This is a genomic window from Variovorax sp. CF079 (assembly GCF_900101545.1).
GTDB lineage: Bacteria > Pseudomonadota > Gammaproteobacteria > Burkholderiales > Burkholderiaceae_C > Variovorax.
This window is the reverse complement of sequence record NZ_FMZU01000003.1, coordinates 113030-228372: the sequence shown is the minus strand read 5'-3', so window position 1 is coordinate 228372 and position 115343 is coordinate 113030. Positions and strand designations below refer to the sequence as shown.

At 67.0% G+C, this 115343-nt stretch carries 97 protein-coding genes, 1 tRNA gene and 3 pseudogenes (2 of these 101 running past the window's edge); 70 read left to right on the top strand and 31 right to left on the bottom strand.

Features of this window, described 5'->3' with window-relative positions; all coding sequences use genetic code 11:
* The 3 genes in view from BLS74_RS05400 to BLS74_RS05390 are tightly spaced (at most 32 nt apart) and all read left to right on the top strand, a layout consistent with a single transcriptional unit that may run on beyond the window.
* On the top strand, nt 1-747 hold the 3' portion of the coding sequence (locus tag BLS74_RS05400) for an alpha-ketoacid dehydrogenase subunit beta (RefSeq protein ID WP_093103552.1). The gene continues 264 nt to the left of window position 1, outside the view; only the last 747 of its 1011 coding nucleotides appear in the window; its start codon lies beyond the left edge, outside the window; the stop codon is at nt 745-747.
* 32 nt (nt 748-779) lie between these two features.
* Nucleotides 780-1010, top strand: coding sequence for a biotin/lipoyl-containing protein (locus BLS74_RS05395; protein ID WP_093103551.1), 231 nt, complete (start codon nt 780-782; stop codon nt 1008-1010).
* On the top strand, nt 1007-1735 hold the full coding sequence (locus BLS74_RS05390) for a 2-oxo acid dehydrogenase subunit E2 (RefSeq protein WP_093103549.1): 729 nt from the start codon (nt 1007-1009) through the stop codon (nt 1733-1735). Before BLS74_RS05395 ends, BLS74_RS05390 begins: the two co-directional genes overlap by 4 nt.
* A 21-nt stretch (nt 1736-1756) precedes the next feature.
* Here the strand turns inward: BLS74_RS05390 and BLS74_RS05385 are convergent, their stop codons facing one another.
* On the bottom strand, nt 1757-3358 hold the full coding sequence (locus tag BLS74_RS05385) for a GMC family oxidoreductase (RefSeq protein WP_093103547.1): 1602 nt from the start codon (nt 3356-3358) through the stop codon (nt 1757-1759).
* Nucleotides 3359-3366: 8 nt separating this feature from the next.
* The gene (locus BLS74_RS05380; protein WP_093103546.1) at nt 3367-4608 is read right to left on the bottom strand and encodes a cytochrome P450; all 1242 of its coding nucleotides are present in this window, start codon (nt 4606-4608) and stop codon (nt 3367-3369) included.
* A 216-nt stretch (nt 4609-4824) separates the two neighbouring features.
* Between BLS74_RS05380 and BLS74_RS05375 the strand changes: the two genes are divergently transcribed.
* From BLS74_RS05375 to BLS74_RS05275, 21 genes are all read left to right on the top strand, one after another.
* On the top strand, nt 4825-5070 hold the full coding sequence (locus BLS74_RS05375) for a hypothetical protein (RefSeq protein WP_093103544.1): 246 nt from the start codon (nt 4825-4827) through the stop codon (nt 5068-5070).
* A 249-nt stretch (nt 5071-5319) separates the two neighbouring features.
* Nucleotides 5320-5547, top strand: a complete 228-nt coding sequence (locus tag BLS74_RS05370; RefSeq protein WP_093103542.1) for a hypothetical protein — start codon at nt 5320-5322, stop codon at nt 5545-5547.
* Nucleotides 5548-5563: 16 nt separating this feature from the next.
* Nucleotides 5564-6802, top strand: coding sequence for a CaiB/BaiF CoA transferase family protein (locus BLS74_RS05365; protein WP_093103540.1), 1239 nt, complete (start codon nt 5564-5566; stop codon nt 6800-6802).
* Nucleotides 6799-8061 (top strand): NAD(P)/FAD-dependent oxidoreductase, encoded by a 1263-nt coding sequence (locus BLS74_RS05360; RefSeq protein WP_212733635.1) that lies wholly within the window; start codon nt 6799-6801, stop codon nt 8059-8061. Before BLS74_RS05365 ends, BLS74_RS05360 begins: the two co-directional genes overlap by 4 nt.
* A 13-nt stretch (nt 8062-8074) precedes the next feature.
* The gene (locus BLS74_RS05355; protein WP_093103538.1) at nt 8075-8395 is read left to right on the top strand and encodes a 2Fe-2S iron-sulfur cluster-binding protein; all 321 of its coding nucleotides are present in this window, start codon (nt 8075-8077) and stop codon (nt 8393-8395) included.
* 62 nt (nt 8396-8457) lie between these two features.
* Nucleotides 8458-9678 (top strand): amidohydrolase family protein, encoded by a 1221-nt coding sequence (locus BLS74_RS05350; protein WP_093103536.1) that lies wholly within the window; start codon nt 8458-8460, stop codon nt 9676-9678.
* Nucleotides 9679-9681: 3 nt separating this feature from the next.
* A complete protein-coding gene (locus BLS74_RS05345; protein ID WP_093103535.1) occupies nt 9682-10659 on the top strand; it encodes an NAD(P)H-dependent flavin oxidoreductase in 978 nt (325 codons plus the stop codon).
* Nucleotides 10660-10668: 9 nt separating this feature from the next.
* Nucleotides 10669-11850 (top strand): NADH:flavin oxidoreductase, encoded by a 1182-nt coding sequence (locus BLS74_RS05340; RefSeq protein ID WP_093103533.1) that lies wholly within the window; start codon nt 10669-10671, stop codon nt 11848-11850.
* Nucleotides 11850-12680 (top strand): enoyl-CoA hydratase, encoded by an 831-nt coding sequence (locus tag BLS74_RS05335; protein ID WP_093103532.1) that lies wholly within the window; start codon nt 11850-11852, stop codon nt 12678-12680. The genes BLS74_RS05340 and BLS74_RS05335 overlap by 1 nt, the downstream gene beginning before the upstream one ends.
* Before the next feature lie 90 nt (nt 12681-12770).
* A complete protein-coding gene (locus BLS74_RS05330) occupies nt 12771-13565 on the top strand; it encodes an enoyl-CoA hydratase/isomerase family protein (RefSeq protein WP_093103531.1) in 795 nt (264 codons plus the stop codon).
* Nucleotides 13566-13600: 35 nt separating this feature from the next.
* A complete protein-coding gene (locus BLS74_RS05325) occupies nt 13601-14422 on the top strand; it encodes an enoyl-CoA hydratase/isomerase family protein (protein ID WP_093103529.1) in 822 nt (273 codons plus the stop codon).
* 204 nt (nt 14423-14626) lie between these two features.
* Nucleotides 14627-15466 (top strand): oxidoreductase, encoded by an 840-nt coding sequence (locus BLS74_RS05320; RefSeq protein ID WP_093103528.1) that lies wholly within the window; start codon nt 14627-14629, stop codon nt 15464-15466.
* A 10-nt stretch (nt 15467-15476) separates the two neighbouring features.
* Entirely contained in the window at nt 15477-16832 is a 1356-nt protein-coding gene (locus BLS74_RS05315) for a hypothetical protein (protein WP_093103527.1), read from the top strand.
* Nucleotides 16829-18229, top strand: a complete 1401-nt coding sequence (locus BLS74_RS05310) for an acyl-CoA reductase (protein WP_093103525.1) — start codon at nt 16829-16831, stop codon at nt 18227-18229. Before BLS74_RS05315 ends, BLS74_RS05310 begins: the two co-directional genes overlap by 4 nt.
* 57 nt (nt 18230-18286) lie before the next feature.
* Nucleotides 18287-19036 (top strand): MarR family transcriptional regulator, encoded by a 750-nt coding sequence (locus BLS74_RS05305; protein WP_093103524.1) that lies wholly within the window; start codon nt 18287-18289, stop codon nt 19034-19036.
* An 80-nt stretch (nt 19037-19116) separates the two neighbouring features.
* Complete coding sequence (locus BLS74_RS05300) at nt 19117-20586, top strand: MFS transporter (RefSeq protein ID WP_093103522.1); 1470 nt, start codon at nt 19117-19119, stop codon at nt 20584-20586.
* 139 nt (nt 20587-20725) lie between these two features.
* Nucleotides 20726-22432, top strand: a complete 1707-nt coding sequence (locus tag BLS74_RS05295; RefSeq protein ID WP_093103521.1) for a DUF1302 domain-containing protein — start codon at nt 20726-20728, stop codon at nt 22430-22432.
* Between the two features lie 20 nt (nt 22433-22452).
* A complete protein-coding gene (locus tag BLS74_RS05290; protein ID WP_093103519.1) occupies nt 22453-23814 on the top strand; it encodes a DUF1329 domain-containing protein in 1362 nt (453 codons plus the stop codon).
* Nucleotides 23815-23859: 45 nt separating this feature from the next.
* A complete protein-coding gene (locus BLS74_RS05285) occupies nt 23860-24957 on the top strand; it encodes a YCF48-related protein (protein WP_093103518.1) in 1098 nt (365 codons plus the stop codon).
* 19 nt (nt 24958-24976) lie between these two features.
* Nucleotides 24977-27412: an efflux RND transporter permease subunit gene (locus BLS74_RS05280; RefSeq protein WP_093103516.1), complete on the top strand. Its 2436-nt coding sequence runs from the start codon at nt 24977-24979 to the stop codon at nt 27410-27412.
* Nucleotides 27409-28878, top strand: coding sequence for an MFS transporter (locus BLS74_RS05275; protein ID WP_093103515.1), 1470 nt, complete (start codon nt 27409-27411; stop codon nt 28876-28878). The genes BLS74_RS05280 and BLS74_RS05275 overlap by 4 nt, the downstream gene beginning before the upstream one ends.
* A gap of 19 nt (nt 28879-28897) precedes the next feature.
* Here BLS74_RS05275 and BLS74_RS05270 read toward each other — a convergent pair whose 3' ends face one another.
* From BLS74_RS05270 to BLS74_RS05230, 9 genes are read right to left on the bottom strand one after another with little or no spacing between them, the layout of a single operon-like run.
* Nucleotides 28898-30484 (bottom strand): AMP-binding protein, encoded by a 1587-nt coding sequence (locus BLS74_RS05270; RefSeq protein ID WP_244503763.1) that lies wholly within the window; start codon nt 30482-30484, stop codon nt 28898-28900.
* Complete coding sequence (locus BLS74_RS05265; RefSeq protein ID WP_093103513.1) at nt 30484-31278, bottom strand: SDR family NAD(P)-dependent oxidoreductase; 795 nt, start codon at nt 31276-31278, stop codon at nt 30484-30486. The genes BLS74_RS05270 and BLS74_RS05265 overlap by 1 nt, the downstream gene beginning before the upstream one ends.
* 32 nt (nt 31279-31310) lie before the next feature.
* Entirely contained in the window at nt 31311-32153 is an 843-nt protein-coding gene (locus tag BLS74_RS05260; RefSeq protein ID WP_093103708.1) for an SDR family oxidoreductase, read from the bottom strand.
* A gap of 5 nt (nt 32154-32158) precedes the next feature.
* Nucleotides 32159-32965, bottom strand: a complete 807-nt coding sequence (locus BLS74_RS05255; protein ID WP_280142610.1) for a crotonase/enoyl-CoA hydratase family protein — start codon at nt 32963-32965, stop codon at nt 32159-32161.
* A complete protein-coding gene (locus BLS74_RS05250; protein WP_093103512.1) occupies nt 32962-34071 on the bottom strand; it encodes an acyl-CoA dehydrogenase family protein in 1110 nt (369 codons plus the stop codon). The genes BLS74_RS05255 and BLS74_RS05250 overlap by 4 nt, the downstream gene beginning before the upstream one ends.
* 16 nt (nt 34072-34087) lie before the next feature.
* Nucleotides 34088-35284: an acyl-CoA dehydrogenase family protein gene (locus tag BLS74_RS05245; protein ID WP_093103510.1), complete on the bottom strand. Its 1197-nt coding sequence runs from the start codon at nt 35282-35284 to the stop codon at nt 34088-34090.
* The gene (locus BLS74_RS05240; RefSeq protein ID WP_093103508.1) at nt 35281-36105 is read right to left on the bottom strand and encodes an enoyl-CoA hydratase; all 825 of its coding nucleotides are present in this window, start codon (nt 36103-36105) and stop codon (nt 35281-35283) included. Before BLS74_RS05240 ends, BLS74_RS05245 begins: the two co-directional genes overlap by 4 nt.
* Nucleotides 36106-36109: 4 nt before the next feature.
* A complete protein-coding gene (locus BLS74_RS05235) occupies nt 36110-37378 on the bottom strand; it encodes a CaiB/BaiF CoA transferase family protein (protein WP_244503762.1) in 1269 nt (422 codons plus the stop codon).
* Nucleotides 37375-37845 (bottom strand): MaoC family dehydratase, encoded by a 471-nt coding sequence (locus BLS74_RS05230; protein WP_093103506.1) that lies wholly within the window; start codon nt 37843-37845, stop codon nt 37375-37377. Before BLS74_RS05230 ends, BLS74_RS05235 begins: the two co-directional genes overlap by 4 nt.
* 142 nt (nt 37846-37987) lie before the next feature.
* Here BLS74_RS05230 and BLS74_RS05225 point away from each other — a divergent pair, with 142 nt between their 5' ends.
* Genes BLS74_RS05225 through BLS74_RS05195 form a run of 8 tightly spaced genes read left to right on the top strand, consistent with a single transcriptional unit; the run spans nt 37988 to nt 45095 of the window.
* Nucleotides 37988-38803 (top strand): enoyl-CoA hydratase/isomerase family protein, encoded by an 816-nt coding sequence (locus BLS74_RS05225; protein WP_093103505.1) that lies wholly within the window; start codon nt 37988-37990, stop codon nt 38801-38803.
* A gap of 8 nt (nt 38804-38811) precedes the next feature.
* Entirely contained in the window at nt 38812-40356 is a 1545-nt protein-coding gene (locus BLS74_RS05220) for a class I adenylate-forming enzyme family protein (RefSeq protein WP_093103503.1), read from the top strand.
* The gene (locus BLS74_RS05215; protein ID WP_212733634.1) at nt 40353-41150 is read left to right on the top strand and encodes an enoyl-CoA hydratase/isomerase family protein; all 798 of its coding nucleotides are present in this window, start codon (nt 40353-40355) and stop codon (nt 41148-41150) included. Before BLS74_RS05220 ends, BLS74_RS05215 begins: the two co-directional genes overlap by 4 nt.
* A gap of 17 nt (nt 41151-41167) precedes the next feature.
* Nucleotides 41168-41959 (top strand): SDR family NAD(P)-dependent oxidoreductase, encoded by a 792-nt coding sequence (locus BLS74_RS05210; protein WP_212733633.1) that lies wholly within the window; start codon nt 41168-41170, stop codon nt 41957-41959.
* 15 nt (nt 41960-41974) lie between these two features.
* On the top strand, nt 41975-42337 hold the full coding sequence (locus tag BLS74_RS34760; protein ID WP_212733632.1) for a Zn-ribbon domain-containing OB-fold protein: 363 nt from the start codon (nt 41975-41977) through the stop codon (nt 42335-42337).
* Nucleotides 42338-42340: 3 nt separating this feature from the next.
* Nucleotides 42341-43495 (top strand): thiolase, encoded by a 1155-nt coding sequence (locus BLS74_RS05205; protein WP_093103502.1) that lies wholly within the window; start codon nt 42341-42343, stop codon nt 43493-43495.
* Nucleotides 43496-43510: 15 nt separating this feature from the next.
* Nucleotides 43511-44380, top strand: coding sequence for a MaoC/PaaZ C-terminal domain-containing protein (locus tag BLS74_RS05200; RefSeq protein WP_093103500.1), 870 nt, complete (start codon nt 43511-43513; stop codon nt 44378-44380).
* 10 nt (nt 44381-44390) lie between these two features.
* A complete protein-coding gene (locus BLS74_RS05195; RefSeq protein WP_093103499.1) occupies nt 44391-45095 on the top strand; it encodes an SDR family NAD(P)-dependent oxidoreductase in 705 nt (234 codons plus the stop codon).
* Nucleotides 45096-45109: 14 nt separating this feature from the next.
* Here BLS74_RS05195 and BLS74_RS05190 read toward each other — a convergent pair whose 3' ends face one another.
* The 3 genes from BLS74_RS05190 to BLS74_RS05180 are packed head-to-tail and all read right to left on the bottom strand — an operon-like array spanning nt 45110 to nt 47861.
* A complete protein-coding gene (locus tag BLS74_RS05190) occupies nt 45110-46024 on the bottom strand; it encodes a crotonase/enoyl-CoA hydratase family protein (protein ID WP_093103497.1) in 915 nt (304 codons plus the stop codon).
* Entirely contained in the window at nt 46021-46875 is an 855-nt protein-coding gene (locus BLS74_RS05185; RefSeq protein WP_093103496.1) for an SDR family NAD(P)-dependent oxidoreductase, read from the bottom strand. Before BLS74_RS05185 ends, BLS74_RS05190 begins: the two co-directional genes overlap by 4 nt.
* 5 nt (nt 46876-46880) lie before the next feature.
* Nucleotides 46881-47861, bottom strand: coding sequence for a phytanoyl-CoA dioxygenase family protein (locus BLS74_RS05180; protein WP_212733631.1), 981 nt, complete (start codon nt 47859-47861; stop codon nt 46881-46883).
* 124 nt (nt 47862-47985) lie between these two features.
* Here BLS74_RS05180 and BLS74_RS05175 point away from each other — a divergent pair, with 124 nt between their 5' ends.
* Complete coding sequence (locus tag BLS74_RS05175; RefSeq protein ID WP_093103494.1) at nt 47986-48426, top strand: carboxymuconolactone decarboxylase family protein; 441 nt, start codon at nt 47986-47988, stop codon at nt 48424-48426.
* 46 nt (nt 48427-48472) lie between these two features.
* On the opposite strand, the gene BLS74_RS05170 is transcribed toward BLS74_RS05175, so the two are convergent.
* Together BLS74_RS05170 and BLS74_RS05165 are read right to left on the bottom strand one after the other, a co-directional pair.
* Nucleotides 48473-48901: a PaaI family thioesterase gene (locus tag BLS74_RS05170; RefSeq protein WP_093103493.1), complete on the bottom strand. Its 429-nt coding sequence runs from the start codon at nt 48899-48901 to the stop codon at nt 48473-48475.
* The gene (locus BLS74_RS05165; RefSeq protein ID WP_093103491.1) at nt 48898-49701 is read right to left on the bottom strand and encodes an enoyl-CoA hydratase/isomerase family protein; all 804 of its coding nucleotides are present in this window, start codon (nt 49699-49701) and stop codon (nt 48898-48900) included. Before BLS74_RS05165 ends, BLS74_RS05170 begins: the two co-directional genes overlap by 4 nt.
* Nucleotides 49702-49800: 99 nt before the next feature.
* Here BLS74_RS05165 and BLS74_RS05160 point away from each other — a divergent pair, with 99 nt between their 5' ends.
* The 8 genes from BLS74_RS05160 (at nt 49801) to BLS74_RS05125 (ending at nt 58432) form a co-directional block, all read left to right on the top strand.
* Nucleotides 49801-51702, top strand: coding sequence for a feruloyl-CoA synthase (locus BLS74_RS05160; protein ID WP_093103490.1), 1902 nt, complete (start codon nt 49801-49803; stop codon nt 51700-51702).
* Between the two features lie 45 nt (nt 51703-51747).
* Entirely contained in the window at nt 51748-52953 is a 1206-nt protein-coding gene (locus tag BLS74_RS05155) for an acyl-CoA dehydrogenase family protein (RefSeq protein WP_093103488.1), read from the top strand.
* 25 nt (nt 52954-52978) lie between these two features.
* Nucleotides 52979-54112: an acyl-CoA dehydrogenase family protein gene (locus BLS74_RS05150; RefSeq protein ID WP_093103487.1), complete on the top strand. Its 1134-nt coding sequence runs from the start codon at nt 52979-52981 to the stop codon at nt 54110-54112.
* A complete protein-coding gene (locus BLS74_RS05145) occupies nt 54109-54903 on the top strand; it encodes an enoyl-CoA hydratase/isomerase family protein (RefSeq protein WP_093103485.1) in 795 nt (264 codons plus the stop codon). The genes BLS74_RS05150 and BLS74_RS05145 overlap by 4 nt, the downstream gene beginning before the upstream one ends.
* Before the next feature lie 24 nt (nt 54904-54927).
* Nucleotides 54928-55830 carry an SDR family NAD(P)-dependent oxidoreductase gene (locus BLS74_RS05140; RefSeq protein ID WP_093103484.1) on the top strand — a complete coding sequence of 301 codons (903 nt, stop codon included), beginning with the start codon at nt 54928-54930 and terminating at the stop codon, nt 55828-55830.
* A gap of 13 nt (nt 55831-55843) precedes the next feature.
* Nucleotides 55844-56593, top strand: coding sequence for an electron transfer flavoprotein subunit beta/FixA family protein (locus BLS74_RS05135; RefSeq protein WP_093103482.1), 750 nt, complete (start codon nt 55844-55846; stop codon nt 56591-56593).
* Nucleotide 56594: 1 nt separating this feature from the next.
* The gene (locus tag BLS74_RS05130) at nt 56595-57521 is read left to right on the top strand and encodes an electron transfer flavoprotein subunit alpha/FixB family protein (protein ID WP_093103481.1); all 927 of its coding nucleotides are present in this window, start codon (nt 56595-56597) and stop codon (nt 57519-57521) included.
* Between the two features lie 89 nt (nt 57522-57610).
* The gene (locus BLS74_RS05125; RefSeq protein WP_093103479.1) at nt 57611-58432 is read left to right on the top strand and encodes an IclR family transcriptional regulator; all 822 of its coding nucleotides are present in this window, start codon (nt 57611-57613) and stop codon (nt 58430-58432) included.
* On the opposite strand, the gene BLS74_RS05120 is transcribed toward BLS74_RS05125, so the two are convergent.
* From BLS74_RS05120 to BLS74_RS05105, 4 genes are read right to left on the bottom strand one after another with little or no spacing between them, the layout of a single operon-like run.
* Nucleotides 58429-59571: an acyl-CoA dehydrogenase family protein gene (locus BLS74_RS05120; protein WP_093103478.1), complete on the bottom strand. Its 1143-nt coding sequence runs from the start codon at nt 59569-59571 to the stop codon at nt 58429-58431. The genes BLS74_RS05125 and BLS74_RS05120 overlap by 4 nt on opposite strands.
* 6 nt (nt 59572-59577) lie before the next feature.
* Nucleotides 59578-60780: an acyl-CoA dehydrogenase family protein gene (locus BLS74_RS05115; RefSeq protein ID WP_093103476.1), complete on the bottom strand. Its 1203-nt coding sequence runs from the start codon at nt 60778-60780 to the stop codon at nt 59578-59580.
* A 22-nt stretch (nt 60781-60802) separates the two neighbouring features.
* The gene (locus tag BLS74_RS05110) at nt 60803-61948 is read right to left on the bottom strand and encodes a CaiB/BaiF CoA transferase family protein (protein WP_093103475.1); all 1146 of its coding nucleotides are present in this window, start codon (nt 61946-61948) and stop codon (nt 60803-60805) included.
* Nucleotides 61945-63114 carry an acyl-CoA dehydrogenase family protein gene (locus tag BLS74_RS05105; RefSeq protein WP_093103473.1) on the bottom strand — a complete coding sequence of 390 codons (1170 nt, stop codon included), beginning with the start codon at nt 63112-63114 and terminating at the stop codon, nt 61945-61947. Before BLS74_RS05105 ends, BLS74_RS05110 begins: the two co-directional genes overlap by 4 nt.
* 157 nt (nt 63115-63271) lie before the next feature.
* Here BLS74_RS05105 and BLS74_RS05100 point away from each other — a divergent pair, with 157 nt between their 5' ends.
* From BLS74_RS05100 to BLS74_RS05085, 4 genes are read left to right on the top strand one after another with little or no spacing between them, the layout of a single operon-like run.
* Nucleotides 63272-63943, top strand: coding sequence for a TetR/AcrR family transcriptional regulator (locus tag BLS74_RS05100; RefSeq protein ID WP_093103472.1), 672 nt, complete (start codon nt 63272-63274; stop codon nt 63941-63943).
* Nucleotides 63940-65157: a cytochrome P450 gene (locus BLS74_RS05095; RefSeq protein WP_139191631.1), complete on the top strand. Its 1218-nt coding sequence runs from the start codon at nt 63940-63942 to the stop codon at nt 65155-65157. Before BLS74_RS05100 ends, BLS74_RS05095 begins: the two co-directional genes overlap by 4 nt.
* Nucleotides 65154-65324, top strand: a complete 171-nt coding sequence (locus tag BLS74_RS35015; RefSeq protein ID WP_244503761.1) for a rubredoxin — start codon at nt 65154-65156, stop codon at nt 65322-65324. The genes BLS74_RS05095 and BLS74_RS35015 overlap by 4 nt, the downstream gene beginning before the upstream one ends.
* Nucleotides 65325-65376: 52 nt before the next feature.
* Entirely contained in the window at nt 65377-66372 is a 996-nt protein-coding gene (locus BLS74_RS05085) for a Bug family tripartite tricarboxylate transporter substrate binding protein (protein WP_170855499.1), read from the top strand.
* Between the two features lie 93 nt (nt 66373-66465).
* On the opposite strand, the gene BLS74_RS05080 is transcribed toward BLS74_RS05085, so the two are convergent.
* A complete protein-coding gene (locus BLS74_RS05080; RefSeq protein ID WP_093103467.1) occupies nt 66466-67761 on the bottom strand; it encodes an acetyl-CoA hydrolase/transferase family protein in 1296 nt (431 codons plus the stop codon).
* A 409-nt stretch (nt 67762-68170) separates the two neighbouring features.
* Here BLS74_RS05080 and BLS74_RS05075 point away from each other — a divergent pair, with 409 nt between their 5' ends.
* On the top strand, nt 68171-68521 hold the full coding sequence (locus BLS74_RS05075; protein WP_093103466.1) for a hypothetical protein: 351 nt from the start codon (nt 68171-68173) through the stop codon (nt 68519-68521).
* A 211-nt stretch (nt 68522-68732) separates the two neighbouring features.
* On the opposite strand, the gene BLS74_RS05070 is transcribed toward BLS74_RS05075, so the two are convergent.
* Nucleotides 68733-69911, bottom strand: coding sequence for a hypothetical protein (locus BLS74_RS05070; RefSeq protein WP_093103464.1), 1179 nt, complete (start codon nt 69909-69911; stop codon nt 68733-68735).
* A 766-nt stretch (nt 69912-70677) separates the two neighbouring features.
* Between BLS74_RS05070 and BLS74_RS05065 the strand changes: the two genes are divergently transcribed.
* Genes BLS74_RS05065 through BLS74_RS05050 form a run of 4 tightly spaced genes read left to right on the top strand, consistent with a single transcriptional unit; the run spans nt 70678 to nt 77250 of the window.
* Nucleotides 70678-74457 carry an ATP-binding protein gene (locus tag BLS74_RS05065; protein ID WP_093103463.1) on the top strand — a complete coding sequence of 1260 codons (3780 nt, stop codon included), beginning with the start codon at nt 70678-70680 and terminating at the stop codon, nt 74455-74457.
* Nucleotides 74454-75089: a condensin complex protein MksE gene (locus tag BLS74_RS05060; RefSeq protein ID WP_093103461.1), complete on the top strand. Its 636-nt coding sequence runs from the start codon at nt 74454-74456 to the stop codon at nt 75087-75089. The genes BLS74_RS05065 and BLS74_RS05060 overlap by 4 nt, the downstream gene beginning before the upstream one ends.
* Entirely contained in the window at nt 75086-76456 is a 1371-nt protein-coding gene (locus tag BLS74_RS05055) for a hypothetical protein (RefSeq protein WP_093103460.1), read from the top strand. Before BLS74_RS05060 ends, BLS74_RS05055 begins: the two co-directional genes overlap by 4 nt.
* Nucleotides 76453-77250: a DUF7281 domain-containing protein gene (locus tag BLS74_RS05050; protein ID WP_093103458.1), complete on the top strand. Its 798-nt coding sequence runs from the start codon at nt 76453-76455 to the stop codon at nt 77248-77250. Before BLS74_RS05055 ends, BLS74_RS05050 begins: the two co-directional genes overlap by 4 nt.
* Before the next feature lie 35 nt (nt 77251-77285).
* Here BLS74_RS05050 and BLS74_RS05045 read toward each other — a convergent pair whose 3' ends face one another.
* The 4 genes and pseudogenes from BLS74_RS05045 to BLS74_RS05030 form a co-directional block, all read right to left on the bottom strand.
* Complete coding sequence (locus BLS74_RS05045; protein ID WP_093103457.1) at nt 77286-77504, bottom strand: hypothetical protein; 219 nt, start codon at nt 77502-77504, stop codon at nt 77286-77288.
* A 551-nt stretch (nt 77505-78055) separates the two neighbouring features.
* A complete protein-coding gene (locus BLS74_RS05040) occupies nt 78056-78700 on the bottom strand; it encodes a hypothetical protein (RefSeq protein ID WP_139191630.1) in 645 nt (214 codons plus the stop codon).
* 237 nt (nt 78701-78937) lie between these two features.
* Nucleotides 78938-79178: pseudogene (locus BLS74_RS05035) on the bottom strand (IS110 family transposase); the annotation flags it as partial.
* Nucleotides 79179-79458: 280 nt separating this feature from the next.
* Complete coding sequence (locus tag BLS74_RS05030; RefSeq protein WP_244503760.1) at nt 79459-79599, bottom strand: hypothetical protein; 141 nt, start codon at nt 79597-79599, stop codon at nt 79459-79461.
* Between the two features lie 77 nt (nt 79600-79676).
* On the opposite strand from BLS74_RS05030, the pseudogene BLS74_RS35010 reads away from it, so the two are divergent.
* From BLS74_RS35010 to BLS74_RS05000, 6 genes and pseudogenes are all read left to right on the top strand, one after another.
* A pseudogene (locus tag BLS74_RS35010) lies at nt 79677-79868 on the top strand (hypothetical protein); the annotation flags it as partial.
* Nucleotides 79869-79968: 100 nt separating this feature from the next.
* A complete protein-coding gene (locus tag BLS74_RS05020) occupies nt 79969-81297 on the top strand; it encodes a metallophosphoesterase (RefSeq protein WP_093103453.1) in 1329 nt (442 codons plus the stop codon).
* Complete coding sequence (locus BLS74_RS05015; protein ID WP_093103452.1) at nt 81294-82322, top strand: GTPase-associated system all-helical protein GASH; 1029 nt, start codon at nt 81294-81296, stop codon at nt 82320-82322. Before BLS74_RS05020 ends, BLS74_RS05015 begins: the two co-directional genes overlap by 4 nt.
* Complete coding sequence (locus BLS74_RS05010) at nt 82319-83398, top strand: TRAFAC clade GTPase domain-containing protein (protein ID WP_212733630.1); 1080 nt, start codon at nt 82319-82321, stop codon at nt 83396-83398. Before BLS74_RS05015 ends, BLS74_RS05010 begins: the two co-directional genes overlap by 4 nt.
* Entirely contained in the window at nt 83395-84246 is an 852-nt protein-coding gene (locus BLS74_RS05005; protein WP_093103450.1) for a TRAFAC clade GTPase domain-containing protein, read from the top strand. Before BLS74_RS05010 ends, BLS74_RS05005 begins: the two co-directional genes overlap by 4 nt.
* The gene (locus BLS74_RS05000) at nt 84243-86861 is read left to right on the top strand and encodes a GAP1-N1 domain-containing protein (RefSeq protein ID WP_212733629.1); all 2619 of its coding nucleotides are present in this window, start codon (nt 84243-84245) and stop codon (nt 86859-86861) included. Before BLS74_RS05005 ends, BLS74_RS05000 begins: the two co-directional genes overlap by 4 nt.
* Nucleotides 86862-86953: 92 nt before the next feature.
* On the opposite strand, the gene BLS74_RS33685 is transcribed toward BLS74_RS05000, so the two are convergent.
* Entirely contained in the window at nt 86954-87757 is an 804-nt protein-coding gene (locus BLS74_RS33685; protein ID WP_139191629.1) for a hypothetical protein, read from the bottom strand.
* Between the two features lie 767 nt (nt 87758-88524).
* On the opposite strand from BLS74_RS33685, the pseudogene BLS74_RS04990 reads away from it, so the two are divergent.
* Nucleotides 88525-88773: pseudogene (locus BLS74_RS04990) on the top strand (transposase); the annotation flags it as partial.
* A gap of 223 nt (nt 88774-88996) precedes the next feature.
* On the opposite strand, the gene BLS74_RS33680 reads toward BLS74_RS04990, so the two are convergent.
* Genes BLS74_RS33680 through BLS74_RS04980 form a run of 3 tightly spaced genes read right to left on the bottom strand, consistent with a single transcriptional unit; the run spans nt 88997 to nt 90943 of the window.
* Nucleotides 88997-89602: a hypothetical protein gene (locus BLS74_RS33680; protein WP_139191628.1), complete on the bottom strand. Its 606-nt coding sequence runs from the start codon at nt 89600-89602 to the stop codon at nt 88997-88999.
* 52 nt (nt 89603-89654) lie between these two features.
* Complete coding sequence (locus tag BLS74_RS04985; protein WP_212733628.1) at nt 89655-90347, bottom strand: hypothetical protein; 693 nt, start codon at nt 90345-90347, stop codon at nt 89655-89657.
* Complete coding sequence (locus tag BLS74_RS04980) at nt 90344-90943, bottom strand: hypothetical protein (protein WP_093103446.1); 600 nt, start codon at nt 90941-90943, stop codon at nt 90344-90346. Before BLS74_RS04980 ends, BLS74_RS04985 begins: the two co-directional genes overlap by 4 nt.
* Nucleotides 90944-91455: 512 nt before the next feature.
* Here BLS74_RS04980 and BLS74_RS04975 point away from each other — a divergent pair.
* Nucleotides 91456-91530, top strand: a tRNA-Arg gene (locus BLS74_RS04975).
* 197 nt (nt 91531-91727) lie between these two features.
* On the opposite strand, the gene BLS74_RS35005 is transcribed toward BLS74_RS04975, so the two are convergent.
* Entirely contained in the window at nt 91728-92159 is a 432-nt protein-coding gene (locus BLS74_RS35005; RefSeq protein ID WP_244503759.1) for a helix-turn-helix transcriptional regulator, read from the bottom strand.
* 406 nt (nt 92160-92565) lie between these two features.
* Between BLS74_RS35005 and BLS74_RS04965 the strand changes: the two genes are divergently transcribed.
* The 12 genes from BLS74_RS04965 to BLS74_RS04905 form a co-directional block, all read left to right on the top strand.
* Nucleotides 92566-93555: a helix-turn-helix transcriptional regulator gene (locus BLS74_RS04965; protein WP_093103442.1), complete on the top strand. Its 990-nt coding sequence runs from the start codon at nt 92566-92568 to the stop codon at nt 93553-93555.
* 301 nt (nt 93556-93856) lie between these two features.
* The gene (locus BLS74_RS04960) at nt 93857-95002 is read left to right on the top strand and encodes a metallophosphoesterase family protein (protein WP_093103440.1); all 1146 of its coding nucleotides are present in this window, start codon (nt 93857-93859) and stop codon (nt 95000-95002) included.
* Entirely contained in the window at nt 94999-97749 is a 2751-nt protein-coding gene (locus BLS74_RS04955; RefSeq protein WP_093103439.1) for an AAA family ATPase, read from the top strand. Before BLS74_RS04960 ends, BLS74_RS04955 begins: the two co-directional genes overlap by 4 nt.
* A 74-nt stretch (nt 97750-97823) precedes the next feature.
* A complete protein-coding gene (recC, locus tag BLS74_RS04950) occupies nt 97824-101333 on the top strand; it encodes an exodeoxyribonuclease V subunit gamma (protein WP_093103437.1) in 3510 nt (1169 codons plus the stop codon).
* Nucleotides 101330-105124 carry an exodeoxyribonuclease V subunit beta gene (recB, locus tag BLS74_RS04945; RefSeq protein WP_093103436.1) on the top strand — a complete coding sequence of 1265 codons (3795 nt, stop codon included), beginning with the start codon at nt 101330-101332 and terminating at the stop codon, nt 105122-105124. Before recC ends, recB begins: the two co-directional genes overlap by 4 nt.
* Complete coding sequence (recD, locus tag BLS74_RS04940; RefSeq protein ID WP_212733627.1) at nt 105121-107250, top strand: exodeoxyribonuclease V subunit alpha; 2130 nt, start codon at nt 105121-105123, stop codon at nt 107248-107250. Before recB ends, recD begins: the two co-directional genes overlap by 4 nt.
* Before the next feature lie 737 nt (nt 107251-107987).
* Nucleotides 107988-109364, top strand: coding sequence for an HNH endonuclease (locus BLS74_RS04930; RefSeq protein ID WP_093103433.1), 1377 nt, complete (start codon nt 107988-107990; stop codon nt 109362-109364).
* An 811-nt stretch (nt 109365-110175) separates the two neighbouring features.
* On the top strand, nt 110176-110385 hold the full coding sequence (locus BLS74_RS04925) for a hypothetical protein (RefSeq protein ID WP_093103431.1): 210 nt from the start codon (nt 110176-110178) through the stop codon (nt 110383-110385).
* A gap of 162 nt (nt 110386-110547) precedes the next feature.
* A complete protein-coding gene (locus tag BLS74_RS04920) occupies nt 110548-112233 on the top strand; it encodes a hypothetical protein (protein WP_139191627.1) in 1686 nt (561 codons plus the stop codon).
* Nucleotides 112233-113006: an OmpA/MotB family protein gene (locus tag BLS74_RS04915; RefSeq protein ID WP_093103428.1), complete on the top strand. Its 774-nt coding sequence runs from the start codon at nt 112233-112235 to the stop codon at nt 113004-113006. Before BLS74_RS04920 ends, BLS74_RS04915 begins: the two co-directional genes overlap by 1 nt.
* A 2-nt stretch (nt 113007-113008) precedes the next feature.
* Nucleotides 113009-114394 carry an EH signature domain-containing protein gene (locus BLS74_RS04910; RefSeq protein WP_093103427.1) on the top strand — a complete coding sequence of 462 codons (1386 nt, stop codon included), beginning with the start codon at nt 113009-113011 and terminating at the stop codon, nt 114392-114394.
* Nucleotides 114384-115343: the 5' end (the start) of a DEAD/DEAH box helicase gene (locus tag BLS74_RS04905; RefSeq protein WP_170855498.1), read on the top strand. It continues 1887 nt past the right edge of the window; only the first 960 of its 2847 coding nucleotides appear in the window; the start codon lies at nt 114384-114386; its stop codon lies off the right edge, out of view. The genes BLS74_RS04910 and BLS74_RS04905 overlap by 11 nt, the downstream gene beginning before the upstream one ends.

Sequence of the window (115343 nt, the reverse complement as noted above, 5' to 3'; positions counted from 1 at the left end):
CCGGTGGCGGAGATCATGCTGATGAACTTCACCGCAGTGGCGATGGACATGATCGTCAACCACGCGGCCAAGCTGCGCTACATGTCGGGCGGGCAGACGCATGTGCCGATCACGATTCGCACGATGACCGGCGCCGGCTTCGGCACCGGCGGCCAGCATGCCGACTACCTCGAGGCCTGGTTCGCGCACACCGCCGGCATGAAAGTGGTGGCGCCGTCGTCGCCGGCCGATGCCTACGGCTTGATGCTGTCGTGCATCTTCGACGAGGACCCTTGCCTCTTCATCGAGAACATGCCGAGCTACTGGACGCCCGGCGCGCCGCCGCAGCTCGGCCAGCGCATTCCGCTCGGCAAGGCGAAGGTGCTGCGCGAAGGCCGCGACGTGACAGTGATCAGCTACAGCCGCATGGTGCAGGACTGCGCCGCGGTCGCGGACAAGCTGGCGAAGGAAGGCGTGGAGGTCGAGCTGATCGACCTGCGCACGATCTCGCCGCTGGACGAGGCCACCTTGCTGAGCTCGGTCGCGAAGACGCGGCGCGCGGTGGTCGTGCATGAGGCGGTGCGCCGCTTCGGCGTGGGCGCCGAGATCGCCGCGCTGCTGCACGAGCACCTGTTCAGCGCGCTGAAGGCGCCGGTGCAGCGCGTCGGCGCGAACCACTCGCCGGTGCCGTTCTCCAAGACGCTGGAGGCGGCCCACGTGCCCCAGCCGGCGGCGATCGAGGCGGCGATCCGCAAGACGCTGGACTGAAGCACGAACATCCCAACGACGAGGACATCCCCGTGGCCACCCAGGTTCTGCTCCCCAAGATCGGCTTTTCCATGAACGAGGCGACGCTCGCCGAATGGATGGTCGCCGACGGCGCCGCCGTCACCGAAGGCCAGCCGCTGTACGCGCTGGAAAGCGACAAGTCCGTGCAGGAGGTCGAGTCGCCCGCGACCGGCACGCTGAAGATCGTGGCCCGCGTCGGCGAGGTCTACGAGGTCGGCGCGCTGCTGGCCGAGATCGCATGATCGGCGCCGACCTTCCGGCGTGGCCGGTGGTCGATTTCGCAGCCTTCGGCGAGGTCGAGCTCAGGCCGCTTTCGCGCATCCAGGGCCTGACCGCCGGGTTCCTGGCTCGCAACTGGCTGAGCATTCCGCACGTCACGCACCAGGACGACGCGGACATCACCGCGGTCGAAGCGCTGCGTGCGACGCTGGCGCCCCGGCCGAGCGCGCTGGCCTTCTTCGCGAAGGCGCTGGTATCGGGCCTGAAGGCCTTCCCGCAGTTCAACGGGTCGCTGGACGCGAGCGGCAGGAACCTCGTGCTGAAGAAGTACTTCCACATCGGCATCGCGATCGACACGCCGCGCGGGCTCGTGGTCGGCGTGGTGCGCGACTGCGACCGCAAGCCGCTCGCCGACATTGCGGCCGACATCTCGGCCCTGTCCGCCAAGGCCCGGGGCCGCGGGCTGCCGATGAGCGACATGGAGGGCGGCTGCATCTCGATCAGCTCGCTCGGCGGCATCGGCGGCACCGGCTTCACCCCGATCGTCAACGCGCCCGAGCTCGCGATCCTCGGCATCGCCAAGGCCGAATGGAAACCTCGTCGCGGATCGGACGACGCGATCGAATGGCGGCTGAAGGTCCCGCTCTCGCTGAGCTATGACCACCGCGTGATCAACGGCGCCGACGCGGCGCGCTTCCTGCGGCATCTGGACGAGGTACTCGCCGAGCCGAAGCAGCTGCTAGCCTGAGGAAGTCCTGCAAGCCGCTCGTCATCGCGCATCCTCCAGAATCAGATCGGCCGCGCGCCATGCCATCGCCATCACCGGACCGTTGGTGTTGCCGGCGGGCATGGTCGGCGCGATCGACAGGTCCATCACGCGCAGCGCCTCGACGCCGCGCACCTTGAGCCGCGGATCAACGACGCTGCGCTCGTCGCCGCCCATGCGGCAGGTGCCGCAGGCGTGGTAGCCGCTCTGGCCGCCGCTGCGGAAGGCGTCCAGGATCTGTTCGTCGCTCTGCACCGCCGGGCCCGGTCGAGTCTCCGCTGTGATCCATGCCGCCAGGCTCGGTTGTTCCGCGACGCGGCGCATGAAGCGCATCGAGGCGATCGCGATGCGGCGGTCTTCCTCCTCGGCGAGGTAGTTGGGGTCGACCTCGGGCGGCACGTCCGCGTCGGGCGAGACGATGCGCAGATGACCCTGGCTGCGCGGGCGCAGCCCGTAGCTGAAGAGCTGCATGCCGGGGAAGTCTTCCATCGCCATGCCGCCCGCCGCGAAATCGAGCGAGAAGGGGCACATCATCAGCTGCGCGTCGGGCCGCGCGGCGCCGGGCAACGATCGGTAGAAGCCGCCGACCGGATACGAGCCCGTCGCCATCACGCCGCTGCGCGTCGACAGGTACCTGGTCGCATGGAGCCCGAGGCGCCAGCCGCTGAACTCGCGATTCTGGGAATGGCGCCAGTCGGCGAGCCGCCACTGTGCCATGTACAGCAGGTGCTCGCGCAGGTGGAGCCCGACGGCCAGGTTGTGCGCCACCGCCCGGATTCCCAGGGAGCGAAGATGCTCGCCGTCACCGACGCCGGAGAGCTGCAGCAGGCGCGGCGATTGGAGCGCGCCGGCGCAGAGGATGACCTCGCGCGTCGCGTCGAAACGCTGGGCGCGGCCATTGACCACTGCCTCGACGCCGACGGCCCGCCGGCCGTCGAACAGGACGCGGCGGACCCGCGTCTCGGTGAGCACCGTCAGGTTGGGGCGGGATCGCACCGGGGTCAGGAAGGCGGCGGCGGCGCTCTGCCGCACCCCATCGCGGATCGTGTAGCTCAGGTAGGCGATGCCTTCGTGATCGAGACGATTGAGGTCGTCGCGGTGCTCGAGGCCCAGGCGCGCACAGGCGGCGATCGTTGCTTCTGCCAGCTCGGTGCGCTCGCCGTGCGGCGTCACCTTCAGCGGCCCGCCGGCACCGCGCAGGTCGTCGGCGCCGAGTGCGTGGTCTTCGATCGCCTTGAAGCTCTTCGCGATTTCGGCCCAGCCCCAGCCGGCGGCGCCCTGCGAGGCCCACTCGTCGTAGTCCGCAGGATGGCCGCGCATGTAGACCATGCCGTTGATCGCGCTCGAGCCGCCGAGCATCTTTCCGCGCGCCCAGACCTCCTGCCGGCTGCCGTTGCCGGCGTGGGGCGCCACAGGGATGTAGTCGGCATGCTTCGGGTCCGCGAGCAGCTTGCCGAAGCCCTTGGGCATGGCGATCAGGGGACTGTGGTCCTCGGGCCCGACTTCGATCAGCAGCACCCGGTGGGCGGGGTTCTCGCTGAGGCGGTTGGCCAGCACGCAGCCGGCCGAGCCGGCGCCGACGATGAGGTAGGTCGCGTCGGTCACTGCAGCGCTCAGTCGAAGCGCACGTGGATGTGCTTGGGCACGCGCATCATCGCGCCCTGGATCCGCGGTGGCGGCATGTCGGGATCGAGGCGCAGGTTCGGCAGATGGTCGAGGATCGCATTCAGCGCGCGCGTCATCTCGACGCGCGCGAGGTGCTGGCCGATGCACACATGGGGCCCGAACGCAAACGCGAAATGGCGCTGCTTCTTGCGGAAGATGTCGAAGCGGTCCGGGTTCTCGAAGCGCGCGGGATCGCGATTCGCCGAGCCCGATGCCACCGAAAGGCAGGCGCCTGCCGGCAGCTTCACCCCGCAGAGTTCGGTGTCGACCGAGGGTGTGCGTGTCGCGATCAGCACAGGGCCGTCCCAGCGCAAGGCTTCCTCGATCGCCTGCGGAATCAGCGAGCGGTCCTTGCGCACCGCCTCGAGCTGGTCCGGATGGGTCAGCAGGCCGGTCAGCAGGATGCTCGTGCCTCGGTAGGTGGTGTCGCCGCCTGCATTGACGAGCTGCCGCAGGAAGGAGATCAGGATCTCTTCGGGCAGGCGCTCGCCGTCGACTTCGGCATGTGACAGCAGGCTCACGAGGTCGTCGCCCGGGTCCGCGCGCCGCTCCTGCAACAGGGCCTTGAAATACACGCCCAGCTTGAGCGACGCCTCGGTGCCGTGGGCCACGTCATACGACACCACCGTCTGCGCGATCGCCAGCTTGTGGAAGATGCCGACGTCCTCCGGCGGCAGGTCCAGCTGCCTGTAGATGATCTGGAACGGGTAGTGGTGGGTGAGCTCCTGCACCAGATCGGCTCGGCCGCGGCCGCTGAACTTCTCCATCAGCGATGCCACGACGGGATCGACCAGCGTCTCGCCCCACTTCGATACCCTGTTCGGCAGGAAAGCCTTCTGGAAGATCTTGCGATAGCGCGGATGGTCCGGCGCATCCATCGTGCTCACGCTCTGGCCGAACGAGATGCCCAGGTTGCGCGCGTAGATGCCGTTCGAGTAGGTCTGCGGATCCAGGAAGACGCTCTCGACCGCGTCGTAGCCGAGCACCAGGTACGCCGGCAGAGCCACCATCGTCACGTCCGGATGCAGGCCCAGCGCGCTGCGGTAGTCGAAGGCATGCACCAGCCCTTGTTCGCGCCACCGGGCAAGCTGCGGGTAGGGATCGTCATGCTCGCCGAACGCGGCGTCATCGGAGACGAACGGGTCGTAGGCCGGGTCGTCGAAGTCCTGGATGCGGGGGATGGCGCCCATGGTGATCCTTGTCGAATATCGGCGGCATTGCTATTGCAGAACGATGTTCAACTATACGACTCCGCCTTCTACGTCACGCGAGCAACTGTCTCGGGTTTTCCCGGATCATGACGGATTAAATTCAGAATAGTATTCACCTAATAGAACGACTGTCATACGGATAGTCGCACGGTGTTGATGGGGTCGCCGGCGCAGGGGTCGCCTGAGGAGACTGAAATGCTCAGTGGTCTGAAAGTGTTGGCAATCGGCTCGGCAGTGGGCTTGTTCGGCTCGCTCGGCTATCTGAAGTCGGACGCGTCCGATGAGGCGCGCGCCGCGCCCCCCTCGAAGGCCGAAGTCTGCCGGGCGGGCGGCAGCAACCTGCCGGCTGCGACGGCCCAGGAGTGCTACCACGAGATGGTTCGTGCCTACGGCCATCTGGGAGGCTCGATCGGCCAGGTCTTCGCGGCGTCGCGCCGCTGAGGTCGGCGCCTTGCCGACCGCGTCCGGGCTCGCGCGCACCTCGCGGCGAGCCTGAGCCGGAATTCGCTTCGGATGCCCTGCGATGCCATCGCGCGATGGCTTGTGCAGGCGCGTCTGCCCCCTGATGGAATTGCCCTGCGGCCGCCCGTGGCGTCGGGCTGCACCGGCATGTGAAGGCATGCCGCAAAGGGTTTGCAATGTTCTCAAAGTAGACTATCATTCGACTATACGAACAGCGAGGTGAGTCTTATGAACAGCCTGCAAATCGATTCGAACGGCACGTTGACCGAGCTCGTCGCATTCAAGTGGCTGATGGCCGGACGTGGCTGGTGGGTGGATGTGCCGCGCTTCTGGCGCGACGCGGCCTACGCACGCGAGTGCGCACAGAAGGGCGCCGAAAGCGGTCTGGAGCTGCTCGCGCGCAGCAGCGCCGCCTTGCTGGCGCAGGTGCCGCGACCGACACTCCAGGGGACCTGATCCTCACTTCAATGCCATGTCCAGAAAGCCCTTCTCGCACATTCGCGTTCTCGATCTGTCGCGCGTCATCGCCGGCCCGCTGGCCGCGCAGATGCTCGGCGACCTCGGTGCCGAGGTGATCAAGGTCGAGCGCCCCGGCGCGGGCGACGATGCGCGCAGGATGGGCCCGCCGTTCCTGAAGGACCGCGACGGCCGCGACACGCACGAGACGCCGATCATCCTGGGCAGCAACCGCAACAAGAAGTCGATCACGCTCGACCTCGCCCAGCCCGAGGGCCAGGTGCTGGCGCGCCGGCTGGCCGCGATGTCGGACGTGCTGGTCGAGAACTTCAAGGTCGGCGACCTGAAGCGCTACGGCCTGGACCAGGCAAGCCTGCGCGAGCTCAATCCGCGCCTCGTCTATTGCTCGGTGACGGGCTTCGGCCAGACCGGGCCCTATGCGCCGCGCCCCGGCTACGACTCGATCTTCCAGGCCATGGGGGGCCTCATGAGCGTGACCGGATATGCGGACGAGGAGGGCGGTGCGCCGGTCAAGACCGGCCCCTCGATCGCCGACTTCGTGGCCGGGCAGTTCGCCGCGATCGGCGTGATCACGGCCCTTTACGAGCGCGATGCGAACCGCGAGGCCAGCGGCGGCCGCGGCCAGCACGTCGATGTCGCGCTCTTCGACTCGCTGGTGGCTTCGCTGTCGCACTACGCGGCGCAGTACCTGGCGACCGGCGAGGTGCCGGTGCGGCGCGGCACGCAGGGCAGCGGCGGCTTGCCGTCGCAGGTCTTCCCGTGCGCCGACGGCGGCGTGATGGTGGTGTGCGGCAATGACGAGCAGTACCGCCGCTTCTGCGTCGCGCTCCAGCATCCCGAGCTGGCCGACGACCCGCGCTTCGCGACCAACCCGTTGCGCGTGGGCAACCGCAAGCTGCTCGCCGCCACCTTCGATGCGATCACGCGCCGCTGGCGCCAGACCGACCTGCTCGCCGCGATGGAAACGGCCGGCGTACCGGCCGGGCCGATCCGCGATCTCAAGCAGGTGTTCGACGATCCGCAGGCGCAGCACCGCGGCCTGGCCACGGAGGTGCCGCATCCGCTGGCCGGCAGCGTCAGGATCTGCACCAATCCGATCAAGTTCTCGGACACGCCGATCACCGACTACACCGCGCCGCCGACGCTGGGCCAGCACAACGACGAGATCTACCGCGGCCTGCTCGGCCTGGCCGCCGAGGAGATCGAACGCTTGAAGTCGAAGGGCATCGTGTGAGCGGCGAGCGCGATGCGCTGGTCGTCATCGGTGCCGGACATGCCGGCACCGAGCTCGCGGTGCAGGCGCGCGAGGCCGGATGGCAGGGCCGCATCCAGCTGGTCGGCGACGAGACCGCGCTGCCCTACCACCGGCCGCCGCTGTCGAAAGCCTATCTGGCCGGCACCGCGACGCTCGACTCGCTGCACCTGAAGGCGCGCGCCACGCTCGAGAAGGCCGGCGTCGAGCTGGTGCAGGGCCGGCGCGTGCAGGCCGTGGACCGAGCGGACCGGCGCGTCGCGTTCGAGGACGGCTCCTCGATCGGCTATGCGCGGCTCGCGCTGGCCACCGGTGGGCGCCCGCGTCCGCTGCCGGCGGCGATCGCGGGCGCGGCCGTCGGCGCCGACAACTTCCACTACCTGCGCACGCTCGCCGACGTCGATCGCATCCGCCGGCACTTCGAGCCTGGTGCGCGCGTCGCGATCGTCGGCGGCGGCTACATCGGCCTCGAGGTGGCCGCGGTGGCGGTGAAGGCCGGGCTGAAGGTCACCGTGCTGGAGGCGGCCGACCGCGTGCTCGCGCGGGTGACCGCGCCGCGCGTGTCGTCCTTCTACGAGCAGGTGCACCGCGAAGCCGGCGTCGACCTGCGCATCGGCGTGCAGGTCGACGGCTTCGCGCTCGATGCCGCGCGCCGCAGGGTCACCGGCGTGCATTGCGCCGACGGCGAGCGCCTGGCCTGCGACCTGGTGATCGTCGGCATCGGCCTGGTGCCCAATACCGAACTCGCCGCCGCCGCCGGCCTTGCGGTCGACGACGGCATCCGCATCGACGCCTGCGCCCGCACCAGCGACCCGCTGGTCGTCGCGGCCGGCGATTGCACGCGCTTCGACAGCGCGCTGTATGGCCGCTGCGTGCGGCTCGAGTCGGTGCCGAATGCGCTCGAACAGGCGCGCTCCGCGGCGGCGGCGCTGCTCGGGCATGAGCGGCCGTTCGAGAGCGCGCCGTGGTTCTGGTCCGACCAGTACGACCTGAAGCTGAAGATGGTCGGCCTGTCGCAGGGCCATGACCAGTTCCTGTTGCGCGGCTCGGTCGAGCAGCGCTCGTTCTCGGCCTTCTACCTGAAGGGCGAACGCGTGATCGCGGTCGACACCGTGAATCGCCCGGCCGAGTTCATGCTGGCCAGGCGCATCGTCGGCGAACGCATGGCCCTCCCGCCCGAGCGGCTGGTCGACGACGGCGCGCCGCTGAAGAGCCTGCTTGCGGAAGCCTTGCCCCAATAAGGAGAAAACCACCGTGCCCCGTTTCACGATCATCGAGCACACCGGTGCCGAGCACCAGGTCGACGCCGAAGTCGGCCAGTCGGTCATGCAGGGCGCCATCGACGCCATGGTGCCCGGCATCCTCGCCGACTGCGGCGGCTCTTGCAGCTGCGCTACCTGTCACTGCTACGTCGACGAAACCTGGATGTCCAGGCTGCCGCCGCCGGAATCCACCGAGCGCGACATGCTCGAGTGCGTGCTCGAGCAGCGCGAGACAAGCCGCCTGTCGTGCCAGTTGCGCGTCACGCCCGCGATCGAGGGCCTCGTGATCCGCCTGCCCGCATCGCAAGTCTGAAGCACCCCAATTCGAGCCGTGCCGCGACCGCGCGGCATGGCATCCCATCCCCGGAGAACCTGATGACGACCACCACCACTTCTGCTGCACCGCTCTTCAAGGGCCCGATCTTCGACGGCGACACCCATCTCTACGAAACCCCCGATTCCTTCAGCCGCTACCTGCCCGAACAGTTCAGGAAGGATTGGAGCTACGAGTGGAAGGTCGGCGCCGACGGCGAATACGCGATGTACGTGGGCCAGCGCAAGGTCGAGATCAGTGCCGGCTATTACTCCGAGGACGGCCGCGTGCCGCCGCCGGGCAAGCTGCACGAGTGGCTGCGCGCGCAGAAGGAGGGCAAGGAGAACGTCGACATGCGCGTGCCGATGACCGAAGACATGTATGCCCGCGACGCCCGCCTCGCGAAGATGGACGAGTTCGGCGTCGAAGGCTGCTTCCTCTACTGCGGCAACATGGTCGCGTCGATCAGCTACCTCGACGAGCCGAAGGCCGCGGCGGCGGTGATGCATGCCTACAACCGCTGGATGCTCGACGACTGGGGCTTCAACTACAAGGACCGCATCTACTCCGCGCCGCTGGTCTCGCTCGACGACCTGGACGCCGCCTGCGCCGAGGCCGAATGGGCCATCAGGAACGGCACGCGCCTGTTCCTGATGCCGATGGGGCCCTTCGGCGGCAAGCCGCCGGCGCATCCTGACTTCGACCGCTTCTGGTCCATCCTCAACGAAGCGCACTGCCGCGTGGTCTATCACGTGTCGGAGGCGATCTACATGAAGGACCACATGGCGGTGTGGGGCGAGCCGGTGCAGCAGTCGCGCCAGCGCCAGACCGCCTTCGTCTGGATGCACGGCTACAGCGAACGGCCGGTGGTGGAGACGATCTCGTCGCTGATCTTCTGGAACTTCTTCGCGCGCTTCCCCAACCTGCGCGTACTGTCGGCCGAGAACGGCGCCGAGTGGGTGCCGACCATGCTGATCAAGATGGACAAGTGCCGCGGCATGGCGAAGAACGGCTACTGGCCGGGCGGGCAGCTGAAGGAGCGGCCGAGCCGGATCTTCCAGCGCCATGTCAGCGTGGTGGCCTATCCGGAGGACGACCTGAAGACGATCGTCGACCAGGTCGGTTCGCACGAGTGGATGATCATGGGCTCGGACTACCCGCATGCCGAAGGCGTGCCGGCGCCGCGCGACTTCGCCGACGAGGCCTGCAAGCAGCTCGGGGCCGAGCAGACGCAGGGCGTGATGCATGACAACGGCCGGCGCTTCCTCGCGCCGGTGGTGTGAAGCATGAAGACCAAGGTGAGTGCGCTGCTCGGCAGCCGGCTTCCCATCGTGCAGAGCGGCATGCGATGGGCCTCGCGCGCCGAGCTGGTCTCCGCGGTCTCGAACGCCGGCGCCTTCGGCATCCTGTCGGCGCACACGCAGCCGGATGCCGAGGCGCTGCGCCGCGAGATCGAGCGCACCCGTTCGATGACCGATCGGCCCTTCGGCGTCAACCTGACGCTGCTGCCGGGCGCCAGCGGCGTTGACGTCGATGGCTACGTGCGGGTGGTCTGCGAAGAGCGCATTCCGGTCGTCGAGACGGCCGGCGGCAGCCCGGCCCGGTATCTCGATGCGCTGAAGGATGCCGGCGTCAAGGTGATGCACAAGGCCACCAGCGTGCGCCATGCGCTGAAGGCCGAGTCGCTCGGCGTCGATGCGGTGATCATCGACGGCTTCGAATGCGCCGGCCACCCGGGCGCTGACGACGTGCCGGGCCTGGTGCTGATCCCGGCCGCGGCGCGGGCGCTGAAGGTCCCGGTGCTGGCCGCCGGCGGCATTGCCGACGGGCGCGGCCTGGTCGCGGCCCTGGCGCTGGGCGCCGAGGGCGTCTGCATGGGCACGCGCTTCCTGTTGACGCGCGAGTCGCCCCTGCACCCGCAGGTCAAGGCGCGCATGCTCGCCGCGTCTGAAACCGACACCACGCTGGTCGGCCGCCGCTTCGGTGACAGCATCCGCGTGCTGAAGAACCGCACGGCCGCCGAAGCGCTCGCCCTCGAGGCGCAGCCGGCGACGACGCACGGGGACCTCCTGCCGCTGATCGGCGCGCCGCGCTGGATGCTGGCGATGGAAAGCGGCGCCGCGGACGATGCGGCGCTGCCGATCGGCCAGTGCGTCGGCCTGATCGACGATCTGCCCAGCTGCGCCGAGCTGATCGAGCGCATGCTGGTGGAGGCGCGCGCCGCGATCGAGCAGCGTCTGCCGGCGCTGCTGGGCGCCGCCTAGGCCGAGGCCATGAACGATCCATCCGATCCATCCGCACCCATCGATGTCGCGCCCTTGTTCGAACCGATCGCGATCCGGGGCCTCCAGCTCGCCAACCGCATCGTGATGGCGCCGATGACGCGTAACTTCTCGCCCGGCGGCGTGCCGGGCGACGACGTCGCCGCCTACTACCGGCGCCGTGCCGAGGGCGGCACCGGCTTGCTGATCACCGAGGGCGTGGGCATCGATCATCCTGCGGCGCTCGGCGATGCGGGCCTCGGCGAAAGCAACCTGCCGCACCTCCATGGCGAGGCGGCGCTCACCGGCTGGAAGCGCGTCGTCGATGCGGTGCATGCCGCCGGCGGCCGGATCGTGCCGCAGCTCTGGCACCAGGGCGTGATGCGCGAACCCGGGACCGGCCCGCATCCGGAGGCCGCGTCGCTGCGTCCATCGGGTCTCTGGGGCCCGGCGGGCCGCATGACCTCGATCGACCCGGCATACGCCGAACGCGTGCAGGCGCCGACACGGCCAATGACCGAGCGCGAGATCCAGGACGTGATCGATGCCTACGCGCGCAGCGCCCGTCACGCGCGCGAGGCCGGTTTCGACGGCATCGCGATCCACGGTGCGCACGGCTACCTGATCGACACCTTCCTGTGGGACGAGACGAACCGCCGCACCGACGCCTGGGGCGGCGAGCGGCGCGCCCGGGCGCGCTTCGCCGCCGAAGTGGTGCGCGCGATCCGGCGCGAGGCGGGCGAGTCGTTGCCGATCTTCTTCCGCTTCTCGCAGTGGAAGCAACAGGATTTCAAGGCCCGCCTCGCATCGACGCCGCAGGAGCTCGAGGAGGTGCTCGGCCCGATTGCCGATGCCGGCGTCGACGTGTTCGACGGCAGCGTGCGCTATTTCGACCGCGCCGAGTTCGAGGGCTCGCCGCTGAACCTGTCGGGCTGGGCCAGGAAGCTCACCGGCAAGCTCGCGATGGCGATCGGCGGCATCGGGCTGGACCGCGGCTTCTACGATTCGAAGCGCGACGGCCGTGCCGGCGGGTCAGACAATGTCGCGCTGCTGATGAAGCGATTCGAGCGCGCCGAGTTTGATCTGGTCGCGGTCGGCCGCGCGCTCTTGAACGAACCGAGATGGACCGAGAAGCTGCGTCACGGGCACGCGTTGCCGGCCTTCGACGAGCAGCGGATGAAGGAGTTGTACTGATGAGTGAGGCCATCACCTGGGCGCTCGCCGACACCGGCGTGCTGACCCTGACGATCGACCGCCCCGAGGTCAGGAACGCGATCGACACCACCGGGCAGAACCTGCTGGTGCGCCGGCTGGTCGATGCAGCGCGCCATCCGCGCGTGAAGGTCGTCGTGCTGACCGGCGCCGGCGCGGCCTTCTGCACCGGTGCTGACGTGCGCTCGATGGGCGCGCCGGACCCGGACGACGCGATCGCGCAGGAGTTCGGCCAGACCGAGCTCTGGCAGGCGCATGAGGCGCGGGTCGACCGCCTGCGGCGCCTCGCCGAAGCCTCGTTCCTGCTGCACGACATGGGCAAGCCGACGATCGCGAAGCTGCGTGGGCCGGCGGCCGGGCTCGGCTTCTCGCTCGCCCTCGCGTGCGATTTCCGCATCGCCGCCGACAATGCCTTCTTCGTCTCGAGCTTCGCGAAGATCGGCACGCCGGGCGACTACGGCGGCAGCTACTTCCTCACGCAACTCGTCGGCCCCTCGAAGGCAAAGGAGATCTACATGCTCTGCGACCGTGTCGGCGCCGCCGAGGCGCTGGCGCTGGGCATGGTCAACCGTGTCCTGCCCGAAGCCGAGCTCGATGCCGCGACCGACGCGTTCGCACTGCGGCTGGCGAACGGGCCGGCGCTCGCCTGGCGGGCGATCAAGGAGAACATCCACGCCGCCGCGCACCAGACGCTGCAGCAGGTGCTCGACCTCGAGGCGCGCAACATGATCCGCTGCCGCCTGAGCGAGGACTGCAAGGAGGCGCTCGCGGCCTTCCAGCAGAAGCGCGAGCCGCGCTTCGAAGGGCGGTGACCCGATGAGCGCCTCCCCGGCCGCCCGAAGGCGCGCCCCCTCGGGGGGCAGCGCAGTACACGAAGTGACAAGCGTGGGGGAGGTTAGCCAATGACCAAGCCCGTCGACCGCCCCGCCGACATGGTGCCGATGACACGCGAAGGCGCGGTCGCGGTGCTGACGCTCCGCTTCCCGGCGCGCCGCAATGCCTACTGCCTGCAGATGCGCACCCAGCTTCGCGAACGGCTCGAAGCGGTAATGGCCGATGCCGAGGTCCGCGCGATCGTGCTCACCGGCGCCGGCGGACACTTCTGCGCCGGCGGCGACATCAGCGAGATGGAAGCGCGCACGCTGCTCGAGAACCGCGAGCGCTGGCAGCTGGTGAGCGCGCTGATCCGGCTCATCGCACTCGGGCCGAAGCCGGTGGTTGCGGCAGTCGAGGGCTCGGCGATGGGCGCGGGCCTGTCGATCGCCTCGCTCGCCGACCATGTGGTCGCTGCGCGAGACGCGAAGTTCGGTGCCGCGTTCGTCAAGGTGGGCCTGATGCCGGACATGGGCGCGCTGTGGAGCCTGCAGCACCGGGTCGGTCGTGCGAAGGCCCGCGAGATCCTCGGCCTCGCGCGGGTGTTCGACGGCGCGGAGGCGCACCGGATCGGCCTGGCCAACGAGCTCGCCGAGTCCGGCGGGGCGCTGCCGCAAGCGCTTGCGGTGGCGCACGAATACGCGGCGCTGCCGCCGGTGGCGAACGCGCTGCTGAAGAACGCGCTGGCGCAAGGCGTGGACAGTCTCGATGCGGCGATCCGCAGCGAGGTGGAGTTCCAGGCCGCGGCCATGGCCAGTGCCGACCATGCCGAGGCGGTGCGTGCGTTCCTGGAAAAGCGCGCGCCGCGCTTCGAAGGCCGGTAGTTGGAACATCTCGTCACTTACTGAAGACCGCGACCATGACTCGGGTGCGCTGCGAGCATTGGCGTGACGGCGGCGTGCTGCAGCTCGTGCTCGAGCATGCGCCGGTGAACAGCCTCTCGCACCCGATGCGGCTCGCGCTGTGGCAGGCGCTGGAGGCGGCGGATGCCGATGCTTCGGTGCGGGCGATCGTGATTGGCGGCGCCGGCCGCGGCTTCTCGGCCGGCGGCGACTATGCCGAGCTGCACTCGCCGCTGCAGCGACAGTGGCCGGCCCTGTCGGCCCACCTGTTTCCGCGCATCGAGGCGTGCACGAAGCCGGTGATCGCGGCAATCCACGGCTTCGCGATCGGCGGCGGCTTCGAGCTCGCGCTCGCTTGCCACTACCGCATCGCACAGCGCGACGCACGCATCGCGCTGCCCGAGCTGAAGCACGGCGTCGTGCCGCCGAGCGGGTCGCAGCGCCTGCCGCGTGCGGTCGGCGTGAGGCGCGCGCTCGCGCTGATCCTCGCGGCCGAGCCGGTGCGCGCCGATCGCTACGCCCAGACGCCCTTGTTCGCTCGCTTGTGCGATGCCGACCCGCTGGCTGCCGCCCGCGCGTTCGCCGCGGCGCTGGAGCCGGGCCGGCCGCCGGCGTCGGCGCTGCTGCGCCACCGGCCGCTCGAGCGCACCGGCGCGGCCGAGGCGATTGCCGCGTGTCGCGCCAGACTGGCCGATGCAGCCGTGCCAAGCCAAGCCGCTTTGCGCTGCATCGACGTCGTCGAATGCGCTGTGCGCGCCGCGGACTTCGACGGCGGGCTCGCGGCTGCGAAACAGATCCACGACGAGCTCTCCGCCCGCGCTGGCGCGGGCGGCGCCTGAGCTCGGTTGATATTAATAAACATATCAAGCGGCATGGGCCTGCGGATCGGGCCGGTCACGGAGCGCCCCCCGCATCATCAAGCTCGGGTAAACCCGGTTGCGGCTGGAAGCGGCGCCATCGAAGATTTGCCGAGATAATAAAAAATAGAACGATGTAAACATAGTTGAACGCTTTCGCCAGCAACGATCGAAGGAGATCCTGAGATGGCAAATTGGCTCATCACCGGCGTCTCGAGCGGCTTCGGCCTCGAGCTCGCCCGGGCCGCGCTTGCGCGCGGCGACACCGTTGTCGGCACTGTGCGCCAGCCTGCGCAGGCCGATCGCTTCGAGCAACTCGCGCCCGGCCGCGCCCATGCGCTGCTGCTCGATGTGACGCGGATCGAGGCGGTTGAACCGGCCGTGCAGAAAGCCCTGAAGCTCGCCGGCACGATAGACGTGCTGGTCAACAACGCCGGCTACGGCCTGTTCGGCGCGATCGAGGAAGTGTCCGATGCCGAAGGGCGCCAGGTGATGGACACCAACCTGTTCGGCCCGCTCGCGGTCGTGTGTGCGCTGCTGCCGCACTTGCGCGAGCGGCGCGCCGGGCACATCTTCAACATCACGTCGGTGGCCGGCGTGATCGGCTTTCCTGCCTGCGGGCTGTATGCCGCCTCCAAGTTCGCGCTGGAAGGCGCGACCGAGGCGTTGGCGACCGAGCTGGCGCCCTTCGGCATTCGGGTGACGATCGTCGAGCCGGGCGGCTTCCGCACGCAGTTCGCCGGCGGCTCGCAGCGCCAGGCGGCGCTCCGGATCAACGCCTACGCCGGCACGCCTGCGCACAAGGCGCGTGACCACATCGGCCACTACCACGGCCACGAGCCGGGCGACCCGGCCAAGGCGGCGGCCGCGATCATCCAGGCGCTGGAGGCGCCGCAGCCGCCGCTGCGGCTGGTGCTCGGTGCCGACGCGGTCGGCATGCTGCGCGGGGCCTACGAAGCGAGGATGAAGCAGCTCGCCGAGTGGGAGAGCGTGTCGGTCGCCACGGCCATCGAGCCAGGCCGGTGAGGAGGGCAGCATGACACCGATCCGCCGGCAACTGGTCGACATGATCCTCGACCCGAACCTCGCCTACGACCTGCCGACCTCCGACGTCGAGGCACTGCAGCTTCGGGCGGCGCAGGAGCTGTTCGAGGAGCGCAAGGCGCAGATCCCGCTGCTCGCGCGCCGCGCCGAGGACGCCGGCATCGAGCGCATCGGCAAGCTGGAGGACCTGGTTCCTCTGCTGTTCGCGCACACGGTCTACAAGTCCTACCCGCCGTCCTTCGTCGAGAAGGGGCAGTGGGGCCGCATGCTGCAGTGGCTGAACACGCTGTCGGTGGCCGACACCACCGGCGTGGACGTCGACGACGTGAAGGACGTCGACGACTGGCTCGCGCGCCTGTGGGAGGCCGGCCACCGGGTGCTCGCGACCAGCGGTTCGTCTGGCAAGTGCTCGTTCCTGAACCACACGGTGGGCGACAACGACCTGAAGAGGCGCCACTTCAAGTACTCGGTCGGCTGGCCGTACGTGCGCGCGAATGCGGATCGCACGGTGTTCTGGCTCGGCCCGTCCAGGGGCACGAGCAGCGCGACCGAGGCCGCCCAGTTCAACTTCGAGAACTTCGGCAAGCCGGGGCAGACCTTCGCGCTGACCGACCAGCCGCTTCGGATCGCCGATGTCAGCCGGATGGCGGCCATGCGCAAGAAGATGGGCGACGGCAGCGCGACGCCCGACGAGATCGCCGCCTTCGAGCAGGAGGCCGCGCGCAAGGGCGCCGAGGGGCGCGAGGGCTTGCTGAAGCTGCTCGACACGATCCTCGACCGCCGCGCGGAGCCGATGCTGATCTCGGGCATGTGGGCGCAGTACATGGCGCTGATCGCCCGCGCACGCGAACGCGGCATCGGCGACGGCGCGTTCCATCCCGACACCGTAGTCAACGCCGGCGGCGGCATCAAGGGCGTGCCCTTGCCGCTGGATTACAAGGAGCAGGTCGACCGCTTCTTCGGCCAGGTCGTGCGCCCGGGCAACTACGGCATGACCGAGCTCGCGCAGGTGATGCCGCGCTGCGAGGCCGGGCGCTACCACCGCGCGCCGGCGCTGATTTGGCTGATCGTCGATCGCGATGGCGAGCGCCTGCTGAGGGCGCAGGACGGCGAGGATGGCGTGGTCGAGGGCCGCTTCGCCTTCCTCGACCTGCTCTACGAAGGACGCTGGGGCGGGCTCATCAGCGGCGACAAGGTGAGCGCCGACCTGAAGCCGCGCTGCCCCTGCGGCCGCCGCGGGCCGACGCTGTTCGACAACATCACGCGCTTCGCGCAGCCGGGCGAGGACGACCACATCGGCTGCGCCGGCACCATCGACGCCTATGTCCGGGGAGCGATCGCTGCATGAACACGACCACCACCATGGCGAGTGCCGCGGTCCCGGTCTGCCACGTCGTGCAAGGCAGCGTCGTCACCGGAGCGGCCCGCGAGTACGGCAGCCCGCAGGCGCGCTTCGCAACCCCGGCGCTGAACCTGAACGCGCTGGTGTGGACGCGCCGCGAGCCCGGCCCCGCCTTCGACACGCCGCTCGCGGAGATCATCGACCTGCTCGTGGCGACCGGCGAGCGGCTGAAGCGCGACCCCGACGGGCTGCTCGCCGAGGCGCTCGAGTTCAGCATGCGGACGAGCCCGTTGCCGCGCGACGTGCTGCAGCGCTCCTATGCCGGGCTTGGCCGCGTGTTCGACCGCCGCGGCTTGATCTTCCAGGTCGAGCAGGAACTCGGCGGCACCGACGTACTGGACGGCTGGCGCGTCATCGCCGGCGCGCCGAGCGGGCGCACCCACCGGATGCGCGCGTTCCCGCCGCGGCTGATCCACGTGATCGCCGGCAACGCGCCGGGCGTGGCCGCGATGTCGGTGGTGCGGGGCGCGCTGACGAAGGGCGTGCACCTGATCAAGCTGCCTTCCAACGATCTCTTCACGGCCACCGCGATCCTGCGCACGATGGCGGCGGTCGCACCCGGCCACCCGCTGGTGCGCTCGTTTTCGGCCGCCTACTGGCGCGGCGGCGACGCCCAGGTCGAGAGCCTGTTGTTCCGGCCGCAGTTCTTCGACAAGGTGGTGGCCTGGGGCGGTGAGAGCACGATCCGCAGCGTCAAGCAATACATCGGCCCGGGCTTCGAGCTGGTGGCCTTCGATCCGAAGACCTCGATCTCGCTGATCGGCCGCGAGGCCTTCGCTTCCGACGCCGCGCTCGCCGAAGTGGCCGAGCGCGCAGCGACCGACGCGACAATCATGAACCAGCAGGCCTGCGCGTCGAGCCGGGTGCAGTTCGTCGAGGGCTCGGTCCAGGAGGTTGATCGCTATTGCGCGCTGCTGCAGGCGCGGCTGGGCGTGCAGCGCGAGACTTGTTCTGCGGTCGGCAGCCCGCTGTCGGCCGAGCTGCGCGACGAGATCGACGGCCTGCGCGGCATGGAGCCGCATTACCGCGTCTGGGGCGGCTACGAGGGCCGCGGGCTCGTGATCCGCTCGGAAGAGCAGGTCGACTTTCATCCGGACGGCCGCGTCGTCAACGTCGTGCCGGTGACGAGCCTCGCCTCGGCGGTGGGCTGCGCCAGCGTCGCGACGCAGACCGTCGGCGTCTACCCGCCGGAGCGCAAGGCCGAGTTGCGCGATGCACTCGCTGCGGCCGGCGTGCAGCGCATCGTCGAACTCGGCAAGGCGGTGGCCTTCGAGGCGGGTATCTCGCACGACGGCTTCCTGCCGCTGAACCGCTTCGTACGCTGGGTCAACGACGAAGGCTGAGCGGTCGTGCGGGGCCTTCGCTGATATCGTGAAAGATATCAACGAGCAGGCGTACCGATGACAAAACCCAATCCCCGGAGCGAATCCTCATGGGCCGAGTTGCTGAAGCAGAAGCGCACCGCGGCGGGCTGGTCGCAACGCGAGCTGGCGCGGCGCGCCGGCGTGCATCAGCCGCAGATCGTGCGCGCCGAACGGGGCGACGACCTGCAGCAGTCGGTGCTCGCACGCATCGCGGCGCCACTCGGCCTGGCGCCGACATTGGCGCCCGTGGCGCCGGCGGCGGCGGCGGCGTACGACGATGTCGTGCAGCCCAATCTCGAGAGCTGGCGCCGTGCCTGGCCGCAGGTCGATCCCCAGGTGTTCGCGGTCCTGGCGCGGCTCACGCGCCTCGGGCATCACATCGAGCGCAGCATCGCGTCGCTGGCCGCAGCGCAAGGGCTGAATTCCGGCGAGGTGATGGTGCTGGGCGCGCTGCGGCGCATGGGGCCGCCCTTCGAGAGCACGCCCACCGGGCTGAAGGAGCGGCTGTGGATCTCGCTGCCGGGGCTGAAGAAGCGGCTCGACCGGCTGGTCGCGCGCGGACTGGTGGAACGGGTCGACAACCCGCTCGACCGGCGCGGGCAGATGGTCCGCATGACGGCGCGCGGTGACCAGACGCTGGACCGCTTGATGACGCACCCGGCACCGGTCTTCAAGGCGGTGCGGGCGTTGGCCGAAGACGAGCGCCGGGGGCTGTCGAACAGCCTGAGGCGCCTGCTGCAGCAGTTGGAGGGCGGCGCCGAGGGTCCCTTCGACGGGCCGGCTTAGACCTTCCGATCCAATCGCTTTCTGCGACGGTCTCGGAAGCAGGTGACAAGGCCCCTGGGACGGGGCGCGAGGAGACATTCGTGAAGCTCGATCCCCCAAAGGCAGCCGAGAGCCGCCGCTGGTTGCTGATCCTCGCCGTGCTGGTGTTCGCCGAGGTGAACAGCTCCTTCGAGGTCGGCATGATGTACGGCGCCCTGGCCACGCTGATGCGCGAGTTCGGCGATCCGGTCGGCGTCGGCTGGCTGATCACGGCCTTCCTGCTCGTCGGCGCGGTATCGGCCGGCTTGAGCTCGCGCCTGGGCGATCTGTACGGCCGGCGCAGGCTGCTGATCCTCACGCTGGTGTTCGCGATGGCCGGCTCGCTGATCGGCGCCTTCGCCACCAGTCTGCCGTGGCTGATCGCCGGCCGCGCGGTACAGGGCATGTCGGCGGCGCTGCTGCCACTCACGATCGGGCTGGTGCGCGAGCACCTGCCGAAGGAGCGCGTGCCGGTGGGCATCGGCTGGGTCGCGGCGATGGCGAGCTTCACGGCCGGCGCGGGCATCCTGCTCGGGGGCTGGCTGGTCGATCATGCCGGCTGGCGCTGGATCTTCTGGTTCTCGGTCGGCCAGACGGCGCTGTCGATCGTGGCGGTCGCGTGGCTGCTGCCGCCCTCGGTGCAGCGTGCGGTGGTGGGCGGTCTCGACCTGCTCGGCGGGGTGCTCTTCGCGCCCGGCGTCGCGCTGCTGCTGTGGGCCGTCACGCGCATGAAGGGCAGCGGGCCGGCCGACCCGGTCACGCTCGGGCTGATCGCGGCCGGCTTGCTGGCGATCGCGGTCTGGGTGCGCCACGAATGGCGCCACCCGCAGCCCATGATCGACGTACGCCGCTTTGCCGAACGCCAGACCGGGCTGGCGATGGGACTGATGGCGCTGTTCGGCCTCGGCACGGCGCAACTGATGCTCGTGATCCTGCTGCTCGCGCAGCAGCCGGCGTGGACCGGCATCGGCCTCGGCCTCACGGCCACGCTGGCCGCGTTGATCAAGTTGCCCGCCAGCCTTGCGGGACTGTTCGGAGCGCCCTGGAGCGGGCATGTCGCGGCCCGGCATGGCGCGCGGCGGGCGGCCCTGATCGGTAGCGCCGTGATCTGCGCCGGCTGGGTGGCCGTGCTGCTGCATCACGACGCCGTGTGGCTGCTGGTCGCAGTCGCGTTCCTGATCACCCTCGGCGGCTCGATCCTCTATGCGGCGATCCCGAACCTGATCGTCGAGGTCGCGCCAACCGATCGCACCAGCGAGATCAACGGCATGTCGCATGTGGTGCGCACCGTGGGCACCGCGATCGGCACGCAGTTCGCGACCTTGCTGCTGGCCAGCTCGACGGTGGCCGATGCGACCCGGGGCTCCGGCACGCATCCAAGCCCAGGCGCCTATCTGCTCACCTTCGCCTTCGTCATCGCCTGCGCCGGCGCCGGCGTGCTGCTCGCCATGGCCTTGCCGCGCCGACACAGCACGGGGGCGCCGCTGCCGTTGCAGGTGCCGGGTCGATCGGGATCACCGGGTAACTACTGATAGTCGTTGGTTGACGTGCCAGTGGTCCTGTGCAACGATATGAACACTGTTCGAGTATTGGCATGACGCAACGACCAACGCAAGGCGGCGCGACACGCCGGCCCGGCCGGTTCCCCATTCGTACAAAACTGGAGACTCGATGAACAAAGACCGAGGGATTCGCCGCCGCACTCCGCGCGGCGAACGCGCCTTGAAGGCGGCCTGCATCAGCGCGGCGGTGGCCATGGGCGCGCCTGCGGCCGCCTTCAAGATCGACACCGGCTCGCCCGACCTGGAGCTCACGCTCGACACCACGCTGCGATACAACGCGGCGATGCGTACCGGCGAACGTGATCTCCGGCTCGTCAACTCGCCGGCGGTGGACGAGGGCAACTGGCTGTTCGGCAAGAACGACACGGCGCTGTCGCGCTTCGACGTCTACACCGAATTCGACCTGAACTATAAGAAGAACATGGGCTTGCGCCTCAGCGCGGCAGGCTGGTACGACAATAACTTCCCCGACAAGAGCCGCAGCGACCCGCGCTTCGCGACCGTTCCGAACTATGCGCGCAACGAGTTCACACCCTACATCGACCGCTACTACAAGGGCCCGTCCGCCGAGTTCATGGATGCCTTCGCCTGGGGCAACCTCGGCTTCGGCGGCACGTCGCTGAACCTGAAGGCCGGCCGCTTCGCCTGGCTGCCCGGCGAATTCCTGTTCGGCAACGGCGGCAGCGTGTCCTATTCGATGGCGCCCAACGACGGCCGCAAGTCGGACCTGAGCCCGGGTGCCTCGGCCAAGGAAACGGCGCTGCCGATCGGCCAGGTCGGAGCCACCTGGCAAATCAACAACCAGTTCTCGCTGATGGGCCAGTACACGGCCGAATTCCGCTCCTCGCGCATTTCCGAAGGCGGCACCTTCTGGCAGGTCAACGACACCGCGCTCGAAGGCCCGACCTTCATTTCCAACCCGGCCGTGCGGCGCGGCGAGTCGTTCCAGGGCGACAAGGGCGATGTGGCGCTGGGCCTGAAGTGGTCGCCGGAGAAGCTCGAGGGCGACGCTTTCGGCCTCTGGCTGCGCCGCTTCGACGACAAGACGCCGAGCTGGCTGAGCCAGATCGCGGTCGGCCCCAACGGCTCGCGCATCGGCCGTGCCGTCTACGCGAAGGACATCGAGCTCATCGGCCTGACCTACAACACCTTGCTCGGCGGCTGGGGCACCGGCATCGAGCTGAACTACCGGCGCAAGATGCCGTTGAACGTGCGCAGCGGCTTCGCATTCGGCACCTTCCCCGGCCTCATCAACGACCCCGGAATGGAAGGCCCGCGCGGCAACACGGTCCACTTCCTGATGAGCGGCGTTTCCACCATCAACAAGAATGCGCTCTTCGACTCGGGCTCGATCGCGCTGCAGTTCGACGCCATGCACCTGGCCAAGATCACCAGCGGCGCGAATCTCTACAACGGCGAGGGCGGCAACCCCGCCTGCACCAACAACCTGGTGCTGCGCGGCTGCTCGACGCGCAACGCCGCCAGCATCGCCTTGTCGTTCACGCCGACGTGGCAGCAGGTCTTCCCGAGCGTCGACATCTCCGCGCCCCTGTTCGTGACCTACGGCCTGGCGGGCAATGCCGCCGCAGTCGGCGCCGGCGTCACGCCCAAGGGGTCGTGGCTGATCCGTCCGGGCATCCGGATCGAGTACCTGGCCGGCAAGTACAAGCACCAGTTCGACCTGGCCTACACCGCACGCGGCGGCAAGACCGGCAACCTTGCCACCGGCCCGGGCGCAGCGCCATTCTTCGCCTCCGGCCTGGCGAACTTCCGCGATCGCAACTACGTGAGCTTCACCTACCAGACCGCGTTCTGAGCACTTTGGAAGGAACCGAGATGAACATTCGACACATTGCAACCGCCGCGCTGTGCCTCGGCATCGGCGCGAGCTTCGTTCCCGCAGCCAACGCCGAGGACGGCGATCGCCTGCCCTGGGGCGCCTTGAAGGCGGCCAGCAAGGACGGCAGCATTCCGGCCTGGGACGGCGGCCTTCCGGCCAGCACCAGTCCGCCGGGCTTCAAGAAGGACTCGGGCTTCTGGGTCGACCCCTATGCCGCCGACAAGCCGCTCTACACCGTGACCGCGGCCAACATGGCGCAGTACGCCGACAAGCTCTCCGAGGCGACGAAGGAACTGCTGAAGCGCTACCCGAGCTTCCGCCTCGATGTCTACCCGACACGCCGGCCGGCCAACTACTCGGCGTGGTACGTCGAGAACACCCGCAAGAATGCCGCCGGCCGCTGCAAGGCGATCGAGGACGGCGAAGCGGTGACCGGCTGCTTCGGCGGCATGCCCTTTCCGGCTCCCAAGACCGGGCAGGAGGGGATGTGGAACCTGATACTGACGAACAAGGGCGCGTCTTCGTGGACCTACGGCCAGGCCTGGTACGTGGATGGCGGCGGCAACAAGGTCATGACGGCCGAGGTGAACAACCGCAACCAGAACGACTACTTCAACCCGAAGCTGAGCGCCGAGGAGTTCTACGCCAAGGGCGGCCAGTACTTCATGAACAACAACATCTATACCGCACCGGCGCGAATCACCGGTGAAGGCAACCTGCAGCGCAAGTTCATCAATCCGGTGGCGCAGCCCGACAAGACCTGGGCCTACACGCCGGGCCAGCGCCGCGTGCGGCTGTCGCCGGACGCGAGCTACGACTTTCCGGTCGCCACGGCCGCCGGGGCCATGCTGTACGACGAGATCTACGCGTTCTCGGGCCGGCTCGATCGCTTCGATTGGAAGCTGGCCGGCACCAAGGAGATGCTGATCCCGTACAACGCCTACAAGTACCTGGCCTCCAAACCCGACGACGTCCTGATGAAGGGGCACCCGAACCCGGACGCGATGCGCTGGGAGCTGCACCGCGTCACCGTGATCGACGCCACGCTCAAGCCCGGTGCGCGCCACGTGGCCGCCAAGCGCCGCTTCTATCTCGACGAGGACATCCCCGGCGCGGTGGTGGTCGACGCCTGGGATGCCACCGGCAAGCTCTCGCGCGGCATCCTGAATCCGACGGTCTGGGCCTACGACAAGCAGGCAATGGTGCAGGGCGGCACCTTCTACTTCGACTTCGGCACCGGGGCCTGGTACAACTCCTCGATCCTCGGGGGCTACAAGGGCCTGTTCGTGGACATCGACACGGTCGATGCCGACGCGTTCTACAGCCCCGAAGGCCTGGCACGCCGGACCCAGCGCTGAGTGCACGCGAGAGTGGCCCACGGTGCCTTGTCCTCCGCTCGTGCCATGCCGCAGCTGAGAGCCCTCGCGACGATCGCGGCCTGCCTTTGGGCGTCGATCGTGGTCGCCGCGGCGGCCGGGCCGCCCGCACCCGCTGCTTTCGTCGATCCGCTCGATGCGCCGGCGCGCATGACGCCGCGCTCGCTTCGCGCGCCGGCCTATGCGCTGGCGGTGGTCGATGCCGAGCATGTCGTCGCGGTCGGCCCGCGCGGCCACATCCTGCGCTCCGCGGACCGCGGCAGGACCTGGGAGCAGCGTCCGGCGCCGGTCAGCACCGACCTGCTCGCGGTGCAGTTTCCGTCCTCGACACAGGGCTGGGCGGTGGGCCACGACGGCGTGGTGCTGCGCAGCACCGACGGCGGGCTGAACTGGCGCCGCGTGCTCGACGGCCGCAGCCTCGGAGCGCTGATGGTCTCGTACTACGAGAAGAAGGGCGTGGCCGGCGATCCGGCGCTCGCACGGGCGCGCGACGAGGCGAAGCGCATGGCCGAGGAGGGGCCGACCCGGCCCTTCCTCGCAGTGCACTTTCGCGACGAGCGCGAAGGCTGGGTGGTCGGCCAGTTCAACCTGATCCTGCACACGGCCGATGGCGGCGCGACCTGGGAGCCGTGGCTCGACCGCACCGATAACCGCGACGGCTACTCGCTGCATGCCATCCGCCAGGCCGGCGACCAGGTGGTGATCGTCGGCGAACTCGGCCTGGTGATGCGCCTGGACGCGGCGGCCGGACGCTTCGTGCGCATCGAAACGCCGTATCCCGGCACCTGGTTCGGCATGGCGGCCTCGAAGGACGCGATCGTCGCGCTCGGCCTGCGCGGCACCGCCTGGCGCTCGACCGACGCAGGCGCGAGCTGGAAGCCGCTGGCCACCGGCACCCACGCGGCCCTCAATAACGGCGTGCTCCTGCCCGACGGCCGGCTGGTGCTGGCGACGCAGGCGGGCGAGCTGCTGATCGGCGCCGCGCTCGGCGACAGCTTTGCGCCGATGGCGCCGATGCCCGGCCTGGGCGCGGCTTTCGACGTGGTCTCGATGGAAGCGGACTGGCTGCTCGTCGCCGGCCCGTTGGGCGTGCAGCGGCTGGCGATGGCGCCGGCGGCGAGGTGATTAAACAGACCCTAGAGCGATGAACATCGGCAGCAACGAGACCTTCGAGGTCATCCCGGACCCCTCCCGCTTCGACCCGCGCTCCGGCAATGCGCTCGAACGGCTCATCTTCAATCACCGCCGGGTGATCCTCGTCGTCTTCGCGCTGGTGTCGATCTTCCTTGGCTGGCGGTCCACGCAGCTGACGATCAACGCCAACTTCGAGCGGATGATCCCGCGCTCGCATCCCTACATCCAGAACTACCTCGACAACAAGACCGAGCTGCGCGGGCTGGGCAACCAGCTGCGGGTGGTGGTCGAGAACACGCAGGGCGACATCTACGACCCCGAGTACCTGAAGTTCCTGGCTTCGATCAACGATGCGCTCTACATCATGCCGGGCGTCGACCGGCCGTGGCTCAAGTCCCTGTGGACGCCGGTGTTGCGATGGGGCGAGGTGACGGAGGAGGGCATGCGCGGCGGCCCGGTGATGCCCGAGCGCTTCGACGGCTCGCCGGCCAAGATGGAGGCGCTGAAGGCCAACATCGCACGCTCGGGCGCAGCCGGCCGCATCATCAGCGACGACCAGCGTTCGTCGATGATCGTCGTGCCGCTGCTGGACCGTTATGCCGACAGCGGCGAGCCGATCAACTACCTGAAGCTGTCGCGCGCACTCGAGGAGCAGGTGCGCGCCAAGGGCACGGGCAAGTTCCGCGTCTACATCGTCGGCTTCGGCAAGCTCGTCGGCGACCTGATCGAGGGCCTCGCGACGGTGATCTCCTACTTCGCGATCTCGGTCGCGATCGCGGCGCTGTTCGTGTTCGCCTACACCCGATGCCTGCGCAGCACCGTGGTGCTGGTCGTCACCGCGGTGGTCGGCGTGATGTGGCTGATGGGCCTGCTGCAGATCCTCGGCTACGAGCTCGATCCGTATTCGATCCTGGTGCCCTTCCTGCTGTTCGCGATCGGCCTGTCGCACGGGGCGCAGAAGATGAACGGCATCATGCAGGACGTGGGGCGCGGCACGCACAAGTACGTCGCCGCGCGCTACACCTTCCGCCGCCTGTTCCTGGCCGGCCTGACGGCGCTCTTGACCAACGTGGTCGGCTTCATGGTGCTGATCATCATCGACATCCCGGTGATCCGCGACCTGGCGGTGATGACCAGCATCGGCGTCACCGGGCTGATCTTCACGAAGCTGGTGCTGATTCCGGTGCTGCTGTCGTACACCGGCGTCAGCCCCAGGGCCGCGCAGCGCTCGTTGAATGCCGACGCGGCCGAGCAGGCCGGGCGCTCCGCGATGGGCCGCGTGTGGACCGCGCTGGAGCGGCTGACCGAGCGGCGCTTCGCGTTGATCGCGATCGTGGCCGCGGCGCTGCTGGGGGCCGGCGCGCTGAGCCTGCGCACGGGGCTGAAGATCGGCGACCTCGACGAAGGCGCGCCGGAGCTGCGCCGCGATTCGCGCTACAACCTCGACAACGCCTACATCGCGCGCCACTACGGCCTGTCGAGCGACCAGTTCGCGGTCATCGTGAAGACGCCGAAGAGCGCCTGCGACCGCTACGAGGGCCTGGTCGAGGCCGAACGCCTCGGCTGGGAGCTCGAGCATGTGCAGGGCGTGAAGGCGGTGACCTCCTTCGCCGAGCAGACCAAGCGCGGGGTCGCTGCGTCGAGCGAGGGCTATTTCAAGTGGAACACGCTGGCGCGCGACCCGCGCATCCTCGGCCCGGCGGCCAACCGCGTGATCCAGGACAACCCGGACGCGATGAATCCGAACTGCTCGCTGTTCGCCGTCACGGCCTACCTGAGCGACCACCGCGCCGACACGCTCGACCGCGTGCTGAAGGCGGTGGAGGGCTTCGCAGCGACGCACAGCCGGCCCGGCGCGGAGTTCCTGCCCGCGGCCGGCCCGGCCGGCATCGAGGCGGTGACCAACATCGTCGTGCGCCAGTCGTTCTACATCATGCACGTGGTGCTCTACATCGCGGTGACCCTGCTGTGCTTCATCACCTTCCGTTCGTGGCGCGCGGTGGTGGTGGCGCTGGTGCCGCTCATGATCACGTCGATCCTGTGCGAGGCGATCATGGTGTTGATGGGCATCGGCGTGAAGGTCGCAACGCTGCCGGTCATCGCGCTCGGCGTGGGTGTCGGCGTCGACTATGCGCTGTACCTGCTGTCGGTGCAGCTCGCGGTGCAGCGTCGCGGCGGCAGCCTGCGCGAGGCCTACAAGCACTCGCTCGAATTCACCGGCAAGGTCGTCGCGCTGATCGGCGTGACGATGGCCGCCGGCGTCGTGACCTGGGCCTGGTCGCCGATCAAGTTCCAGGCAGACATGGGCATCCTGCTGACCTTCATGTTCCTGTGGAACATGATCGGCGCGCTGGTGCTGATTCCGGCGCTGTCACACTTCCTGCTGCGCGATGTGAAGCAGCGGGGCACGACCGTCTTGCCCGCGGCCACCGCGGCGCACGCGTGAGCGCATCGGGGGCGCTGCCCGTCGGCGACGCCGGCCGCGGCCATTCGATCGTCGTTGCGCTGGTGGGCGCGGAGATCATCAGCTCGTTCGAGGTCAGCATGATCTACGCGGCCCTGCCGACGCTGATGCGCGACTTCGGCGATCCGGCCGGCGTGGGCTGGCTCATCACTGCCTACCTGCTGGTCGGATCGGTCTCGGCGGGCCTGTCGTCGCGGCTCGGTGACCTGTTCGGGCGCAAGCGCCTGGTGCTCGCGATGCTGACGTGCTCGGCGAGCGGATCGCTGGTCAGCGCCTTGTCGAGCGGGCTGCCGGGATTGATCTGCGGCCGTGCCTTGCAGGGCATGTCGGCGGCCTTGCTGCCGCTGGCCATCGGCATCGTGCGCGAGCGCCTGCAGGCCGAGCGCGTGCCGGTGGCGGTCGGCTGGCTCACTGCGATGGCGACCTTCAGCGCCGGCGCCGGGCTGCTGCTCGGCGGGCTGCTGGTCGACCACGCCGGCTGGCGCACCATGTTCTGGTTCGGCGCGGTGCACGGCATCGTGGCGATGGTGCTGGTCGCGCGCTGGGTGCCGGCGTCGGCGGCCGCCGCTGGCGGCGCGCGGATCGACTGGATCGGCGGCATGCTCTACGCCCCTGCGGTGGCCGCGCTGCTGTGGGCCGTGTCGCGGCTGAGGGCGCACGGGCTCGGCGACGTCGCGACGCTGGCCGCGCTGGCCGGCGGCGTGCTGCTGCTGGCCGCGTGGTGGCGCCACGAGTGGCGGCACCCGCAGCCGATGATCGACGTGCGCCGCATCGCGACGCGCGAGGTCGGCCTGCCGATCGGCCTGATGTTCCTGTTCGGTCTCGGCACTTCGCAGACGATGCTGGTGCTGATGGGCCTCGCGCAGCAGCCGCCGTGGACCGGCATCGGCCTGGGCCTGAGCGCGACGATGGCCGGCCTGCTGAAGCTGCCGTCGAACTTCATGGGCCTGTTCGGCGCGCCGTGGGGCGGCCACCTCGCGGCGCGGAACGGCGCCCGCAGCGCTGCGCGGCTCGGCACCCTGATGATCCTGGCCGGCTGGATCGGGCTGACCGCGCTGCACTCCACCGCCTGGATGCTCGTGGGGTGGGTGATGCTGGCCTCGCTCGGCGGGGCGATGCTGATGTCGGCGGTGCCGAACCTGCTGGTGGAGGTGGTGCCCGCCGAGCGCACCAGCGAGTTCGTCGGCTTGTCGCAGGTGGTGCGCACGCTCGGCACCGCGATCGGCACGCAGGCCGCCAGCGTGCTGCTCGCGCTGGCGGTGGTGCACGGCGAGACGCAGCCGCATGCGGCCTATCCGAGCGCCGACGCCTACCTCTGGACGATGACGGCGATCACGGGTGCGTGCCTCCTGTGCGCGCTGGTCGCCTGGGCGCTGTCGCCGCGGCCGGCGCATGCGGCCGCGCAGGGCGCTGCCGGCATCGGCGTGTCGGCACGACGCGGCGCCTGATCGGGGGCCTTGCCCCGGTTCAGCGCAGCCGCTCCCGCAACTCGTCCTTGCGTACCTTCCCCGACGCGGTCCGCGGCAGCTCGCCGACGACGTGCAAGCCCTCGGGCGTCTTTTGGCGCGCGACGCGGGCGGCCGCGAAATGGCGCCGTACCGCGTCCAGGTCCAGCGAGGCGCCGTCGGCGAGCACGACGAAGGCGCACACCTTCTCGCCATAGCGCGCGTCGGGCTGCGCCACCACGGCGGCATCGCGCACCGAAGGGTGCGTGGCCAGCACGCGCTCGACCTCCTGCGACGAGATGTTCTCGCCGCCGCGGATCACGATGTCCTTCTTGCGGTCGGTGATCGTCAGGCAGTTCGCGGCGTCCAGCCGGCCGATGTCGCCGGTGCGGAACCAGCCGTCGGCGGTGCGGGCATGCGCGTCGAGCGACGCGTCGGTGTAGCCGACGAAGAGCTCGGGCCCGCGTGTCAGGATCTCGCCCTCCTGGCCTTGCGCAAGCTCGCGCTCCCGGTCGTCGACGATGCGCACTTCGCTGCCGGGCTGCAGGCGGCCGTCGGTGCCGGCGCGCTGCGCGAGCGACATCTCGCGCCAGCCGATGCTGACGGTGGAGTGCTCGGTGAGGCCGTACGAGCGGCTCGCGGCGACGCCGGCGCGCGCGGCCGCCTCGACATGGTCGGGCGTCACGCCGGTGCCGCCGAGCCCGTAGGCGACGAGCGACGACAGGTCGCGGCCGGCGCGCCGCGCCGCATCGAGCAGGCCCTGCAGGTGATACGGCGTGCCGCCGGACAGCCGCACGCGGTGGCGCTCGATCAGCTCGGCCGCGACGGCCGCGTCCCAGCGATCGACGAACACCATCTCGGTGGCGGTGACGAAGGGTCGCAGCAGGAAATTGAAGCCGGCGATGTGGCCAGCGGGAAAGGGGGTGAAGTAGGGCCCGTTGCCGCCGGGCTGCGCGGCGGTGGCGGGGGCGTCGTCGATGAACGGGATCTGCCACTCGGCGCCGACCGTCTGGTGCGTGTGCTTCACGCCCTTGGGCGCGGCAGTGGTGCCGGAGGTGTACAGGAGCAGGCAGGTGTCCTGCGGCGCGATGCACTCGGCGGCAGCTGTCGAGGCATCGGCGCCGGCGGCCTGCTGCAGCGCCTGCCAGGTGATGCCGCCGCGCGGCGCCCGCTCGCCGAGCACCAGCACCTGTTCCAGGTCGGGCAGCGCGCCGAGCGCCTCCACGCGTTCCAGGAAATCGATGCCGCGCCATCGCTCCGGCACCGCAAGCAGGCGTGCGCGCGACTGGCGCAAGATGAAGCCAACCTCGGCCGGCCCATAGATGTGCACGATCGGCACCAGCACCGCACCGATCTCGAATGCGGCGAGGTACAGCACCGCGGTCTCGTGCCGGGTCGGCATCTGCACCGCGATCGCGTCGCCGGCCTTCAGCCCGATGGCGCGCAATCCGCGGGCGAGCCGGCGTCCGGCCTGCAGCAGGCCGGAGGTCGTCATCGCGATGTGACCCGCCTCGGTGTAGAAGTGCAGGCGCGTCAGCGGCCGCGCCATCACGGCCCGTGCCAGCAGGCGGCTGAGCGGCACCTGCGGCAGCGGCGCTTCAGGAGGCACTAGCTCACCTGGAAGCCGCCGTCCACCGCGAGCAGTTGGCCGGTGACCAGCCGCGACGCCGGACTGGCGAAGAACAGCGCCGCCATCGCGATATCTTCCGGGTCGCCCATCTTGCCGAGCGGGATGCGGCCCGGCCCCATGATCGGCCCTTTTATGTCGACGCCATCGCTGCTGGCGGCCTTGGCGCCGGGCGTCAGCGTGCCGCCGGGCAGCACGGCGTTGACGCGGATGCCGTCGGCGGCGAACTCCAGCGCGGTGGTCTTGGTGAGGCTGTTCACGCCGGCCTTCGACGCGTTGTAGGTGGCGTTGTGATAGACGACCGCCTGCATTGACGACACCGACGAGATGTTGACGATCGCGCCGCCGTTCCCCTGCGCCTGCATGCGCCTGATCGCCTCGCGCAGGCACAGGAAGGTGCCGCGCAGGTTCACTGCGTGCAGCTTGTCCCAGAACGCGGCGTCGACCTCGAGAAAGGGCTTCTTCGGAAAGATCCCCGCGTTGTTGACGAGCACATCGAGGCTGCCGAACTCGGCGATCGCGCGGTCGAGCATCGCGGCGACCTGCGTGTCCTGCGACACGTCGGCCGTCGCCGCGATGGCCTGGCCGCCGGCCGCGCGGATGCCCGCTGCGGTGGTTTCGGCGCCGTCGGCCTGGATGTCGGCGACGACGACCTTGGCACCGGCGCGCGCGAACAGCTCGGCGATCGCCTGGCCGATGCCGCTGCCGGCCCCGGTGACGACGGCAGTCTTGCCGGCGAGGCTCATCGGGCCTGCGGCGAGGGTGGAGTCAGACATGGTTTCTTCCTTTCTTGAACCGGACAGGGAGGTCATTTCTTGCGCATCGCTTCCCATTGCGCGTCGGTCCAGTCCTGCATCGCGCGGAAGGTCGGGCCGCCGGCGCCCTGCATCCAGCGCCCGCCGTCCATGACGATCAGGTCGCCGGTCATGTAGCCCGAACCGTCGGCCGCGAGGTAGGCATACAGGTCGCACAGCTCGCGATGCTCGCCGAGACGCCGCAGCGGCACGCCGCGCTCCTGCGCTTCGACCTGACTGCCGGGCGGAAAGAGCTGCTCCCAGGCACCGGGGGTCGGGAACAGTCCCGGCGCCACGCAGTTCAGGCGAATGCCCTTGGGGCCCCATTCGACCGCGAGGCTGCGCGTCATCGCGAGCACGCCGGCCTTGGCCGCCGCCGATGGCGCGGTGAAGGCCTGGCCGGTGATCACCGGCGCCGAGACGGTGCTGATCACGTTGCCCGGGTGGCCCGCCTCGATCCAGCGCCGGCCGGCGGCGATCGTGCAGTAGAAGCTGCCGTGCAGCACGATGCCCAGCACCGCGTCGACCGCGCGCGCCGAGAGCCGATCGCTGCGCGCAATGAAGTTGGCCGCGGCGTTGTTGACCAGCACGTCGAGCGCACCGCTCTGCCAGATGTGCGCCATCATCGCCTCGACCTGCTCGGCATCGCGCACGTCGCAAATGAGCGTGTCGACGCGCGCACCGGGCAGCTCGGCGCGGAACTCTTCGGCGGTGGCGTCGAGCACCTGGAGCCGACGGCCGCAGATCACCAGGTGCGCGCCGAGTTCGAGATAGTGGCGCCCGATGCTCTTGCCGAGCCCGGTGCCGCCGCCGGTGATGAGGATCTTCTTGCCCGCGAGCAGGTCGTTGCGAAACATGGTGCTCACCTGCCGACGAACTTTGCCGTGCGCTTCTCGGCGAAGGACTTGCGGCCCTCGGCGGCGTCCTCGGTGCCGTACAGGAAGGTGTTCTTCGCGGTGGCATGCGTCGCCGCGTGCATCCAGCCCTGCCCAAGCGCCAGGCGCGCGTTCTCGATCGTGGACTGCACCGCGAGCGGCGCCTGTTCGGCCACGCGCTGCGCATAGGCGAGGGCGCGCTCGAACTGCTCGCCGGCGGGCACGACTTCCTGCACCAGGCCGAGCCGCAGCGCCTCGGCGCTGTCGAACTCGTCGCCGGTCAGGAGCCACTTCATCGCGTTGCCCCAGCCGGCGCGTTCGATGAAGCGGAAGGAGCCGCCGTAGCCGGGCATGATGCCGCGCTTCACCTCGAGTTGCGAGAAGCGGCAGTTGTCGGCGGCGAACACGACATCGGCGGCGAGCATCAACTCGATCGCGATGGTGAAGCAGATGCCCTGCATCGCCGCGACCACCGGCTTCGTGCGATAGGGCTCGCGCAGCTGGCCCGGGTCGACCAGGTTCAGCGGCACGTAGGGCGAGCCGGCCTTGCGGTACTCGGCCATCAGCGGCAGGTCGACGCCGCCGCTGAAATGGTCTCCCTTCGCATACAGCAGGCCGACGAACAGGTCCGGCGCGTTCTCCAGCAGCGTGTAGGCCTCGCCGAGCTCGCGGAACATGCGCGGCGTGAAGCCGTTGCGCTTCTCGACGCGATCCACGCCCATCAGCAGGATCGGCCCGCGCCGCTCGACGACGATCTGGCCCTCAGGGTGGCGTTCGGTGGCAGCTTCGGTCACAGCAGTTCTCCATAGCGTTCGACGTGGTGTTCCGAGTTGCCCCAGGTCATGTCGATCGCGGTCAGTCGTTTGAAATAGTGGCCTGAGGCCAGCTCGTCGGTCATGCCCATGCCGCCATGAAGCTGGGTGGCCTGCTGGCCGACGTAGCGCCCGGAGCGTCCGGCCATCGCCTTCGCCGCCGAGGCAGCGCGGCGGCGCGACGCGCGCTCCGGCGACTCGACGTGTGCCGCGGCCATCAGCGCCAGCGCGCGTGCCTGCTCGACGGCGATGCGCATGTCCGCGGCGCGATGCTGCAGCGCCTGGAAGCTGCCGATCGGCACGCCGAACTGCCTGCGCGTCGAGAGGTGTTCGCAGCTCAGCTCGGTGAGCTGCGCCATCGCGCCGACCGCCTCGGCGGCGAGGGCCGCCAGGCCCTGGTCGGTCGCCCAGTCGGCCAGTTCCAGGCCCTGGCCGGGCTGGCCGATCACGCAGGCGTCGTCGACTGCGGCGCCCTCAAGGCAGATCTCCGCGGCGCGCTGGCCGTCGATGGTCGTGTAGCCGTCGATCGCGACGCCGGATGCCCTGGCGTCGACCAGCATCAGCGCCAGGCCCTGGCCGGTGTCGGCAGTGACGATCAGCCAGTCGGCGCTGTCGCCGTGCGGCACCACGGCCTTCGCGCCGTCGAGCTGCCACCCGCCGTCGCGGCGCGCCGCGCGCGTGTGCACCTTGTCCAGGTCCCAGCGTGCCTGCGGCTCGAGCGCGGCCAGCGCGAAGCGCAGGCGGCCTTCGGCGATCGGCCCGAGGAAACGATCCTTCTGCGCCTCGCTGCCGAAGGCGGCGAGAAGGCGCGGCGCGATCACCGCGCTGGCGACATAGGGCTCGATCACGAGGCCGCGGCCGAGGCCTTCCATCACGATCAGGGTCTCGACCGCGCCGGCGCCAATGCCGCCGTGGGCCTCGGGCACGTTCAGCGCGAACAGGCCGAGCTCGGCCATCTGCCGCGCCAGCGCATCGCTCGGGCCCTCGGCCAGGCGCTTGCGGCGCGCCTCGAAGCCGTATTCCTTCTGCACGAAGCGCGCCATCGTGTCGGCGAGCATCTGCTGCTCTTCGTTCAGCGTGAAGTCCATGGTGGGGCTAAGTGGGCTACAGCGGGATGAGGGATTTGCCGATCAGCCCGCGCTGGATCTCGTTGGTGCCGCCGTAGATCGCGACCTTGCGCAGGTCGAGGTACTGGCCGGCGAGGGCATTGAGCTCGGCGCCGGCCGGCGTCGGCCCGTCGTAGCCGAATTCGAGCGCGGCCTCGACCAGCGGCAGCGCGTAGGGGCCCGCGCATTCCATCAGCAGCTCGCCGAGCTCGCCCTGGATCTCCGAGCCGCGCACCTTCAGCATCGACGGCTCCGCGCCGAGGCCGAGGCCGGCGCGTTCGAGCGAGATGAGCCGCGCCAGCGCCCATTCGTGCGCCAGCACTTCGATCTCGATCCTGGCGATCTTGTCGCGAAAGCGCGGGTCCTCGATCAGCGGCCGGTCGTGCCTGGCCTGCGTGCGCGCCAGCTCCTTCAGCCGGCGCAGCAGCCGCTTGCACATGCCGAGGCCCGCGATGGCGGTGCGCTCATGGCCGAGCAGGTACTTCGCGATCGACCAGCCCTCGTTCTCGGCACCGACCCGGTTCTCGACCGGCACGCGCACGCCATCGAGGAAGACTTCGTTCACGTCGTGTCCGCCGTCGAGCGTGCGAATCGGGCGCACCGTGATGCCGGGCGTTTCCATCGGGATCAGCAGCAGCGAGATGCCGCGCTGCGGCTTCGCGTCGGCCGAGGTGCGCACCAGCGCGAACATCCAGTTGGCCCATTGCGCGAACGAGGTCCAGGTCTTCTGGCCGTTCACGACGTAGTGCTCGCCGTCGCGTTCGGCGCGCGTCTTCAGCGAGGCGAGGTCGGAGCCGGCGCTCGGCTCCGAATAGCCCTGGCACCACCAGTCGTCCATCGACACGATGCGCGGCAGGAAGCGCGCCTTCTGCGCGTCGCTGCCGAACTTCATCAGCACCGGCCCGATCATCGCGAGACCGAACGGCATCTGGCGCGGTGCGCCGGCGGTGAAGCATTCCTCGTCGAAAATGTTGCGCTGCACGGCGTTCCAGCCGCAGCCGCCGTGCTCGACCGGCCAGCCGGGCGCGCCCCAGACGCGGCCGGCGAGGATGCGCTGCCAGCGCACGTAGTCCTCGCGCGGCACGCGCAGGAAGCCCAGCACCTTCTGCCGGATGTCCTCGGGCAGGTGCGCGGCGACGAAGTCCCGCACCTCGGCACGGAAGGCTGCGTCTTCGGGCGATTCGTGGAGGTTCATCGTCCCTTGAAGCGCGGCTTGCGCTTTTCCTTGAATGCGAGCTTGCCTTCCCGGAAGTCCTCGCTGAGGTTGGTCTGCATCATGTCGGCGCTGTCGGCGATCAGCGCCTCGTGCAGCGTCTGGAACGGCAGCTCCCAGAGCTGGCGCTTGATCATCCGCAGCGACAGCGGCGAGCACGATTCGGCCAGCTCCTTCGCATAGGCATAGGTTGCCTCGGCGAGGGCCTCGCGCGGATGGATCCTGTTCACGAGACCGAGCCGCAGCGCTTCCTCGCCGCGCACCTTGCGGGCCGACAGGAGCAGGTCGAGCGCGTTGGCGTGGCCGACCGCGTTGCGCAGGGCCCAGGCCATGCCGTATTCGGACGCCAGGCCGAGGCGCGCGAAGGCGGTGGTCAGCACCGCATCGTCGGCCGCGAAGCGCATGTCGGCGTAGAGCGCATGCACTAGGCCAAGGCCAGCGGTGGCGCCGTTGAGCATCGCGATGACCGGCTTGGCGATCGCGGGGAAGTAGGCGGCGCGGCTCTGGTAGTCCGGGCGGCGGCTGAAGTCGTAGGCACGCGGCAGCTTGTGAAGCAGCGAGCGCGGGAAGGCGGGATCGTCGCCGGCCGACTTGAAGCCGGTGACGTCGCCGCCGGCGCAGAAGGCGCGGCCAGCGCCGGTCAGCACGATCACGCGCACCGCGTCGTCGCCCTCGGCCGCGTGGGTCGCGTGCCAGACCTCCTCGGCCATCACATCAGTCCAGGCGTTCAGGGCCTCGGGGCGGTTCAGCGTGACGGTGGCGATCGCGTCGCGCACCTCGTACAGGATCTGTTCGTAGGCCATGGCTTCAGCGCGTGATGTTGGCGATATCTTCGGCACTGTAGCCAAACCAGCCGAGCACTTCGTCGTTGTGCTCGCCGAGCTGCGGCGGCGGCAGATGGATGCCGCCGGGCGTGCCGGAGAACTGCGTCGGCACGGCGGTCGTCACCATCGGCCCCTCAGTCGGATGCCGGTAGCGATGGAAGAAGCCGATCTCGTTCAGGTAGGGATCCGACAGCATGTCCTCGAAGCGGGCGACCGGCCCGTTCGGCACGTCGATCGCGTCGAGCAGTTCGTGCCACTGCGCGGTGGGTCTCGTCTTCATCTGCTCCGAGACCATGCCGTAGACGCGGTCGATGTTCTTCATGCGCCCTTCGTGCGTCGCGAAGACGGGGTCTGCCAGCAGCTCGGGGCGACCGAGCGTGGGCAGCAGGCGCTTCCATTGCTCGTCGTTGACCGCCAGCACGCAGATGTGGCCGTCGCTCGTCTCGTAGGGGCGGCGATGCTCGGAGAGCAGGCGGACATAGCCGACGCCGCCGCCCATCGGCGGGTCGAAAGCGCCGCCGTACAGGTGTTCCTGCAGGTTGAAGGCGACGATGGTCTCGAGCATCGGCACGCGCACCATCTGGCCGAGGCCGGTGCGCTCGCGTGCGTACAGCGCCATCGCGACGCCAGAGGCCAGCATGTAGCCGCAGAACTTGTCGACGATCACGGTGGGCAGGTAGCGCGCCTGGCCGACCGAGCGCAGCATCAGGTCGGCGATGCCGGCCTCGCCCTGCACCACGTCGTCAAAGGCCGGGTCGTTCTCGCGCGGGCCGCCGGGCATGTAGCCGCAGCCGTAGCCGTAGACGATGCGCGGGTTGCGCGCGGCGATGTCCTCGTACGCGACGCCCAGGCGCTTGGCCGCCGCAGGGCGCATGCTGTGGATGAACACGTCCGCGCTCTCGACCATGCGCAGCAAGGCATCGCGTGCCTCGGGCCGCTTCAGGTTCAGCGTCACGCTGCGCTTGTTGCGGTTCATGTTCAGATGCATCGCCGCCATATTGGGATTGCGCGATGGACCGTTCTGGCGGTTCGGGTCGCCTTCGGGCGTCTCGACCTTGATCACGTCGGCGCCCATGTCGCCGAGGATCATCGTCGCGACCGGGCCGAGCACGTTGACCGTCAGGTCGATCACGCGCACGCCGGTCAGGGGGCCGGCGCTGGTGGCCAGCTTGGCGTGCAGGGGCTCGCCGGCCGGCGCCGGATCCGGCGGCACCTCGGACTGCATCTCGCCCTGCAGCACCGGCGGTTTCATGTGCGCACCTCGGCGCGCGCCTTGAGCATGCGCAGAGGCGTGTACTCCATCACGACCGTGCCGTCTGCCTTCACGACGCGGTTGCGCGTGCGGACGAGGCCGCGCCCGGGCCGGCTCTCGGAGCGGCGCGCTTCGATCACCTCGCATTCGACGTGGATCGTGTCGCCCGCGAAGGTCGGCCCCTTCACGTCGAGCTGCATGCCGAGGAAGGCGAGGCCGGTGCCCTGCATCGTGGCCTGCGCGAGCAGCCCCTCGGCGAAGCAGAACACCATCGAGCCGGGCGCCAAGCGCCCCGCGAAGCCGGCGACGCCGTGCAGGAACTCGAGATTGGTGAACAGCACCTCGGTCATCCCGATCTTGTCGATGAAGCCCACGATGTCGGCCTCGGTGACCGTGCGCCCCACGGTCTTGAACTGACGCCCCAAGGGCAGGTCCTCGAAGCAGAAACCGAGTCCGACTGTTTCCATGAATGCCTTTGAGCGCAAGAAATTTGCGCTTCCATTGTTGAACGATGTTCGATAATATAAATGCCGGATCGAGATGCCGTCAACCCGATGACCCCCTCGAAAACCCGCCCGTGCCACTGAATCCGAATCGAAGGAGACCCGATTGGAGACCGACAGCCGCTATGCGCGCTACACGCGCTTGAAGTTCGACCGACCCCATCCGCGCGTGCTGCGCGTGACGCTGGATTCGCCGCTGAAGATGGGCGCGATGGACGCCGCGATGCACCGCGAGGCCTCGCAGATCTGGGCCGACGTCGATGCGGACGACAGCGTCTCGGCGGTGATCGTCACCGGCAGCGGCAAGACCTTCTCCGCCGGAGGCGACCTGCACCATGAACGCAAGGTGTGCGAGGACTACGCGCTGCGCATGCAGGCGATGAAGGAATCGCGCGACCTGGTGCTGGGGATGATCAACTGCCGCAAGCCCATCGTCGGCGCGGCGCGCGGCTGGGCGGTCGGCGCCGGCCTGGCGCTCCTGATTCTTGCGGACGTGTCGATCGCGTCGCGCGACGCGAAGTTCTCCGACGGCCACCTGAAGATCGGTGTCGCGGCCGGCGACCACGCGGCCATCATCTGGCCACTCCTGTGCGGCATGGCCAAGGCGAAGTACTACCTGATGACGGCGGAGACCTTCACCGGCGAGGAAGCCGAGCGGATGAACCTGATCTCGATGGCGCTGGCCGACGAGGAGGTGGAAGCCAAGGCGGTCGAAGTCGCCTCGCGCCTGGCCGAGAGCGCGCCGGCCGCGGTGCGCTGGACCAAGCAGACGCTGAACCACTGGCTGCGCCAGGCGGCGCCGATCTTCGACGCGTCGCTGGCGCTCGAGTTCATCGGCTTCGCCGGGCCCGAGGGCATGGAGGGCATCGATGCCTTCCTCGGCAAGCGCGCGCCCAAGTTCAGTCCGGACACACCGGTGTAGGAGGCCTGATGCTCCAGACCATCGGCGAGCTGCTGGAACGCAACGCCCGCTTCCATCCGGGGCGCGAGGCGCTGGTGTGCGAGGGCCGGCGGCTGACCCATCGCCAGTTGCTCGAGCGCGCGAAACGCCTGGCCGACGGCCTGCACCGGCTGGGCCTCAGGCGGCAGGACCGGGTCGCGGTCCTGTCGATGAACAACGCCGAATACATCGAGCTGCTGGCCGCCGGCGACTGGGCCGGCTACATCGTCGCGACGGTGAACTTCCGCCTCGCCGCGGCCGAGATCGAATGGCTGCTCGGCGATGCGACGCCGCGCGTGCTGGTGTTCGAGGCGCAGTACGCCGAGCTGGTCGGCGCCCTGCGCCCGCGCCTCGCGACGATCGAAGCCTACGTGTGCATCGGCGGGCATGCGCCGGATTGGGCGCGAGACTACGAGGCCGTGATCGCGGAGGGCGCCCTCGACGGGCCGCCGTTCCGCTCGCAGCCGCTTGACTACGGGCCGCTGGTCTATACGAGCGGCACCACCGGCCGGCCCAAGGGCGCGCTGCGTGCCCAGTGGCGCTGGGTGCGCACGGCCGATGCCGGCGCGCGCATGAGCGAGCTGGACTCAGACTCGCGATTGCTGCTGACGACGCCGGCCTTCCACGTCGGCGTGATCGGCTACGCGCTGCAGGTCCGGTGGTGCGCCGGCACGCTGGTGCTGCATCGCGGCTTCGATGCGGCGAGCGTGATCCGCACGATCCAGCAGGAGCGCATCACCTTCACCTTCGTGGTCGCGGCGATGCTGCAGGCGATCCTCGATTCGCCGGCGATCGGCGATGCGGACCTGTCGAGCCTGCACAACGTCGTGGCCGCCGCAGCGCCGGTGCCGGTGCCGCTGTTGCGGCGCGCGTTCGAGCGCATCGGCCCGGTGTTCTCGGTGCAGTACGGCGCGACCGAGACTGCCGGCTGCGGCATGTACCGACACGAGCTGAAACCATACGGCGACGCGCGCGACGTGAAGCGAATCGCGTCGGTCGGACACCCGGGGCAGGGCACGCGGATCCGCATCGTCGGCGATGACGGCGAGGACTGTCCGGCCGGTACCGCGGGCGAAGTCTGGACCTTCACCGACGAGCGCATGGACGGCTACTGGAACAACACCGCCGCGACGCTCGAGGCGCTGCGCGACGGCTGGTATCGCACCGGCGACGTGGGCTATCTGGACGAGGACGACTACCTGTTCCTGGTCGACCGCAAGAAGGACATGATCATCTCGGGCGGCGAGAACATCTACAGCCGCGAGGTCGAGGAAGCGGTGCAGGCCTATGCGGGCATCGTCGAGTGCGCGGTGATCGGCGTGCCCGATCCGAAGTGGGGCGAGGCGGTGAAGGCCTACGTGGTCTGCGCGAGCGGCGCGAGCGCGCCGGAAGCCGAGGTGATCGCCCATTGCAAGCGTCTGATCGCGAGCTACAAGTGCCCGAAGCATGTCGAGGCGATTGGCGAGCTGCCCCGAGTGCCGAGCGGCAAGGTGAACAAGGTGGCTCTGCGCGAGCGCGCCAGGAATTCGCAATGAGCGCCATCATGTTCGAGACCCAAGTCGCCGATCGCATCGCGATCGTGACGCTCTGCCGTGCGCCGGTGAATGCGCTGAGCGAGGAATGGGGCGAGGCCTTCGACGCGCTGCTCGACCAGCTGGGCACGCGCGACGACTGGACGGTGCTGCATCTGCGCAGCAGCCAGAAGGTGTTCGCGGCCGGCGCCGATCTGGCGCAGATCGATGGCTGGGCCGGTGAAGGCCGGGCGGGGCCGCGACTGGCGCTCTACATCGAGCGCCTGCAGGCGGTGTTCGGCCGGCTCGCGAGCCTGCCGCAGGTCACGCTGGCGGAGATCGGCGGTGCCGCGCTCGGCGGCGGGCTCGAGCTGGCGCTCTGCTGCGACCTGCGCATCGCCGCGCACGAAGCCAAGCTCGGGCTGCCCGAAGTCGGCCTCGGCCTGATCCCCGGCCTCGGCGGCACGCAGCGGATGACGCGGCTCGTGGGCGCCGGTGTCGCGAGCCGGTTGATCCTCGGCGCCGAGGTACTGGACGGCACGGCCGCGAAGGCGCTCGGCCTTGTGCAGTGGGCGGTGCCGAGGGCCGAGATCGCCGACGAGGCGTTGCAGCTGGCACGACGCATCGCCGCGCTGCCGCCGCCGGCATTGCGCGTCGCCAAGCAGTTGATCGCGGCGGCCGGCGCGTCGGCCACCACCGGCTACGCGCTCGAACGCGAGCTCGGCGGCGCATTGCTCGAGACGCCGGAAGCGCGCGAACGCATCACGGCCTTCCTGCAGCGCAGCGCCAGGCCCACTACCCCAACCCCATTGCCTTGAACCCTGGAGACCGATTCATGACCGAGACCCCCGACACCTCGTGGCGTGCCGTTACCGACCTGGCCGGCAAGAGCGTCGTCATCACCGGCTGCGCCTCCGGCATCGGACGCGCCGCCGCGCTGCAGTTCGCCAGTGCCGGCGCCACCGTCTACGCCGGCGACAGGAACGTGGCCGATGGCGAGGCGACCATTGCGCAGATCCGCGCCGGCGGCGGCCGCGGCGAGTTCATCGAGCTGGACCTGGGCGATGGAGCGACCATCGACGCCTTCGTCGACGCCGCCGTGGCGCAGATCGGCGGCGCGCCGGACATCATCGCCAACGTCGCCGGCCTCGACCGCGTGATGCCCTTCCTCGAGAACACGCCCGAGGTGTGGGACCTGCTCGCGCAGGTCAACTACATCGGCCCGGTGCGCATGATCCACCGCTTCCTGCCGGACATGATCGAGCGGCGCAAGGGCAAGATCGTGATGGTGGCGAGCGACGCCGGCCGCGTCGGCAGCATGGGCGAGACCTTCTATGCCGGCACCAAGGGCGCGGTGATCGCGTTCACCAAGTCGCTGGCGCGCGAGACGGCGCGCTCGGGCATCACCTGCAACTGCGTCGCGCCGGGGCCGACCGACACGCCGCTGTTCAACGGCACGATTCCCGAGGGCAAGCTGCGCGACGCGCTGATCAAGGCGATTCCGCTGAAGCGGCTGGCCCAGCCGATCGAGATCGCGCACACCATCGTCTATCTCTCGACGCCGGCCACCGACTTCATGACCGGCCAGGTGGTCTCCGTCAGTGGTGGCCTGACCATGCATGGCTGACGAGCGAGGACCCCGATGAACCCCGAGAAGGAATTCTTCGAGCACCTGGCTTGCGGGCGCTTCATGATCCAGAAGAGCCGCAGCACCGGCGGCTATGTGTATTACCCGCGCATGGCCGAGCCGGGCACCGGCGCGACCGACCTCGAGTGGGTCGAGGCCTCGGGCCGCGCCACCGTCTACTCGACGACGGTGATCCGCGGCAAGCCGCCGGCACCGAACGCCAACCTCGCGCTGATCGATCTCGCCGAGGGCCCGCGCATGATGAGCCGCGTCGACGGCATCGCGCCCGAGGCGGTGAAGATCGGCATGGCGGTGCGCGCCAGGATCATCATTGAAGAAGACCATCCGCTGGTCGTCTTCGAACCGGTGGGGGCCTGAGCGATGCAGGAACGCTTTCCCCGCGGCCGGACCGCGATCGTCGGCACCGCCACCTTCGGCTGCGGCGCTTCGCCGGGCTACAGCGCGATGGAGCTGGCGCACCAGGCGAGCGTGCTGGCGCTGGCGCAGGCCGGATTGAAGCCGTCGGACGTCGATGGCCTGTTCGTCGTCGTCATGGACGACTCGCTCTCCGGCCTCACGTTCGCCGAGACGCTCGGCATTCATCCGCGATTCCTCGACAACAACCGCACCGGCGGCTCGTCGTTCCAGGTGCATGCGATGCTCGCAGCGCTGGCGCTCGACGCCGGGTTGTGCGACGTGGCGCTGATTGCCTACGGCAGCAACCAGCGCAGCAGCACGGGCAAGCTCCTGCAATCGTCGCGGCCCTCGCCGTGGGAGTCGCCGTACAAGCCGCTGCGCCCGATCTCCTCCTATGCGCTCGCCGCGGCACGCCACATGCACCAATACGGAACGACCAAGGAGCAGCTCGGCGCCGTCGCCGTGGCCGCGCGCCAATGGGCTGCGTTGAACCCCGAGGCTTACGTGCGCGAGCCGCTGACGATGGACGACTACCTGAAGGCGCGCCTGGTCGCCGACCCCTTCGGCGTGCGCGACTGCTGCCTCGTGACCGACGGCGCGGCCGCAGTGGTGATGACGCGCGCGGACCGTGCGCGGGACCTGTGCCGACGGCCGGTGTATCTGCTCGGCGGCGCGCAATCCACCACCCACCGCGAGATCGCGAGCATGCCGGACCTGACCGTCACCGGGCTCGCCGAGGCCGGCCCGCGCGCCTATGCCCAGGCCGGCGTCGGCCCGAAGGACATCGATGTCGTCGAGCTGTACGACGCGTTCACGATCAACCCGATCCTGTTCCTCGAGGATCTCGGCTTCTGCGAGAAGGGCGAAGGCGGCCGTTACGTCGAAGGCGGCCGCATCGCGCCGGGCGGGGAACTGGCGGTGAACACCAACGGCGGCGGCCTGTCCTGCGTGCACCCGGGCATGTATGGCCTGTTCACGATCGTCGAGGCGGCGCGCCAGCTCGCGGGCGATGCCGGCGAGCGGCAGGTGCCGGGTGCGAATCTCGCGATCGCGCAGGGCAACGGCGGCGAGCTCTCGCACCAGGCGCTCGTGATCCTCGGCAGCGAAGACACGCTCTAGGCATCGGAATCGGAAATGCTCGACTACGAAATTTGCAAGAACTGGACCTTTCCCGACATCGTGCACCGCTACAGCGAGCGCGACACGATGCTGTACGCGCTGGGCCTGGGCTACGGCCACGATCCAATGGATCGCGGCGCGCTGCGCTTCGTCTACGAGAAGGAGCTGCAGGCGGTCCCGACCATGGCCGCGGTCATGGGCTCCCCCGGCATCTGGTGGCGCGACCCCAAGACAGGCGCCGATGCCGTCAAGCTGGTGCACGGCGAGCAGGACGTGCGGCTGCTGCGCCCGCTGCCGGCCAAGGGCTGCGTGATCGCGCGCAACCGCGTCGTCTCGCTGACCGACAAGGGCGTCGGCAAGGGGGCGGTCGCGGTGGTGCTGCGCACGCTGGTCGACGAGGCCAGCGGCGACACGGTGGCCGAGAGCCGCAACGTGACCTTCCTGCGCGGCGACGGCGGCTTCAGCGCCCACGGCGGCAGGAGCGATCCCGGCCCCGAGCCGCTGCCTGCGGTGCCGGAGCGCGCCGCCGATTTCGAGCTGAGCTATGCCACGCGGCCCGAGTCGGCGCTGATCTACCGCCTGAGCGGCGACGTGAACCCGCTGCATGCCGATCCCGACGTGGCGGCGAAGGCCGGTTTCGACCGCCCGATCCTGCACGGGTTGTGCACCTACGGCATGGCCGCGCGCGCGGTGATCGAGCGGGTGCTCGACCACGATGCGGCGCGGCTCAAGCGCCTGGCGCTGCGCTTCACCTCGCCGGTCTGGCCGGGCGAGGCCGTGCGCTACGAAATCTGGCGCGACGGCGCGACCTTGCTGCGCTTGCGCGCCAGCGTCGATGCGCGCAAGACCGTGGTGCTTAACAACGGCGTCGTCGAGCTTGCTTGAAACCGTTGGGATGCTGACGACGCAGGACAAGGTGGTGATCGTGACCGGCGCGTTCGGTGCGCTGGGCCAGGCGGTGGTGCGCACGCTGGCGGGGCAGGGGACGCGGCTGGCGCTGCTCGATGCGTCGCCGGTCGCGCCGACCGAATTCGCGCAGGCGTTCGAAGCGTCGCACCTCCTGCTGCCCGGCACAGACCTGTCGCGCTTCGACGCGGCGCGGGCGGCGGTTGCGCGCGTGGCCGAGCGCTTCGGTGGTGTCGATGCACTGGTCAACATCGCCGGCGGCTTCAGCTGGGAGACGATCGCAGACGGCGACCCGGCCACCTGGGACCGCATGCACACGATCAACCTGAAGACGGCGCTCCACGCCTGCAAGGCGGCGTTGCCGCACCTGCTGGAACGAGCGGGCCGGGTCGTCAACATCGGCGCCGGGGCCGCGGGCAAGGCGGCTGCGGGAATGGGCGCCTATGCGGCCTCCAAGGCCGGCGTGCTGCGCCTCACCGAGGCGCTGTCCGATGAAACCAAGGACCGCGGCATGACCGTCAACGCGATCCTGCCGGGCATCATCGACACGCCGGCCAACCGCAAGGACATGCCCGATGCCGACACCTCGCGCTGGGTGACGCCGCAGGCGATCGCCGAGGTGGTGGGGTTCCTGCTGTCGGATGCGGCGCGCGCGGTGACCGGGGTCGGGCTGCCGGTGACGGGACGGCTCTAGGAGTCTGGGGCGGCTCAGCCTTCGCCCGCCGAGGCGCCGCGGGCCTTCAGGCGCACGACGCTGTCTCCATACGGCTCGTCGCGGTTCTTCAGCGCCTGCTTCAGCCCGCCCGACGCCATGTCGGCCTTGAACTGCGTGCGCCGCGGCCCGTTGGCCAGGTGCGCGCGCGCGTCGAGCTCGGCGGTAAGCCGCTGCAGCGTGCGCACATGCATCAGCTCCATGCCGAGGTTGACCACCCGCTTGTGCGCGGCGAGCAGGTCGACGTCGGTCAGCGCGATGCGGCGCGCGAGTTCCGCGACCTCGGTCTCGAGCCGGTCGGCCGGCACGGCTTCCATCACCAGGCCGAGCCGCGCCGCATCGAGCCCGGTGATGCAGTCGCCGGTGAACATCAGCCGCTTGGCCCATTGCGGACCGGCATGCGCGAGCCAGAACTGGGTCGGCGGCGTGCCGTTCGCGCGTGTCGCCGGAAAGCCGATGCGCGCATCCTCGGCCGCCAGCACCAGGTCGCACAGGAAGGCGAGGTCGGTGCCGCCGGCCAGGCAGTTGCCGTGGATCTTCGCGATCACCGGCTTGTGCAGGTCGAAGATGCGCATGCGCTGCTCGAGCGTGCGTTCGAGCGCCCAGCAGTCGTCGTCGAAGCCGCGGCGCTGGCTGCGGTAGAGCGCCGGATCGTAGGGCATGTTCTCGGGTGCGACGCCGGCGTAGGCGCCGGCCAGGTCGTAGCCGGCGCAGAAGTCGCGCCCGGCGCCGTCGATCACCACCACGTTCACGTCGCGCCGATCGTCGGCTTCGAGCAGCGCCTGCTCGAGCTCGCTGAGCATGGTGTCGGACAGCGCGTTGCGCTTGTCCGGCCGGTTCAGCGTGATGCGCGCCACCCGCGCGTCGACGCTGAAAAGAATGGTGTCGCTGCTCTTCAGCCACTTGTTCATGACTTGTCTCCTGCCAGGGCCGCCGTCGCATCGTCCTCGGCCGCGATCATTTCCAGGGCGGCGAGCGCCGCCACTTCGCCGACGCCGCCGTCCACCGGCAGGCAGGCACCGGTGATGAAGCGCGCCTCTTCGCTTGCGAGGAACAGCGCGGCGGCAGCGACATCCCACGCGTCGCCTTCGATGCCCAGCGGTGCGATGCGGCGGCGGCGCTCGCGACCGGCGGCGTCGATGAACTGCTCGACCAGCGGGGTGAACAGATGGCCCGGCGCGATCGTGTTCGCGCGCACGCCGTCGCGGCCGTACATCACCGCGAGCTCGCGCGAGAACGCCACGACGGCAGCCTTCGACGGCCCATAGGCCGCGCCGCCGTGGGCACGCAGGCCGGCGCTGGACGCGATGTTGACCACGTTGCCGCGCGAGGCGACCAGATGCGTGATCGCCTGCTGCGTCATCAGCACCGCGCTCTTCAGATTGACGTCGAGCACGCGCTGCCACAGCCCGTCGGGCAGCGCCTCGAGGCGGCCGCCGCCGGCGCCGTGGCCGACGTTGTTCACCAGCACGTCGAGGCAGCCGTAGCGTTCGAGCGTCGCCGCGACGACGCGGCGGCAGCCGTCCGTTTCGGTGACGTCGGCGGCGCAGACGAAGGCGTCGCCACCGTCGCCGGCGATCATGCGGCGCGTGATCTCGGCGCGCTCTGCGTCCAGGTCCACCAGCGCGACGCGCGCGCCTTCGCGCGCAAAGACATAGGCCATCGCCTTGCCCGTCCCGACGCCATCGCCCTGCGAGCCGGCGCCGGTGACGATCGCGACCTTGCCGGCCAGTCGCTGCAAGTAGCGGGAAGGTCGTGGCATGGCGCTCAGTGGATCGGGCGCATGATCGTCGCGCGCCCGTCCCGGGCCGCGAGGATCACTTCGTCGCCGACGTGAAAATGCTTGCCGACGTCGGCCAGCGGGACCTGCTTGCCGTCGAGGCCGCGGCAATAGGTCGCCTGGTCGACGATGAAACGCCCGCCGCGCCCGTCATCGCCTTCGAGGCCGACTATCTGCGGCTCGACAGCGATGAGGCGGCCGACCATCGGCGGGTTCTCGTTCGCGCCCATCACGCGGATGTCCATCGACAGGCGAAAGCGGTCGGAATGGTTCGCGAGGCCGGTGTGCGGCGTGTTCAGGTCCATCAGCAGCACGTCGCCCGGCCAGTAGGTGGCGCGGCGCCAGCGCTCGGCCGGCACTGCGCCCTCGGGAATCGGATAGAGCGGCGGCTGCTTGGTGTCGTGCAGGATCGGTCCGCGGTGCAGGCCTTCGCCGAGGATCAGGCCGCCGACGTCCTCATCGATCCCGGCGAGCGGGATCCAGCAGATCCGGAACGGAATGCCCTTGTTGTAGAAGCCGTCCTGGTGCACGAAGTCGAGGCGCGAACGCGCGCGGTCGGCGGCCGGCGGCGTGGCACGGTATTCGACGGTCGGGATCCAGAAGGGCTCGTCCTCCAGCAGGCGCCGGAAGAAGGCGTGGATCGCCGGCTCGCGCACGAAGGGCTGCCAGGCCTTGCGTTTCGACAGCGGATCCATCCGCAAGGGGAAGCCCTCGAGGCTCGCGCCGGTGTAGCGGGCCTGGGGGTCCGCCGGGTCGGCCACGCCGTACTCGCCGAGCAGTTGCATGTAGACGGCGCGCAGGCGTGCGACCGCGCCGTGGTCCAGCACATCGCGGAAGAACCAGTAGCCATTGCGCTCCCAGGCGGCATCGAGTGCGGCACGGTCGCCCAGCAGGTGGTTCGAAGTCTCCAGTTCACGTGCGCCGGGCGAGGTGAGGGGCCCTCTCGCCAGAGATTCCGTAGCTTGCATGTTGTGGAACAATGTTCGTAAAATAGAACGTAGTTCACTGTAGGCGATGACCCGGGCGTCCCACCAAGCGGGTTTACCCGAATCCTCGCCGCAAGCGCATACCCAACCACCCGGAGACCCCTCGATGAGCAGCGAAGACGACCAAAGCCCCAACTACCGGCGGGGCGTGAACCTCGTGCGCGAGATGCTCGGAGAGGCCTTCCTCGACGGGATGCTTTCGGCGGCTCACTCCGGAGGCTTCGCGGCGTCCGCCGCGACGATCGCGCTCGAGTCGGCGTTCGGCGCCGTCTGGTCGCGCCCGGGCCTGGAGCGCAAGGAGCGCAGCCTCGTCACGATCGGCATCCTCGTCGGCATGGGCAAGCCCAACGAGCTGAAGAACCACGTGCGCGCGGCGCTGAACAACGGCCTGACGGTGACCGAGCTGCAGGAGGCGCTGATCCAGGCGATCCCGTACTGCGGCTTTCCGTGCGTGGCCGAAGCGCTGGAGGCGACGGTGGCCGTGCTGCGCGAGCGCGGGCTGGTCGGCGACGACGTGAAGACGGCGAAGGATCGCGGGATGCTTTAGGGGGCGCTCAGAGCAGGGCGATCTTGCGGCGCGGCGCCTATCGGTCTCATGCCGTTTCCTCTCCGATGACCTGGCACTGCGCGCTGGCCTGCGCGATGCGCTGACCCTGGCTCCAGATATAGCAGTTGGCGAACACGACGCGTCGCCCGGCGCGCACGACATCGACCCGGGCTTCCACCCAGGCGCCGGGTGCTGCGTTGCCGATCAGATTGACCGAAAGGTTGGTCGTCAGCATCTTCGGTCTCGGCTCGCGCGCATGCTTGGCGGCCCAGACGATCGCGGTGTCGGCCAGCATGCAGATCATGCCGCCGTGCATCATCGCGCCGCGGTTGCGATGCTTGTCCTCGACGCGCAGGCCGACGATGTGGATGGCATCGCGGCGTGCCACGTACAACGGCCCGACCAGCTCGTGGAACGGTCCGAAGGCCGGCATGGGCTCGAAGCCCGCCGGGATGTCCGCCGGGGAATGGCTCATCGATTGCCGAAGCGCGGTGCGCGCTTCTCGAAGTAGGCCTGGCGCTTCTCCGCCGCGTCTTCGGTGGCCTGGGCCTGGAACACCGCGCGCGATTCGATCTCGCACGCCGCCTCCAGGCTCGCGACGCCCTGGTTCAGCCACAACGATTGCTTGGTGAGCCAGACGCCGAGCGGCACGTTGGCACAGATCGCCGCGGCGAGCTCGCGCGCTTCGGCAAGCAGTCGGTCGTCCGGCACCACGCGCAGCGCCAGGCCGATGCGCGCCGCCTCATCGGCCAGCACCGGGCGCGCCGTCAGCAGGATTTCGGCGGCGCGCTGGGTGCCGACCGCACGCGGCAGCATCCAGCTCATGCCGAGCTCGTGTCCGGTGCCGGCGTTGTGGATCGAGTTGACGAACTTGGCCGATTGCGCGGCGAGGCACAAGTCGGCCGCCAGCGCGAACGCGAAGCCGATGCCCGCCGCGGCGCCGTTCACCGCGGCGATCACCGGCTGCGGCAACTGGCGCATCAAGAGTGGGATCTGCGCGATGCGCGTGATCGAGTGCTTCGCCACATAGGGCTTGCCGAGCGCCGGGTCGACCCACGGCGCCGGTCCGGGCGAACGCAGGTCATGGCCGGCGCAGAACGCGCGACCGGCGCCGGTGACGATCAGCACGCGCGTGCCGGCGTCGTGCCGAAGTGCCTCGAGTTGCGCGATCAGCGCCTCGTACATCGGGAAGCTGAAGGCGTTCAGCGCATCGGGCCGGTTGAGCGTCAGCGTGGCGATGCCGTCGTCGGAGCGTTCGCAAAGGAGGTCGGTCATGGCGCGTTCGGCTTGTCTCTGGTGTTCGCATTGTAGTACGATGTTCGACAACATGACTATGCCGTTGCAGCGACGGCCACGCTTCAGGAGACGCATTCCATGCACCAGCGCGATCCCTGGTTCGACGCACCGATCCGTCCGGTGCGGCTCGGCCCGAGCGCCTGCGAGGTGGCGCACGATTCGGACGGCAACATTCGAATGCGCCTCGCCGAGCCCCTGCAGCGCTATCCGAGGCGCTACACCGACCGGCTGGTCCAGTGGGCCCTCGAACGGCCGGAGCATGTGTTCCTCGCGCGCCGACCGCCGCACGGTCCGCAGACCGGCGCCTGGGAGACCCTGTCCTTCGCCGACACGCTGCGCAAGGTGAGGGCGATCGGCCAGTCGCTGCTGGACCGCGACCTCGGCGCCGAGCGGCCGGTGATGATCCTGTCGGAGAACGACTTCGACAACCAGCTGCTGGCGCTGGCCTGCACGCACGTCGGCATTCCGTACGTGCCGGTGACGCCGGCGTACTCGCTGCTGTCGCAGGACCACGCGAAGCTGAAGTTCCTGAACGAGCGCGTGCGCCCCGGGCTGGTCTATGCGTCCAGCGCCGCGGCCTACGGGCGTGCCGCGCGCGAGGCCTTCCCCGAGTCGGAGTTCGTCGCCAGCGAGGCCGGCGGCGGCGCTACGCCGTTCTCCACGCTGCAGGGCGCCGCGCCGGGGAACGCGGTCGACGCAGCCTACGACGCGATCCGGCCCGAGCAGGTGGCCAAGCTGATGTTCACCTCCGGCACCACCGGCGAGCCGAAAGGCGTGATGCTGACGCAGCGCATGCTCTGCAGCAACCGCCAGCAGGTCGTGCAGGCAATGCCCTTCCTGCTCGACGAGCCGCCGGTGCTGGTCGACTGGCTGCCGTGGCACCACACCTTCGGCGGCACCAACAACCTCGGCATCGCGCTGTACTGCGGCGGGTCTTACTACCTGGACCCCGGCAAGCCGATGGCCGAGGCGGTGCAGCCCAGCGTGGACGCGTTGCGCGAGGTATCGCCGACGATCTACTACAACACGCCGGGGGGCCTGGCCGCCTTGCTGCCGTACCTGCGTGACGACGCACAGTTGCGCGCGCGCTTCTACGAGCGGCTGCAGCTGCTGTATTACGGCGGTGCCGTGCTGCCCGCGCACGTCTGGGCCGGTCTCGACGAAGTGGCGGTGAAGCACTGCGGCGAGAGGGTGCTGATCGTCTCGGGCATCGGCTCCACCGAATGCGGCCCGGTGCCGCTGACGACGGGGCGGGATCCGCGCCGCGAGGCGATCGTCGGCCTGCCGGTGGCCGGCGTCGAGCTGAAGCTCGCGCCGGTGAACGACAAGCTCGAGCTGCGCGTGCGCGGCGACTGCGTGACGCCCGGCTACTGGAACGATGCCGAGCGCAGCGCTGCTGCCTTCGACGACGAAGGCTACTTCTGCCTCGGCGACGCGGCGAGCTTCGTCGACCCCACGCATCCCGAGCGCGGGCTGCGTTTCGACGGCCGAATCGCCGAGAACTTCAAGCTCTCCAGCGGCACCTGGGTCCATGCGGGGCCGCTGCGCTGCACCGCGCTGGCTGCGTTCTCGCCGCTCGTGCAGGACCTGGTGATCGCCGGCAGCGGCGAGGACCATGTCGGCGCGCTGGTGTTTCCCGATCTGGCGGCGTGCCGTGCGCTCGATGCGGCCCTCGCGGCCGATGCGCCGGCGAGCGAGGTCGTCGCGAGCCCGCTCGTTCGAGCGGCCTTCCAGCAGCGGCTGGATGCGCTGGCCGCCGGCGCCACCGGCAGCTCGAACCGCGTGCGGCGCATCGTCGCCGAGACCGAGCCGGCCACGCTCGACAGCGGCGAGATGACCGCCAAGGCCTCGCTCAGCCCGGTCGTGGTGCTGCGCCGCCGCGCCGCCGCGGTGGCCGAGCTGTTCATGGATCCGCCGCCCGCGCGCGTGCTCTGCGCAAACGACGAAGCATTGACAGTCCGCTGCATGTCGTTAAACTAAGCGAACACCGTTCGTATATTTGACCAACAGGGAACGATACCGTCCATGCGCTTCGAGTTTTCTCCCGAGGACGAGGCCTTCAGACTGGAGGTTCGCGCGTTCTTGCGCGACCACCTGCCGCGGCCGATGGCGCGCCGCTTCTACATCGGCGCGCATCCGCCGGGGCGCGAGGACGTGCGGGCGTTCCAGAAGCTGATGCACGGCCGCGGCTGGGGCGCGCCGCACTGGCCGCTCGAATGGGGCGGCACCGATTGGAGCCCGCTGCGCAAGCACCTGTTCATGCAGGAGCTGTACGACGCCGACGGGCTCGACTACAGCTGGCAGGGGCTGCACATGGTCGCGCCGGTGATGCTCGCGTTTGCGTCGCAGGCGCAGAAGCGGCGCTTCCTGCCGCCGATGCTGGCCGGCGACGAGTTCTGGACCCAGGGCTTTTCCGAGCCCAACGCCGGCTCGGACCTCGCGAGCCTGAAGACGCGGGCCGAGCGCGTCGGCGACGACTACGTCGTCAACGGCCAGAAGATCTGGACCAGCGATGCCTCCATGGCCGAGTGGGGCTTCTTCCTGGTGCGCACCGACCCCGACGTGAAGCCGCAGCGCGGCATCTCGTTCCTGCTGATCAGGATGGACACGCCGGGCCTGACGGTGCGGCCGATCGTCTCGATCGAAGGCGGCCTCGGGCTCAACGAGGTGTTCCTCGACAACGTGCGCGTTCCCTGCGAAAACCTGGTCGGCGAGGCGGGCATGGGCTGGACCTATGCCAAGTACCTGCTCGGCAAGGAGCGCACCGCGAGCGCTTTCCTCTACTTCAACAAGCGCGAGCTCGAGAAGGCGCGCGAGATCGCCACGGTGCAGCGCGTGAATGGCCAGCGCCTGATCGAGCGCCCCGAGTACGCGCGCAAGCTCGCGCGCGTCGAGGTCGAGCTGCTCGCGCTCGAATACTCTGTGCTGCGCGTGCTGTCGGAGGAGAAGAACCGCCACAACCTCGACGCGGTGGTGTCGGCACTGAAGCTGCGCGGCTCGGCGCTGCAGCAGCGTGTGACCGAACTGCAGGTGGAAGCGCTGGGCCTGCATGCGCTGCGCCAGTGGGGTCACGGCGAAGGCGAAGCGATCGATAGCGACGAGGCGCTGCGCTGGCCGCCGCAGGTGCCCGGCCGCACCGCGCAGGCGCTGATTACGCGCGCGTCGACGATCTACGGCGGATCGCAGGAGATCCAGAAGAACATCATCGCCAAGCTCGCCTTCGGGCTGTAGGCAGGACGCAGGCAGGAACGGGTAAATGGACTTCAACCTCAGCGAAGAGCAGCAGATGCTGCGCGATGCCGCGAACCGCTACGTGCGCGAGCAGTACGGCTTCGAGGCGCGGCGCCGGCTGCAGACTGCCGGCAGCGCATCGACGCCGCACTGGGCGCAGTACGCCGAGATGGGGTGGCTCGGCCTCGGCATCCCGGAGGCCTTCGGCGGCCTGGGCTGCAGCTTCGTCGAGACAGCCCTGGTGGCCGAGGAGCTCGGCCGCGCGCTGGCGCTTGAGCCCTTCATCGGCTGCGCGGTGCTGGCGGCCCGACTGGTCGAGACCGCCGATGCGCCGGTGTTCGCAGCGCATCGGCGCGGTGAGCTTCTCGAAGCCATCGCCGGCGGTGCGCTGCAGATCGCGCTCGCGCACAGCGAGCCGACCAGCCGCTACGAGCTGGACGCGGCGTCGACCACGGCGCGCGCCGAGGGCGAAGGTTTCGTGATCGAGGGGACCAAGCTGATGGTCGTTGGGGCGCCGGGGGCGGGCCGCTTCATCGTGTCGGCGCGAGTCGCCGACGAAGGGCTCTCGCTGTTCTTGGTCGACCGGAGCGCGGTCACGCTGCACGGCTATCCGCTGATCGACGGCACGCTGGCCGCCGACCTGGAGCTGCGCTCGGTCTTCGTTGCCGCCGACGCGCGCCTCACGGCACCCGGTGGCGGCCTCGCGACGCTCGAGGAGGCGCTCGACCGCGCCGCGCTCGCGCAAGTGGCCGAGGCGCTGGGCTGCATGGAGGCGGTGCTCGAGACGAGCAGCGAGTACCTGAAGACGCGCCAGCAGTTCGGCCAGCCGATCGGTCGCTTCCAGGCGCTGCAGCACCGGATGTCGGAGATGTTCGTCGAGGTCCAGGAGACGCGATCGATCCTGTACCGCGGCATCGCCAGCCTCGATGGCGCGCCGGCGGCGCGGCGGCAAGCGGTCTCGGCCGCGAAGGTGCTGCTGGCATCGTCCGCCCGCTTCGTCGGCGGGCAGGGCATCCAGCTGCACGGCGGCATCGGGCTCACCGACGAGTACCCGATCGGCCACTACTACAAGCGGCTGTTGGCGCTGACGACGCTGTATGGCGACGGCGACTGGCACCTCAGGCGTTTTGTCGAGGCGCAACTGGAGACGGCATCGTGAACCTCGACCATTACCGCAGCCTCGCTCTGCGCCGCGACGGGAGCGTGCTTCACGTGGCCTTCAACCGCCCGGAGGCGCTGAACGCGTTCGACACCGCGATGCACGACGAGCTCGAGCGCCTGTTCGGCGAACTGCCTCGCGACGATGCGACGCACGTCGTCGTGCTGACCGGCGCTGGCAAAGCCTTCAGCGCCGGCGGCGACGTCGAGCAGATGCAGCGCCTGATCGACCGCCCTTCGCTGATGGTGCCGGATGCGACGATGGCCAAGCGCCTCGTGATGGGGCTGCTCGACGTGCCGCAGCCGGTGATCGCGAAGGTGAATGGCGCCGCGATGGGCCTGGGCGCGACGCTGGCGCTGTTCTGCGACACCATCTTCGCCGCCAATCACGCGAAGATCGCCGATCCGCACGTGAAGGTCGGCTTCGTCGCTGGCGACGGCGGCGCGGTCATCTGGCCGCAGCTCGTCGGCTATGCGCGAGCCAAGCAATACCTGCTGACCGGCGATGCCATCACCGGCGAGGAGGCGGCCGCGATCGGGCTCGTCAACTTCGCCGTGCCGGCCGAGGAGCTGGATGCGGCCGTCGACGCCTGGGCCCAGCGCTTGGCCGGCGGCGCGCGGCGCGCGATCCAGTGGACCAAGGCCACGATCAACGTCGGGCTCAAGCAGATCGCCGCTTCGGTGATGGACGCCGGTATGGCCTACGAGCTGCTGTCGAACCAGACGCGCGACCACGCCGAAGCCGTCGCTGCCTTCCGCGGCAAGCGCACGCCCGATTTCAGCGGCGACTAGACATCGAACTCAAGGAGCAAGCGGATGGGCATGATTCAAGACAAGGTCGTGGTGGTGACCGGCGCCGGTGCCGGCATCGGGCGCGACTTCGCGAAGGCGTTCGCCGCGCACGGCGCGAAGGTGGTGGTCAACGACCTCGCGCGCGACAAGCAAAGCGGCCAGGCGCTGGCCGATTCGGTGGTCGCCGAGATCAGGGAATCGGGCGGGCAGGCGGTGGCGGCGGTGGAGAGCGTGGCCGAGTGGGATTCGGCTCACAAGATCGTGCAGGCCGCGCTCGACAGCTTCGGCCGCATCGACTGCATCGTCAACAACGCCGGCATCGTGCGCGACCGCTTCATCTTCAACATGAGCAAGGAGGAGTGGCAGGCCGTCATCGACGTGCACCTGAACGGCTCCTTCTACATGACGCGCGCGGCGGCGCCGCATTTCAAGAGCCAGGAGAGCGGCAGCTACGTGCACATGACCTCGACCTCGGGGCTGATCGGCAACCTCGGCCAGGGCAACTACTCGGCCGCAAAGATGGGCATCGTGGGCCTGTCGAAGTCGATCGCGCTCGACATGGCGCGGTTCAAGGTCCGGTCCAACTGCATCGCGCCGTGGGCGTGGACGGCGATGACGGCCGGCATCCCGGCCGACACGCCGGAGGAGAAGGCGCGCGTGGAAAAGCTGAAGAAGATGGAGAGCGCCAAGATCGCTCCCCTCGCGGTGTACCTCGCCAGCGACCGCGCCGAAAAGGTCTCGGGGCAGATCTTCGGTGTGCGCGCCAACGAGATCTATTTCTTCAGCCAGATCCGCATGATCCGCTCGATGCACCGCGGCGGCGGCTGGACGCCCGAGATGATCGCCGACGAGGCGATGCCGGCCTTCGAGGCCAGCTTCTTCGACAACGTGCCGTCGATGAAGCTGACGCCGTGGGATCCGGTGTGAGGAGGATCCGGGCATGAAGGTATTGGTCGCAGTCAAGCGCGTGATCGACTACAACGTCAAGGCACGCGTCAAGTCCGATGGCACCGGCGTCGATCTGGCCGGGGTCAAGATGTCGATGAACCCTTTCGACGAGATCGCGGTGGAGGAGGCCGTCCGCTTGAAGGAGGCGGGGGTCGTCGCCGAGGTCGTTGTCGCGAGCATCGGCGTGCCGGCCTGCCAGGAAAGCTTGCGCACCGCGATGGCGCTGGGCGCCGATCGCGGCATCCTGGTCGAAACCTCGCACGCGCTTGAGCCGCTGCACGTCGCCAAGCTGCTGAAGGCGCTGGCCGACAAGGAGCAGCCGCAGTTGGTCTTCCTCGGCAAGCAGGCGATCGACGACGACGCTGGGCAGACCGGCCAGATGCTCGCCGCGCTGCTGCGCCGGCCGCAGGCGACCTTCGCATCGAAGGTGGTCGTCGGCGGCGACGGCGTCGAAGTCACGCGCGAGGTCGACGGCGGGCTCGAGACGCTGGCGCTGAAACTGCCGGCGGTCGTCACGGTCGACCTGCGCCTGAATTCACCGCGCTACGCGACCCTGCCGAACATCATGAAGGCGAAGAAGAAGCCGCTCGAGACGATCGCCGCATCGACGCTCGGCGTCGACCTCGCGCCGCGCACGCAGGTGCTGAAGGTCAGCGAGCCGAGGCAGCGGGCCGGCGGCGTCAAGGTGGGCGATGTGGCGACGCTGATCGCTAGGCTGAAGTCCGAAGCAAAGGTACTCTGAGATGGCGATCCTGATCCTCGCGGAACATGAGCACGGCGCGATTAAGGGCGCCACCCGGGCGGCCGTGACGGCCGCGACGCAGATCGGCGGCGAGGTGCACCTGCTGGTCGCCGGCCACTGTTGCGACGGCGCGGCCCAGGAGGCCGCGGCGATCGCCGGCGTCGCGAAAGTGCTGGTGGCTGATGCCGCTGCGTATGTGCATCCGCTCGCTGAAAGCCTCGCGGAGCTGGTCGCGGCGCTGGCGCGCGACTACAGCCATGTGCTCGCCGGCGCCACGTCGGTGGGCAAGAACGTGATGCCGCGCGTGGCCGCCTTGCTCGACGTGGCGCAGATCTCCGACATCACCGAAGTGATCGCGCCGGACACCTTCGTGCGTCCGATCTATGCAGGCAATGCAATGGCCACCGTGAAGGCGCTGGATGCGATCAAGGTCCTCACCGTGCGCGGCGCGGCCTTCGACGCGGCAGGCAGCGGCGGTGCGGCGACGCTCGTGCCGGTGCCGGCCCGGCCGGCCAGCGAAACGTCGCGCTTCGTCGGCCAGGCGCTGACGGTCTCCGAGCGGCCCGAGCTGACCGCGGCGCGCATGGTCGTCTCCGGCGGCCGCGGCATGGGAAGCAGCGAGAACTTCCATCTGCTCGACCGGCTGGCCGACAAGCTCGGGGCCGCGGTGGGCGCGTCGCGCGCCGCCGTCGACGCCGGCTATGCGCCGAACGACTGCCAGGTGGGCCAGACCGGCAAGATCGTCGCGCCGCAGCTGTATGTCGCGGTCGGCATCTCGGGGGCGATCCAGCACCTGGCGGGCATGAAGGACAGCAGGGTCATCGTCGCGATCAACAAGGATCCGGAGGCGCCGATCTTCGGCGTGGCGGATTACGGCCTCGTGGCCGACCTGTTCCAGGCCGTCCCCGAGCTGACCGGGGCGCTGTAGAGGCTGCGATGGAACCGAGCTCGGGTAGCATTGCCAGCCTGACAGGCCCGACCGAACTGAGCGGCCCGTCCAGCCTGCACGGGGATTCAATGGTCACCAAGAAAATCGTCGAAGACAACAACACAAGCCTCCCCGCGGATCGCGATGTCACCGGCCCACGCTCGCTCACGCGACTGCTCGGCCTGTTCGACGTGTTGTCGATGACGCCCGACGGCATGTCGCTGGCCGAGCTCAACGTCACGCTCGAGTCCCCCAAGAGCAGCCTGCTGAACCTGCTGCGCCCGCTGGTCGCCGAGGGCTACCTGATCCACAGCGCCGGCCAGTACCGGCTGGGGCCATCGATCTTCCGGCTGGCCGCGAGCGTGATGTCGGCCTGGAATTTCCCGAAGATGATCCGGCCGTTCATGGAGGAGCTCTGCCAGCGCACCGGCGAATCCGTGCTGCTGGGTGTGCTGAACCGCGATGCCGAGGTGCTGACCTATGTCGAGGTCATCGACAGCCCGCACCCGGTGCGCTACCAAATTCCGGTGGGGACCACGCGGCCGCTCTATGCCAGCTCCGCCGGGCGCCTGCTGCTCGCCTATACCGAGAAGCGTTGGCGCGATGCCTACCTGTCGTCGGTGCAGTTCAAGGTCAGGACGGCGATTCCGCTCACGCGCGCGTCGCTCTCGCGCGAGCTCGACCGGATCCGCGCCGAAGGCGTGTCGACCTCGGTGGACAATTACATGGTCGGGCTGGCCGCCGTGGCCGCGCCGGTGTTCGATGGTGACGGCAACTGTATCGCCTCACTGAACATCGCCGGACCGTCGGATCGCTTCCGCAACGAGCTCGATCAGCTGAAGGCCGCGGTCAAGGAAGTCGCGGCGAAGGCGTCTGGCGTGGTCGGCGGCATCGAGGCGCGAGCGGCCTAGCTCATTGCGCCTGCGGCCGCCACCCGCCGCAGATGGTGTGCGGTGTCGCCGAACAGCATCTCGATCACCGACAGCCGCCGGAAGTAGTGTCCGGCCTGGCATTCCTCGGTCATGCCGATGCCGCCGTGCAGCTGGATCGCCTCCTGCCCGACGAAGCGCGCGCTCTTGTTGATCTGCACCTTGGCGGCGGAGATCGCGCGGCCGCGCGCTGCGGGGTCGGGCTCGCCGCACATCATCGCTGCATAGAAGGCCATGCTGCGCGCCTGCTCGACGGCGACCAGCATGTCTACCGCACGGTGCTGCAGCGCCTGGAAGCTGCCGATGGCGACGCCGAACTGCTTGCGCACCTTCAGGTACTCGACGGTGATCTCGTGCACCCGCTCCATCGCGCCGACCGCTTCGGCGCACAGCGCGGCCGTGGCGGTATCGATCGCGTGCTCGATCAGCGGCAGTGCGGCGCCCTCGGGGCCGAGCAAGGCGTCGGCACCCACGTGCGCTGCATCGAAGCAGATGTCGGCGGCGCGCTGGTGGTCCTGCGTGCGGTAGCCGCGGCGCGTGACACCGGCGGCGCCCGGGTCGACGAGAAACAGCGACACGCCGTCGCACTCGCGCGAGTCGCCGTTCGTGCGGGCCGAGACGATCAGCAGGTCGGCGCTGTCGCCGGCCAGCACGAACCGTTTCGTGCCGCAGAGCCGCCAGCCATCGCCCTCGCGCTCGGCCCGCGTTGCCACGTCGGCCAGGTCGTAGCGCGACTGGGCTTCGGCAGAGGCGAAGGCCAGCGTGCGCTCGCCGGCGACGATCGCGCCCACCTGCGCATCCCGCTGCGCGGCCGAGCCGGCCTGGCGCAGCAAGGCGCCACACAGCACCACTGTCGGGAGGTAGGGCTCGAGCGCGAGCGCACGGCCGAGGGCCTGCATCACGATCAGGGTCTCGACGGGGCCGCCGCCGAGGCCGCCGTCGCCTTCGGCGAAGGGCAGGCCGAGCAGGCCCATCTCTGCATAGCGTGACCACAACTCGCGGCTGTAGCCGGCGGGCTCGTCGCGGCAGGCGAGGCGCTGTTCGAAGCCGCAGCGTTCGGCCAAAAGCCGCTGCAGGCTGTCCTGCAGCATGCGCTGCTCATCGGTGAGGTCGAAATCCATGGTTGGTCAGAGCCCGAGCACTGTCTTGGCGAGGATGTTGCGCTGGATCTCGTTCGAGCCGCCGACGATCGACACGTGCCGCGCCCAGTAGTGGTTGGCGGCGATCGTGAGCGCCCAGTCGTCGGCCTCCTCGGCCGCGTCAGGCCGGCCGGTGACGAAGCCGGGGTCGAACTCCAGCGCATGCAGTCCCGCCACCTCCAGCAGCAGCTCGGCCGCCGCCTGTTGCAGCTGCGAGCCCTTCATCTTCAGGATCGAGGACTTGGGGTCGGGCTTGCCGTTGGGGCGCTTGGCCGTTTCGGCGATCAGCCGCATCTGCGTGATCTCGAGCGCCTTCAGCTCGACCTCGATCTCGGCGACGCGCTCCTGGAAGCGCACGTCCTCGATCAGCGGCCGGCCGCCCTGCAGCACCTGCGCGGCCAGCTGCCTGGCGCGGCGCACCCGGAACTTCGAGACGCCCACGCGGGCAATGCCGCTGCGCTCGTGACCGAGCAGGTACTTGGCGTAGTCCCAGCCCTTGTTCTCTTCGCCGACGCGGTTCGCCACCGGGATGCGCACGTTGTCGAGGAACATCTCGTTGGTCTCGTGGTGTCCGTCGATCGTCACGATCGGCCGCACCGAGACGCCCGGCGAACGCATGTCCATCAGCAGGTAGGTGATGCCCTGCTGCTTCTTCGCTGCCGGGTCGGTGCGCACAAGCAGGAAGCACCAGTCGGCATGGTGCGCGGTCGAGGTCCACAGCTTCTGGCCGTTGACGAGGTAGTGGTCGCCGTCGCGGACCGCGCTGGTGCGCAGTGCCGCCAGGTCCGAGCCCGCACCCGGCTCCGAGAAGCCCTGGCAGAACCAATAGTCCATGCGCGCGATGCGGGGCAGGAAGCGGCGCTTCTGTTCCTCGCTGCCGAAGGCAATCAGCGTCGGCCCGATCATGTTCATGTTGAAGGAGATCGGCTCGGGCGCCGGTGCCATCGCGAGCTCTTCCTTGAAGATGTACTGCCTGACCGCGTCCCAGCCGGTGCCGCCCCATTCGGGCGCCCACGACGGCGTGGCCCAGCCACGGTCGTGCAGGATGCGCACCCAGCGCTCCATCTCGTCCTTGCCGATGCGCTGGCCGAGCTCGCACTTGCGGCGGATCTCCGGCGGCAGCGCCGTCGCGAAGAAGGCGCGCACCTCGTCGCGGAAGGCGAGTTCTTCGTCGGTGTAGCGGAGGTCCATGGGGTGTCCAGGTCAACAGACCCTAATCAATGACGCCGTCGCGTCGCAGTGCCGCGATCTTCTCCTGGGAGAACCAGCGCGACAAGGCCCGGTCGGTGTTCCCCGGCGTGACCGGCTGCGGCGGCGTCGGAATGGCGGGCGTGCTGCGGGAGAAGCGCGGCGCAGACGCGGACTGCACGATGCCGTCGATCTCGACCAGGCTGCCGCGCGCCTTCAGGTGCGGATGCCGCGCTGCCTCGGCGAAGCTCAGCACCGGCGACACGCAGGCGTCGGTCTGCTCGAGGCGCGCCGCCCAGTCGTCGCGCGTGCGCTTCTTGAACGTGGCGGCGAGCAGCTCTTTGGCGGGCTTCCAGTGCTCGCGCGACATCTGCGGGCCGAGCTTCGAGGCGTCGATCTCCAGCCGGGCGAGCAGCTCGGCGAAGAACTTCTCCTCGATCGGCCCGACAGCGATCCAGCGGCCGTCGGCGCACTCGTAGCAGTCATAGAAATGCGAGCCGCCGTCGGTCAGGTTGCCGCCGCGGCCTTCGCGCCAGATACCGCCCGCGACCATGCCGTGGAAGGTCGTCGCCAGGTGCACGGCGCCGTCGACAACCGCTGCGTCGACGACCTGGCCCTGGCCGGTGCGGCGCGCGTCCAGGATCGCGGCGAGCAGGCCGACGGCCATGTACAGCGATCCGCCCGCATAGTCGCCGAGCAGGTTCAGCGGGATCGACGGCGGCTGGCCTTCGCGGCCGATCGCCTCCAGGATGCCGGTGATGGCAAGGTAGTTGATGTCGTGCCCCGCCACCTGCGCCAGCGGCCCGCTTTGGCCCCAGCCGGTCAGGCGCCCGTAGGCCAGGCGCGGATTGCGCGCGAGGCAGACGTCGGGCCCCAGGCCGAGGCGCTCGGTGACGCCGGGGCGGAAACCTTCGATCAGCGCATCAGCCTGCTCGACCAGCCCGAGCACGACCTCCACCGCGGCCGCTTGCTTCAGGTCGAGCGCGATCGACCCGCGGTTGCGCAGCAGCGTGTTGAACTTGAGCGGCCGCTCGAGCCCCAGCTTCACTGGCTGCTTGCGGTCGACGCGGATCACGGTGGCGCCGAGGTCGGCAAGCAGCATCGCGCACATCGGGCCCGGGCCGATGCCAGCCAGCTCGACGACCTTCAGGCCGGCCAGCGGTCCCGTCATCGGCCGGCCTTCCCGAGGAGGCTGTTGGCGATGATGTTGCGCTGGATCTGGTTCGTCCCTTCGATGATCTGCACCACCTTCGCATCGCGGAAGTAGCGGTTGATCGGGTACTCGGCCGACACGCCGGCGGCGCCGAAGAGCTGCACCGCATCAGTGGCGACCTTCATCGCGACATCGGACGCGACGCACTTGGCCATCGCCGCCATCGGCGCCAGCGCCCGACCTGTGACGCCGGCGTCGACCATGGCGGCGGTGCGGTAGACCAGCTGGCGCGCCGCTTCGGTCTGCATCACCATGTCGGCAAGCATCCAGCGCACGCCCTGAAAGTCGCTGATCGCCTGGCCGAAGGCGCGCCGCTCCTGGATGTATCGGACGGCGTGGTCGATCGCGCCCTGCGCGATGCCGACGGCACGCGCTGCGACGATCGGGCGGCTGGTGTTGAGCGCCTCCATGGCGACCTTAAAGCCTTCGCCGCCCTCGGGGCCCAGGCGGCTCTCCGCCGGGAGCTTCGCCGCGTCGAAGAAGAGCGGGCACGACGGCACGCCGCGGGCGCCCATCTTGTCTTCCTTGCGGCCCACCGTCAGGCCGGGCGTGCCGCGATCGACGACGAACAGGTTGATGCCGAGCGGCTGCCCGGCTTCGTCCTGCGTCTTCGCGGCGACCAGGATGAAGTCGGCGATGTCGGCGTTGGTGCACCAGATCTTCGCACCGTTTAACACATAGCCGTCGGCCGTGCGGCGCGCGGTGGTCTTGATGCCGGAGACGTCGGAACCGCTCTGCGGCTCGGTCAGCGACAGCGCGCCGCGCAACTCGCCGCTTGCCAGGCCCGGCAGCAGGCGCTGCTTTTGCGCCTCGGTGCCGCCCGCAAGGATCGCGCCGAACGGCGTCCACTGCACGACGAGCAGGTAGCCGGTGTTGTAGCACACGCGCCCGAATTCCTCGACCGCGACGCAGGCCGACAGCGTGCTGCCGGTGCCGCCGTATTCGGCGGGGAAGGGCAGCGCGAACAGGCCCAGCCCCTTGAGCAGCTCGAACATGTCGTGCGGGTACTCGGCCGTGCGATCGATCTCGTCGGCGCGCGGCGCCACCTTGTCGCGCGCCACGCGCCGGATCAGGTCCTGGATGGCCTTCTGGTCGTCGCTCAGGTCGTAGCTTGTGGAGGACACTGGTCGGTCTAATATGTGAACATAGTGCGCAATTCTGAACGTCCGACGCAAGAACGTCAAGAAGCGTGACGAATGAAACACCTTGCCTAGGGTGTGTACCAATATCAGAACATCGAGCGAAAATTAGAATACATAACTGTATTTGAAGGAGACATTCATGCAAGCGTTGAGCCGTGAAGAGAAGCGCGAGGTCACTAAGGCCCGCCTGCGCAGATCCGCCACCAGGGCGTTCGCCGACCAGGGCGTCGGTGCGGCGTCTGTAGATGGCATCAGTCAGGCCGCGGGCCTGAGCCGGGGTGCCTTCTATGCGAACTACACCACCAAGGAAGACATGCTGCTCGAGCTGATGAGCGAATGGCTCGAACGCGAAGCCACCGAGTGGGGCAGGGTGGTCGCCGAGGCGCAGGACGCGGAGGCCGTGCTGCAAGGGTTCCTGGCGCGCTTCCGACGTTCCCGACGGGACGGCGACAGTGGTTTGCTGTGGATCGAGCTGACCTTGCATGCCGAGCGCAATCCGGGCTTCGCCGTCCACTATCACGCCTTCATCACCGCCCACCACCGGCACGTCGCACGCGTTTTCGCGGCCATGTTCGAGAAGGCCGGCAAGGAGCCGCCGGCTGCGCCCGAAGCGCTCGCCGCGGCGGCCCTGTCCTTCGGCGCTTCGTTGGCGCTGCAGAGCGGCCACGGCGCGCAGCGCGGCAACCCCGCCTACGCCGGCGACATGTTCCTGCTCTACCTGCGCGGGCTGCTGGCGATCGCCGGCCCGGCACGCGCATCCCGCCCCACGAGCCGCAAGGCCCGCACTTCGCCCAAGAGGTCCCCGACATGAGTCATTCCGTTGCCGACCGAATCCCGCCGCACGTGCCCGCCGCGCTGGTGCACGAGTTCGACCTGTACAACGTCGAGGTCGCCGATGGCGACTATCACGCCGCGCTGAAGCGCCTGCACGATCCCGGCATTCCCGACATCTTCTGGACGCCGAAGAATGGCGGGCACTGGGTTGCGACGCGCGGGGAGGATATCTACGAGATCTTCAAGGATGCGCAGCGCTTCACCTCGCAGAAGCTCGTGGTGCCCGCCGAGCGCAACACGCACAGGATGCCTCCGATCTTTCTCGATCCGCCGGAGCACACGAAGTACCGCACGCTGCTGTCCCCGCTGCTGTCGCCGAAGGCGGTGTCGGCCCTCGCGGGGCGCGCGCGCGAGCAGGCGATCGAGCTGATCGAGGGCTTCTATCCGCGCGGTCGCTGCGAGTTCGTCGGCGAGTTCGCCCAGCACCTGCCCATCGGCATATTCATGCGCATGGTCGACCTGCCGGTCGAAGACCGCGAAAAACTGCTGGCCTGGGCCGATCAGCAGGTGCGCCCGAGCGGTGAAGCCGAGCGCGAGCAGAGCTACATGAACATCTTCGGCTATGCCGCGCAGAAGGTGAAGGAGCGGCGGGCGAACCCCGGCCCGGACGCGATCAGCCAGCTGACCAAGGCGCAGGTCGACGGGCGGCCGATCACCGACGAGGAGGTGATCCCCATGGTGGCGCTGGTGTTGATCGGCGGCCTGGACACCGTGGCCTCGGCAATGGGCTTCGCGGCGCGCTTCCTGGCCACCAGCCCGGCGCACCGCAGGGAGCTCATCGAACACCCGGATCGCATCCCGGCGGCGGTGGAGGAACTGCTGCGCCGCTTCCCGGTCGTCAATCAAGGCCGCATGGTGCGCGAGGACATGCAGTACAAGGGCGTCGAGATGAAGGCCGGCGACATGGTCGTGATGCCGACGACGCTGCACGGCGTGGACGATCGCCAGTTCGACGATCCGATGGCGGTGAACTTCCAGCGCCGCACGCCGATCCATTCGACCTTCGGCAACGGCGCGCATCGTTGCCCGGGCTCACTGCTGGCACGTACCGAGATAAAGATCTTCCTCGAGGAATGGCTGAAGCGCATTCCCGACTTCCGGATCGAGCCGGGCAGGGAGTGCGGCGTGCGCGCCGGCGTCAACGCCACGCTGTTCGAGCTGCCGCTGATCTGGGAGGTGCGCGCGCGGTGAACACGAAGAAATGGCAGTGCTTCTTCTGCGCGCATGTCTACGACGAGGCTCTCGGCGACCCCGACCACGACATCGCGCCCGGCACCGCGTGGGCCGACGTGCCGGATGACTGGTGCTGCCCGGATTGCGGCGCGACGAAGAGCGATTTCGCGCCGGTCGAGGAGTGAAGACCCCAGTGACCCCACGAAGTACCGGCGCCAGAATCATGAATACCGGGTGATGGCCATGTTCTCTGCAACGCTGTTTCGTGCTCTGAGCTCCCTGCTCATGGTCGCTTTGGCGCTCGGGTTCTCCATTTCGTCGCGCGCGCAGGACTACCCCCGGGCCAGGTCGATACACCTGGTGGTGCCCTTTCCCGCAGGCGGAGCGACGGACGTGCTGGGCCGGCTCGTGGGGCAGGAACTCGGCAGGGTGCTGGACCAGGTCGTGATCGTCGAGAACAAGGCCGGAGCAGCCGGCTCGATAGGGACCGACCATGTCGCTAAATCAGCACCCGACGGCTACACCGTCTGCTTCTGCACCACCGGCCCGCAGGTGATACAGCCGCACCTGACGAAGCAAGGTTTCGATCCGCGCAAGGACCTCATGCCCGTGATCCATGTTCACAACGTACCCAACGTGCTGGTGGCGCGCACCACGCTCGCGGCGAACACGGTGCCCGAGCTGGTACAGCTGGCGCGGAGCAAGCCGGGCCAGATCAGCTATGGGACCACGGGGCAAGGCGGTCCGCAACACCTGGCGGGCGAATACTTCCAAAAGCTGGCGGGCATCCGCTTGAATCACGTGCCTTACAAGGGCGAGAACCCGGCGTTCACCGACCTCATGGCGGGTCACGTCGATCTGGCGTTCGGCTCGATCGCGGTGGCCGAGCCGCTGATCCGGGCCGGCAAGATCAAGCCGATCGCCGTAACCGGCAAGCGCCGCTCGCCCTCGCTTGCGGGTGTGCCGACGGTGGCCGAGGAGGGCTACCCGGACTACGAGGCGTACACCTTCGTGGGGCTGAACGTGCCGGCGGGTACGCCGGGGCCGGTCATCGACAAGCTGAACCGGGCGACCAATGAGGTGCTGGCCGACCACCGGGTCCGCGAGAAGATGCTGGCTGTGGCGGTGGAGCGCGTCGGCGGCACCTCGAAGGCGTATGCCGCATTCCTGGCCGCCGAGTACGAGAAGATGGGGCGCCTCATCGAAGACGGCAGGATCGTCCTGAAGGAATGAATCTGCCGCGGCCGTCGGGCATCAGGAAGGAAATGACCCCTGCAGGGTTGGTGAACAGCCGCGTAGCAAACGCCCCTTGAGTGGAGACGGTGATCAGATCAGATGCATCGCCTTCGCCTGGCTCCTGAGCTCCTCTCGGAACGCCGGGTGGGCAATGCCGATGAGCTCTTGCGCGCGTTGCTTCCCTGATTTTCCGCGCAGCTGCGCCACGCCGAACTCAGTCACCACGTAATTGACGTCATTCTTGCTGGTCGTCACATGTGTGCCGGGCGAGAGCACGGGCGCAATGCGCGAGAGCGTGCCGTTCTTCGCGGTGGCAGGCAGCGCAATGAAGGACTTGCCGCCGCGCGAGCGGTTGGCGGCGCGCACGAAATCGGCCTGGCCGCCGGTGCCCGAGTAGGGCGAGCTGCCGAGGCTTTCCGAACCGCATTGGCCCAGCAGGTCGACCTGCAGCGTCGCATTGATCGACACCAGCTTGTCGTTCTGACCGGCCAGCATCGGGTCGTTGGTGAAGTTGACCGGGTGCATTTCCAGCGCGGGGTTGCGGTGCATGAAGCGATAAAGCTTCTGCGAGCCGAGTGCGAAGGTCGCGATGATCTTGCCCGGCAGGTAGTTCTTGCGGCGGCTGGTGACGGTGCCGCTTTCCACCAGCGACAGGATGCCGTCGCCGATCATCTCGGTGTGGATGCCGAGGTCGCGCTTGTTGGTGAGCTGCATCACCACTGCATCGGGAATACCGCCATAGCCGATCTGGAGGGTGGAGCCGTCCTCAATCAGGTCGGCCACATGCTTACCGATGGCTTCCTGAACCGGGCCGATGGTGGGCAGGCCGACTTCGAGCACCGGCTCTTCGCTTTCGATCAGCGCCGCGACCTGCGAGATGTGGACGCGGCAGTTGCCGAAGGCATACGGCACGTTCGGATTGACTTCCAGCACCACGGCGCGGGCCTTGGCCACGGCGGCCATGGTGTAGTCGGTGCCGATGCTCAGCGAGAAATACCCCTCGTCATCCATCGGCGAGGCGAGGCTGAACACCACCTCGGCGCCGATCTGACCGCGCTCGATCTGGGCCGGGATCTCGCTGAAATAGTTTGGAATGAAATCGATCCAGCCGGCCTGGCCTCCTGCGCGCGTGGCGCTGCCATAGAAGAGCGCCACGTGGCGGACACACTCGACGGTTTCCGGGTCGATGTAGTCGTACTTGCGAACGGCCAGAATCTGGGAGACTTTGACATCCCGGAAGCTGCGGCGCTGTTCGGACAGCGCCGTGAGGAGGGTCGGCGGCTCGCCGGCGCCGGTGGGGACGATGACGGTGTCACCGTTGCGAACGTGCCGAACCGCGTCTGCGGCGCTGGTTCGCTTCTGACGGTAGAGTTCGTTTTGTGCCATCGCTTGTCTCCAAATGATTGCGTTCCGCTTCAGGAGTGAAAGGATAGGCGCAATCCGGCGGCGTGCACGCGCAGCGAATTGTCGGGGGGAGTGGCCTGCGCGCTGCTCGAGGACGTGAGCGCGGCCATTGATGGGAGATGGTTCGTCGCCAGAGATCACTGACATAGTGGCGGAACGCGCCGAGCGCCCGGGCATTCGTCGGCACCGCGTGGTATCCGAAGAACCCCATGACCACTGCCCTCAGCCATCGGCCCTGTTCGGGGATGGCGTGGTGGATGCGGCTAAGCGACAAGCCTTGTTATGTTAAATCGCTGGTCCCGCCACGAAAGCGGGCAGGGCACGGCGCGCACCCCTTCAAAAGACACTCCCTTTGAGGTCGGCGAAGTCGCTGGCCCGCAGGAGGTTCCCCATGCCATTCCTCTCGCCATCGGCCGCGCGAGTGCCACCACTGTCGTTCTTGCTCGCCGACCAGATCGAGCCGCCCCGGCGCATCGCCCAGCACCTGGGGGTGAGTCTGCGCACTCTGCAGCGCTATGCGGCGAGCGGCAATGCACCGCGCGCCGTGTACTTGGCGCTTTGGTTCGAGAGTCACTGGGGGTTGTCCACCCTGCACGCGCAGGCCGTCAACGAGGCGCAGCACGCCCGCGCCTGGGTCGCATCACTCGAGCGTGAATGCGAGCGTCTGCGCAGCGTCATCCGCGCGTACGAGCATGCTGAGGCACATCCGGCCGCCAACGCGCCGGCCTATCACTCAATCTAGTCGGGCGGATTCAGGCGCCCCGGTGCGCAGCAGCAGACGAAGCCGCGCGTGGATCGTCGGCAATCCCCGTGCGGCGCCAGATCCAGGCTGGGCGCGCTGCTGCCCATTGAAGCGCCGTATCACACCTGAATCCGTCAGGTGGAGAAAATCGCAATAAAATCAACGAGTTACTTTCCACATTTGCTGGCTCCCGCGGCGACCCGTCAGACCATCACAGGCGGAGGATGTCCCTGGCCTTGGCCTTTGCGGCCTTGTGTTCCGCGCGGCTCAACTCGGGCAACACCAGGCCCTCGTTCCCGTCGACGTACAGGGGACCGCCGAAATCGCTGTCGTAGAACTGCCCGGCATGCGCGCCTTCTGCGTGCCGCGCCGCCAGTGTCGAGCGAGTGAGGTCGTCGCCGCGCGCAAGCGCCACGTACTGCCAAGTCCAGGCGCGAAAGACGTCGTCATACCCGAGCGCACGTTGCGCCGCTGACCGCAGCCAGTAGGCATCCGCTCGGACGGCCACACGCTCTTCTGCCCAGCTGTCCCCCTCGTCAGCCAGTTGCTCCAAGGCCGGCCACGAGCCCGCCTCGGCCGCCTTGCGCAGCCAGAGGCTACGCGCCTGAGGCGTCGTGGCGGAACGCGCCATCTGGAAGGCATCTACGTCGCCCTCCAGGCGTTCGGCCAGCGTGATGAATTCCGGTCGTTCAAAGACCAGCCCGTACTCGAGCGCGGCAGCGCGAACGCCGCCTTCCGCCGCGGCCTTCAGATGCTGCTCGTAGCTTCGGTAGCGGGGCTCCAGGCGCAAATATTCATCGACCCAGCGTTGTTCGGAAGTGGTGAGCACCCGGCCCTTGCGTGATTCCTCGTAGAGATAGGGGTTGGGTTTGGCACAGCGATGAAGCGCGGCGAGCACGTGGTGCGCGCGGGCTTCGTGCGCTGTAGCGCGCGCCAGGCTGTCGAGCAACAAGGGGGAAGTCAGGAGGCGCTCCTGCGTCAGGAAAGTGGTTGCGATGACTGGCGGGCCGGGCTCAGTGCCCCAGTCATCGTCATCGTCTTCCACTCCTTTCCCCACCCGCGTCGGCCGCAGCAGTAGATCCAGATCGCGCCAGCGGACGGCACCGAGCTGCCACTGGTTAGCCTGCTCGACAAGGGCTCGGGCCATGAGTACTGCGGCAGGCTGTGCGTATTCCAGTTGGCGGGCCCGGCCAAAGATGCGCGGCAGCGCGCCTTCGGGGATCGCGCCAACGCCGGCGTCTGCCAGTAGCGAATCGGAGTGAAAGGCCGCCCAGCTGTTGTAGCCGAGCGCTGCGGCCAATAGCTCGTATACGTGGCTGCGGCGCAGATCGCAGCCGGCTTGGGCTTGGAGATACCGATGCGCAGCGTGCGCGAGTTCTTTCAAAGTCATGCATCTTCCTTCGGTTCACCTCGCCGGATCGGGTCGGATGCACGCGTTTAAGTCCCCGACGACGAGGCCTAGAAGGGAGAGTGATGACGTTGAAGGGGAGGCTGTTTCTACTCGCGTACAAGTACGGCGGCCGCCTTGCGTTGCATTGTAGTGCGACGCCTGGATGCTCCCAGGACGGGTCGCCGCGAGACCAAGTGAACTGCGCCGGACCCGCTAAGGATGGCACGACGCACCGGGGGATAGTCAACAGCAACCCACACGGCCTGGAACCATGCTTGCGAAACCATGACCCTTCTTGGGGAAGCGGATGCCGTCGTCGGACGGGCCATCGACCTGGACCGCATCGCCTTGCGCGGGCGCCGGCGGTGGCCTAATGCGAAAGGTTTACTAATCGTCGTTGCGTGCGTGCGCCTGTCAAGCGAGCGGTTTGCGAGCTGCCCCATCGGCCGGCCTGTGGCTGCGCGACGTGATGCTGGCGATGCGCAAGCCACGGCAACATCACCGTGTGCAGGGCAGGCGAGCCGACCAAGCCCCAAACCCGGACGGCCACGCCGTGCACTCTGCGCAACACCCGGGAGTACGCCAAGAGTCTTTCCTCGCACCCAGTGGGAAACTGGCACCGTGCAGCAAAGGCGCGCGGCCGGCTCCTGACGTCACCGGTCCTCGTGATGCCGCGCGGGCCTACGATATCCACCGCGATCCACTTAGGTAGCCGCATTCTCCAGAAACCGCGCCGGCAGAGCCGGCCCGCACGAATCAAAACCACATGCCTCATCGACTGAGAAGAGTCATTGCCGTCAACATCCGCAACGCAGCCACGAATTCCGCGTCGCAGCAGATCTCGATGCTCGACCTGCGCGAACACACGATGGCCGTTGGCGAGAACGGCGTGGGTAAGTCCAGCTTCATGCGGCTGATCCCGCTGTTCTACGGGGCTACGCCAGAGCGGATCTTGCGAGGCACGCAAAAGCACAACCTGATCGGCTACACGCTGCCGGGACCGAGCAGCGCCGTGGCCTATGAGTACGAGCGCGAGAGCGAAGATGAACTGCGCCTGGCCGTTCTTTTCGCCAAACCCGGCGTCGAGCGCCCGGAGTTCGTAATCATCGACGGGGGCTACAAGGAGAGCTACTTCGTTGACGAGAACGATGAGTTCGTCGATCGCGATCGCTTCAAGGATCGCGTGGAGGCGATGGGCGTGGACGTGTCGCCGCGCTTTGAGCTGCATGAGTACCGCAGCGTCATCCTCTACGAACACCGACACACCAAGGAAGCGCGCAGCCTGCGCCCATGGGCAGCGCGGCACTCTTTGGGGCCTTCGAGCCTGTATGGGCTGGATCTGATCGCCGTGGCCATGACTTCGGAGAAGCTGTCGTTTCGGGACTTGCAGAATCTGGTGCTCGACCGGCTGTCGGATGTCGGTTTCGAGGGTGCGCGCGGCTCGAGCACGCGGCAGCTGCGCAAGGATCGCGCCGACGTCGAAAGCTGGCTGGCCAACGTCAAGCACGCGCAGGATGTGCTCAACGACACCACCCGCAAAAAGCAGATCGACGAGCAGATCCTCAAAGTCGGACAGATCGCGCTGGACCTGGGTGCCCTGCGCGTGGCCTCCGAGAAGAGCATCGATCAGCGCGCGGCGTCAGTCAACCATCTCGATCAGGAAATCGGCACGATCTCGCGCGAGATCGAGAACTTCGAGCGCGACAGTAAGGACACCCATGAGCGCCTGTCCATCGCGCTGGGCCACGCCAAGTCACAGCTGGCATCGGCCCAAACGGCTCTCGAAGAGATCGTAAGCCGCGAGACCCATTTTCATTCCATCGACGTGCATGCGATGGTCAAGGAGGCCGAACATCAGAGCCAGTACGCCCACGATAAGCAGGCGACCAGTTCGGAGCTCGCAAGCCTGACTGAACTCGCCAAAGATGCACAGCGGGCGCTTCAGAATACGCTGAACGCGATAGCGACAGGGCTGCAAGTGCGCAAGGAACAGCTGCAGGAGCAGCGGGAGGCCGCAGGCACCAAACACGACGCCCAGGCTGAAACGGTCGAACAGGAGCGCAAGGGCGTCCTGGAGGAGCTCGAGAACCAGCCGCAGGCCCCGCGCATGGCGCAGATCGCCGAGCAGATTGCCGCGCATCAGGCCAGCGTTGGCCAGGAAGAGACGCTCTCGCGAGTTGCGCAAGCCCCGCAGGCGGCGCAGGACAACCAGGCTCAGGCTGAGACGGCGCTCTCGCAAGTCAATGCCGCTCTTGCCGATCGAGAGGTGCTGCTCCAGCGCGCCAACTACGCGATCAAATCGGGTGAGGCCCAGCAGGCGAGCTCTCTTCAGGCGCTGAGCCAGGCCGAGGGCGAGCTCGCGCGCGCCGATGAATTCCGCGAGTTGCTCAAGACGCAGTTGAACCCGCCAGCCGGAAGCGTGATGGCGGTGCTGCGCGAACGGCCGCCAGAGCTTTGGACCACTACCGCCAAGGTCCTGGATCCCCAGCACCTGCTGCGCGGCGACTTGGCCCCTCGCTTCGACGAGTTCGCGCGCTCGCCCGCCCAAGGTGACGAGCAGGCCGAGGTCATCAATATTGGACCGCTGGAGCTGAACGTCGGCGCCATCGATCTGCCTCATTGGGCAACTCAGGACGGCGCCCGGGCGCAACTCGCCCAGGCAGCCGCGCAGTTGGCGCGCGCGCGTGAGGACCATGACGTCGCACTCGCCGCAGCCAAAAGGGCTCAGTCGGAGCTCGATTCGGCCCGGCGCGACCAACGCACGGCCGAGCATGAGGCCAAGCGCGCCAAGGAGAACCGGGATGAGGCTTTCGCTGCGCTTGAGAGAGCCAGGAAGCACGTCGAAGTTGAGCGCTTGCGCGTTCGCCAGGAGCACACCCAGGCGGCCGTCTCCTTGCGCGCAAAGCTCAAGATGCTCGCCGACGAGAGTGCCGCCCTGGCTCGCGATGAGCGCGTGCGCCGCGCCTCGCTGATGCGTCAGTTCGAGGAGCGAGTCACTGCGCTGAAGTTCGAACGAGACACGACACTGGCTCGACTGACCGAAGAGGCCAGGGCCGCGGAAGCGTCTGCCGTCGACCAACGCGCGAGCGCCCAAGACGCGCACGACCGGACCTTGGCCGGACTGGGCGTGGACCCCGTGAAGGTCAAAGCACTGCGAGATCGCCTGGGCCAGCTGGAGGCCAAGCTCCAGGCCATCGCCAGCAATGCCCACCACGTTCTGGCCTGGAAGACTTTCGAGCGCGATCTCTTGCCCCTAAAGCCTGAGCGCGAAGAGCGCGAATTCGAATTGCGCAAGCGCTCCGATCAGGCGGGCCAAGACCTGGGCAAACACGAAACACAGGTCCTGAGCAAGCGCGCCGAACTCACCAGCGCCGAGGCCAAGATGCGCTCTGCGCGCATTTCGGATCAGGAGGAGCTGGAAAGCCTTCGCAGGCTCAGGGACAAGCAACTCGGCGTGTTTCGGCACGCCGGCCCCGTCTATGTTGGCGAGGGCCTGTACGTCGACATCAACGGCGCGGCCCAGACGCTCCTGTCGAGTCTGGTGGGATCGACTCAGCGCCTGGAAAGCGTCACGCGAGAGCTTTGCTCTCGCATGCGCGAGCGTTCCAGTCCGATCGCCCACTGGCTGGACTCGCGCCAGGCGGACCGCGATGCGCGGCTGCAGCAACTCGAGGAGCAGGGACAGGCCGAGGCATTCCTGCCCCATGAGCGGGCAGTCGAGTGGGCACGTGCTGTCTGCGAATGGTTCGAGCCCCTGACGCACCGCGAGTACCACATTGCCTTGCGCCACGAGATGGATGGGTACTTCGCTGCGGCCGAGTCGTTCGTGAACCACATCGCCAACTTCGAGTCGCGCGTGAACGAGCTCAATGGGCAGTTCCAGCGCTCGCTGGTGCAGGCCTCTGGGTTCAAGCGGTTCAACGACCTGCAGATCACGATCTCCTCGTCGGCGACCTCCAGCCCCGCGCTCAAGGCGCTTCGCGACATGCGTGACGTGAGCCAGTCACGCCTGAGCAGCCACCGGACCGCTCTCGCTTCCAACCCGAAGCTTCCCTCGGACGAGGAGATTGCCCTGGTGCGCGCTTTCCGCGACCATTTGCCGGATACCGGCTCCTTGCAGGTGAACCTGGATGAGCACGTTCGCCTGAGCTTCCAGCTCACCGAGATGGGCCGGCTCATCAAGATCGACAACGACCGCTCGATGCAGGGCCTGTCTTCCACGGGCCTTACCCTGCTGATCACCATGATGTTCCTGCTGGGCTTCGTGGGCATCGTGCGCGGTCCGCGCTCGCCGGCGGGCCTGACCTGGGTGCTGGACGAGGTGGGGCGGGTGAGCCCCTCGAACATGCTGCAGTGCTTGGATGTGTTGTCACAGCAGAACGTCTCGGCCGTGTGTGCGGCACCCAGCATCGATCCGGCCCTGGGCGCCTTGTTCGCCAGCTCACACCTCTTCGAGGACGACGGATCGATTTCCAGGGCACACGCCGAGCCGATTGCCAATCTCGATCCACGCATCACGACGGCCGCCGCAGAGGCACTGCAATGACCAGGCTGGCCAGCACCCTCAAGTCCCTTCTGGCGGGGGAGTTCATCTGCCCGGTGGCTCATCCTCTGAGCTATGACCTGCTGTGCGAGCAGGAGCACCTGGACACCGTCGAGGCCTGGGTGGGGCAGCTCGGTCTGCGCCTGGTGCGCCTGAGCGAGGAGGGCGCCTTCTTCCTGGCGCCGGAGATTCCCGACGCCGAGGCTCGATCGGCGGTGCGCGATTCGCTGCGCAATGTGCGCTCGATTCTCTCGCCCATCGTTCCGGTGCTAGAGGCCATCCGCCAAGCCCAGGGCCAGGATGCGCACCTGCAGCCTGGCCTGACGCTGTGGGAGTCGGAGCTGGCCGAGCGGGTACGCTTGGCGCCAGCCCTGGAGCAGCAGGTCATGGAGTTGAACCTTCCAGGGCTGCGCCTCGATGCACGCGCCAACGATCGTGTTTCCAAGATGCTCGAGTACCTGGTCAAGGAGCGCTACGCGGTACCGATACCGACGGACAGCCGCGGCTTCAAGCTCACCGGCAAGATCGAATTTCTCTACGCGGTCCTGGCCGTGATCGCGGAGAACACGGAGCTGATCAGCGACGCCTCCGTGGTCGATCACGAGCAGATGCGCCTTGCCGAGGACCAGGAATGAGCGGCGCCGACCGTAGCTCCCCGCTCAAGCCGGTTTTCGCCGCGCTCAGCCGGCATGTCGAGGTGGTGGAGGTGGCGCTTCGCGAGCTCGTGGGCGTCGATCAGCCGGAAGCGCACGCGGATCCGGCGGTGCGTTCACTGCGCGAGTTCCAGGTACTGCGGCCCGCCGGCGAGCGCGGCTACCGCCTGCACAGCAGGCTTCGCGAGTTCGCCAACGACGTCCTGCAGATCCATCCCGCCTATCAAAGCCTCACGGGCATCGGGCAACTGGTGGAGCACATCCCCATGGTGTGGAACGAGTTGGACGACCTGCGCTTGGCAGGCGATCACCGGCAGGCCGACGAAGCTGCAGCACAGATCGAGCAGGACGCCTTTGACATTGCGGACATGGTGGAGCGCAACCTGCGATTACTGGGGCTGTTGCTGAGCACTCGCTTTGGGAACGTGGCATCCCTGGCGGCCAAGAGCAGCCAGAACCGCTACTACCAGCGCCAGAGCGAGGGCATGAGCAATGATCTGGCGCGCCTGACGCGAGCGGTGGAGAAGGTGGAAGGCGAGGCACGCGAGCGAGGCATGCAGGCCGTGGCCGCGATGCTGCGCAACACGTTGCAAAGCCAGCTTCCGAGGTGGACCCAGACGCTGTCGCAGTTTCAGAGCCAGATCCGCCGCGAGCTCTTCAGCATGCGCGAGATCGAGCGCAAGAACGTGCTGCTGGCGCGAACGGCGATGCTGCTGCGTCAGAACCCTGCGTGGCGCGGCCCCGAGAATCCGATGCTGGGCGAAGAGATCGCGCCGCTGCTGTTGTCAAAGCCGTTCATTGGCCCGTCGTTGCCACCCGTGCAGTTCCACATGGACCCGCAGGACGACGACCGCGCCATGATCGATCTGATGCGCGATGAGGTGCGCTTGCTGCCGGCGTTGCCGGCCGCGGCGCCCGAGCCGAACGAGAATGCTCCGCGCCTGAAGCGCATGGCGCCCAAGCAGCCGCACGAGGAAGGCCTCGACATGCCCGCCATGGTTGCGCTCGCGCGCCTGGCACGCGCAGCCATCGCCCGTGCCGGCCTCGCATACCGTGCAGCGCCACTGTCGGTGTTGGAGTGGCGCGCCAGCGATGATGCCGCCCGCACCATGGATGCCAATCTGTGGCTCTCGTTCACCGCATCCGCTCTGCGCACCTACAAGTTCCGGGTGGTCCTGGTGACAGAGGCGCCAGCGCCTGGCGAGCGATTCCGGCACTCGTTCTGCGATGCGCTGGTGGCGCCAACGTCAGAGGCGATTGCACTGTTTGGCCGTACCCTTGGACGCCATTTGGGAGCGGCCGCTCGAGCCGATGCTTCCGCTCCGGCCCTGACGTCTACTGCGCAATGACGCCCACGCAGTACAACTTCCTTCGCGGGCTGGTCGCCAATCGCTCGGCGCAACTGCGCTCGGCCATCGCGCGCGAAATGGCGGCCACGCAGGACCTCGGGCGCCTTCGAGGGATGGCCGTCCACTACGGACCGTCAGACTTCGTCAAGGCCGAGACCAAGCTGCGAAACGCAGGCTTCTCGCTCGAGGCACCTGTCGCCGGCGGTGCGCGAGCGGACGCTCGGGATGCTGCATCCGAGAAGTTATCGGCCGCGGCTGTGACCGATGGTCTGGTCGCGGTGGTGCCGCTGGGCCTGCCGGGCATTTCGAACCCGCCCGGAAGTTTCCTGGCGATGCACTGGCAAGACGCCCTGGCGCTGCCCTACGAAGTGCTTGTGGTGTGTGAAAACCTGGAGCCGATGCGCCGCATGCACCGGTACGCCTGGATGTCTGAGTACCTCAAGGGGCGAAGTGCTTTGGCGACTTTTCGAGGCGCGCCGAGCTGGTTTCGAGTGGATTGCGCAGCTCAACTGGTCAAGGCGGACACTCGACCGGTGCTAGCGCTATTCGACTTCGATCCACAGGGTCTGGTGATGGCGGCAGCGCTGCCGCGCCGAGAGTCGCTGTGCCTTCCGCCCTGGGAAGTCTTGGAGCCTCTGGTCATTGAACGCAAGCGCCATGACCTGTTTGCAGCCCAGGAGGCCGGGTGCCGCGCCATTCTAGACGCCTGCCAGGAAAAAGATCTTGCGCAGGCCTGGGCACGAATTCGCCGCCTCACGCGTGGCCTGAACCAAGAGGCCTTTCCCGAGCTCTAAGCTCCGGCACTCGCCGGTCAGAAGCAACTTTTCCACTAGAAACGCGAACCGTCATTTTCTGCACCGAAAACAAGAAGTCTCCGCTTCGCACTGAGGCCAGCCGCAAGGAACAGGCCGGCCGCTGTGCGGACCGCCGCCAGCATCTTCGATTTGGCGGCGACGAAGCCTTCGCGCGCCCAGTCGGCGAGCCTGCGGTATCCCGGAATCAGGATGCGCCACTCGTACAGCCATGCGCGGGCGATGCCGGTGCTCAAAGGCTTGGAAGAGCGTGCTGATCAATAAAAACGCCGGCAGGTATTGTGCCGGCGTCCAAGTCTCACGACTTCATTTCTTGTGCTTGGTCCTGTCGACCAACACATAGCCCTGTCCAGACCTGGGCGTCGGCGGCAAGGGCTTACCCTGCACGCCAGTCACCTCGGTTCCGAGGGCGCGGTTCTTGTATTGGCCGGAGGCCGGTGCCGGGGTTCCCGGCTTGAGAGATTTGGTCATCTTGAACTTTCAGATGCCGCCTAAAGTCGTTGTGGCGGCGATGTTTCGAATGCGCCACGGATTCGGCATCCAGCATCCGCATGGCTGGCAATGTTTCTCCGTGGCGCCTATGATGACCACGGGTTGCAACGCCCGTGGTGGTTCTTCCGTAATGTGGTAAGTGGTGCTGGTCGCCACTGGTTCGTTTCAGGAACCTGGCTCCGCACCGCCGTCGCTAGCGGCATCGGGACCTCCAAAAGTTCGCCCTCGCAGGCAAGTTGCACATCGGGAAGCAGGGGGTGGTGAGAGACCCCCTGCGACCCACCTTCAGCGGTATTCATCGCGCTCTATTCCCATCATCCCGAGCCAACTGCCGCGCTCGCATTCGCAGTGGGTCCGGTTCATTTTCAGTTTCCTTTTTCTCCGACGATTCGCGAGCTGGCGAAATATCCAGTGCCCAGCCTCGGCCACGCTGATTCTTGAAGTTTGAATTCAGACTCAGAATCTGTGAGAGCCGCTGAAGCTTGTTCTCGGCCGTCAGCTGGACGCCGCGCTTATGCAGTTCATCGAGGAGCTCTTCGGTCGTCTTCCACGAGCCGTCCGACAGAATCTGAAAGCACGCGGCCCCGACTTGATCGCGTTGGGTGCGGAACAAACCTGGACCAGATTCGCGTCGCTCAAACACAACTTTCCCGCTCGCATTGATAAGGCGTGACGTTCCGTCAAGCGTATGCACCCAACGGTTGTTCTCCCGCGCCTCCGCTTCGAGTGAACGCATTTCGTCCCGCGTCGTCGGAACAGACTTCATCAGGCGCTGGAACGCCTCGACCTCCTGCATCTCGGCCATGGCCTCGCGTTCCAGCCCCTCTGCATGACGCATCATGTCCCGGGCGTGGGACAGCTTCCGCATGGCGGTGCGGCGCTTTACGTCCACGACCTGCATGAGGGTGCTGATGTCCGGGAGGGAGGTTCGCTCTTCCATGCCCAGCATTATGCGTTACATTCATCATTCACGAAAACCTCAGGAATTATATGGTTTCTGCCAGAAGGCTTGACGAGCAAGATTGCTTCAAGGCAGGACGAAAGACGGTCCATACAGTGCGATCATTAAGCAAGCAAGGCCGACAATTTCAGCGCTGACAAAATCGTAGATCGTCTTGGCGGTGCTCACAGGCGCAGTTCGATGCGCTCGTGGTGGGCCTGCCTTGGGAACTCCTGCCTAGGATGAAACTGCCCCCTTTAAAGCCGGTGTGAGCTGCACGGCGTAACCGATCTGCTGAAGTCTTCGGACGAGACGGTTGGCGGTTTTGTGAGCGTCGGCGCGGTCGAAGTGGGCAGCTCCCAGGTCGCCACTCGGTGCCGTCGCGCGGCATGTGCCAGGCGGCGGTGAGCATCGAGGCGGCCACGCCGATGATGGCGTTCTTGGCGCCGCGGCGGGCACGCAGGCGATGGAACTGCGCTCCTCATTCAGGTCGCTCAGGCCGAAATACGCGCGGGCCCAGGCCTGGTGCTCGTCCATGGTCTCGAAGCAATATGAGCTCGAACTTGGGGTCGACTCGTTTTCAGTGCGCTGAGTGACGGTAGGGCACCGTCAAGAATGCCGCTTTCCACGAGTCGTCACTCCTAAGTCCTTGTCCCACCTTGAGATTCTGTTACCCCCAATTGCCTTCGGGACGGCCCGATCTGTGGTCGATTTCAAGCTCTGGCGCTCTTTTTCGCTGCAGTTTGTGACGGTAGGAGCTAGTCGGCATAGCGCTCGATGGGAAACCGAAACACTCCGCGAAGATTGATGCCTTCCAGTCGCGTGGGCGCAACCCGCCCGATCAGCTCGGCTGGGACGATTTGACGCCGATTGGCCCACCGATCGAGCACCGCCTGCATCTGAGCGGTGTTCCATGCCATCACGGGCGAGCAAGCTCAAGGCGTTGGCCACGGCCTGCATCTCGTCGACACGGCCTGCGCTGGAGCGTGGCGTCGAGCTGACGACGGGACGAGACAACCTGCGGCACGCGTCAGTGGCGACCAACTCGGTCTACCTCCATACCGATGAGGTCAAGCGGGCGCGGCAGATGGGGAAAGCTTTTCCTGCGAGCGCGGCCACGTTTGAGAAATTGGATCACCCCGGCGCGTCGGTGCGAGCCTTGCCGTAGCGCGTAAGCACAGCCAGTGCATTTCTGCTCACCACCGGTGTAGCTCCAAGGATGGGCATGCATGTAACATCCGCATACAACGGTGGAGAACCATAAGTCAATGACAGCTGTCTTCGTGCATCTTTCCGACATTCACTTTGGGCAGGAAAAAGGCGGTTGGCGTTTTACTAACGACGATGCAAGGAGGCAGCTCATTGCTGACTCTGCCGCCGTTGTCGCATCGCTTCCGAATGCGAAAGCGTCGGGCATCATCGTGACCGGTGACATTGCCTACGCTGGGCAGCGCGAGGAGTATGTGACCGCTGGTCGTTGGCTCGACGAATTGGCGGACAGGGTGGGTTGCAAACCTTCCGACATCCAGATGGTGCCGGGCAACCACGATATCGATCGGAAACAGATCAGGGGTGGAACCGCGCTCATGCTCGCCGCGATCCACTCGGAAGGAGAGAGCAGGCTGGATGCCCTCCTGGAGGAGGAAGCTGATCGAGAGGTGCTCTACCTGCGATTTATGGAGTATCGCCGCTTCGCGGACTCATACCAGTGTCCGCTCGATTGCACCGGCAGCAGCAGTGCCGATCGCCTCGTGGAAATTGGTCCTGGACGCCACATCCGAATCGTCCGTCTGAACTCGGCGCTCATTTGCACCAAGGATGTCGAGGAAAAGGGCAAGCTCCTGCTCGGCGCGCGCCAACGCATCTTTCAGGAGGCCTCCGGGGAGGAACTCGTGGTACTCGCTCACCACCCTTTGGAATGGTATGCCGACGGCGCGGAGACCAAGAAGTTCCTACGCAGCCGCGCGCGCGTGTTTGTCTCCGGTCATGAGCATCTGGCCAACATGAGTGTTGAGAACGTCGAAGTTGGCCGCGACTTGATGCTCATTGCTGCAGGGGCGACCACGCCTGACGAGGTCGATAACACCTACACCTACGCGTACAACATCATTGAGTTCGACTGGGACGAAGGGGAGGACGCCTTGGCGGTCACGATCCATCCACGGCGATGGCGCGACGACATGAAGAGATTCGAGCAGGATGACACACGTCTGAAGGGCCGGGTGGTATTGGGCTCGCCAAATTTCCAGCGTAGTGCTAGGGCCGCGCCCCCCCCCGGCGCTGTGCCCGTCGCCGCAGCGGAACCGGCGGCGGTGAAGATTGACATTCCCGCAGAGGAGGACCCGGCTCAAGACGTCCAGGTGGATGAGGCGGCATACCGGGATCTGTATATGCGCTTTTTCCGGGACTTGAGCGATGGCGCCCGCCTTCAGTTGCTAGCGGTGCTCGGCGTGGTGCCTGGCGATTTCAGCGGCCACTTGAACCACGGAGCGGAAAGCCGCCTGTTTAACATCGTCGTGCGCCAGGGACGCTTTTCCGAGCTTAGCGCCTTGATCCATGAGGCTTTGGCCAGCATCAACGAGGAGACACAGCAATGAAGACGATCGCCGACTACGCTCGCATATTTCAGACGGGCAGCGACGACGATTGGGTCGAAAAGCGGAACAAGGCAACTTCGCAGGTAACAACCTGGTTAGCAACGCAGCCTTGCAGTCAGGCCGTTCGGATTGCGTCCGCCTTGGCAGAGTCTTTGGCCGGAGGCGCTTTGCCCGATGCATTGGCGAACGAAGTTGCAAGTCATATTCGCCAGCATGCGCCTTCCTTCGTGAGAACCGACGAACTTGGCGACCTGCAAATCAAGGTCGTAACTTGCGTGGGGGCCTTGTCACTGGTCAGTTCGGAAGTTGAGAGCGCCGGCTGGAAGTGCCCAGACGCACTTGCTGGTGGCTTGTGGTCGGCGCTGTGGTTTCAACAGCCCTTGCCAGAAGTGAAGCTCGAGGAACTCCGGCAAGACCTTCTGGCCGCAAGCCAGGTACGGGTCTCCAAGGTCGCTGAACTGACCCGACAGCGTCGACCTGTGCCGGAGATCGGTGCGGTTGCCATCGACCAGAACTCTCCGAACGGCTCCAAGGTGAACGCTGCGTTCGCCCGCGCTGTGGGGCCGATGGTCAACGCTTTGCGGGATAACGCGGCGCTTGATCGTGAGGAGCTCGACTTTATGTGGTGGCTGCTAAGCGAGCGCAGCGACCTGCTTGACGAGGCGCTGTCGGGCCTGCCTGACGCGGCTCGGGCTGTCGTTTGCGGGCTGGATGCGGCCGCCAAGCTGCGGAGGCTTCCCGCAAGGGCCCATCGCGACGTCGTACTTCGCAAGGTCTCTGGTACCGAGCGGGTGTCGCTGGGAGAAGTGATCGACCTGCTCGGCGATCGGCGCGTTCGGATGGCCGAGGGCCTCGGTACGCCCATTAAGGATTCCGAGGCGGTTCTCCCCCTGATCCACGCGGTTTGCGAAGGAACTGCGAGCCATCAGTTCTCTGCAGAGAGGTTGGCGCCATCAGAATGGGCCGCTCGTGCTCTGCTAGAGGGCGCAATCCATCGTCTTCTCCAGAGCGAGCCGAAACTATGAGCGAGCGCGTCTGCGAGCTGAAGGACTGCACAATTTCGCAGACGGGTGTTTGCTTGCGCAGCTATCCTAACGTCACGGATTGTCCTCACCACGTTACCTCAAAGCTAACCGCGGAACTCGAGACGGCACTGGCCACGAATTCACCGGCCGCTGAAGACGAACGACATCGGGAAAATGTTGAGCCGATCGACGCGTTGCCAGGGACAGCTGCATCGGTGGGGGAAGCCGTCCTTGATTCACCGGAGGACCGGTCGAGCTTGCCGCGGAGCAATACGTTGGGGCTTGCCGAAGCTAATGCCCTCATGGCAACTCGCTATGTGAGCCTTGTCGGCATCGTCGGCCTACCGGACGCAGGTAAGACGGCCTGCATAGCGAGCCTGTATCTGCTGCTCTCACATCGGGCGCTTAAGGGGTTCAGCTATCTGCGCAGCAAAACGCTCATGGCGCTCGAAGAGATTTCTCGCGGTGCACGCCGATGGAATGAGGGCAACGCTCCAGCCCAGATGACGTCGCACACGGAAATGTTAAACGACCGTCAGGCCGGCTTCCTGCACCTGAGACTGCGCCGCTCGGACGACGGGCGCAAGTTTGACCTGCTCCTGCCGGATCTTCCCGGCGAATGGTCCAAGAGCCTGATCGACAGCAATGATGCGGATCGCCTGAGCTTTCTTTCAGCCGCAGACACCATCTGGCTGCTGGTCGATGGACGCAGCTTCCAGAGCGAAAGAACTCGGAGGCTGAGCGCACATCGGGCCAAGCTTCTGATCGAACGACTGGCATCACTGCTTTGTCCCCGTCGCCCGAGAATCATCTTGGTGGCGAGTTGGCGCGACGAAGGAGCCTTCCCGCCGCTAGCGCTGTCGGAAATTCAGGAATGCGGCGCTCGCTTCGACTTCACAATCGAACTCTGTGAGATCGCCTCTTTCTCGATCGTCCCTGACATTCAACCCGGCTGCGGTATGCACGAATTGATCGCGACCACCCTCAATCAGGTGCCGTCTAGACCGGATCCATGGCCAGAGAGCGCGCCGGGTTCATCCGCCAGGGCCTTCCTCAGATTCCGGAGTGAACCATGAGTCAGCAGTCGATTGTCCTCGTGGGCTGCCCCGACTCCGGCAAGAGCAACTATGTCGGCAGGCTCTGGGCCGCGCTCCAAGCCGGCAAAGGCCTGCTGCAGCGTGCCGGCATGCCCAATGACATCACCTACGTTGAGACGCTCTGCGAGCACCTGCTGCAAGGGGCGTTCGTCGCCCGTACCGATCGCAACCAGGCGCGTCAGGATTTTTGCGTGCCGCTGAGAACCGAAGGAGCTGAACCTACGGAACTGATCGTGCCGGACTTTACGGGCGAGATCTGGCAGGACGCGGTCAAAAAATCGGAACTCTCCGTTGACTGGCAGGAGGCAATCGAGAACGCCCATGGCGCGATGCTGTTTGTGCGCGTTCATTCGAACCTGAACGTTCAGCCGCTAGACTGGGTGACCGCGCGAGATCTGCTCACGAACGTCGGCAACGGTGAGCAGGAGACAGAAATCCCCACACAAGTGGTCCTTTGCGAATTGCTGGAATTGATGCAGGCGAGGCTGGCACGCCGCCCCGACGGCTCTGCACCAAGGTTATCCGTGGTCGTCTCGGCCTGGGACCGGCTGGACGCGACGAGGCGATCACAAGGTCCCATGGAATATCTAATCAGAGAGTTTCCACTGTTTGGCGGCGCGCTGAGTGATGTCGACAACTTGGATATCAAAATCTACGGCGTATCGATCGTTGGGGGTGATCTCTCAGACGAAAGTTTCCGCCTTGACTTCCAGACCAAGGCCTTGGCCGATTGCGGTTGGGTAGTGCATGAGCGCGATGGCGGGTGGCACCAGGAGCCGGATGTCACCGCGCCGGTGGCATGGGCCATTGGCGGCGCCCTCTCATGATTTTTTACCAGCAACTGCACGGGTACCGGCAGGGGCATCAGCTCCTGTCAGGGTCCGTGAAGCTGGCTAAGGTCGACCAGGATTTGGTCGATCGCCTTTCGGATGTCGCGGGACCGCTGCGTCCCGGTGAGCGTTTCAGTCCGTATCTTTCGCTGTACCCGCTGCCATCGATGTCACACTATGTGCTGGCTCGTACATGGCAGGATTCCGATGCGCCGCGCGCGGGCTGCGTGCGCACTCGCAGCCTATTGGTGCCGATGCGGCGCTGGGAGCAGGGCATCGAGCTAATGGACATCCTTGGGCTATTGACGTTAGAGGGCCCTCTTAAGCAGGCCCAGTCCATCCAGGCGCCAAAGATTTCTCAAAGACCCCTGCCGTACGTCGATGCGGCTCAAAATGTCGAATTGGTCGAGGCGCTCTTTCTGGAAGAGCGCAAGCCCATCGTCGTATTTGACGCCACTGATTCGGAGGCGACGCTGATCCGCTTGGTAACGGCCTTCTGGCCGTCGTTTCGGCGCTCCTTCGCAGCCTCGACCTTTGCTCTTTCGCCGCGTAACCTCGGCGACCGCAGCTTTGATCTGGTGTTCTCGCCGATCGATGCTAGATCCCGTTTCAGCGGCGACTGGGCGGGCAGGCGGATCGACGCGAAAAAGCCCGGCTCCGCGCGCCATCGCTGGACGCCAGAAATCATCGACAGGGTCTTTCTAAGTGACCACCCATCCCTTCTACGTGATGATCTGCTTGGCGAGCTTTCGTCGCAGGGAGGCACTGAGGCGCAACTGCGCATCTCGCTACTCTTTAATGAACTACATGAGCGTATAGATTCATCGCCAAACGCAGCGCTGGGTCTGCTGGACATCGTCAACAGCCGGGCCGTGCCCAACTTGGATGTGGTTCATCGACTGGCGCCGCAATTGGGCAGCGCAGCGCAGCGGGCCGCGATGACGTTGCCACCAAGCGAAGCATGGCGATTCCTACTCGCGCTGACGGACAAGCTGACGCAGGTGCGGCTGAAGCTCTCCGTCGCCAAAGCGATCCGAGGCAGCGCAGTTGATCTGGCCCGTCGCGCACCGCTCGATGCGGTTGCAAGTGCAGAAATGCTCGCTACTGCACGAGGACGAGACCTTCTCCTCGGCGCGGTGGGAGATGGCGTTTCCCAGAGATTCGATCACACCATCGCTTCGGCCGCAGCCGAACTCGATGATCCGACGTTCCTTCAACTCGTCTTGCTGAGCCCAAGTTTTGCTGCCACCGCTGTGGACAGGGACGCCAGGCTCCTGGAAAAATTGGCGCAGGCATGCTCCAGTGCGACACAAGAGATCCGTGATGAGGCGCGTCGCAGGCTCCTGCGTCTGCTGGTGGATGATATGCATGGGGCTGCAGCCCGTGAGCTCTTCTTGGACTTCGACGAAGAGCTTCTGATGAACGAGACTAGGCTGTTGCACGAAGCCAACGGGCTGTCTTCAGACAGGCTGCGGATGCTGCTCGTCGAACGCGCCCGAGCGATCGGCTCTGTTCCAGCACTGCGCGAGCTATGTGTGACGCTCACGCCAACCTTGGGCCGCGATTCGCTCCTACGCACTCTCATCCGTCCATGCCACGACGATCTCGAGTGGGTCTTGCGAACGCCACTTCTGCCCGAGGAGGGCAGGCTCGACATCCTGCGAAAGTTGCTAGGGTCCGCGACCGATGCTCAGTTCAGCGAAATGATCGCGAATCTGCACGGCGACATCATCGACCTCCTGATGCGCGACCCTGCAGACAACCATGCGCTGATCCTGCGTACGATCGAGAGCCAACAGGTGCCAGCAGAGCTTTTGGTCCGGGCAACGCTGGAAATCCTTCCTTACCTTGCGGACGATCGAACGCACTCCCTTGCGACTCGAGCTCTCGCGGTGGCGTTGCGGCATCATACGAGGCTCGTACCTGGGTCCAATGTGGAGCAATTGCTTCAGGTCGAGGGCGACAGGCTAAACGGCGTGACCGCCATCCGGGCCGCTCTGGCGTTGGACGTGCCGGGCGAGGTCGTTGCAGCCAACCTCAGCGCCTTCAATCGAGCAGGTCCCGCAGCCCGTCGGCAGCTTCTGGGTGCCGTCGAACAGCTTGCTTGGGCACTCATTGGACGCCACCACCTGGACATCCCCTTGGCTGCTGCGGAAGATGCTGCGACCTTGTTGTGGGATTCAGCGGCGGAGGGCGGGGATGCGTTCGAGCGCGCCTCTTCTCTGCTTCTGCCTTTTCTGCTGGAACAGCGCCGCGCTCCAGCGTCCCCTCTTATCGCCGTCGCTTTTCCTGCCGTCTACCATCGCCTGAGGAAAGGCGAGCAGGAGCCGGACCTCTTCAGCATCTTCTTCTTTTCGGACTGGGATCGATGCAGGACCGCCAGGAAGGATCTCATCCGGGCGTTCATGCGCTCCGATTGGCGAGCTAGCGACATAGCACTAGCTGCAGCTCGTGCTGAAGATGCCGCCACGATTTTGAGGTTGATCGCAGAGCGTCCGGAAGGATCGCGAGTGCTGACCGGGCTCTATGCGGATCTGAATTCGATCCCCGTTCCCTGGCGCCACCAGGTTGCCCAAGCCCTCGCTGAGATCTCCGAAAGCAAAGATTTTTGATCTCTCGCTGCCGTTCTGTGCGTGTCGCATGCACCTATACCGACTGACTCAGATCATCCGGGTACGCGGACGCAATTTCAACGATTCACTGGCTAGAAAAAGCGGTTTGCGCCGTTTGCGTCCATTTCGAAGTCAGCAAGAAATTCGGCTAAGTGGTCTGCATTTACCACGATAACGGTGCTCTCGCGGCTCGCCGCTACGTTCTGATCAGAGTAGTCGGCCGGCGTGAGCGGTCGTACTGAGTCGAGAAGTTGCTTGCGGAAGCGAACGTGTGGTACCTCGGTGAATTTGCCTCCAATGAGCTCGCCGTCTGCCAACGCTATCTTTGAGGGGTCGAACTCGCCTATGACCAGCCTGGCCGTGGTGACAATCACATTAAAGTACGCGCGGAAACTCTCGCTCGCCTCACCCCGCCGGTACTCCAATTCCTGACGCGCGAGCGCCTCGGTGGAGGCCACCACCTCACTAGCAATTCGCTCCAGGAGGGGGCGGGGGCTATTTGCAGCCTGTCCTCTGACAACGCACATGCTTGCCTGCGGTGAGGACGGGTCGATCGGTAGTTCCTCCCATCCAAGGAACTTGAAGTTAGAAGCCGTTGTCCAGCGTGTGATCCACGCTTTGCACTGTCGGCGAGGAGCTGCTGTTCCTTTTGATGTTAGGAAGATCCAATCAACATCACGCACACGCTTGCACTCAAGGGCCATCACCGCGGTGTCCCAAGGGTTCTGAATGACGAGATCAATGAATCCGTTCTGCGTACCGTCCGCGCTCCGCCAAGCATGCTCGACATAGCGAATCTGCCAGCCACCTGGTTTCCGCGTTGCAATCAGATGCTCAACCGCAATCTGTAGTGGGAAGCCTGACTCATTGACGGTTCTCAACTGGTGATCGCTCATCTTTCTCGTCTCCTCGGTGGTGCATGCAACACGAATCGTAGAGGATCCAATGTCGCACGACCGTATCACGGCACCCAAGGGTGCGAGAGCTCATGACTGACGCTGAATTGCTGAATTGACAGCGACTCTCTCGAGAGCCAGGGAGAAGAAGGAGGGCGGAGCCCGCTCCGAGCTGGCGAACGAGGCGGCAGGCCCACCCGTACGGTCGTCAGCAGGCTCGCCCGTCATGACTTTGACTTGACCATGCGGCGGCGCGGTCATCTAGTCATCTGTACTAATAGCACCTTTTTGTTGGCCCGATGCGCCTGCAACTCCTGCCGGTCCAACTACCCTTATTTGACGCACGAGCTCGAAAAGACGCGTGAGGACTGCGGGCGGCTCGAAGACAGCCTGTTTGAGCCCAAAGGAGGCAAGGGAGCCGTGGCACGCGCAATTTGTCTAGCCGATCTTTGCTATCGATCTGATTCGCGCCCCGGAAGGCGCGCCGCACAAAGAATTCGTGGGCACGTGAGGTTCGACGTATGATTTCCGCTGGCGGACGCTTTGCTGTGACGTCGCCAGATGGCTGTCGTCTGGCCGTCCACTCCTCGATCACACCCAGCGAGGTGCTCATGAGATCGATGTGCAACCGGAGAATCGGCGCAACCTTGCTCGCGGCGATCGCGATTTCGCTGGTTTGGTCTTGGCCCAGCTCGGCAGGCGCGAGAGAACTCGCGCTGTTAGGGAACATCTGCAAAACAGGCCCGCGCCTTGCATGACGTGAAGCCATGAAGCAACTTGGACTGGGCCTGAACCTGTCGACGAAGAAGACGCGCAAGCGCGAGTTCCTCGAAGAGATGGAGCGCGTGGTGCCGTGGGCCGCGCTGGTGCAGATCGTCGAGCCGCACTGCCCGCGCGCGAAGACGGGCCGGCCGCCGATGCCGGTGGAGACCATGCTGCGCATTCATTACTTGCAGCAATGGTTCGGCTTGAGCGACCCGGCGGTGGAAGAGGCGCTGCACGACGTGCCGCTGTACCCCAGGGATGAGTGCGTCCGCTGCGCAGCCAATGCGCGAGAAGCGGCCTCAAGCCGCCTCGCCCAGCAACCTTCGGAGCGCGAATCAACGCTCAGGGTGGCGTGTCTGCGCTTCATGTTCGATCAATGGCAGTCGCGATGCGCGTTCTGCAGACCTTCCTTAATGATCGCTTACCCTGATTCCGATGCAACGAGAGCTTAAATGACGGTCCCAAGCCGCGCAATTAGCGGGAGGAGTCTGGGACCGAACGAGGCACCGCCTTTTCAAGTAATTCGGCAACAAGGGAAAATCCAACCATGTGGTCGATCACTCGTAAGCTTGGAACTGATCGGACGCTTGAAAAATTTGTCGTGAGATTAATATTTGCACCAATAGTTTTGCCCGACACGATAGTTTGATGAACTCGAGCCGACGGGATTAAGAAGACTACGTATGGTGAATCATCAACATATTGGTCTTCGAAGCGGTAGTCCTTATCTCCCACAAGCAGTAAAAAATCGTAGTCCTTACCTTTGTCGAGCCACCCCATTGGCTTACTCCAAGACCAGCGCTTCGTATCGAGGGCCGATTTTTCCGGTGAATGCAGCTTGCTGAACTTCACCTCTAGCTTCAGCCCCCCCTTGCTCTTCACATCAAACCTTGCGTTCAAAGACGTAGCTATACCTTCAGTGATTTGGCAGATGAACCGTTCGCCTTTTAGACCTTGGGCAAGTGTTGGGTGATAGCGAAGAAACTCGACCTCTTTTTCCAACTGCAGCACACGGAGCTTCAGTGCCGAGATTTCGGCTTCTTGAGCGGTTGGGCTCTGACAGGATTTTTTGGACTGCATCACAATTCGGTCGAGTAGCGGAGGTCCTCTGAACTAGGACCCTCTTTCGGCGCTAGGTCCGCTTTTCGTGACTCACTCGATCTGTGGTCGCGTGGTCTAGGGCCGAGAAAGCTGCCCACTGTGTTGCACTCGATCTTCGGCAGCGGGAACCCAACGTACTTGTCTTTGTGCGACCCCCATGGTTCGACATGCCAAGTCGCGTCAAGCAGCCCTTCGGAGTCGCAAAGCTATCAATGCGCCGGGCCTGCGTCTCATGCCAGCTGATGATGAACGCCGCGAGCTTGGGAAAAAAACAGAGGGAACTGTAAGGAAGATGGTCATGAATCCAACAGGCCATGTCCGTCCACTTGCCACCGCTTTCGATGTGATCGACCAGCCAAGGGATTACGATGCATGCTGTGGCACCACGTTTGCCATTGGCATCGGGATAGTCCCAAATGTGCCCCGCATAGTTCGATTCGTTGTTCGCGCAATTTAGTTTGTTCTTGTTTCCGAAGTCGTTGACTGTCGGCGATCGATACGTAGAGCGGATCTCGAGGCGCCCGAAGGTAGCCTGCAAAGGCTCAAGCAACTGGCTGCAAAGCTGGCGACCAACTTCAATCGCGACCTCCGGGTGGTCGGGCACGTTTCGCAATCCGTGCCACGCAGCAATCTCACTGTACAAGAAATCACGCATGTAGAAGTTCGGCGAGAGCCGAGTTCGCCCTAGCTCTTCGAGTTGATCATAGGTTTTGATGACCTTCATAGCTGATCACCCTTGCCCACGCGCTGCGCGTAAGCAAAAAGAGCCTCGCAATGATGCTGTGCAAAGTTTGATCGTTGTCTGAGTTTGCCGGTCGAAGTGTGGCAGGCTAGCTTTAGGAATCTGTAATGGTTGTCACGCATCTGCGCCAAGTGCCCTTCGACGACAAGGCGGCTGGGGTCGGTCATCTCATTGGTGGCGGGGTGAAAGACACCGCTATAGCACCAGCATTTCTCCCCAACCGAGCGGTAGTCCATCTCCGAAATTTCACCATGCTCCTCAGTTGACGAAATCCGTTCCAAGCAGTCGGCGCCCGCCAACAAGAGACGCAGCGTGACGAACGTAATGTCCTGTTCAGTTTTGAACTCCTCTGCGCGCCACTGCGTGAAGGTGCAGGTCATGGCTTCGATGGGGCCGACGTTTAGTCGAAACCCGGTATCCAGGAGGGTGAGTGACCACGCTGACGAGCCGAGGCCCTGGCAGTAGGAAATCGAGTCGAGGAGCCGAGCGAAGACCAAATGCTGGTCGCCAATGTACGGCAGCACCTCGTCATGCGCGCTAGCTATATCGGAAACTGTTAGATCGTTGCGAGATGGCATTTCAGAATGCTCCGGACATTTGCAAGAGGTCGCGTGAGACGCCATCGTATGGAAGTTGTGTGCGCAAGGTAATGGCTAGTTGTCACGCATTCCAACAGCACTTCATGGTTGTTTTGTCACAGGAGTCGTTCGATCTCAGGCAGGATGTGGACCGACTGGCCTAGTTGTCAGAAGCGCATCGAATGCCCCCTCCCGCGGCATTCAAGGTGATTCGTTCGTGATGTCCAGAGCGATTGCGCCATGCGGCCGGCCAGGCATCGAAGCGCTGCATCGCATGAAGGTCACCTGTACATGCACTACTTTCCTCAGAAGTATCAGATCAACAAGCGCTCTGAAAGTTTGGTTAGCAGTTGGCGAAACGTGCACCGTGCTGATGACTTCGTCGGGACGCCAGGTACCCGCCCATGGGCCGACCTGGGTTGGATCGCGCGCCCACGGCCGCCAAAGCGCCCCTGCAAGGGCGCGGCCAGATGAGCGATAATAGAATGCTCTGGTCACTGGCCGGACCCCATCTCGCTGTATTTCAATGGATAGAATTCGGCCCTCCGAAGGCTGAGATCCAGGTTCGATTCCTGGCGGCGGGACCATCTACGTCCGGAGGGCTCACTGCCGTCCGGACTTTTTTGTCGATCAGGGCAGGCGTCTTGGCAATCTCGGCGGGTCCAGTCCCTCCACCGGTTTCAGGCCGCCCTTCCAGCTCCTCTGCAGGCGGGAGGCTCGCGATTCCTTGATCTCTGCAATCGTCTTCCTTGTGTAGTGGCAATGGCGAGCGAGTTCTGACCTTTCAAGAGACGAGCGCCTGGCGTCCCGCCAGCCAGGCGTCGACGTCGCTCTTGAGCCAGCCCACGGCCTTGATCCCAAGCTTCACGGGCGGCGGGAACTCGCCGCTGGCAATCAGCCTGTAGATTGTGGAAGGTGACAGCCCGGTGGCGGGCTTGAGGTGCTTGCGGCGCAAAATGTGATCGGCACTCAGCATTGACTGATTTGAGGCATTTCGAGGGGATGTCTCTGCCACGGCCAGTTTCTGCATTCGAGCCCTTTCAACATCGCGTGTACGGTTGATGCGCCTGAGGTGATCGCGAAGCATCTCTGAGAGCTCGTTCAGCTGCTTCAGGCGCTCTTGGGTGTGGCGGCGCAAAAGTTCGGTTCGTTCAATTTCGAGAGCGAGGTTGTTAGCGTCCCAGTCCATTGGCTTCGATTCCGAAATGTCGACCATCCTATGCGTGCCCATGTTCCTAACAAAGGCCAAACGCAAACCGGGCAGTCAACAAGTGGTTATTCACGCGCCATGGAGATTCCGCAAGGGATCGCTGACCATCGTGAACGACCACTGCATGATGGCGCGTGTGGTAGGCCGAGCTACATCGGCGCTGGCCGGAAGCTCGCGGGGCGACAGTGCGGGCACCGATCGTCGTGGCGCATGTGGGCCCTTGTGTCGGATCCCGCTCGTAAATCGTCACGCATCCTCTGGCGTGGGCGGCGGCGAGGCCTGATTGAGGTGTGATCGCGATTGGCGATCGGATGCGTAAAAAAATACCGGATCTGCACGGGACGAAGCGGAGCAACTTCGTTGTTGCAGCTACAGTTCCTGGCCCTCAGATGATGAGGGACTGGAACCGCGAATGACAAAAACTGCCCGCGTCTACAAGATCGAGATGCTGATCCGTAACCGCGGGCACGTGAGTTTTCAGACACTGCTGGATGAGTTGGAGGTCTCGCCAGCCACGCTGAAGCGCGACCTCGACTACCTGCGGGACCGTCTGGGCGCACCGATCGAGTATGACCGCTCGCTGAACGGCTATCGGTTCGGCAAGGAGTACCGCGGGCAAAGGCACGAGCTCCCCGGCCTCTGGTTCAGTGAGCCAGAGCTGTTTTCGCTGCTGATGATCAATCAACTGCTCGGCGATCTCGGTTCCGACGGTGTGATCAGCCGACATCTCCAGCCGCTGCTGGACCGTATTCATCAGATGCTCGGCAAGGACTCCGACATCAAGGTCTTGCTGAAGCGGGTCAAGATCATCGGCCTGGCAAGACGGCCGGTGCCTTCCCACGTATTTGAATTGATCGGGGAGGCCTTGCTGAAGCGCCGGCGTCTTCATCTGCGCTATCTCACGCGAGGTCGAGGGGTCGCCAGCCAACGTGATGTTTCGCCCCAGCGCCTCATTCACTATCGACATACCTGGTATCTCGATGCCTGGTGCCATTCACGAGAGCGCTTGCTTCGGTTCGCGCTGGATGCGATCGAGGACGCGACCGACACGGGATCCAGGGCCAAGGACGTGCCGGTGAAGCAGGTCGAGTCCGAAATGGACGGCGGGTACGGCATCTACGCAGGCGACCGGGTCGACTGGGTCACGCTGATGTTCAGTCCCCAGGCTGCGCGGTGGGTCAGGCATGAGGAGTGGCATCCGAACCAGAAAGGGCAGCTGCACGCCGATGGTCGCTACCAGCTGGCCATTCCCTATTCGGATCCGACCGAGCTGGCCATGGACATCTTGCGTCACGCAGGCGAGGTTTCGATCGTTTCGGACACGGGAAAGGTCGCGGAGATCGTTCGAAGCCGGACCCGGAACGCCTGGGAAATGCTCTCCGCACAGAAGGATGCCGGGTAGCTCGTTATTTGAGCTAGTAAGTCGTTAGATTTAAGTCTCGAACGGCAACAAGGAGCGAATATGCAATGGGAGCGAGGAACGGAGATCAGGCGAATGACGGGGTGGGCACCCCATCGACTGCCTGCCTGGGGGTCCATCGATGCCCGGCGAGTGCGCCTCTCGGCTCGCAATTTGAGCGTGTGGCGACCTCATGCTCGTTCATAGCCGTCGCACCGTCTCGCATCTGGCCGCCGCTGTAGGCGGGGCACACCGCGCGTGGCGAGTGCCACACAAGCTCATTCACCCTTTTCCTTTTTTCCCCATGCCTCGCTTTCTCCATACCGCCGACTGGCAGATTGGCCGCCAGTTCGCCACCTTCGATCCCGAGCACGCCCCCATCCTTGCGGAGGCCCGCATTGCCGCCGTGGAGCGCCTGGCCGCGCTCGCGACCCAACACGAGGCGGACGCGGTTCTCGTGGCCGGCGATGTGTTCGACGCGCAAACCGTCTCGGAGCGCACCGTGCGCCGCCTCTTCAATGCCCTGGGCGGCTACACCGGCCCTTGGCTGATGATCTCCGGCAACCACGATGCGGCCCTGGCTGAGAGCGTGTGGACGTCTGCCGCGCGCTGGGGTGCGATCCCGGCCAATGTTCACCTGCTGCTGGCGCCCGAGCCGCGGATCTTCGCCGACCAGGGCTTTGCGGTGTTGCCCGCGCCGCTGGTGCAGCGGCACACCTATGGCGATCTGACGGCCTGGTTCGATGCGGCGCAGACGCCCGCCGGCATGCTGCGCATCGGGCTGGCGCATGGCAGCGTCCAAGGCGTCCTGGCAGAGGACATCGACTCGACGAACCCCATCGCGCCTGAGCGGGCCCAGCGCGCACGATTGGACTACCTGGCGCTGGGCGACTGGCATGGCCGCAAGCGCATCGATGCGCGCACCTGGTATGCCGGCACGCCGGAGCCGGATCGCTTCAAGGCCAACGACGCGGGCCATGCCTTGCTGGTGGAGATTGCCGCGCCCGGGTCTGAGCCGCAGGTCACTTCGCTGCCCGTGGGGCAGTATCGCTGGCAGGCCATGACGGTGGCCTTGCGGGTGACCAGCGACGTCGATGGTCTTTCCGACCGGCTCGACCAGCTGGGGCCGCAGGACGTCGCGGACCTGCGGCTGCAGGGTCAGACCGACCTCGCGGGCCTGCAGCGCGTGCGGGCGGCCATCGGCCGCGCGAGCGCGCGGGCGCGCCATTTGCAGGCGGATCTGACGGACCTGCGGCTGGTGCCGACGGACGAGGACATCGCGAGCCTCCATGCGGATGGCTACCTGGGGGAGCTGATCGTTGAGCTGCGCGAGTTGCAAGGCGGAACCGACCCGGTGCAGGCGCGGACCGCGCAGGATGCACTGGCCCTGCTGACAGCTGCGATGGCACAACGCGTCCCCGTGGTCGGCGTTTCCATGGAGGCCGTATGAGCGGGGGATTCCAGATCACCCGGTTGCGCGTGGAGCAGCTCCGGCGCTTTCGTCAACCCCTTGAGCTCACGGCCTTCGAGCCCGGCCTCAACATCCTTGCCGGCCCGAACGAGGCTGGCAAGAGCACGCTGGTGCGCGCGATCCGGGCCGCCTTCTTCGAGCGCCACCGCTCCACGGCGGTGGATGACCTGCGTCCTTGGGGCGAAGGCAGCAGCGCAGCGCCGCAGATCGAGTTGGATTTCACGCTCGACGGCGAGGCGCATCGTCTGGTCAAGAGCTTCCTGGGCAAGAAGCGGTGCACGCTGCAGATCGGCGCGCGCACGCTCGACAGCACCGATGCCGAGGAACACCTCGCGCAACTCTTCGGTTTTGCCTTCGCCGGCAAGGGCGCGAGCAAGCCGGAGCATTGGGGCATTCCGGGCTTGCTGTGGGTGGAGCAGGGCGCGGGCCAGGATCTGGACGTGAGCCACGCGCGCGACCACCTGAATGCGGCACTGCAGGGGCAGGCGGGTGCATCGGCCAGCGCGCTGGCGGCCACAGGCGGCGACGAGCTGCTCGAACTGTTGCGGGGTCAGCGTGGCGAGTTGTTGACCAGTACCGGCAGGCCGCGCGGCGTCCATGCCGAGGCTGCTGAGGCAATGGCCGAGCTGCGCGGGCAGCTCGAAGAGATGGACGGGCAGATCGCCACCTATCGCGATCAGGTGGATCAGCTGAGCGTCCTTCGCCACCAGCACGCAGTGGATGAGGCCGCGAAGCCTTGGGAAGGACTGCGCCGCGATTTGGAGAGTGCCGAACAACGGCAGTCGTCCTTGCGCACGACGCAGGATCAACTTCAGGCCGATCAGGTCCGACTGGGTCAGTTGGAGGAGACCCGTGCGCTGCTGATCAAGGAACTCGAAACCTTGGAGGGCCAGCAGGCGCAGGCGAAGAAGCGCGAACAGGAACTCGCCCGCGCCGTGCAACAGCTGCAGGCAGCCGACTCGGCCGTCGCGAGTGCACGTGCGCAGTCCGAGGCGGCGAGCCGCCGTGCGCAGGGGGCGCGCGAGGCCCTGGCGTCGGCGCGGCAGGAGGCCACCCGCCGCGCCCTCGAACAGCAGCTGGAACAGGCCCGGGCGGAGGCCACGCAGTGTGCGCAGAACATGCAGCGCGCCGAGGAAGCCCAGCAGCGGCTGTTCGCCTTGCGCGACAGTGCTGCCGCTGCACCCACCATGACCAAGGCGCAGGTCGAGCAGTTGGTCAAACTCGAGCGGGCCGAGCGCGACGCCGATCTTCGCCGCCAGGCCGTCGCGACGCGGCTGCAATTCACGCTGCCCGAGGGCCAGAGCCTGGATTTGCAAACGCAAGGCGAGTTCCACCGCCTGCAGGCGCAGGGGGAGCGCCTGCTGGACGCGCCGGCGACGCTCAAGTTGCCCAGCGGCGGCGAACTGGTCATCACCCCGGGCGGCGAAGACCTGTCTCGGTTGGCCCGCACCCATCACGAGGCGCAGCAGGCCTTGCAGGCCGCGCTGCAAGCCCTTGGCGTGTCGGACCTGGTCGAAGCGCAGGCGCGTCTTACGGCGGTGAGCGACCGCGATGCACAGATCCAGCTGGCGCAACAGGCGCTGGCGATCGTCGCGCCCGACGGCCTGGAGCCGCTGCGCAGCGCAGTCAGTACCAATCAGGCACGGATTCGCACCGCGCAAGAGGCGCTGGCCCGTCTGCCCGAACCGGCGGCGCAACCCGCACTCCTGCTCGAGCAGGCCGAGCTCGAACACGAAGCCGCCCAAGCCGCCGAGCAGGCGGCCGCCGCCGCGATGGCGCACGCACAGAGCCTGCAAGCCGGCGCGCAGGGCCTGCACCAAGCCGCCCTGCGTGAGCACGCAGCGGCCCAGGCCGCTCTGTCCGACCCGACGCGGGCGCAGCGGCAGGCCCATGCGCAGCAGCAGCTGCTGGCCAATGGCGCCGAGCACCAGGCGCTGGCGGCGCGTATGGCCGTGGCCGCCGAGCTGGTACGCGAAGCCCGACCGGACATCCTGGCCCAGGACATCGATCGCCTGCGGCGCAGCATCGACCAGTTGTCGCGCGGCCACCAGCAGCGCCGAGAGCAGATCCTGCTGCTCGAGAACACCCTGCAGCAGGCCGGTGCCCAGGGCCTGGAGGAGCAGCGCGAAGCGCTCGCCGGCAAGCTCGGGCAGGCCGAGCGCCGCCATGCCGAATTGCAGCGCCGCGCCGCTGCGCTGGACCTGCTGTGCCGCAAGATCGACGAGAAGCGCGAGGCCACGCTCGCCCGCCTGCAGGCCCCTCTGAGCGATCGTCTCCATCACTACCTGCCGTTGCTGATGCCGGGCGCCACGGTGCAGATGGACGCGGGCCTCGCGCCCGGAACGATCGCCCGGACCCTCGCCAGCGGGGCGATCGAGGCGGGGCAGGTGCAGGACCTCAGCTTCGGTGCCCGCGAGCAGCTGGGGGTGATCAGCCGCTTCGCCTATGCCGATCTGCTGCGGCAGGCCGGCCGTCCGACGCTGCTGATCCTGGATGACACGCTGGTCCACAGCGACGCCGACCGTCTCGCGCAAATGAAGCGCGTGCTCTTCGATGCGGCGCAGCGGCACCAGGTGCTGCTCTTCACCTGCCATCCGGAGAAATGGCGCGACATGGGGGTGGCGGTGAGAACGCTGGCGGACGGCCTGAAGGTGCCCGCTGTCCTGGTGCCGCAGCAGCCCGGCCATGGCGCTCGTGGAGAGCCACAGACCTTGGAAGTGGGCTGAGCAGTGCCACCCGCGCCTTTTTCTTCCTTCAACGCTGGCGAGGAGTCTGGCCCCGAGGCCTGGAGCACGCACGCATGACGCATCGCATCGAACCGGGCCTGTTGGTCCTGCACAGCAACCGCACCGAATGGTTGGCAGACGCTGTCTTCCAGTGGATCGCCCGCCAGCCACTGAACCCGCTGGAGGAGGAGGTGTTCCTCGTCCAGAGCAATGGCGTTGCCGAATGGCTGAAGATGACGCTGGCCGCGCACAGCGGGGTGTGTGCCGCGGCCCGCGTCGAACTGCCGGGCCGTTTCCTGTGGCGCGCGTACCGCCAGGTGCTGGGCCGCGATGCCGTGCCGGCGCAATCGGTGCTCGACAAGCTGTCGATGACCTGGCGGCTGATGGAACTGCTGCCCGCGGTCCTTCCGCGTCCAGGCTTCGAGCCGCTCGCGCGTTTCCTGGCCGATGGTTCCGTGGCACGCCGGCTCCAGCTGGCCGAGCGCCTCGCCGACCTGTACGACCAATACCAGGTCTATCGCAGCGACTGGCTGGCGGCGTGGGAGGCTGGGGAAGACATCCTGCCGCGTGCCATGGCCGGCAATGCAACCAGGTCACGGCCGCTGGCGACCGACCAGTTGTGGCAGGCCGCCTTGTGGCGCGAGCTGCTCGCCACCCTGGACGACGGAGAGCGCGGCGCCATTCGATCCCGCTTGCACGGCCGCTTTGTGGCCGCGCTGCAGACCCCTCAAGGCCAGGCAACCCCCGTGGCGCGACGCGTGGTCTTGTTCGGAATGACCCACGTTCCGATGCAGACGCTCGAAGCCCTTTCGGCGCTCGCCGCGCATTCGCAGGTGGTGCTGGCCATTCCCAATCCGAGCCAATACCACTGGGCCGACATCATCGAGGGCCGGGAACTGCTTCAGATGGAGCGGCGCCGGCAGCCACTGCGCAACGGCCGAGACCTCGCCACCGTCCCGATGGAGGAGATGCACGCCCATGGCCATCCATTGCTGGCCGCGTGGGGGCGACAGGGGCGCGACTTCGTGCGGCAACTGGATGCCTTCGACGATGCGCAGGCCACGCGGCAGCGCCTTGCCGGGCTCAAGATCGACCTCTTCGACGCGCAGCCGGGCGTGACCCTCCTGCAGCAGGTTCAGGCTGGCATCCGGGACCTGGAACCCTTGCAGGATCCACCCCGCGCGGCCATCCCTGCTGACGACCGGTCGATCGTTTTTCACGTGGCTCACAGCCCGCAGCGCGAAGTGGAAATCCTGCATGACCAGTTGCTGGCGTTGCTCGCCGCGCCAGCCCGCGGCGCGGGGGCCCAGCCTTTGCAGCCGCGCGATATCGTGGTCATGGTGCCGGACATCGCCGCTTTTGCGCCCGCCATCCGTTCGGTGTTCGGCCAGTACCGCCGCGGCGATCCGCGCTTCATTCCCTTCGATATCGCCGACCTGCAGGAGCGCGGGAACAATCCGGTGCTGGTGGCGTTGGAGTGGCTGCTGCGCCTGCCGCAGCAGCGCTGCCGCGCGAGCGAGGTGCGAGACCTGCTGGACGTGCCCGCTGTCGCCAAGCGCTTCGACCTGGACAGTGCCGACCTGCCGCGGCTGGCGCAGTGGATGGAGGGGGCCGGTATTCGCTGGGGCCTGGATCTGGCGCACCGCAACGAACTCGACTTGGCCGCCTGCGGCGAGCAGAACAGCTGGATGTTCGGGCTGCGGCGCATGCTGCTCGGCTTCGCCGGCGGGCCCGGCGCCCGGGCGTTTCAGGGGATCGAACCGTATGCGGAGGTCGGCGGACTCGAGGCATCGCTGGCTGGATCGCTGGCCGACGTGCTCGGCGCACTGGTGCAGTGGTGGCAGGTGGCCGCAACCGAGGCCACGCCGGTCCAATGGGCCACGCGCGTGCGGGCGCTGCTCGATGCCTTCTTCACGCCCACCAACGAACGCGAGCGGCTCACGCTGGCTGCGGCCCACGACGCCTTGCGCGACTGGCTCGCAGCCTGCGACACCGCCGGCTTCGACCAGTGCGTGCCCCTGGCCGTGGCGCGCGAAGCCTGGCTGACGGGTATCGACGCACCGAATCTCCATCGGCGCTTCCGCGCCGGTGGGGTCACCTTCTGCACGCTGATGCCCATGCGCGCAGTGCCGTTCGAGGTGGTGTGCCTGCTCGGCATGAACGACGGCGACTACCCGCGAAGCAGCGCGCGCAGCGATTTCGACCTGATGGGCCTGCCGGGCCAGCGCCGGCCTGGCGACCGCTCGCGGCGGGACGACGACCGCCAGCTGATGCTGGAGGCACTGTTGTCGGCGCGGCAGGTCTTCTACGTGAGCTGGGTCGGGCGCAGTGTCCGCGACAACAGCGCGCAGCCTCCTTCCGTGCTGGTGTCTCAACTGCGCGATTTCCTGCAGGCCAACTGGCGCGGAGACGCCGCGGCCGTACGCACCACCGAGCATCCGTTGCAGCCTTTCAGTCGCCGCTACTTCGAGGCGCCGGCGTTGTCCGATCCCACCAAGGACGATGGGTTGTTCACCTTCGCCCGTGAATGGCGCGCTGCCCACGCGGCCGATGCCTCGACCGACGCAGTGGCGCCGCCGACGACAGCGGTGGACGCACCCGCCACGCCGCGATTGACCTTGGCCATGCTGACCAGCTTCCTGAAGAACCCGGTCAAGCACTTCTTCCGGCAGCGGCTCGGCGTGGTGTTCGCGGACGAGGATCAGGCGTGCGAGGACGACGAAAGCTTCGGGCTCGATGGCCTGGAAGAGTACGGGCTGCTGGCGCAGATCGTGGCCGAACTCGGAGCGCCCTCGGCGCCGACGCCGGACGAACCCGCCACGCTCAATGGGCGAATCAATGAACTCATGGGCCGCATCCAGCGTGCCGGCCAACTGCCCATGGCCGAGATCGGGCGCCGCGTTGAGCAGGAGCTGGCCGAGGCGGCCCTGCCGATGCTCGCCCAGTGGCACGCCGTGCTGGCCGAGCATCCCGAGCCAGCGGCGAAGGCGCCCCTGCGCCTCACCGAGGACGCGGTGACGATCGACGATTGGCTGGACGGCCTGCGCCGTGCATCGCCGGATGCGGACGGGCGCACCTGGTTGTTACTCATGCCGTCGCGCCTGCAAACCACCGCCAAGACACCCGAGCTGCGTCCCGAACAACTGATCGGGGCATGGGTGCGCAGCCTCGTGGCCGGCGCCTGCGGCATTGCGGCACATGGCGTGTTGGTCGGACGTGACGCGAGCGTGAGCATCACGCCCATGGAGCCGGATGCCGCACGCACGACGCTCGCCGCCTTGCTGGCAGGCTGGCGCGAGGGCATGACCCGGCCGCTCCCAGTTGCCTGCCGCACCGCCCTGGCGTGGCTCAAGGAGAAGGACGCAGCCCCGATCTACGAAGGCAACGGCGACTTCATGCGGGCCGAGGGCGAGGAAGCGTGCCTGGCGCGCGAGTACCCCGACTACGAGGCCCTGACGGCTGATGGCCAGTTCGAAGTCTGGGCCGAGCAACTCTATGGCCCGGTCCTGCACTGGATCGCGGCCCACGTGAGCGTCGAATCGCACCTGGCCGCTGAAACCCGCCGCGAGGTCGCAACCCCATGAGCCACACCCTCGACCCGTTGACGCTTCCCTTGTGGGGCAGCCGCCTGATCGAAGCCAGTGCCGGCACCGGCAAGACCTGGACCATTGCAGCGCTCTACGTGCGCTTGGTGCTGGGGCACGGCGCTTCGGACCCCGATAAGAGCTTCGGCCGACCGCTGATCCCGTCCGAGATCCTGGTGATGACCTTCACGCGGGCCGCCACGCGCGAACTGTCCGACCGGATCCGCGCTCGGCTGCTGGAGGCGGCGCGCTGCTTCCGGGGCGAAGCCTCGGCAGACGGCGACCCCTTGATGGCCGAGCTCCTGGCCGGCTACGCGCCGGGCCCAGCTCGCAAGCATGCGGCGTGGCGGCTGGCCATGGCCGCAGAAAGCATGGACGACGCGGCCGTCCACACCATCGATGCCTGGTGCCAGCGCATGCTGCGCGAACATGCCTTCGACAGCGGCTGCCTGTTCGACGAGACCCTCACCAGCAACGAAATGGTCATGCTGGGCGAAGCTTCGCAGGACTATTGGCGCCAGCAGATCTATCCGCTGACCGGTGCGGTGCTGGACGAGGCCCTGGCCGTCTGGAAATCCGTCGACGAGCTGAACAAGGACGCGCGGGCGCTCAAGGAGCAGGTGCTGCCCCCGGGGTGCGGTGCGGGCACGCTGGCTGAATGCATCGAGCGAACTTTGACTGAGCAGGCCGCGGAACTCGCGAGCCTCAAGGCCGGTTGGGTCGAACGTGCGCAGGCCATGCAGACCTGGATCGATGGGCAGATGGCGTCGAAGTCATGTCCATTCGATGGGCGTCGCATGAGCAAGGCCCACTACCCGCGCTGGCTGGACGCGCTCGCGCAATGGGCCCGCGAACCGTTGCTGGAGCGGCCCGACGTCAAGACGGGGGAGACCCGCTTCACGCCCGACGGCCTGCGCGAAGCATGCAAGCCGGGCTGCAACGTCGATCCGCCCGCCTGCTTCGCCGAGTTCGAAGCGCTCATGCATGCATTGACCGAACTGCAACCGGTCGCCACGCCGATCCGCCTTCACGCAGCGTTCCACATCGCGGCCCGCCTAGCCGCCCTCAAACAGCAAGCCAGCACCTTCGGCTTCGCCGACATGCTGTTGCGGCTGGACGCGGCGCTTGATCCCGCCAGCAACGCGGAGGCGGCCGAGCGCTTGCGCGCACGCATCCTGGCGCAGTATCCGGTGGCGCTTGTCGACGAGTTCCAGGACACGTCCCCGGTGCAGGCCCGCATCTTTGACCGGCTGTATCGCATCGCTGCGAACGACCGCCAGACCGCGCTGCTGCTGATCGGCGACCCGAAGCAGTCGATCTACGGGTTCCGGGGTGCGGACATCCACAGCTACCTGACGGCGCGCCGCGCGACGACCGGGCAGCACTACATGCTGGGCACCAACCATCGCTCCACGGCGTCGGTCGTGGCGGCGGTGAATCATCTGCTGGACCATCCCGAAGGCCGGGACGGCGAGGGCGCCTTCATGTACCGCAGTGCGCCTGCGGCGGAAGGGGTACCCACCGAGAACCCGTTGCCGTTTCTGCCGGTAGCAGCGCGCGGACGAGCCGAGCGCCTGGTCAGCGCGGATGGCGCTGTGCCGGCGGTCACGCTTGCGCTCGATGCCAGCTTGAGCCGGGGCGCCGCAAGCCGGCGTGCCTTCGCGGCGCGCTGCGCGGAGCGCATTGCCGGCCTGCTGAACGACCCGACGGCGGGCTTTGAGGAGAAGGGGAGCGACTTCGCGCGACTGCGGCCCGCGGACATCGCGGTGCTGGTGCGCACCGGCACGGAGGCCGCCGCGGTCCAGCGCGAACTGCGCCGCCGCCGCGTGGCCTCGGTGTACCTCTCGGACCAGCAGTCGGTCTTTGCGAGCGCGGAGGCGCAGGACCTGCTGCACTGGCTGCGGGCGGTGGCCTCACCCCTGGACATTCGCCTGGCGCGCGCGGCTTTGGCCACGCGCAGCGTCGGGCTGACCATCGCCGAACTGATGCGCCTGGCTGACGACGACGAGGCGTTCGACGAGCGCAGCGAACAGCTGCGCCAGCTGCATGTCGTCTGGCAGCAGCAGGGCGTGCTCACGATGCTGCGGCAGACCCTGCATTTGCTGGACCTGCCGGCACGCTGGCTCGGCACTCTCCCGGCCGGTGGCAGCCAGGAGGTGGGCATGGATGGCGGCCATGACGGCGAACGCAGGCTGACCAACTTCATGCACCTGGCGGAACTGCTGCAGGCGGCAAGCGGCCAGCTCGACGGCGAGCAGGCGCTGGTGCGCTGGCTGGCCGAGCAGACGCAGGGCGAGCCGACGCGCAACGACGACCAGATCGTGCGCCTGGAAAGCGATGCGGACCTGGTCAAGGTGGTCACGGTGCATGCGTCCAAGGGGCTCGAGTATCCGCTCGTGTTCCTGCCCTTCGCGAGTGGCTTCCGGCCGGTCGAGCGCAAGACCACCCGGATGATCAACCTCGCCGGCACTGATGGGCAGCGCACCCTCCACCTGCACCTGAGTGAGGCGCACATCGATGCAGCCGACAAGGAGCGGCACCGGGAGGACCTGCGGCTGTTGTACGTCGCACTGACGCGCGCGCGTCACGCCGTGTGGGTGGGACTCGCAGCCCTGAAGTCCGGCAACAGCGATCGCTGCACGTTCACGCGCAGCGCCATCGGGTATGTCGTCCACGGCCATGGGGACCTGCACCAGGACGCGCTGAAGACTCAGATCGAGAAGTTGATCGCGGGCTGCCCCGACATCGTGCTGGTCGATGCGCAGCCGCTCGAGGCGCTGGCCCGCACACCCTTGCAGCCACGGGAGGCCGCGCCGGCGCTGCGTGACCTGGAGCCCTACATGGCGACTTTCGAGCGTCACTGGACCATCGGCAGCTTCTCCGCCTTGGTTCGGGACCTGCCGTCGACGGGAGCGGCCGCGGCCAGCGTCGCAGCGGTGCGCGATGACGAGCACGTGAACCTGGCGAGCATGGACGAAGCGGCACCTGCCGCCGCCCACGCGGCGGTGCCCGGGAATGCCGCTTCGCTGTCCGGTGCCACTGTGGTGTCCGACGGTGGCCAGCCCTGGCATCGCTTTCCACGCGGAGCGCTGCCGGGCAACTTCCTGCACGACCAGCTGGAGTGGCTGGCCAGCGAGGGCTTCGACCTGAACCAGTCCCCCGATCGCGCGGAACAGCTGCAGCGCCGTTGCGAGCGTCAAGGCTGGGGCGAGCGGAGGGCCGACGTGCGTGAATGGTTGGGCGAGGTGCTGCGTACCCCGCTGCCGCCGGTGGGCGCCGATCTCGAGAGCGTTCGCGCTGTCCTGCCCGAAATGGAGTTCTGGTTCCCGGTCGACGGGTTGTCCGCATCGGCCATCGACACCCTGTGTCGCGATCACCTGCTCGCAGGGTGCGCGCGTCCGGTCCTGCCTGAGCGCGAACTCAGGGGCATGCTGATGGGTTTTGCCGATGTGGTGTTCGCGCACGGCGGCCGCTACTGGGTGCTGGACTACAAGTCGAACCATCTGGGCGAACGCGACGCCGACTACACGCCCGAGGCGCTGGAAGGCGCCATGGCCGCGCATCGCTACGACGTGCAGGCGGCCGTCTACCTCCTGGCACTGCACCGGTTGCTGCGCGCTCGCCTGGGTGCAGGCTACGACCCGATGCAGCACCTGGGTGGCGCCGTCTTCTTCTTCCTGCGCGGGGTTCACAGCGCAACGCACGGCTGCTACCACGTCCCGCCCTCCCTGGAGGTGCTCGACGGGCTGGACCGACTCCTGCAACAAGAACCCGAGGAGGTCGCGCCGTGAGTGCCACCCTGCCTTCCGATTCGCTGGCATCGGCCGACGTTGCCGTTGCCAAGCTACTGCCCATGTCCTCGCGACCTCTGCTCGCGCTCATGGCGTCTTGGCGAGAGCAGGGCTGGCTGCGACGGCTTGACATCGCTTTCGCGCGTTTCCTGGTCGATCTGTCGCCGGACGTCCCGGACGCGCTGGTGCTGGCCGCTGCCCTACTGGTACACATGGAGGGGCGTGGGCACTCGTGCCTCCGGCTGGACGAGCTCCTGCGCGATCCGCAGGATATTCTGGGCTGGCCGGCCGAGCCCGCGGCGGCCTTGCGCGCGGTGCTGGATACATTGCCGGGCGACGCCGACGCCTGGATCGAGGCGTTCCGGGCCTGCCCGCTGGTCGGGGCCGATGATGGCGCCCGGGGGTCGGCAACGGTCGACGGTCATCCGCCGCTGATGCTGCGCGGGCACACGCTGTACCTGCGGCGTTACTGGGACGATGAGCGACGCGTGGCGGCACAGGTCGATGCGCGCAGCAGGACCGTGCTGCCAGTGAACGCCGTGGCGGTGCGCACGTGGCTGGACCGCCTGTTCCCCGCCGACGTCACTGCGCCGGCGAGCGGCGAAGAGGCCATTGACTGGCAGAAAACAGCCTGCGCCGTGGCGCTGCGCAGCAAGCTGTCGATCCTGACCGGCGGTCCGGGCACCGGCAAGACCTACACGGCCGCCCGCCTGCTGGCGCTGCTGTACGCAGTGGACCCGGCGCCGGAGCGGATGCGCGTGGCGCTGGCCGCGCCGACCGGCAAGGCGGCCGCGCGGCTCAAGCAGTCGATCGAGACCTCGCTGGCCGAACTGCAGGACCGCCTGGGCGACAGCTTGCCGCTGGGGGCCCTCGCCGCCCACATCGGCGCCGCCCGGACGCTGCACTCGCTGCTCGGGGCGCGGCCCGACACTCGCGCGTTTGGCTTCGACGCGGCGCACCCGCTGGAAGTCGACGTCGTGATCGTGGACGAGGCTTCGATGATCCACCTGGAAATGATGGCCGCGCTGCTGGAGGCACTGCCGTCGCAAGCGCGCGTGATCTTCCTGGGCGACAAGGACCAGCTGGCCTCGGTGGAGGCGGGCGCTGTGCTGGGCGACCTGTGCCGCCATGCGCAGCAGGGACGCTATCGGCCTTCCACGGCCGCTTATGTGGAAGCGGCCTCCGGCCAGTGCATCCCCACGGCTTTCCTGGGCGACGGTGCGCCGCTGGCGCAGCAGACGGTCATGCTGCGTGCCAGCAAGCGCTTCGGCGGGGCCATCGGCCAACTCGCACTGGCTGCCAATCGCGGTGACTCGGCTGCCGCGGCGACCCTGCTGCGCGACAACGGCAGCCCCGCGGTGGTGTGGCTCGACGCCGAATCTGCTTCGGCTGCCGTGCAGCTGGCGCTGGAGGGGCGCGGCGCCGTCGTGGGCGCGGCGGATGCCGCAGGGGCGGCCGGTGTGTATGGCGGCTACGGCGGCTATGTGGCGGCGCTGCAGGCACGGCCACGTGGGGACGATGCGCCTGCCCACGCCAGTTGGACGCACGCGGTGCTGCGTGCGTTCGAGCGCTTCCGGGTGCTGTGTGCGGTGCGCGAAGGCGAGTGGGGTGCCATCGGCCTGAACCTGGCGATCGAACGGGCGCTGGTGGCGGAGGGCCGTCTGACGAAAGCAGGCGAGTGGTACGAAGGCCGCCCCGTCATCGTCACCCGCAACGACGCCGGCCTGGGCGTCTTCAACGGCGACATCGGCATCACGCTGAAGCCGCCGGCCAGGGGCGCCCCGCTGCGCGCCTACTTCCTCGACGGCGACACCGTGCGATCGGTCGCCGTGAGCCGGCTGGCGCATGTCGAGACGGCGTTCGCCATGACTGTCCACAAGTCGCAAGGCTCGGAGTTTGCGCACACGGTGCTGGTGCTGCCACGCGAGCCCAGCCGGGTGCTGACGCGCGAACTGGTCTACACCGGCATCACGCGGGCGCGGGAGGCATTCACGCTGGTGACGGGACGCACGGCGGCGATGGCCGATGCGCTGGCGCATCCCACCCAGCGCGCGAGCGGATTGCTCGAGCGGTTGGAACCCGGGGACGCTCGCTTGTCCCACTCATCTCGCGAAGGCCCCGCATGAAGTTCGTCCCGCCGCGGGCGCTCGCGTCTCCCGGCGCGCGTCTTTGCTCGTCGTACTTGACCGCAAGGAACACAGATGCCTCTTGAAAATCGCGTTGATCCCTGGGGCCACATTCATGCGGTGGCGGCACGAGGCACTTTGCTCGGAAATCGAGGGAGGCTTCACGATGAGATTCGGCAGCTCACACGGCAATGGGATCGTAAGGCCTGGGTCACGTGTGAGCTTGAGCACGACGGGCGCAAACGCGAAGTGTTCGGTCCAAACTCGTATTCCGAGCTGTTCTTTCTCGATGAAGCCACGGCGTTCTCCGCTGGGCATAGGCCGTGCGCGTCTTGCCGGCGAGCGCGGTATCTGGAGTTCAGATCAAAGTGGACGGATGCGAATGGGGCGGCCTTCTCACTGCCAGATGCGTCAATGACCGAGGTCGACAAGCTGTTGCATGCGGAGCGTGTCACACGCGCTGGGACAAAGGCCACAATCGAAAGGCCGCTCGCAGATCTCCCCTTGGGGGCATTCATCGATGTCGAGGGAGAAGCATTTCTCGTTTGGCGTCCAGGGCTTCTGCAGTGGTCATTCAACGGATATTTTCCTTACAAGAGGAGACTGGCTCCGTCCGCTCCTGTGCGGGTGCTGACCCCTGAGTCCATCGTGCGAACTTTTTCCGCTGGGTTCGTCCCGACCGTGCATCCGTCGGCAGGTGTCTAGGATTTCTGTGGTTTGCCACGTCGATCGAGACCATGAACGCAAAGAGGCAGGAGCAGGGCAAGAGCGGCCGAAGGACGAGCAAGCAGGCACGGATCGACAAACGCTTCGCGCTGGTCGACACCGTCGGTGAGCTTCGCTATCCGTACAAGGTTGCCGAGGGAGGCAGCACCTACTCAGGATTCGTAGTGGGCCCTGATCGCCTGGGCGATCGCACCTCCCTCGACGATCTGGAGGATGTCGTTCGTTCGGTCGTGCTGCAAGGGCGGCGTCTTAGGGTGACCGTCGACCCCATGACCGAGGGGAAGGGCAGCAATCTGCTTTGTCTTCACGCCGGACGTGAGATCCAAGGCTACGTGCTTGCGGAGGAGTTGCACCATCTCGTGTCTGGCGCAGATATCGCGCCGATGGGAATCCCTGCTGCCTACCCTCGGCCTTCAGCCCAACCCGACGCCAGCCACTTTGCGGTGTGGGGTTCCGTGGGCATAACCGACCTGCATCGGCTGATCTCCACGTCGGGCCTCCCGGACCCGTACCTTTACCTGAGTCGTTCCGCGAACTGGTCCACAGTGGAGAGCGAGCGCAAGAAACGACCCAGCGACCTGCCTCCGATTCCGTTCTTTCTAGTCGAGGATCGCGCACCCACTCTCGCGACCTGGGTTGCGCGCATCGCCACAGTGCGGCGAAGCAGCGGTCCGAGCGCCTTGGTCGAACTCCAAGACTTCGCAAGACTGCTCGAGCCCGTCGGGCGCGAGCAGTTCAGGAACTTTCACACTGGAAAACCGTTGAACGGAGCTGTGAGCACGGATATGCCCTGCACGATGTCGCCCAAAGCGCGTGCAGCGCTTGCGCAGCGATTGCCGGTCTATGCATTCGAGGATGAAACCCTGTCGTCAGACGCCGCCCAAGCAGAAGTGGATCTGCGCGCGGACCCGCAAGCCGCCAGCGTACCTGAGACTACGCGCAAAGTTCTGGCCAATGCGCGCGTCGGGCAGGGCAGTTATCGTCAACGCATGATGGAACTTTGGAATTCCAAGTGCGCGGTGACACGTTGTGCGATCAAGGAAGTGCTGGTTGCTTCGCATGCGAGACCTTGGTCTGAGAGCACCAATTTCCAGCGCCTCGACGAGTACAACGGGCTGCTGCTCGCAGCATCAGTCGACAAGCTTTTCGACGCCGGCTTGATCTCGTTTGACGACAACGGGCTTCTTCTCGCATCGCAGACGCTCTCCGATCACGATCTCGCCAGCGTCGGGCTGACGCGGTCGTCGCGCATTCAAGTGATGCCGCGTCACCTGGATTACCTGCAGGCGCACCGAGTGAGACATTCACTACCCGCCGATCTCACCGGGCGCGCCGTTGACTCGTCCGCCGAAGCGGATGGCAATACGTGTCGCAGTACGAGTTTATAGCCGGGTATCGGGTATGCATCGTCTCTGACAAGGCCACCGGAGAGCCATCTTTTGCTATGGTGGGAATCCAGACATTCCGAGGAGCGGGCAGCATGGAGTCTTACAACGAATACAGTGCGACGGAACGCTTGAGCAAGCTGAGGGCGATGAACCGCCTTCTCGCTTCGGGGGAATTGGCCCCTGCGGTCGGACCTTGCGATCTCTGCGGTGACTCCGACGCCTCCGTTAAGTTTGAATATCATGACGAAGACTATGGTGCACCCCCGATCTGGGGCAAACCCGCGCAGTATTGCCTCTGCCTCCACTGCCACCGCTTCAAACTCCATAAACGTTTCGTCGAAGAATGTCAGGTCCAGCGCTCTGGCTCGCGTTCCTAGCACACGTGAGGCGCGGCGGGTATGCACGTGACCTGAAGATCCCATCGGTCAGGAGAGAAGTTGCTGCCTATCGCTTGGCCCTTGAAGAGAATCGACCAACGCCAATTCTTTCAGCGCACAACGGGGGTTACAACAAGGCCGCTGGTGAAGAGTGGTTCGCGAATCTTCGGACGGACAAGGCATGTCTCGCGGATCCAAAGGCGCGTATGAGACCTTTCGATCCAGACGCATCTTTCGGTCACTCAAAGCGCTAGCCGGCTTCGTCTTGCTGCCAAGACTACGCAGGGCCGGCACAGGATTCCGGCCGCCGCCACGCGCTCTCCCGGGGGGTTTGGCGTGAAGTACTGCGCGAGTGTCAGCCAAAGTTTGCTTCGATAGCTCGGCCAGCGATTCGATGGCGCTAATGTGGCGTTTTGCAAGCGTTCGGCTTACACGTGTCTCAAAAACTCAATAGCAAATCAGAAGTCATCAGCATCCGCGTGGAGCCGCCCATCAAGGCGGCGCTCCAGGCGGCGGCTGATCGCGAGATCAGAAGCCTCGCCAACATGGTCGAAGTCATGGTGGTGGTGTACTGCCGTGCGCAGGGTCATCCACTGGAAGGGGTGTCCAAAGACACGCTGCCCAATGCCAAGGCGCCGGGCTAGCGGTGTACCGGACCGACCTTCGCGCGGCTCCGGGCACCGCTGCGCCATCGCGCCGGCCTACGAGCGCATTCATTCATTTCTCCATAAGGCTGGAGCGCGCAACCCAATCCGGGCCACAAGATCATGCATTCATTCATTGAGTTCTTAGTTGCTGGAAGGGACGTGACCGTCTTTGCGGGGTTGATCCTGACGGTCGCCCTGGTGGCTTACGTTTTCTGGTTTTCGCGGTCCGTGCGATCGGTGCTGCTGTCCATCAAGCAGATGACGAAAGCTTTGACCGGCCAGTCCGATGAAGGCTGGCCGACCATCCGCTCACGGGCGCACGACGTTGTGAAGCGCTATGCGAATCTCGCCAGCACGTGGCTCGAAACCGAGGAACGTGTCACGTCGTTGCCCGTGGGTGATCGCGCCGTGCCGGTGATGTTCGGGGTCCCGCGTGATATCTGGAGTCCCCGGTCGCTCCTGAGCCGGCGCTTCAACCTCGACTTGGCGGAGACGGTTCCGAACATCCTCGTGGGCGTCGGCCTCTTCTTCACCTTCGTGTTTCTGACGCTGGCCCTGACCGACACCACCACGGCGCTCACGCAGAGTCAGATCAGCGCCAAGGACACGGAGGAGGCCATCAGCAATTTGCTCAAGGTCGCCGGCGGCAAGTTCTTGACGTCCCTGGCGGGCCTTCTCGCCTCCATTCTCTGGACGGGCTTTTCCAAGCGCGCGCTCCGGCAGATCGACCGTGCCTGTGACGAGGTGCTCGAAGCGCTGGTGCGGGCAGTACCGGCCAACGGCGGTGAGCTCCTCGTGCGCCACCAGGTGGCGGTGGCGGCAATGAACATTGAGCATGCCGAGGCCAGCGTGGAGTTGATCGAAGAATTGCTAAACGAGGCACGCGATCAGAACGGAACCCTCAAACGCTTCGAAACCGATCTGGCCGTGTCGCTGGCCGGCGCCATCAATCCGCAGATGCAGGCCATGACCGACAGTCTGGTTACCGCCATCGATGGCCTGAGCAACAAGCTGGGGGCGATGAATCAAGATGCGCTCGAGAAGATGTTGACCGACTTTTCGGCCCAGCTCAAGCAAGGCACAGAATCCGAGATGGCCCAGCTGCAAAGAACGCTGACCCAGCTGGCCGACAACCTCCAGGAGGCCGGCCAGTCCCTCGGAAAGAACGCATCGGGTGCAGCAGACGCGCTGCAGAGCGCGGGCACCCAGCTTGTCACCCATCTGGACGACGTGACAAAGACCCTGTCCGAAGGCGCTGACAGGATGGTTCAAGCGGCCGACTCGCTCAGCGGCTCGATGGAGGCGTTGGATGACACGCTCTGCGACGCTTCGGCCGCTGGAAAGCAAGGGGTCATCTTCGTCACCCGCGCGCTGGAGAAGGCGGGCGAAACCGTCGATGGCCTAGCCACGGTCACTGCAGGACTGGCAACGGCGGCTTCCAGCGTAGACGCCGCAGGCGACCGGATCGCCGAAGCGCTCGACAGCGCGCAGGAGCTGTGCCGTGAACAACGGGTCGTGGTCCAAACGGTCAGGGAGTTTGCCCCCCAAGCCACCTCGGCGGTTGAGCGAGTGGCGGGACTGCTGGAGGACGCCAGCCAGCGAGGCCTTGAGGCCCTGCAGCACACCCGCACCTCGCTGAACGAGGCAACGGGCGCCTTGGGCAAGACGCTGAGTTCCATCACCGAAGGCGTCTCCATCTATTCGGAGCAGGTTGCCAAACTCCACCTCGACATGGATGCACACCTTGCCAAGGCCGTGGGCAGCTTCGACAAAGGTGTGAGCGAGCTTGCGGATTCCATCGATGAGCTGGCGGATGTGATGAATGGCGAGCGGGTGATCCAGTGATGCTCGGCAACATGCACAGGCCCTCGCCTCGCACCGCGTCGGGGGAAACAGAGCACAGCTACCTGGCCTCGGCAGCCGATCTGATGATCGGATTGCTGTTCGTGTTCATCATCATGGTCGCCTTCCTGGCGCTGCAAAAGAAGGCGGAACAGGAGGCGGCAGCCCTCGCGATCGAGGCCGCCCGTCAGAACGCGCAGGACCCGCGCGGAAGCGTGACAGAAGCGATTGGCCGCGCCGTCCAAAAAACTCTGCCAACGGTACGCGTCGATCCTGCCAGCGGCGTGATCTCGCTGCCCGAAGACGTGCTTTTCGACCTCGGCAGCTCGACGCTCAAGGACGGCGCCGCGGGCAAGCTCGCGCAAGTCGCCAATGCTTTGAGCGGCGTGTTGGCCTGCTATGTGGCCAGTGAGCGCCATGGCCAACCCTGTGCAACGAACCCGCAAGGCAACGAGATTGAGACCATCTTCATCGAAGGCCACACCGACAACCGACCGATGAACCGTCCAGGCGGCAACACCAAGCTATCACTGGATCGGGCGATCTCGGTTGGCGATGCGCTCGTCAATCGGACGTCCTTGGACGACTTCAGAAACGACCAGCAGCAGCCCGTCTTCTCTCATAGCGCCTACGGCGATTCGCGTCCCCTCAAGAATGTGGATCCGTCCGATGGGCGAAACCGGCGCGTCGATCTGCGCATCGTCCTGAAGTACCGGCCGCAAACCGCCGTTGCGCCGTGGGAGGCCGCCCGAGCGGCCCAGCGTGCCCAGAAGTGAGCATGTTCGCGCCTCTCCCACGGTCGATGACCCGGCTGGAATCAGCCGTCGGTGCCCTGGGCGAATCGACGGCCCAAGCCCCGCCTCCAATCGCCGAGATCGGCAAACGCCTGCGTCACACGTTTGCGTCTCACCGAGCCACCGGCTACGCTGGCTTGAGCCGCGCCGATCAGCGAAAGCTGCCCTATGCCTACTGGATCGCCGGCGAGCCGGCGTTGCCAGAAATTGATCCGGCGCTGGTCACGCTCTACTGGGAAACGCTGCTCCCCGACGCCCTGCAAGGCAGTTCCAAGCGGGCGAAGCGATGGCTGGCCCCGTTGTTCTTTGTGTATTGCGAGTCCTTCGATGCGAACGATCCTCGGTTCATGGACTTCGCGTCGCGTCTTGTCCATGCGCTGGAGGCCGCCCCCGGGCCTTTCGGAGTTCGACTGCGCGCGGCGCACGGTGCGCACGAATTCTTCGCGCCCCACGAAGCACCGAAGAGGCTGGCAGCGCTCTTTCTTTCCGACCAGAGCCAGTGTATCGAACTGCACATGGCCGACCTGCTGCTGTGGCCCGGATTCCTCGACACGCGCATGGGAACCGCGATCTTTGCTTCGTGCCTAGCGTTGCCCGATGACGTCCTGAGGGAGAAAGAGCCAGTGTCGCGGCTGCTGGCGTGGAGCAAGAAGCTGGCGGCGCCTATCTCGCAAACTGGCTTGAGGGCCCCGTTTGCGGAGGCATTGCTCAAACCTTGGTCGCGCAGGAAGCCGCCCGATGACATGAAGACCATGCTCCTGGCCTTCTTCATCCCGACGTACGGCGATCCTCGCATTACGCGCATCCGATGGGAAGGCGTTCCCGCGCCAGCCCTGGCCGCGCTGCTGAACTGGTTGACGGGCGACACCCTCCGGGGCTTCATGAAGCTGCTGCAACGCACCGCGGACGAGATCTGGATGTACCGGCAGAAGTTCTGGATGGCCTACTACGACGCGGGCTACATCGACGAGGCGTGGCTGGCCTTGGGCCCGGCCGCGCGTGAGCAGGCCCGCCGGCTTCAGGTGGATGAGAAGGGCATGGGCTACAGCCGCCTTGAAGGCAATGTGAGCCACGCGCAATCCGTCCTCCTGCTCAAGGTAGGCGACCTTATCTTCACGGAATGGAGCCACAACGGAAGTCTGCGAGCCTACCGGGACACCGATCTTCTTGCGCCGAAGCTCTATCAACCGTACTACTACGGAGAAGACCTGCGCGCCGTGCTCTCCATGGACTTCCACGGCGGCTTTAACGCGAATCCCGAGCTTCGCCACATGAACTCGGAAGGGGGAACCTGGCAGCGAAAGGCGCGCGATCTGATCCGACACCATACCGGCGTGTACCTGCGCGATGCACAAATCTATGAGACGTGACCTGACACCTGATGCGGTCCGCTGGGATCTGACCCAGCGTGTCGAAGCTTGGCTGAAGGACCTGCCGATTCAGGCCGCTGCCGCCATCAACGAATTCCTCTCGCAGTCCCCCGAGTCGCCCGAATTGCTGGCAGGCCGATCGCTGGTGGTCCCGGCGTCGACGGTAGCCACCTGGTCGGCTACCGCCGCCGACCAGTTGGGCCTTCCCGCCAATTGCCCGTTGGCGCTGGATGTCCGACTCTCCGGCGCCATGGGCAAGCCCGGCGCGCAGATCAACGTGCGCTGGCTGCAGCCGGGCAAGTCCATCACCGCCAAGGACGCAGAGCGGCGGGGCATCTGGATGGACTGGCAGGGCAAAGTCTACCGGTTATGCTCCCCTGTCTATGAAGTCCTGGCGCTCGTAGAAAGGTTCAACGCTTCGACCGACGCATCGATCGAAGAGCAGTTCCGGCACTGGGCCCAGATCCGTGAGGCCTTGGGCGAAGCGGGCACCAGCCAAATCACCGACGGGTTCCTGAAGTCCTTTCGGGTGGTGAGCGCCAGCGCGTTGACCTTCTCGATCAGCACGGATGCCCGCGGCGACGTCCAGATCGACCCAGTCCTGCTGACGAACCAGCGCGACGAGAGCGGAGAGGGCGTGCACCAAGTGCGCGCACTCTCGGAGGTCGACGAACGCCTATTCCCCCAACGGCTCGATCAGCTGCGCGAGGGCGTCCCGGCGTTCCCCTTGAGCCAGGGCACCTATGTCGTTGCGGACGAGCGCCTGCAAAAGGCATTGATCGCTGTGCGGGGTCTACGCAAGGCCCCGGCCGAACAGCGCAAGCGCGCGGCCATGCACCCCGAGGCGGTGCTGCGGGAGCTGACCAACGCTTGCGAATCGGAGCCCTCGGTGTTTGTGGAGACCGAGCGCTTTGCCGAGCGCGTCATGGATATCGGCGAATGGGCCGCG

What these genes read in the sequence shown, in the direction of transcription:
- BLS74_RS05015 (WP_093103452.1), top strand. Translation starts at nt 81,294, where the DNA reads ATGAAGACGATCGCCGACTACGCTCGCATATTTCAGACGGGCAGCGAC.
- BLS74_RS05020 (WP_093103453.1), top strand. Translation starts at nt 79,969, where the DNA reads ATGACAGCTGTCTTCGTGCATCTTTCCGACATTCACTTTGGGCAGGAA.
- BLS74_RS04985 (WP_212733628.1), bottom strand. Translation starts at nt 90,347, where the DNA reads ATGAAGGTCATCAAAACCTATGATCAACTCGAAGAGCTAGGGCGAACT.
- BLS74_RS05085 (WP_170855499.1), top strand. Translation starts at nt 65,377, where the DNA reads ATGGCCATGTTCTCTGCAACGCTGTTTCGTGCTCTGAGCTCCCTGCTC.
- BLS74_RS05000 (WP_212733629.1), top strand. Translation starts at nt 84,243, where the DNA reads ATGATTTTTTACCAGCAACTGCACGGGTACCGGCAGGGGCATCAGCTC.
- BLS74_RS05130 (WP_093103481.1), top strand. Translation starts at nt 56,595, where the DNA reads ATGGCGATCCTGATCCTCGCGGAACATGAGCACGGCGCGATTAAGGGC.
- BLS74_RS05390 (WP_093103549.1), top strand. Translation starts at nt 1,007, where the DNA reads ATGATCGGCGCCGACCTTCCGGCGTGGCCGGTGGTCGATTTCGCAGCC.
- BLS74_RS05150 (WP_093103487.1), top strand. Translation starts at nt 52,979, where the DNA reads ATGGACTTCAACCTCAGCGAAGAGCAGCAGATGCTGCGCGATGCCGCG.
- BLS74_RS05340 (WP_093103533.1), top strand. Translation starts at nt 10,669, where the DNA reads ATGAACGATCCATCCGATCCATCCGCACCCATCGATGTCGCGCCCTTG.
- BLS74_RS05070 (WP_093103464.1), bottom strand. Translation starts at nt 69,911, where the DNA reads ATGACTTTGAAAGAACTCGCGCACGCTGCGCATCGGTATCTCCAAGCC.
- BLS74_RS05310 (WP_093103525.1), top strand. Translation starts at nt 16,829, where the DNA reads ATGAACACGACCACCACCATGGCGAGTGCCGCGGTCCCGGTCTGCCAC.
- recC (WP_093103437.1), top strand. Translation starts at nt 97,824, where the DNA reads ATGACGCATCGCATCGAACCGGGCCTGTTGGTCCTGCACAGCAACCGC.
- BLS74_RS05265 (WP_093103513.1), bottom strand. Translation starts at nt 31,278, where the DNA reads ATGTCTGACTCCACCCTCGCCGCAGGCCCGATGAGCCTCGCCGGCAAG.
- BLS74_RS05295 (WP_093103521.1), top strand. Translation starts at nt 20,726, where the DNA reads ATGAACAAAGACCGAGGGATTCGCCGCCGCACTCCGCGCGGCGAACGC.
- BLS74_RS05170 (WP_093103493.1), bottom strand. Translation starts at nt 48,901, where the DNA reads ATGAGCCATTCCCCGGCGGACATCCCGGCGGGCTTCGAGCCCATGCCG.
- BLS74_RS05305 (WP_093103524.1), top strand. Translation starts at nt 18,287, where the DNA reads ATGACAAAACCCAATCCCCGGAGCGAATCCTCATGGGCCGAGTTGCTG.
- BLS74_RS05205 (WP_093103502.1), top strand. Translation starts at nt 42,341, where the DNA reads ATGCAGGAACGCTTTCCCCGCGGCCGGACCGCGATCGTCGGCACCGCC.
- BLS74_RS05250 (WP_093103512.1), bottom strand. Translation starts at nt 34,071, where the DNA reads ATGGACTTCACGCTGAACGAAGAGCAGCAGATGCTCGCCGACACGATG.
- BLS74_RS05005 (WP_093103450.1), top strand. Translation starts at nt 83,395, where the DNA reads ATGAGTCAGCAGTCGATTGTCCTCGTGGGCTGCCCCGACTCCGGCAAG.
- BLS74_RS05010 (WP_212733630.1), top strand. Translation starts at nt 82,319, where the DNA reads ATGAGCGAGCGCGTCTGCGAGCTGAAGGACTGCACAATTTCGCAGACG.
- BLS74_RS05175 (WP_093103494.1), top strand. Translation starts at nt 47,986, where the DNA reads ATGAGCAGCGAAGACGACCAAAGCCCCAACTACCGGCGGGGCGTGAAC.
- BLS74_RS05210 (WP_212733633.1), top strand. Translation starts at nt 41,168, where the DNA reads ATGACCGAGACCCCCGACACCTCGTGGCGTGCCGTTACCGACCTGGCC.
- BLS74_RS05100 (WP_093103472.1), top strand. Translation starts at nt 63,272, where the DNA reads ATGCAAGCGTTGAGCCGTGAAGAGAAGCGCGAGGTCACTAAGGCCCGC.
- BLS74_RS04960 (WP_093103440.1), top strand. Translation starts at nt 93,857, where the DNA reads ATGCCTCGCTTTCTCCATACCGCCGACTGGCAGATTGGCCGCCAGTTC.
- BLS74_RS05110 (WP_093103475.1), bottom strand. Translation starts at nt 61,948, where the DNA reads ATGACGGGACCGCTGGCCGGCCTGAAGGTCGTCGAGCTGGCTGGCATC.
- BLS74_RS05135 (WP_093103482.1), top strand. Translation starts at nt 55,844, where the DNA reads ATGAAGGTATTGGTCGCAGTCAAGCGCGTGATCGACTACAACGTCAAG.
- BLS74_RS05155 (WP_093103488.1), top strand. Translation starts at nt 51,748, where the DNA reads ATGCGCTTCGAGTTTTCTCCCGAGGACGAGGCCTTCAGACTGGAGGTT.
- BLS74_RS35005 (WP_244503759.1), bottom strand. Translation starts at nt 92,159, where the DNA reads ATGGTCGACATTTCGGAATCGAAGCCAATGGACTGGGACGCTAACAAC.
- BLS74_RS05075 (WP_093103466.1), top strand. Translation starts at nt 68,171, where the DNA reads ATGCCATTCCTCTCGCCATCGGCCGCGCGAGTGCCACCACTGTCGTTC.
- BLS74_RS05120 (WP_093103478.1), bottom strand. Translation starts at nt 59,571, where the DNA reads ATGGATTTCGACCTCACCGATGAGCAGCGCATGCTGCAGGACAGCCTG.
- BLS74_RS05140 (WP_093103484.1), top strand. Translation starts at nt 54,928, where the DNA reads ATGGGCATGATTCAAGACAAGGTCGTGGTGGTGACCGGCGCCGGTGCC.
- BLS74_RS05335 (WP_093103532.1), top strand. Translation starts at nt 11,850, where the DNA reads ATGAGTGAGGCCATCACCTGGGCGCTCGCCGACACCGGCGTGCTGACC.
- BLS74_RS05180 (WP_212733631.1), bottom strand. Translation starts at nt 47,861, where the DNA reads ATGCAAGCTACGGAATCTCTGGCGAGAGGGCCCCTCACCTCGCCCGGC.
- BLS74_RS05115 (WP_093103476.1), bottom strand. Translation starts at nt 60,780, where the DNA reads ATGGACCTCCGCTACACCGACGAAGAACTCGCCTTCCGCGACGAGGTG.
- BLS74_RS05370 (WP_093103542.1), top strand. Translation starts at nt 5,320, where the DNA reads ATGAACAGCCTGCAAATCGATTCGAACGGCACGTTGACCGAGCTCGTC.
- BLS74_RS04910 (WP_093103427.1), top strand. Translation starts at nt 113,009, where the DNA reads ATGTTCGCGCCTCTCCCACGGTCGATGACCCGGCTGGAATCAGCCGTC.
- BLS74_RS05365 (WP_093103540.1), top strand. Translation starts at nt 5,564, where the DNA reads ATGTCCAGAAAGCCCTTCTCGCACATTCGCGTTCTCGATCTGTCGCGC.
- recB (WP_093103436.1), top strand. Translation starts at nt 101,330, where the DNA reads ATGAGCCACACCCTCGACCCGTTGACGCTTCCCTTGTGGGGCAGCCGC.
- BLS74_RS05030 (WP_244503760.1), bottom strand. Translation starts at nt 79,599, where the DNA reads ATGCAGGCGGTGCTCGATCGGTGGGCCAATCGGCGTCAAATCGTCCCA.
- BLS74_RS05040 (WP_139191630.1), bottom strand. Translation starts at nt 78,700, where the DNA reads ATGGAAGAGCGAACCTCCCTCCCGGACATCAGCACCCTCATGCAGGTC.
- BLS74_RS05325 (WP_093103529.1), top strand. Translation starts at nt 13,601, where the DNA reads ATGACTCGGGTGCGCTGCGAGCATTGGCGTGACGGCGGCGTGCTGCAG.
- BLS74_RS05190 (WP_093103497.1), bottom strand. Translation starts at nt 46,024, where the DNA reads ATGAACAAGTGGCTGAAGAGCAGCGACACCATTCTTTTCAGCGTCGAC.
- BLS74_RS05285 (WP_093103518.1), top strand. Translation starts at nt 23,860, where the DNA reads ATGCCGCAGCTGAGAGCCCTCGCGACGATCGCGGCCTGCCTTTGGGCG.
- BLS74_RS05245 (WP_093103510.1), bottom strand. Translation starts at nt 35,284, where the DNA reads ATGAACCTCCACGAATCGCCCGAAGACGCAGCCTTCCGTGCCGAGGTG.
- BLS74_RS33685 (WP_139191629.1), bottom strand. Translation starts at nt 87,757, where the DNA reads ATGAGCGATCACCAGTTGAGAACCGTCAATGAGTCAGGCTTCCCACTA.
- BLS74_RS05320 (WP_093103528.1), top strand. Translation starts at nt 14,627, where the DNA reads ATGGCAAATTGGCTCATCACCGGCGTCTCGAGCGGCTTCGGCCTCGAG.
- BLS74_RS05215 (WP_212733634.1), top strand. Translation starts at nt 40,353, where the DNA reads ATGAGCGCCATCATGTTCGAGACCCAAGTCGCCGATCGCATCGCGATC.
- BLS74_RS05290 (WP_093103519.1), top strand. Translation starts at nt 22,453, where the DNA reads ATGAACATTCGACACATTGCAACCGCCGCGCTGTGCCTCGGCATCGGC.
- BLS74_RS05330 (WP_093103531.1), top strand. Translation starts at nt 12,771, where the DNA reads ATGACCAAGCCCGTCGACCGCCCCGCCGACATGGTGCCGATGACACGC.
- BLS74_RS05230 (WP_093103506.1), bottom strand. Translation starts at nt 37,845, where the DNA reads ATGGAAACAGTCGGACTCGGTTTCTGCTTCGAGGACCTGCCCTTGGGG.
- BLS74_RS05350 (WP_093103536.1), top strand. Translation starts at nt 8,458, where the DNA reads ATGACGACCACCACCACTTCTGCTGCACCGCTCTTCAAGGGCCCGATC.
- BLS74_RS05160 (WP_093103490.1), top strand. Translation starts at nt 49,801, where the DNA reads ATGCACCAGCGCGATCCCTGGTTCGACGCACCGATCCGTCCGGTGCGG.
- BLS74_RS04930 (WP_093103433.1), top strand. Translation starts at nt 107,988, where the DNA reads ATGAACGCAAAGAGGCAGGAGCAGGGCAAGAGCGGCCGAAGGACGAGC.
- BLS74_RS05375 (WP_093103544.1), top strand. Translation starts at nt 4,825, where the DNA reads ATGCTCAGTGGTCTGAAAGTGTTGGCAATCGGCTCGGCAGTGGGCTTG.
- BLS74_RS05050 (WP_093103458.1), top strand. Translation starts at nt 76,453, where the DNA reads ATGACGCCCACGCAGTACAACTTCCTTCGCGGGCTGGTCGCCAATCGC.
- BLS74_RS05185 (WP_093103496.1), bottom strand. Translation starts at nt 46,875, where the DNA reads ATGCCACGACCTTCCCGCTACTTGCAGCGACTGGCCGGCAAGGTCGCG.
- BLS74_RS05235 (WP_244503762.1), bottom strand. Translation starts at nt 37,378, where the DNA reads ATGAAACCGCCGGTGCTGCAGGGCGAGATGCAGTCCGAGGTGCCGCCG.
- BLS74_RS05240 (WP_093103508.1), bottom strand. Translation starts at nt 36,105, where the DNA reads ATGGCCTACGAACAGATCCTGTACGAGGTGCGCGACGCGATCGCCACC.
- BLS74_RS05095 (WP_139191631.1), top strand. Translation starts at nt 63,940, where the DNA reads ATGAGTCATTCCGTTGCCGACCGAATCCCGCCGCACGTGCCCGCCGCG.
- BLS74_RS05280 (WP_093103516.1), top strand. Translation starts at nt 24,977, where the DNA reads ATGAACATCGGCAGCAACGAGACCTTCGAGGTCATCCCGGACCCCTCC.
- BLS74_RS04915 (WP_093103428.1), top strand. Translation starts at nt 112,233, where the DNA reads ATGCTCGGCAACATGCACAGGCCCTCGCCTCGCACCGCGTCGGGGGAA.
- BLS74_RS05080 (WP_093103467.1), bottom strand. Translation starts at nt 67,761, where the DNA reads ATGGCACAAAACGAACTCTACCGTCAGAAGCGAACCAGCGCCGCAGAC.
- BLS74_RS33680 (WP_139191628.1), bottom strand. Translation starts at nt 89,602, where the DNA reads ATGCAGTCCAAAAAATCCTGTCAGAGCCCAACCGCTCAAGAAGCCGAA.
- BLS74_RS05060 (WP_093103461.1), top strand. Translation starts at nt 74,454, where the DNA reads ATGACCAGGCTGGCCAGCACCCTCAAGTCCCTTCTGGCGGGGGAGTTC.
- BLS74_RS05200 (WP_093103500.1), top strand. Translation starts at nt 43,511, where the DNA reads ATGCTCGACTACGAAATTTGCAAGAACTGGACCTTTCCCGACATCGTG.
- BLS74_RS05195 (WP_093103499.1), top strand. Translation starts at nt 44,391, where the DNA reads ATGCTGACGACGCAGGACAAGGTGGTGATCGTGACCGGCGCGTTCGGT.
- BLS74_RS05125 (WP_093103479.1), top strand. Translation starts at nt 57,611, where the DNA reads ATGGTCACCAAGAAAATCGTCGAAGACAACAACACAAGCCTCCCCGCG.
- BLS74_RS34760 (WP_212733632.1), top strand. Translation starts at nt 41,975, where the DNA reads ATGAACCCCGAGAAGGAATTCTTCGAGCACCTGGCTTGCGGGCGCTTC.
- BLS74_RS04980 (WP_093103446.1), bottom strand. Translation starts at nt 90,943, where the DNA reads ATGCCATCTCGCAACGATCTAACAGTTTCCGATATAGCTAGCGCGCAT.
- BLS74_RS04955 (WP_093103439.1), top strand. Translation starts at nt 94,999, where the DNA reads ATGAGCGGGGGATTCCAGATCACCCGGTTGCGCGTGGAGCAGCTCCGG.
- BLS74_RS05260 (WP_093103708.1), bottom strand. Translation starts at nt 32,153, where the DNA reads ATGTTTCGCAACGACCTGCTCGCGGGCAAGAAGATCCTCATCACCGGC.
- BLS74_RS05345 (WP_093103535.1), top strand. Translation starts at nt 9,682, where the DNA reads ATGAAGACCAAGGTGAGTGCGCTGCTCGGCAGCCGGCTTCCCATCGTG.
- BLS74_RS05380 (WP_093103546.1), bottom strand. Translation starts at nt 4,608, where the DNA reads ATGGGCGCCATCCCCCGCATCCAGGACTTCGACGACCCGGCCTACGAC.
- BLS74_RS05065 (WP_093103463.1), top strand. Translation starts at nt 70,678, where the DNA reads ATGCCTCATCGACTGAGAAGAGTCATTGCCGTCAACATCCGCAACGCA.
- BLS74_RS05315 (WP_093103527.1), top strand. Translation starts at nt 15,477, where the DNA reads ATGACACCGATCCGCCGGCAACTGGTCGACATGATCCTCGACCCGAAC.
- BLS74_RS05055 (WP_093103460.1), top strand. Translation starts at nt 75,086, where the DNA reads ATGAGCGGCGCCGACCGTAGCTCCCCGCTCAAGCCGGTTTTCGCCGCG.
- BLS74_RS04965 (WP_093103442.1), top strand. Translation starts at nt 92,566, where the DNA reads ATGACAAAAACTGCCCGCGTCTACAAGATCGAGATGCTGATCCGTAAC.
- BLS74_RS05220 (WP_093103503.1), top strand. Translation starts at nt 38,812, where the DNA reads ATGCTCCAGACCATCGGCGAGCTGCTGGAACGCAACGCCCGCTTCCAT.
- BLS74_RS05165 (WP_093103491.1), bottom strand. Translation starts at nt 49,701, where the DNA reads ATGACCGACCTCCTTTGCGAACGCTCCGACGACGGCATCGCCACGCTG.